This window comes from Polyangiaceae bacterium (assembly GCA_015075635.1).
Lineage (GTDB): Bacteria > Myxococcota_A > Polyangia > Polyangiales > Polyangiaceae > JADJKB01.
This window is the reverse complement of sequence record JABTUA010000002.1, coordinates 1,137,618-1,252,960: the sequence shown is the minus strand read 5'-3', so window position 1 is coordinate 1,252,960 and position 115,343 is coordinate 1,137,618. Positions and strand designations below refer to the sequence as shown.

At 70.2% G+C, this 115,343-nt stretch carries 97 protein-coding genes, 1 tRNA gene and 2 pseudogenes (2 of these 100 cut by a window edge); 46 read left to right on the top strand and 54 right to left on the bottom strand.

Annotation, left to right across the window (positions count from 1 at the left end; translation table 11 throughout):
* From HS104_21950 to HS104_21925, 6 genes are all read left to right on the top strand, one after another.
* Positions 1–202, top strand: partial view of a TetR/AcrR family transcriptional regulator gene (locus tag HS104_21950; protein MBE7482631.1) — the 3' end only. Its footprint begins 434 nt before the window's first position; only the last 202 of its 636 coding nucleotides appear in the window; its start codon lies beyond the left edge, outside the window; the stop codon is at positions 200–202.
* Positions 203–354: 152 nt separating this feature from the next.
* On the top strand, positions 355–1,416 hold the full coding sequence (locus HS104_21945) for an efflux RND transporter periplasmic adaptor subunit (protein ID MBE7482630.1): 1,062 nt from the start codon (positions 355–357) through the stop codon (positions 1,414–1,416).
* 16 nt (positions 1,417–1,432) lie between these two features.
* Entirely contained in the window at positions 1,433–4,564 is a 3,132-nt protein-coding gene (locus HS104_21940) for an efflux RND transporter permease subunit (GenBank protein MBE7482629.1), read from the top strand.
* A 734-nt stretch (positions 4,565–5,298) separates the two neighbouring features.
* Positions 5,299–7,569 (top strand): hypothetical protein, encoded by a 2,271-nt coding sequence (locus HS104_21935; protein MBE7482628.1) that lies wholly within the window; start codon positions 5,299–5,301, stop codon positions 7,567–7,569.
* On the top strand, positions 7,566–8,498 hold the full coding sequence (locus HS104_21930) for an SUMF1/EgtB/PvdO family nonheme iron enzyme (GenBank protein ID MBE7482627.1): 933 nt from the start codon (positions 7,566–7,568) through the stop codon (positions 8,496–8,498). Before HS104_21935 ends, HS104_21930 begins: the two co-directional genes overlap by 4 nt.
* Before the next feature lie 67 nt (positions 8,499–8,565).
* Positions 8,566–9,153, top strand: coding sequence for a Uma2 family endonuclease (locus tag HS104_21925; GenBank protein MBE7482626.1), 588 nt, complete (start codon positions 8,566–8,568; stop codon positions 9,151–9,153).
* Between the two features lie 24 nt (positions 9,154–9,177).
* Here the strand turns inward: HS104_21925 and HS104_21920 are convergent, their stop codons facing one another.
* From HS104_21920 to HS104_21910, 3 genes are read right to left on the bottom strand one after another with little or no spacing between them, the layout of a single operon-like run.
* Positions 9,178–9,972 (bottom strand): AgmX/PglI C-terminal domain-containing protein, encoded by a 795-nt coding sequence (locus tag HS104_21920; GenBank protein MBE7482625.1) that lies wholly within the window; start codon positions 9,970–9,972, stop codon positions 9,178–9,180.
* 39 nt (positions 9,973–10,011) lie between these two features.
* Positions 10,012–11,919, bottom strand: a complete 1,908-nt coding sequence (locus tag HS104_21915) for a CRTAC1 family protein (protein ID MBE7482624.1) — start codon at positions 11,917–11,919, stop codon at positions 10,012–10,014.
* Positions 11,920–11,978: 59 nt separating this feature from the next.
* Positions 11,979–15,785 carry a protein kinase gene (locus HS104_21910; protein ID MBE7482623.1) on the bottom strand — a complete coding sequence of 1,269 codons (3,807 nt, stop codon included), beginning with the start codon at positions 15,783–15,785 and terminating at the stop codon, positions 11,979–11,981.
* Positions 15,786–15,836: 51 nt separating this feature from the next.
* Between HS104_21910 and HS104_21905 the strand changes: the two genes are divergently transcribed.
* A complete protein-coding gene (locus HS104_21905) occupies positions 15,837–16,763 on the top strand; it encodes a hypothetical protein (GenBank protein MBE7482622.1) in 927 nt (308 codons plus the stop codon).
* A gap of 66 nt (positions 16,764–16,829) precedes the next feature.
* The gene (locus HS104_21900) at positions 16,830–17,657 is read left to right on the top strand and encodes a hypothetical protein (GenBank protein MBE7482621.1); all 828 of its coding nucleotides are present in this window, start codon (positions 16,830–16,832) and stop codon (positions 17,655–17,657) included.
* Here the strand turns inward: HS104_21900 and HS104_21895 are convergent, their stop codons facing one another.
* Positions 17,658–18,293, bottom strand: coding sequence for a hypothetical protein (locus HS104_21895; protein ID MBE7482620.1), 636 nt, complete (start codon positions 18,291–18,293; stop codon positions 17,658–17,660).
* A gap of 33 nt (positions 18,294–18,326) precedes the next feature.
* Between HS104_21895 and HS104_21890 the strand changes: the two genes are divergently transcribed.
* Positions 18,327–19,400 (top strand): hypothetical protein, encoded by a 1,074-nt coding sequence (locus HS104_21890; protein ID MBE7482619.1) that lies wholly within the window; start codon positions 18,327–18,329, stop codon positions 19,398–19,400.
* Between the two features lie 8 nt (positions 19,401–19,408).
* On the opposite strand, the gene HS104_21885 is transcribed toward HS104_21890, so the two are convergent.
* Positions 19,409–19,927, bottom strand: coding sequence for a hypothetical protein (locus tag HS104_21885; protein ID MBE7482618.1), 519 nt, complete (start codon positions 19,925–19,927; stop codon positions 19,409–19,411).
* Between the two features lie 108 nt (positions 19,928–20,035).
* Positions 20,036–21,139, bottom strand: a complete 1,104-nt coding sequence (locus HS104_21880; GenBank protein MBE7482617.1) for an AI-2E family transporter — start codon at positions 21,137–21,139, stop codon at positions 20,036–20,038.
* Between the two features lie 81 nt (positions 21,140–21,220).
* Here HS104_21880 and HS104_21875 point away from each other — a divergent pair, with 81 nt between their 5' ends.
* Positions 21,221–21,796: an HPF/RaiA family ribosome-associated protein gene (locus HS104_21875; GenBank protein ID MBE7482616.1), complete on the top strand. Its 576-nt coding sequence runs from the start codon at positions 21,221–21,223 to the stop codon at positions 21,794–21,796.
* Between the two features lie 59 nt (positions 21,797–21,855).
* Here the strand turns inward: HS104_21875 and HS104_21870 are convergent, their stop codons facing one another.
* Complete coding sequence (locus HS104_21870) at positions 21,856–22,026, bottom strand: hypothetical protein (GenBank protein ID MBE7482615.1); 171 nt, start codon at positions 22,024–22,026, stop codon at positions 21,856–21,858.
* 90 nt (positions 22,027–22,116) lie between these two features.
* On the opposite strand from HS104_21870, the gene HS104_21865 reads away from it, so the two are divergent.
* A complete protein-coding gene (locus HS104_21865; GenBank protein ID MBE7482614.1) occupies positions 22,117–22,485 on the top strand; it encodes a CBS domain-containing protein in 369 nt (122 codons plus the stop codon).
* A gap of 56 nt (positions 22,486–22,541) precedes the next feature.
* Here the strand turns inward: HS104_21865 and HS104_21860 are convergent, their stop codons facing one another.
* The 5 genes from HS104_21860 to HS104_21840 form a co-directional block, all read right to left on the bottom strand.
* On the bottom strand, positions 22,542–25,679 hold the full coding sequence (locus HS104_21860) for an efflux RND transporter permease subunit (GenBank protein ID MBE7482613.1): 3,138 nt from the start codon (positions 25,677–25,679) through the stop codon (positions 22,542–22,544).
* The gene (locus HS104_21855) at positions 25,679–27,460 is read right to left on the bottom strand and encodes an efflux RND transporter periplasmic adaptor subunit (protein ID MBE7482612.1); all 1,782 of its coding nucleotides are present in this window, start codon (positions 27,458–27,460) and stop codon (positions 25,679–25,681) included. Before HS104_21855 ends, HS104_21860 begins: the two co-directional genes overlap by 1 nt.
* A complete protein-coding gene (locus HS104_21850; protein ID MBE7482611.1) occupies positions 27,457–28,851 on the bottom strand; it encodes a TolC family protein in 1,395 nt (464 codons plus the stop codon). The genes HS104_21855 and HS104_21850 overlap by 4 nt, the downstream gene beginning before the upstream one ends.
* A gap of 84 nt (positions 28,852–28,935) precedes the next feature.
* The gene (locus tag HS104_21845; GenBank protein ID MBE7482610.1) at positions 28,936–29,331 is read right to left on the bottom strand and encodes a hypothetical protein; all 396 of its coding nucleotides are present in this window, start codon (positions 29,329–29,331) and stop codon (positions 28,936–28,938) included.
* 139 nt (positions 29,332–29,470) lie between these two features.
* The gene (locus HS104_21840; GenBank protein MBE7482609.1) at positions 29,471–32,833 is read right to left on the bottom strand and encodes a BamA/TamA family outer membrane protein; all 3,363 of its coding nucleotides are present in this window, start codon (positions 32,831–32,833) and stop codon (positions 29,471–29,473) included.
* A 167-nt stretch (positions 32,834–33,000) separates the two neighbouring features.
* Between HS104_21840 and HS104_21835 the strand changes: the two genes are divergently transcribed.
* The 5 genes from HS104_21835 to HS104_21815 all read left to right on the top strand — a co-directional run bounded on the left by HS104_21835 (position 33,001) and on the right by HS104_21815 (position 38,547).
* A complete protein-coding gene (locus HS104_21835) occupies positions 33,001–34,134 on the top strand; it encodes a hypothetical protein (GenBank protein MBE7482608.1) in 1,134 nt (377 codons plus the stop codon).
* A gap of 70 nt (positions 34,135–34,204) precedes the next feature.
* Positions 34,205–36,244, top strand: coding sequence for a hypothetical protein (locus HS104_21830; GenBank protein MBE7482607.1), 2,040 nt, complete (start codon positions 34,205–34,207; stop codon positions 36,242–36,244).
* 10 nt (positions 36,245–36,254) lie between these two features.
* Positions 36,255–37,073: a bifunctional DNA-formamidopyrimidine glycosylase/DNA-(apurinic or apyrimidinic site) lyase gene (mutM, locus tag HS104_21825; GenBank protein MBE7482606.1), complete on the top strand. Its 819-nt coding sequence runs from the start codon at positions 36,255–36,257 to the stop codon at positions 37,071–37,073.
* A gap of 10 nt (positions 37,074–37,083) precedes the next feature.
* The gene (locus HS104_21820; protein ID MBE7482605.1) at positions 37,084–38,154 is read left to right on the top strand and encodes a hypothetical protein; all 1,071 of its coding nucleotides are present in this window, start codon (positions 37,084–37,086) and stop codon (positions 38,152–38,154) included.
* 15 nt (positions 38,155–38,169) lie between these two features.
* Positions 38,170–38,547 carry a hypothetical protein gene (locus HS104_21815; GenBank protein MBE7482604.1) on the top strand — a complete coding sequence of 126 codons (378 nt, stop codon included), beginning with the start codon at positions 38,170–38,172 and terminating at the stop codon, positions 38,545–38,547.
* A gap of 6 nt (positions 38,548–38,553) precedes the next feature.
* Here HS104_21815 and HS104_21810 read toward each other — a convergent pair whose 3' ends face one another.
* The 3 genes from HS104_21810 to HS104_21800 all read right to left on the bottom strand — a co-directional run bounded on the left by HS104_21810 (position 38,554) and on the right by HS104_21800 (position 42,847).
* Positions 38,554–39,927 carry a hypothetical protein gene (locus HS104_21810; GenBank protein ID MBE7482603.1) on the bottom strand — a complete coding sequence of 458 codons (1,374 nt, stop codon included), beginning with the start codon at positions 39,925–39,927 and terminating at the stop codon, positions 38,554–38,556.
* Positions 39,924–41,642: a phosphodiester glycosidase family protein gene (locus tag HS104_21805; protein ID MBE7482602.1), complete on the bottom strand. Its 1,719-nt coding sequence runs from the start codon at positions 41,640–41,642 to the stop codon at positions 39,924–39,926. Before HS104_21805 ends, HS104_21810 begins: the two co-directional genes overlap by 4 nt.
* A 164-nt stretch (positions 41,643–41,806) precedes the next feature.
* On the bottom strand, positions 41,807–42,847 hold the full coding sequence (locus HS104_21800) for an AraC family transcriptional regulator (GenBank protein MBE7482601.1): 1,041 nt from the start codon (positions 42,845–42,847) through the stop codon (positions 41,807–41,809).
* A gap of 214 nt (positions 42,848–43,061) precedes the next feature.
* Between HS104_21800 and HS104_21795 the strand changes: the two genes are divergently transcribed.
* Positions 43,062–43,895 carry a class I SAM-dependent methyltransferase gene (locus HS104_21795; protein MBE7482600.1) on the top strand — a complete coding sequence of 278 codons (834 nt, stop codon included), beginning with the start codon at positions 43,062–43,064 and terminating at the stop codon, positions 43,893–43,895.
* A 65-nt stretch (positions 43,896–43,960) separates the two neighbouring features.
* Here the strand turns inward: HS104_21795 and HS104_21790 are convergent, their stop codons facing one another.
* Positions 43,961–44,434, bottom strand: coding sequence for a hypothetical protein (locus tag HS104_21790; protein MBE7482599.1), 474 nt, complete (start codon positions 44,432–44,434; stop codon positions 43,961–43,963).
* Between the two features lie 1,120 nt (positions 44,435–45,554).
* Here HS104_21790 and HS104_21785 point away from each other — a divergent pair.
* Complete coding sequence (locus HS104_21785; GenBank protein ID MBE7482598.1) at positions 45,555–46,547, top strand: hypothetical protein; 993 nt, start codon at positions 45,555–45,557, stop codon at positions 46,545–46,547.
* Positions 46,548–46,578: 31 nt separating this feature from the next.
* Positions 46,579–47,166, top strand: a complete 588-nt coding sequence (locus tag HS104_21780; GenBank protein MBE7482597.1) for a sigma-70 family RNA polymerase sigma factor — start codon at positions 46,579–46,581, stop codon at positions 47,164–47,166.
* 328 nt (positions 47,167–47,494) lie between these two features.
* Here the strand turns inward: HS104_21780 and HS104_21775 are convergent, their stop codons facing one another.
* Complete coding sequence (locus HS104_21775; GenBank protein ID MBE7482596.1) at positions 47,495–47,641, bottom strand: hypothetical protein; 147 nt, start codon at positions 47,639–47,641, stop codon at positions 47,495–47,497.
* Positions 47,642–48,044: 403 nt separating this feature from the next.
* On the opposite strand from HS104_21775, the gene HS104_21770 reads away from it, so the two are divergent.
* A complete protein-coding gene (locus tag HS104_21770) occupies positions 48,045–48,752 on the top strand; it encodes a hypothetical protein (GenBank protein ID MBE7482595.1) in 708 nt (235 codons plus the stop codon).
* 530 nt (positions 48,753–49,282) lie between these two features.
* On the opposite strand, the gene HS104_21765 is transcribed toward HS104_21770, so the two are convergent.
* Entirely contained in the window at positions 49,283–49,468 is a 186-nt protein-coding gene (locus tag HS104_21765; protein MBE7482594.1) for a hypothetical protein, read from the bottom strand.
* A gap of 122 nt (positions 49,469–49,590) precedes the next feature.
* Entirely contained in the window at positions 49,591–51,222 is a 1,632-nt protein-coding gene (locus tag HS104_21760; GenBank protein ID MBE7482593.1) for a hypothetical protein, read from the bottom strand.
* 130 nt (positions 51,223–51,352) lie between these two features.
* Between HS104_21760 and rpiA the strand changes: the two genes are divergently transcribed.
* The 3 genes from rpiA to HS104_21745 all read left to right on the top strand — a co-directional run bounded on the left by rpiA (position 51,353) and on the right by HS104_21745 (position 54,103).
* On the top strand, positions 51,353–52,033 hold the full coding sequence (gene rpiA / locus HS104_21755; GenBank protein ID MBE7482592.1) for a ribose-5-phosphate isomerase RpiA: 681 nt from the start codon (positions 51,353–51,355) through the stop codon (positions 52,031–52,033).
* Between the two features lie 27 nt (positions 52,034–52,060).
* Positions 52,061–53,200: a serine protease gene (locus HS104_21750; protein MBE7482591.1), complete on the top strand. Its 1,140-nt coding sequence runs from the start codon at positions 52,061–52,063 to the stop codon at positions 53,198–53,200.
* Between the two features lie 141 nt (positions 53,201–53,341).
* On the top strand, positions 53,342–54,103 hold the full coding sequence (locus tag HS104_21745) for a Stp1/IreP family PP2C-type Ser/Thr phosphatase (GenBank protein MBE7482590.1): 762 nt from the start codon (positions 53,342–53,344) through the stop codon (positions 54,101–54,103).
* A 3-nt stretch (positions 54,104–54,106) separates the two neighbouring features.
* Here the strand turns inward: HS104_21745 and HS104_21740 are convergent, their stop codons facing one another.
* The 6 genes from HS104_21740 to HS104_21715 form a co-directional block, all read right to left on the bottom strand.
* The gene (locus HS104_21740; protein MBE7482589.1) at positions 54,107–54,856 is read right to left on the bottom strand and encodes a hypothetical protein; all 750 of its coding nucleotides are present in this window, start codon (positions 54,854–54,856) and stop codon (positions 54,107–54,109) included.
* 190 nt (positions 54,857–55,046) lie between these two features.
* Positions 55,047–55,619 carry a hypothetical protein gene (locus HS104_21735; protein MBE7482588.1) on the bottom strand — a complete coding sequence of 191 codons (573 nt, stop codon included), beginning with the start codon at positions 55,617–55,619 and terminating at the stop codon, positions 55,047–55,049.
* A 116-nt stretch (positions 55,620–55,735) separates the two neighbouring features.
* Positions 55,736–56,101 (bottom strand): hypothetical protein, encoded by a 366-nt coding sequence (locus HS104_21730; GenBank protein ID MBE7482587.1) that lies wholly within the window; start codon positions 56,099–56,101, stop codon positions 55,736–55,738.
* Positions 56,098–56,922, bottom strand: coding sequence for a sigma-70 family RNA polymerase sigma factor (locus HS104_21725; GenBank protein MBE7482586.1), 825 nt, complete (start codon positions 56,920–56,922; stop codon positions 56,098–56,100). Before HS104_21725 ends, HS104_21730 begins: the two co-directional genes overlap by 4 nt.
* A gap of 150 nt (positions 56,923–57,072) precedes the next feature.
* Positions 57,073–57,146, bottom strand: a tRNA-Gln gene (locus HS104_21720).
* 48 nt (positions 57,147–57,194) lie between these two features.
* Positions 57,195–58,166, bottom strand: a complete 972-nt coding sequence (locus HS104_21715) for a hypothetical protein (protein ID MBE7482585.1) — start codon at positions 58,164–58,166, stop codon at positions 57,195–57,197.
* A 59-nt stretch (positions 58,167–58,225) separates the two neighbouring features.
* Here HS104_21715 and HS104_21710 point away from each other — a divergent pair, with 59 nt between their 5' ends.
* Positions 58,226–59,161, top strand: coding sequence for a hypothetical protein (locus HS104_21710; protein ID MBE7482584.1), 936 nt, complete (start codon positions 58,226–58,228; stop codon positions 59,159–59,161).
* Between the two features lie 705 nt (positions 59,162–59,866).
* Here the strand turns inward: HS104_21710 and HS104_21705 are convergent.
* From HS104_21705 to HS104_21685, 5 genes and pseudogenes are all read right to left on the bottom strand, one after another.
* A pseudogene (locus HS104_21705) lies at positions 59,867–59,962 on the bottom strand (LemA family protein).
* Between the two features lie 163 nt (positions 59,963–60,125).
* Positions 60,126–61,541: a protoporphyrinogen oxidase gene (gene hemG / locus HS104_21700; protein MBE7482583.1), complete on the bottom strand. Its 1,416-nt coding sequence runs from the start codon at positions 61,539–61,541 to the stop codon at positions 60,126–60,128.
* Positions 61,538–62,578 (bottom strand): uroporphyrinogen decarboxylase, encoded by a 1,041-nt coding sequence (hemE, locus tag HS104_21695; GenBank protein ID MBE7482582.1) that lies wholly within the window; start codon positions 62,576–62,578, stop codon positions 61,538–61,540. Before hemE ends, hemG begins: the two co-directional genes overlap by 4 nt.
* A gap of 20 nt (positions 62,579–62,598) precedes the next feature.
* Positions 62,599–63,195 carry a cytochrome c maturation protein CcmE gene (locus tag HS104_21690; protein MBE7482581.1) on the bottom strand — a complete coding sequence of 199 codons (597 nt, stop codon included), beginning with the start codon at positions 63,193–63,195 and terminating at the stop codon, positions 62,599–62,601.
* 79 nt (positions 63,196–63,274) lie between these two features.
* Complete coding sequence (locus HS104_21685; GenBank protein MBE7482580.1) at positions 63,275–63,778, bottom strand: hypothetical protein; 504 nt, start codon at positions 63,776–63,778, stop codon at positions 63,275–63,277.
* A gap of 82 nt (positions 63,779–63,860) precedes the next feature.
* On the opposite strand from HS104_21685, the gene HS104_21680 reads away from it, so the two are divergent.
* Both HS104_21680 and HS104_21675 read left to right on the top strand, forming a co-directional pair.
* Positions 63,861–64,667, top strand: coding sequence for a hypothetical protein (locus HS104_21680; GenBank protein MBE7482579.1), 807 nt, complete (start codon positions 63,861–63,863; stop codon positions 64,665–64,667).
* Positions 64,668–64,669: 2 nt separating this feature from the next.
* A complete protein-coding gene (locus HS104_21675; GenBank protein MBE7482578.1) occupies positions 64,670–65,986 on the top strand; it encodes a hypothetical protein in 1,317 nt (438 codons plus the stop codon).
* Here HS104_21675 and HS104_21670 read toward each other — a convergent pair.
* Positions 65,983–66,987 carry a hypothetical protein gene (locus HS104_21670; GenBank protein ID MBE7482577.1) on the bottom strand — a complete coding sequence of 335 codons (1,005 nt, stop codon included), beginning with the start codon at positions 66,985–66,987 and terminating at the stop codon, positions 65,983–65,985. The two genes, HS104_21675 and HS104_21670, sit on opposite strands and share 4 nt — an antisense overlap.
* A 668-nt stretch (positions 66,988–67,655) precedes the next feature.
* Here HS104_21670 and dnaA point away from each other — a divergent pair.
* Positions 67,656–69,077 carry a chromosomal replication initiator protein DnaA gene (gene dnaA / locus HS104_21665; GenBank protein ID MBE7482576.1) on the top strand — a complete coding sequence of 474 codons (1,422 nt, stop codon included), beginning with the start codon at positions 67,656–67,658 and terminating at the stop codon, positions 69,075–69,077.
* Between the two features lie 2 nt (positions 69,078–69,079).
* On the opposite strand, the gene HS104_21660 is transcribed toward dnaA, so the two are convergent.
* Positions 69,080–69,736 carry a hypothetical protein gene (locus HS104_21660; GenBank protein ID MBE7482575.1) on the bottom strand — a complete coding sequence of 219 codons (657 nt, stop codon included), beginning with the start codon at positions 69,734–69,736 and terminating at the stop codon, positions 69,080–69,082.
* A 167-nt stretch (positions 69,737–69,903) separates the two neighbouring features.
* Between HS104_21660 and HS104_21655 the strand changes: the two genes are divergently transcribed.
* The gene (locus tag HS104_21655) at positions 69,904–70,116 is read left to right on the top strand and encodes a hypothetical protein (GenBank protein MBE7482574.1); all 213 of its coding nucleotides are present in this window, start codon (positions 69,904–69,906) and stop codon (positions 70,114–70,116) included.
* A gap of 69 nt (positions 70,117–70,185) precedes the next feature.
* On the opposite strand, the gene HS104_21650 is transcribed toward HS104_21655, so the two are convergent.
* Genes HS104_21650 through HS104_21640 form a run of 3 tightly spaced genes read right to left on the bottom strand, consistent with a single transcriptional unit; the run spans position 70,186 to position 73,841 of the window.
* On the bottom strand, positions 70,186–70,962 hold the full coding sequence (locus HS104_21650; GenBank protein ID MBE7482573.1) for an EAL domain-containing protein: 777 nt from the start codon (positions 70,960–70,962) through the stop codon (positions 70,186–70,188).
* Between the two features lie 39 nt (positions 70,963–71,001).
* A complete protein-coding gene (locus HS104_21645; protein MBE7482572.1) occupies positions 71,002–72,378 on the bottom strand; it encodes a TldD/PmbA family protein in 1,377 nt (458 codons plus the stop codon).
* The gene (locus HS104_21640; GenBank protein MBE7482571.1) at positions 72,375–73,841 is read right to left on the bottom strand and encodes a TldD/PmbA family protein; all 1,467 of its coding nucleotides are present in this window, start codon (positions 73,839–73,841) and stop codon (positions 72,375–72,377) included. The genes HS104_21645 and HS104_21640 overlap by 4 nt, the downstream gene beginning before the upstream one ends.
* A gap of 87 nt (positions 73,842–73,928) precedes the next feature.
* On the opposite strand from HS104_21640, the gene HS104_21635 reads away from it, so the two are divergent.
* From HS104_21635 to HS104_21625, 3 genes are read left to right on the top strand one after another with little or no spacing between them, the layout of a single operon-like run.
* The gene (locus HS104_21635; GenBank protein ID MBE7482570.1) at positions 73,929–74,144 is read left to right on the top strand and encodes a hypothetical protein; all 216 of its coding nucleotides are present in this window, start codon (positions 73,929–73,931) and stop codon (positions 74,142–74,144) included.
* A complete protein-coding gene (locus HS104_21630) occupies positions 74,141–75,241 on the top strand; it encodes an alpha/beta hydrolase (protein MBE7482569.1) in 1,101 nt (366 codons plus the stop codon). The genes HS104_21635 and HS104_21630 overlap by 4 nt, the downstream gene beginning before the upstream one ends.
* A gap of 25 nt (positions 75,242–75,266) precedes the next feature.
* Positions 75,267–75,905, top strand: coding sequence for a GNAT family N-acetyltransferase (locus tag HS104_21625; GenBank protein MBE7482568.1), 639 nt, complete (start codon positions 75,267–75,269; stop codon positions 75,903–75,905).
* Here HS104_21625 and HS104_21620 read toward each other — a convergent pair.
* Entirely contained in the window at positions 75,873–78,194 is a 2,322-nt protein-coding gene (locus tag HS104_21620) for a hypothetical protein (GenBank protein MBE7482567.1), read from the bottom strand. The two genes, HS104_21625 and HS104_21620, sit on opposite strands and share 33 nt — an antisense overlap.
* 256 nt (positions 78,195–78,450) lie before the next feature.
* On the opposite strand from HS104_21620, the gene HS104_21615 reads away from it, so the two are divergent.
* Positions 78,451–79,989, top strand: a complete 1,539-nt coding sequence (locus HS104_21615) for an AgmX/PglI C-terminal domain-containing protein (protein ID MBE7482566.1) — start codon at positions 78,451–78,453, stop codon at positions 79,987–79,989.
* Positions 79,990–80,058: 69 nt separating this feature from the next.
* Here the strand turns inward: HS104_21615 and HS104_21610 are convergent, their stop codons facing one another.
* From HS104_21610 to HS104_21590, 5 genes are read right to left on the bottom strand one after another with little or no spacing between them, the layout of a single operon-like run.
* Complete coding sequence (locus HS104_21610) at positions 80,059–80,424, bottom strand: hypothetical protein (protein MBE7482565.1); 366 nt, start codon at positions 80,422–80,424, stop codon at positions 80,059–80,061.
* 44 nt (positions 80,425–80,468) lie between these two features.
* The gene (locus HS104_21605; GenBank protein MBE7482564.1) at positions 80,469–80,828 is read right to left on the bottom strand and encodes a hypothetical protein; all 360 of its coding nucleotides are present in this window, start codon (positions 80,826–80,828) and stop codon (positions 80,469–80,471) included.
* 14 nt (positions 80,829–80,842) lie between these two features.
* Positions 80,843–81,514, bottom strand: coding sequence for a hypothetical protein (locus HS104_21600; protein ID MBE7482563.1), 672 nt, complete (start codon positions 81,512–81,514; stop codon positions 80,843–80,845).
* A 24-nt stretch (positions 81,515–81,538) separates the two neighbouring features.
* Positions 81,539–82,000 carry a hypothetical protein gene (locus HS104_21595; protein MBE7482562.1) on the bottom strand — a complete coding sequence of 154 codons (462 nt, stop codon included), beginning with the start codon at positions 81,998–82,000 and terminating at the stop codon, positions 81,539–81,541.
* Entirely contained in the window at positions 82,000–82,926 is a 927-nt protein-coding gene (locus HS104_21590) for a hypothetical protein (protein ID MBE7482561.1), read from the bottom strand. Before HS104_21590 ends, HS104_21595 begins: the two co-directional genes overlap by 1 nt.
* Before the next feature lie 153 nt (positions 82,927–83,079).
* Between HS104_21590 and HS104_21585 the strand changes: the two genes are divergently transcribed.
* The 3 genes from HS104_21585 to HS104_21575 all read left to right on the top strand — a co-directional run bounded on the left by HS104_21585 (position 83,080) and on the right by HS104_21575 (position 86,445).
* Positions 83,080–83,718, top strand: coding sequence for a protein-L-isoaspartate(D-aspartate) O-methyltransferase (locus HS104_21585; protein MBE7482560.1), 639 nt, complete (start codon positions 83,080–83,082; stop codon positions 83,716–83,718).
* 31 nt (positions 83,719–83,749) lie between these two features.
* Positions 83,750–86,035, top strand: a complete 2,286-nt coding sequence (locus HS104_21580) for a hypothetical protein (protein ID MBE7482559.1) — start codon at positions 83,750–83,752, stop codon at positions 86,033–86,035.
* A 68-nt stretch (positions 86,036–86,103) separates the two neighbouring features.
* On the top strand, positions 86,104–86,445 hold the full coding sequence (locus HS104_21575; protein ID MBE7482558.1) for a PilZ domain-containing protein: 342 nt from the start codon (positions 86,104–86,106) through the stop codon (positions 86,443–86,445).
* A 405-nt stretch (positions 86,446–86,850) separates the two neighbouring features.
* Here the strand turns inward: HS104_21575 and HS104_21570 are convergent, their stop codons facing one another.
* The 3 genes from HS104_21570 to HS104_21560 form a co-directional block, all read right to left on the bottom strand.
* Positions 86,851–88,101, bottom strand: coding sequence for an ISAs1 family transposase (locus tag HS104_21570; protein ID MBE7482557.1), 1,251 nt, complete (start codon positions 88,099–88,101; stop codon positions 86,851–86,853).
* Positions 88,102–88,252: 151 nt separating this feature from the next.
* On the bottom strand, positions 88,253–89,449 hold the full coding sequence (locus HS104_21565; GenBank protein MBE7482556.1) for an HNH endonuclease: 1,197 nt from the start codon (positions 89,447–89,449) through the stop codon (positions 88,253–88,255).
* Positions 89,450–90,062: 613 nt separating this feature from the next.
* Complete coding sequence (locus HS104_21560; protein ID MBE7482555.1) at positions 90,063–92,231, bottom strand: cyclic nucleotide-binding domain-containing protein; 2,169 nt, start codon at positions 92,229–92,231, stop codon at positions 90,063–90,065.
* Positions 92,232–92,255: 24 nt separating this feature from the next.
* Here HS104_21560 and HS104_21555 point away from each other — a divergent pair, with 24 nt between their 5' ends.
* Positions 92,256–93,722: a DASS family sodium-coupled anion symporter gene (locus HS104_21555; GenBank protein ID MBE7482554.1), complete on the top strand. Its 1,467-nt coding sequence runs from the start codon at positions 92,256–92,258 to the stop codon at positions 93,720–93,722.
* 6 nt (positions 93,723–93,728) lie between these two features.
* Here the strand turns inward: HS104_21555 and HS104_21550 are convergent, their stop codons facing one another.
* The 9 genes from HS104_21550 to HS104_21510 form a co-directional block, all read right to left on the bottom strand.
* Complete coding sequence (locus HS104_21550; GenBank protein MBE7482553.1) at positions 93,729–94,451, bottom strand: SagB/ThcOx family dehydrogenase; 723 nt, start codon at positions 94,449–94,451, stop codon at positions 93,729–93,731.
* Positions 94,448–95,680 carry a YcaO-like family protein gene (locus HS104_21545; protein ID MBE7482552.1) on the bottom strand — a complete coding sequence of 411 codons (1,233 nt, stop codon included), beginning with the start codon at positions 95,678–95,680 and terminating at the stop codon, positions 94,448–94,450. Before HS104_21545 ends, HS104_21550 begins: the two co-directional genes overlap by 4 nt.
* Positions 95,677–96,489, bottom strand: coding sequence for a TOMM precursor leader peptide-binding protein (locus HS104_21540; GenBank protein MBE7482551.1), 813 nt, complete (start codon positions 96,487–96,489; stop codon positions 95,677–95,679). The genes HS104_21545 and HS104_21540 overlap by 4 nt, the downstream gene beginning before the upstream one ends.
* A gap of 1 nt (position 96,490) precedes the next feature.
* Complete coding sequence (locus HS104_21535; protein MBE7482550.1) at positions 96,491–97,114, bottom strand: SRPBCC family protein; 624 nt, start codon at positions 97,112–97,114, stop codon at positions 96,491–96,493.
* Positions 97,114–97,623 carry a hypothetical protein gene (locus HS104_21530; GenBank protein MBE7482549.1) on the bottom strand — a complete coding sequence of 170 codons (510 nt, stop codon included), beginning with the start codon at positions 97,621–97,623 and terminating at the stop codon, positions 97,114–97,116. The genes HS104_21535 and HS104_21530 overlap by 1 nt, the downstream gene beginning before the upstream one ends.
* Positions 97,624–97,689: 66 nt before the next feature.
* Positions 97,690–100,488 (bottom strand): valine--tRNA ligase, encoded by a 2,799-nt coding sequence (locus HS104_21525; protein MBE7482548.1) that lies wholly within the window; start codon positions 100,486–100,488, stop codon positions 97,690–97,692.
* A gap of 44 nt (positions 100,489–100,532) precedes the next feature.
* Positions 100,533–101,282 carry a hypothetical protein gene (locus tag HS104_21520; protein ID MBE7482547.1) on the bottom strand — a complete coding sequence of 250 codons (750 nt, stop codon included), beginning with the start codon at positions 101,280–101,282 and terminating at the stop codon, positions 100,533–100,535.
* 9 nt (positions 101,283–101,291) lie between these two features.
* Positions 101,292–102,020: a hypothetical protein gene (locus tag HS104_21515; GenBank protein ID MBE7482546.1), complete on the bottom strand. Its 729-nt coding sequence runs from the start codon at positions 102,018–102,020 to the stop codon at positions 101,292–101,294.
* A gap of 26 nt (positions 102,021–102,046) precedes the next feature.
* Complete coding sequence (locus tag HS104_21510; GenBank protein MBE7482545.1) at positions 102,047–102,850, bottom strand: response regulator; 804 nt, start codon at positions 102,848–102,850, stop codon at positions 102,047–102,049.
* Positions 102,851–103,053: 203 nt separating this feature from the next.
* Here HS104_21510 and hrcA point away from each other — a divergent pair, with 203 nt between their 5' ends.
* From hrcA to lpxA, 6 genes and pseudogenes are all read left to right on the top strand, one after another.
* A complete protein-coding gene (gene hrcA, locus HS104_21505; GenBank protein ID MBE7482544.1) occupies positions 103,054–104,115 on the top strand; it encodes a heat-inducible transcription repressor HrcA in 1,062 nt (353 codons plus the stop codon).
* 61 nt (positions 104,116–104,176) lie between these two features.
* Positions 104,177–105,532, top strand: a complete 1,356-nt coding sequence (locus HS104_21500; GenBank protein MBE7482543.1) for a cyclic nucleotide-binding domain-containing protein — start codon at positions 104,177–104,179, stop codon at positions 105,530–105,532.
* A 54-nt stretch (positions 105,533–105,586) separates the two neighbouring features.
* Positions 105,587–106,108 (top strand): annotated as a pseudogene (locus tag HS104_21495) (OmpH family outer membrane protein).
* Between the two features lie 122 nt (positions 106,109–106,230).
* Entirely contained in the window at positions 106,231–107,154 is a 924-nt protein-coding gene (locus tag HS104_21490; protein MBE7482542.1) for a UDP-3-O-(3-hydroxymyristoyl)glucosamine N-acyltransferase, read from the top strand.
* Positions 107,155–107,197: 43 nt separating this feature from the next.
* Positions 107,198–107,656: a 3-hydroxyacyl-ACP dehydratase FabZ gene (gene fabZ / locus HS104_21485; protein ID MBE7482541.1), complete on the top strand. Its 459-nt coding sequence runs from the start codon at positions 107,198–107,200 to the stop codon at positions 107,654–107,656.
* Positions 107,657–107,660: 4 nt separating this feature from the next.
* Positions 107,661–108,428, top strand: a complete 768-nt coding sequence (lpxA, locus tag HS104_21480; protein ID MBE7482540.1) for an acyl-ACP--UDP-N-acetylglucosamine O-acyltransferase — start codon at positions 107,661–107,663, stop codon at positions 108,426–108,428.
* A 125-nt stretch (positions 108,429–108,553) separates the two neighbouring features.
* Here lpxA and HS104_21475 read toward each other — a convergent pair whose 3' ends face one another.
* Positions 108,554–111,385 carry a tetratricopeptide repeat protein gene (locus HS104_21475; GenBank protein MBE7482539.1) on the bottom strand — a complete coding sequence of 944 codons (2,832 nt, stop codon included), beginning with the start codon at positions 111,383–111,385 and terminating at the stop codon, positions 108,554–108,556.
* A 188-nt stretch (positions 111,386–111,573) separates the two neighbouring features.
* Between HS104_21475 and tldD the strand changes: the two genes are divergently transcribed.
* The 4 genes in view from tldD to HS104_21455 are tightly spaced (at most 11 nt apart) and all read left to right on the top strand, a layout consistent with a single transcriptional unit that may run on beyond the window.
* Positions 111,574–113,019, top strand: a complete 1,446-nt coding sequence (gene tldD / locus HS104_21470; protein MBE7482538.1) for a metalloprotease TldD — start codon at positions 111,574–111,576, stop codon at positions 113,017–113,019.
* Positions 113,000–113,791, top strand: coding sequence for a response regulator transcription factor (locus tag HS104_21465; GenBank protein MBE7482537.1), 792 nt, complete (start codon positions 113,000–113,002; stop codon positions 113,789–113,791). Before tldD ends, HS104_21465 begins: the two co-directional genes overlap by 20 nt.
* On the top strand, positions 113,788–114,774 hold the full coding sequence (pdxA, locus tag HS104_21460; protein MBE7482536.1) for a 4-hydroxythreonine-4-phosphate dehydrogenase PdxA: 987 nt from the start codon (positions 113,788–113,790) through the stop codon (positions 114,772–114,774). The genes HS104_21465 and pdxA overlap by 4 nt, the downstream gene beginning before the upstream one ends.
* Before the next feature lie 11 nt (positions 114,775–114,785).
* Positions 114,786–115,343: the 5' portion of an N-6 DNA methylase gene (locus tag HS104_21455; GenBank protein ID MBE7482535.1), read on the top strand. 1,179 nt of this gene lie beyond the right edge of the window; only the first 558 of its 1,737 coding nucleotides appear in the window; it begins with the start codon at positions 114,786–114,788; its stop codon lies beyond the right edge, outside the window.

Sequence of the window (115,343 nt, the reverse complement as noted above, 5' to 3'; positions counted from 1 at the left end):
CGCGCGCCACGACGCCGAGGTCGTCGCGCGGACCTTCATCGGCTCGGTGCACAACTACGTGATCTTCGATCTGCTGTTCCAGGCGCAGGACGCGCTCCCGATGCCGGAGGAGATGTACCTGCGCGGGCTGATCGAGCTGTTGTTTCGCGGCGGCGATCCCATGAGCGGGAGCGGGCCGATTCGATTGGGGGGACGTCCATGAACTGGAAGGTCCCGATGCGATTGTCGTTGTCGTCGTTGCTCGTCGCCACCGCCCTGGGCGCCGTGGCCTGCAAGAAGTCACCACCGCCGCCCGGACCGGAGCCGACCGCGGGGGCGGCCAGCACGCCTCCGCTCGCCGTGCGCTTCGCCAAGGTGGAGAGCCGGAAGCTCCCGCCGGTGCTCGAGATCAGCGGCACGCTCGATCCCGACGAGAAGAGCGAGGTCGCCGCGCAGTTCGCCGGCGCCGTGAAGCTGGTGAAGGTGGACGTCGGGACGCGCGTCAAGAAGGGCGACGTCCTGGTCGTGCTCGACGCCAGCGAGGCCGCGCTCCGGCTGGCGGCGGCGAAGTCCGCCGCGGATCAGCAGCGCGCGCGGCTCGGCTTGAACGGACGTGGCTTCGACGCCGAGGCGGTGCCCGACGTGAAGGCGGCGAAGGAGGCGCGGGATCTGGCCGTGACCGAGGCCAAGCGCGCCGAGGAGCTGGCCAAATCCGGCTCCGTCGCCCAGGCGGTGGTCGATCAGGCCAAGAGCAACGCGCAGCGCGCGGAGGCGGCGTACGAGGCGGCTCGGAACGGCGCCAACCAAGGCTTCGCCGCGCTGAAGACCGCCGAGGCGCAGGCGGGCCTGTCCGGCAAGAACTTGAAGGACACCAAGGTCGTGGCGCCGTTCGACGGCGCCGTGCAGGAGCGTCGCGTCAGCGCCGGCGAGTTCGCCGGTGTCGGGCGCGTGGTCGCGGTGGTCGTGAAGGACAACCCGCTGCGCCTGAAGATCGACGTGCCGGAGTCGGAGATCGCCGGGCTGGAGCAGGACGCGAGCGTGGTGCTCAGGGTCTCCGCGTACCCCGGCCGCGACTTCAAGGCCAACGTGAAGCGCATCGGCGCCGCCATCAACTCGTACTCGCGCACGCTGCCCGTGGAGGCCGAGGTGCCGAACGACGAGGGCACGCTACGTCCGGGCTTCTTCGTGCGCGCGCAGCTCGCGCTGAAGGGCGCGCCGGCGGAGGTGCTGCTGGTCCCCGAGTCCGCTGTCGGCTCCACTGGCTCGAACGCCCGCGTGTTCGTGCGCGAGGGCAACCGCGTGATCGAGAAGCTGGTGTCCACCGGGCGCCACGTCGGCGACATGGTGGAGATCCGGGGCCCGCTCCGGGCCGGCGACGAGGTCGCCGCCGAGAGCGTCGCCGACCTCACGGACTCGCGGGAGGTCGCGCCTCGCTGAGGCGCGCGGAGCTCGCATGCAGTGGCTCGCGGCGATCTGCGTGCGCCGTCCGGTGTTCGCGACGGTGATCGTGCTGGTCTTGTCGGTCGTCGGCGGCTTCAGCTACTTCGAGCTCGGGGTCGATCGCTTCCCCAAGATCGAGTTCCCGGTGGTCATGGTCACCACGGTGGTGCCCGGCGCGTCGCCGGAGCAGGTCGAGACCGAGGTGACCGACAAGCTGGAGGCGGCGGTCAACACCATCAGCGGGATCGACGAGCTGCGCAGCGCCTCCGTGGAGGGCGTGAGCCAGGTCATCGTGACCTTCGTGCTCGAGAAGGACATCAACGTCGCGGCCCAGGAGGTGCGCGAGAAGGTCTCGGCCGTGATGGCCGAGCTGCCGACCGGCATCGACCCGCCGATGGTGGCCAAGATGGACCCGGACGCGACGCCGATCCTGACCCTGGCCCTGACCAGCCCAGGCAGCCCGCGGGACGTCACCGAGCTGGCCGACAAGGTCGTGCGGCGCGAGCTCGAGTCGCTGAACGGCGTGGGCCAGGTCAGCATCATCGGCGGGCGCGCGCGGCAGGTGAACGTCTGGGTCGATCCGGCGAAGCTCGAGAAGTACGACATGTCCGGCGCCGAGCTCGAACGCGCGCTGCGCAGCCAGAACATCGAGCTGCCGAGCGGGCGCGTGGAGAAGGGCGAGACGCAGCTCACGCTGCGCACGCTGGGCCGCGTGCAGAGCGTGGCGCAGATGGCCGACATCACCGTCGCCACGCGGGCGGGCCAGCCGATTCGCCTGGGCGACGTGGCCAGGGTCGAGGACGGCATGGCCGAGGCCGAGAGCGCCGGCTTCCGCGGTACCAGCCCCACCGTGCTGCTCAACGTGCGCAAGCAGAGCGGCACCAACACCGTGCAGATCGTCGAGCGCGTGAAGGACAGGCTCGCCGATCTGCAGCCGCGCTTGCCCAAGGGCACGGTCATCGAGAACGCGCGCGATCAGAGCGAGTTCATCGGCAACGCCATCGCCACGGTGAAGGAGCACCTGCTCCTGGGCGCGCTCCTGGCCTCGGTGGTGGTCTTCTTGTTCCTGCGCAACTGGCGCTCGACCGTCATCTCGGCGGTCGCGATCCCGGTCAGCATCATCAGCACCTTCGCGCTGATGCGCTACTCCGGCTTCACGCTGAACGTGATCACGATGCTGGCCTTGACCCTGGCCGTGGGCATCGTGATCGACGACGCCATCGTGGTGCTGGAGAACATCTACCGGCACATGGAGGAGAAGGGCGAGACGCCGTACAACGCCGCGATCAGCGGCACCAAGGAGATTGGCCTGGCCGTGCTCGCCACCACGCTCTCGCTCGTGGCGGTGTTCCTGCCGGTGGCCTTCATGGCCGGCATCGTCGGCCGCTTCATGAACTCGTTCGGGCTGACGATGGCCTTCGCCATCATGATCTCGCTCCTGGTGAGCTTCGTGCTCACCCCGATGATGAGCTCACGCTTCCTGCGCCCGAGCGCCGCCGCGGCGAAGGATCCCGACGCTGCGCACCACGGGCACGGCTCGAAGGCGACCGGCTTCTATCGGCTGATCGAGGACGGCTACATGCGCCTGCTCCGCTTCGCGATGCGGCGGCGCTGGGTGATCGTGCTCGCGGCGTTCGCGACGCTGGCGTCCATTCCGTTCCTGGCCAAGGCGGCGAACAAGAACTTCCTGCCGGACGAGGACGAGTCGCAGATCGGCGCCAGCATCCGGGTGCCGGAGGGGACCAGCCTCGACGCCACGCGCATCGTCACCACGCGCATCGCCGGCGAGATCGAGAAGCTCCCGGGGGTGAGGTACGCCGTGACCACCGTGGGCGACGACGCCCAGCGCACCTCCAACCTGGCCGGCATCTACGTGAAGCTGGTGCCGCCGTCCGAGCGCAAGCTCTCGCAGGCCGAGATCATCGCGATGGCTCGCGAGGTGGTGAGCAAGCAGCCCGGAGCCGACAAGTACCGCATCTCCATCGGGCAAGTGCCGCCCTTCTCCGGCGGCATGCCGCAGTACCCGGTGATGTACCAGCTGCAAGGTCCGGAGCTGTCCAAGCTCGAGGCCTACTCGGCCAAGCTGATGGAGCGGCTGAAGAGGCAGCCTGGCATCGTCGATCCGGACACCTCGCTGATCACCGGCAAGCCCGAGCTGCGCGTGCACATCGACCGCAAGAAGGCGGCGGATCTGGGCGTGAACGTCGCGGACGTCGCAGGCGCCCTGCGCCTCTTGGTCGGTGGCTACGAGGTCAGCACCTTCAACGACCGGGGCGAGCAGTACGAGGTGAAGGTGCGGGCGGAGAGCGAGGCCCGCAACGACGTCTCGCGGCTCAAGCGCCTCAGCGTGCCGAGCGCCAAGCTGGGCACGGTCACCCTGGACAACGTCGTGGTCTTCGACGAAGGCACGGGACCGAGCCGCATCGATCGCTACAACCGCCGCAAGACCGTGATGGTGATGGCGAACCTGGCCCCCGGCTTCTCCGAGGGCGCGGTCCTCGCCGATCTCGCCACCGGCGTGCAGGAGCTGAAGATGGACCCGGCCTACAGCGGCGGACCCATGGGCCGCTCCAAGGAGCTCGGCCGCGCGTTCAAGAACTTCGCGCTGGCGTTCTTGCTCTCGTTCATCTTCATGTACCTGGTGCTGGCCGCGCAGTTCGAGTCGTGGCTGCACCCCATCACCATCCTGCTCTCGCTGCCGCTGACCGTGCCCTTCGCGCTGATCAGCGTGATCATCTTCGGCCAGTCGCTGAACATCTTCAGCATGCTGGGCATATTGGTGCTGTTCGGCATCGTGAAGAAGAACTCCATCTTGCAGATCGACCACACCATCAAGCTCCGGGCGGCGGGGCTGCCGAAGGACGAGGCGATCTTGACGGCCAATCGCGACCGCCTGCGCCCCATCTTGATGACCACCGCGGCCTTCGTCGCCGGCATGTTGCCGCTGGTCGTGTCGAGCGGCGCCGGCGCCGGCACCAACCGCGCCACGGGCTTCGTGATCATCGGCGGGCAGTCGCTGGCGCTCCTGCTCACCTTGCTCGCGACGCCGGTGGCCTACTCGCTCTTCGACGACCTGTCGGTGAAGCTCCGGAAGTGGTTCCGGGTGGGCGCGCCGACGAGCGTCGTGCCGAAGCCGGCGGAGTAGTGGGTTGGTCGCCCCGACGGCCCACACGTCACCACGTCCGCGCACATTGCCTGGCTCACGGATGCGCGAGAGAATCCAGGCTCCAGGAGGGTGCAATGGCCGGACGGGTGCGGGTGAAGTTGACTCTCTCTCTCTCTCTCGCAGTGGTAGGGTTGTGGGCTGCTCGCTCGAGTGCCCAGCCTGCTGCGAAGTCACCAGGAGCCGCGGAGAAGGTCGATCCGACGGAGGCGGGCAACGGAGGCGATCACGGTTCGGACGAAGCGTGGGTCGATTGTCCTCGACGACAACACGTCCGTGCGGTCGATTCACTGGGTCCAGTCGTCGCTCACGGGGCGAGTGAGGCGCCCGGTTTCCGACCGGGCTTGCTTCGCGCCGACGAGGGTCGGCTCTTCCGTCGAGCCAGCCTCCAGCTCGATCCGTTCGGCGAGGACTTCTTCTTCTCCGGACTGACTCTCCAGCGCCCGAACCCGAGTCGCGACGAGCTGGCGCGCTTGGTGGAGCTCGCAGTGCGGCTCGCCGGGAGGCGTCTCCCCGCGGCACCCCTGGTAACCGCAGAGCGAGTCGCGACGGAGGAGGGCGCCGAGCGCCGCATCTGGGACGTTGCGTTCGTGCACAATGGAGTGCCCGTCACTCCTGCCCGGTGCCAGGTGTCCAGCCCCGCCCGCCAACCGTTCCCGGCCGCACTGAGCTGTCGGGTTCCCGCAGGCGACTCCCAGCTCAGTTTCGATCGATTCGTGATCTCGGACGGAGAGGCGATCCAGCGCTCCGTCGCGGCGAGCAGCGTCCCCGCTCACCTCGCCGACGTCCAGCGTTTGTACTTGGTCCGTGCGGGCGTGCGCGACGGCGTCCAGGCCCAGGGGCGCTTCCACGTCGTTCACTTCGACGGCCGGCGCGAGGTTCTGACGGTGCTGGATGCACTGGGGCAAGTCCTCGCCACGGGTCCCAACGAGAAGTCCTTTGCCTTCAACGGCTACGATCCCGACTACATCGGCGGGCTCAAGAGGGTCCAGACCCACGTGGAGGTCGGGGACGGCCAGACGGTGCACCTCGACACCGCGCTGCACGACACGACCAAGGTATCTTGCGTCACGCCGGACGGCGGGCAGCTGTATGCGACGGGGTTCGCGGTGTGCCGCAACGACATGCTGGTCGATCAGTTCGGGAATTCGTTGCAGCCACTGGTCGCTCCGCGCTCCGACGACGACTACACCAACCCCGCCAACGCGCCGGTCCCCGTCAATGTGCAGCCCGACCCGCTCGGACCGCAGCTCCTGCTCCTGAGCCAGCAGCACGGGGTCGGACCGCTTCACGGCACCTTGAACGACGTGACGGTGAGGCCGGCGCTGAACAGCTCGCCGGGATGGGTTCACTACCTTCGGGACGACGTCACGAGCGAGCAGCCCGTCGGTCCCGCGCACCACGCCGAGCTCCAGGCGTTCCACAACGCCGGCAAGCTCCAGAAGTTCTACGCGCTGCTCGACTCGCGCTTCGAGGTGCTGGGGCAGGACCGATTCCGCACATCCATCACCGTTCACTGGCGGCCGGTCTTCACCCAGGACGACGACCTTGCGACGACGGACTTCAACAACGCCAAGGCCGGGCGCTACACCATGAAATTCGCGGACGCGCGGCCCTCCAGCGGCTCGGCGCCGACGCCCCATGCGCTCGACGCCACGAGCGACGGCTCCCTGTTCGCCCACGAGTACCATCATCACATCCAGGAGTCCCTCGCGAAGGACGGCGGCTGGCAGCTCGTCCCCAACCCCGCGGGAGACCCGGACGAGCTGTTCCCCGGCGAGTGCCCCCCGAACCAGCCCTGCAAGCGGCGCTACGTCGTGCTGGAGGGCGTCGCCGACGGCTTCGCGGCCCTCGAAGTCCGGCGCGCGTTGCTCGGGCCCATCTTCGCCTCCACGACACCGCTGAGCGAGCTCATGGGCGTGTGCGACGACAAGTCCGCCTACGGCACCGGCACCATCGGGCTGGGCACTCGCTCGCTCTGCAACACGCGGGCGTTCGGGTTCTGGAAGGAGGTCGAGCCGCCCGGCGGGGACACCAACGCCTGCACCTGGCCGTCGTTCCTCGCCGACCAGTTCCACTCCGACCGGCGCCTCGTCGTCGGCGGCGCCATGTTCGGCTACGCGCGCCGCTTCTTCGACTCCGGTGTCGGCAGCGGCATCCCCGCCCGTCACCTCCTCGAGGCCGAGCGGGCCCTTCAGGCCACCGCCGACGGGGAGGTCAAGTACTTCAGCGCCCTGGCGAGCTACCTGAAAGCCTCACCGTATGCCGACGTCCGTCGCTGGACGCACACGGCGCGCGCCGCCTTCATCGAGAAAGGCGTCTTCCCCGCGGGCGTTCACTTCCTCTGGGCGCTTGGCACTGGAGACCCGGACGCGCGCCCCATCGTGCGCTGCAACGCGACCGAGTGCAGCGACGCCCTGGCTCTGAACCTGCTCGCGCAGACGCTGACCATGTCCGGACCCTTCGACTGGAGCTCGACCGCGCAGGCGCCGGAGTTCGACTTCTTCGCGGTCCCGGGGACGAAGTTCACGGGCGCGACCGGCGGGCTCAACCAGCTCTGGGTCGAGCTCTCGGACAACCCGGCGTTCAGCTCCGCGGCGGGCGGGGTCACGACGAGAGACCCGCAGACGTTCAGCCCGACGACCCGACTGAACTGCTCGCCCAGCGGCTTCTTCCGCGCCAAGCCGTCCGCGTCGAGCTGGGCAGCCGTGGCTTCGTCGGCGCTGGCCGACGGCGACCGCGTCTACTACCGGGTGCGCCAGTGCCTGGCGAGCGCGACCGGCCCGGATGACCCCAGCGCCTGCGTCGTCAGCGCGACCGCTACGACTCCAGCCTACGTGCGCGTGCACCTCGAGCCCGGAGGGTGCCCCGCGCAGTGCGGCGTGGTGGGCGCCGAGACCGAGCGCGAAGCCTGGCCCTGGCTCGCGCTGCTTCCGCTCGCTGCCGGGCTCTCGCGACGCGTGGTGCGCCGCCGGCGGACGCCATGAACCGAGCGCTCGTCATCGGGCTGCTCGCGGTGCTGAGCGCCGCGTGCGGCGGCCAGACGGAGGACTCCGCCGCAACCGCGCCCACGTGGCCGAAGACCGGGTGCCCTCCCGGCACCGACCTCGTGGACGGCCGCTGTCGCGTCCGCGAGATCTACGTCCCGGGCGGGACCTTCACCATGGGCCGGGGCTACTGCCCCGTCGCCGGCGTGCACCAGCTCCCCCCGTCCTTCGAGCCCTGCCCGCTAGCGGACACGCCTCACGAGATCACCGTCGCGCCGTTCTGGATGGAGGCCACGCTGCGTACCTGGTCGCACTACGAAGACGATCCGGGCTGCCCCAGTCAAGAGCTCGAGTGTGCGCAGCCAAAGGCGTACATGCCGCTCCTTTCCGATATCGCCGTCGCTCAACCGGCCTACGACGGACCCGGCACGCCATCACCGGGCGATCAGATTTGTGGCGAGGAAGGCAAGCGCCACATCGACGAAGCTCAGTGGGAGTGGGCCGCCACCTGGGGCGGCACCCGCACCTACCCCTGGGGCGAGGCTCCTCCGACCTGCGAGCTCGCCAACATCGACGCCACGAAGTGCCCGCCCAAGGTGCCGTGGGTGGGCAACGACATCCCGGAGGTGAGCGCGGCCGGCAGCTACCCACCGAGCCCGGAGGGCATCTACGACCTGGCCGGCAATGCAGGTGAGGTCGTCGGCATCGCACCCTATGCCTACACGGATGCGTACACGTCCTTGCCTACCCACTCGACGGAGTGCCCAAGCGGTCAGAGCTGTAGCTTCAAGAAGGTGTTGGTCCTACCGGTGCGAGGAGGCGGCACGGGAGGTCCGCTGGAGGTCTTACGCGCTGCGCACCGTGGAGGCGGTCTTAGATACAACGACATCCCCGGCTACGGGTACCGCTGCGTGCGGCCGGTGGAGTAGCCCCATCGGGCCGGTGCGGACCAGGGCTTCCGCCTGCGCCCGCCAGCGGGCGTGGTAGTGTTCCAGCGTGGCCTCGCCCGCGCAGAGGATCGCCAGCTTCGACGAGCTGTATCAAGCCATCCAGGCCCTCCCTCCAGGGCTGACCGGCGAGATCCTGGAGCCGGGCGTGATCCGCACCATGGGGCGGCCCGGCGGTGCGCACCGCTACGGCGCTCGAGCGATCCTGCGATCTCTGGGCGGCGACGACGCCTGGGATGGCGGCAGCGGCTGGTGGTTCGAGCAGGAAGCGGAGATCCGATTCCTCCAGAACCGGCTCGCAGTCCCCGACGTCTCCGCGTGGCGAGTCGGCGCAGACCAGCGCCTGCCGCCGCCATTCGTGCTCGTGAACCCGCTCGTGCAGTGCCCGGACTTCTGTTGCGAGCTGCTCTCCGAATCGACCAAGAAGAGCGACCGCGAGCTAAAAGTCCCGCTCTACGCAGCAGCCGGGGTCGAGTGGATCTGGCTGGTCGACCCCGAGGCGCACCTCGTGGAGGTACTGCGCACCCAAGGCGGCGCCGTCGAGACCGTAGACACGGTCGTCGGCGACGTTCGGCGCGCGATTCCACCGTTCGCATCGGTCGTCGACACCGGTTGCTGGTGGGTGAGCACTCCTTGAAGAAGCGGCGAGCCGCCGCCGCGCTCACAGCTCCGAGCACATCGGATCGCCGGCGGCGCAGCTCGAGCGGTTCACCCCGCGGGTGCGCGGCACGAAGGGCGGGACGATGGGCGGCGGCGGCCCCGCTCGCCGGCCCGCGCGCATCGCGTCGGCGAAGCCGGGCGGTGGGGGCTCGGCGACCTGGCGCGCGCTCGGGATCGCCCCGAGCGGCGTCTTGCCGTCCCGCGCGAAGAGGAGCGGATACTCCACGACGATGCGCTGCTCGTTCGGGTTCGGGAAGTCGAGCTCGAAGAAGGCACGGAGCACGCACTCGCGGAGCGCGCGGTCTGGCAGCGACGCGCTCTGCTCCTCCGCGCGAGCGACGCTGCCGTCGGGCCCGATCACGAAGCGCACGACCACGCGTCCGCTGGTGGACGCGCTGCGGAGCAGCGCGCGCTGGTAGCAGTCGCGGAACTTGCCGCCGTTCTTCTGGACCACGCGCTGGATCGACTCGGGTGGGAGGCGGCCTCGCTTCTCGTAGGACTCGGCGGCGGAGTGATCGCCGTCGCGGACCAGCGCCTCGACGGGCTCGATCAGCGCCGGTTCCACGGGCACCTCGGTCGCGTCCGGGACGCGAGGCTCGAGCGCCGCCGCCATCGCCGCCCGGAGGGCGCTCGGCTCGGGTGCCGGGAGCTGAGCGGCGGGTGCCGCGGCCGGTCGCTGGACCGGGACCGGGGGCGCGGAGGCGATGGGGGCTGGCGGAAAAACGGGGCTCGAGGCGCAGCCGGCGATCAGGAGGGCAGCGACGACACCCAGGCGCATGGCCCCGAAGCGTGACATTGGCGGTCTGACAGCGCCCGCGCCCCCCGGTTCCGCGCCTCAGCTCGGGCTGGGCAGTGGCTCGTGGACCTTCGGATCCCCCATCACCAGCTCCACCACCCGGCCGGCGCCGACCTTCTCCCAGCGCTCCACGCTGCGCGCCTGGTCCGGCCAGCGCACCTCGATGCTGTCCACGCCGGTGCAGCCGCCCAGGCCGAAGAACAGCACGCCGTCCTGCTGGCTGCCGCCGTGGCCGTAGGCGCCCTGCACCACCTTGGTGAGCTTCTTGCCGCTGGCCTCGATCACCACGCGCGCGCCGATGGCCGAGCGGTTGGCGGTGACGCCGTCGCCGACCAGTCGCACCGCGAGCCAGCCGCCGTATTGGTTGGCGTCGTTCTCGTAGAAGCGGATTTCGTTTCGGTCCCAGGCCTTCGCGCACCACTCGCGCATGCGGCTCGAGGCCAGGACCACGTCCAGGTCGCCGTCGCGATCGAAGTCGGCCAGGATGGGTGAAGCGGCGCAGGGGTGGTCGATGCCCGCGCTCTTGGCAGACTCCTCGAAGCGGCCGTCGTCGAGCTGGCGGAAGATCATCGCGTATTGGTCGTAGTAGTCGCTGCGGCCGATCACGACCTCTTCGCGGCCGTCGTTGTTCAGATCCCCGGCCGCCGCGTCGATGCCACCCTCGTCCCAGGAGACGCCGACGTGCTCCCAGTGCATGCCGGTCTGGTCGCGGCTCGGTCGCGCGAACGTGAGATCGCCGTTGTTGACGAGCAGCGCGGAGGGATCCGCCGCCTGCCCCGCCCACCAGTGCTGGATCTCGGCGTTGTAGAGGTCGAGCTTACCGTCGCCGCTGATGTCCGAGCACACCGTGCTGAAGGTGTTGCCGCCCAGGCGCTCCGGCTGATCGCTGTAGCCGGGAGACCACTTCGGGACGCCGGCGCACTGCACCTTGGGCGGCTCCGCGCCGGCGCACTCCGGCACCGAGGAATTCTGAGCGCAGAAGCACAAGAAGGACTGATCGTCGTGGTAATCGACGTTCTGGTCGTAGGCGAAGCCCGCGCTCACCCCGAGGTCGGTGTACGAGTTTCCGCCCGTGCTCTTGAGCAGCATGTTCGGCATGCGCCCGTAGGCGCTGACCAGGATCTCCGGCATGCCGTCGTCATCGACGTCGCAGGCCGTCACGCCGCAGGCGCCGCGCATCGCGCTCGCATCGGTGAGCCCTGCCTCGCCGCTGATGTCCGAGAAGGCGCCCTTGCCGTCGCCCTTCAAGAGCTGCTGCTCGCTGGTGTAGCCCGCGGCGGTGAGCCAGTTGGCGAAGAAGGCGTCGAGCGAGCCGTCCAGATCGAAGTCGGTCAGCGTGGCGCTCCACACCGGCTTGGCCTCTTCGGTGCGCACGCCGGCGTCCTTCGCCAGGCTCAGCTTCCCCTTGCCGTCGTTCAGCAGGAGCTCGGTGCGATCGAGCTCGGCGGGCGTCGGCGGATCCGACGCCGTGCCGTTGCCCGTCAGGCTCAGGACGTCCACGTCGCCGTCGTTGTCCACGTCTCCGAACACGGCGCCGCCCGCCACCCGGAGCTCGCCCGCCGCGCCGTCGCGGGGCGTGCCGTAGCCGCTCTCCACGGTGCGGTCCACGAAGTGACGGCCACCGCCCGGCTTGGCCTCGTTGATCAAGAGCGTGTAGTACTTCTCGCCGCTCTCGCTGCCGCGCTTGGGGCCCACCGGCACGTGACCGAGCAGGTCGAGGTAGCCGTCGCCGTTCAGATCCACGCTGGTGAGCGTCCAGGCCTGTGCCTCTTCCGCCGTGAGGCCCCACTCGGCGCTGCGATCGCTGAAGCGCGCGACGCCCGTGACGGCGTTCAGATCGCAGGTCTGGGGTTGAGTCGGCGGGTCCTTCTGCTTGCCGGTGTCGTCGGCGCCGCCGGAGCAACCGAGCAGCAGGAACGCGAACGCGAGGGATGCGAGCCTTTGCACGATCGACAGGTACGCGGCCCGCGGGCGCCTCGCCCGTGAAAGAAAATGAAGAAATCGCGCTAGGACCCTTCCAGGTCGCTGACCTTCGCGAATTCCACTTTCGGGTCCAGGAGATAGCCGTCGTCTCGGCTCAGGAGCACCGCCCGGAGGCCGAGCTTCCGCAGCGTCGAGAGCGCGTTGTAGACCCGCAGCGTGCCGGCCTCGTGCTTCACCCGCTCGCCGGGCCAGCCCGCCTCGAGCAGCTCCGCCTGGCCCAGGGCGCTGCCGGGGGCCGAGAGGCGTTGCTCGAGCAGCGCCTTCAAGATCAGGCGCAGCGCGCGCCGGCGCTGCAAGCTCACGCGGTCCGAGCCCGGGATGCCGAACCAGCGCCCGCTCTCGCCGACGCTGATCGCGCCCGGTCGCGCCACGGCCGCGCTCGGCGGCGGTGGCAGGCTCCGGACGAAGCTGCGCGCGTTGGCCAGCGCGTCGCTCACGGAACGACGACGCCTCGCGAGCTCCTCGCCGCACAGCGCCTCGACCAGCCGGGCCAGCTCGGGCTCGCGCGCCGCTTCGCCCGCGTCTCGCGCCCAGCTCTCCAGCGCTTCTGCGAACGCGAGGGCGGTGGGGAAGCGAGCCTCGCGCTCGGTGGCCAAGGCGCGCGCGACGATGGCGTCGAGCTCGAGAGGAATGCTGGCGTCGACGCTGGCCGGCGCGGGAAACGGGCCGACGCTGATGCGGGCGAGCACCTCGACGTCGCTCTCGCCCTCGAACAGGCGCTGGCCGGTGAGCAGCTCCCAGGCCACGACGCCCAGCGCGAACACGTCCACGCGCCGATCGATGTCCCCGGCACGCGCCTGCTCCGGCGCCATGTAGCGGAACTTGCCCTTCGCCGTGCCGTCGTCGGTGTGGCTGCTCTGGTGCCGCAGCTTGGCGACACCGAAGTCGGTGATGTGTACCGAGCCGTCCGCTCCGAGCAAGATGTTGTGCGGCGTCGCGTCGCGATGGACGATGTCGAGCGGGTCTCCGTCCACGTCGAGCTGCTCGTGGGCGGCGTGCAGGCCGCGCAGCGCCTGGGCCACCACGTACACCGCGACCCCACGAGGGATCTCCGCATTTCCGACGGAAGCGCGCGCCATCAGCTGGGAGAGGCTGGTCCCGTCCACGTAGTCCATGACCAGTAGGTGCTCGCCGCGAAGCTCGTACACGTCTTGGACGCCGACCACGTTCGGGTGGCGCACCAGAGAGGCGATGCGAGCCTCATCCATGAACTGCGCGGCCAAGTCCGGCAATGACGCCAGGTGCTCGTGCATGCGCTTGATGGCGACCAGGCGATCGAAGCCGCCGGCGCCGCGCTGGCGTCCGACGTACACCGTGGCCATGCCGCCCGACGCGATCTCGCGCAACAGCTCGTAGCGCCCCAGCTCGCCCTGCGGGAGCGCGCCCGACGGAGTCAGCTCGCGGCTGGGAGGCGGAGGTCCGTCCGTGAGCACGTGCTCGAGCAGGCGGTAGGCCAGCCGCTCCGGGGCGGGACGGGCGGGCAGGGGTCCCGCGCCCTGCGCGCGCGCCAGCCGCTCGCGCGCGGCCCTCTCCAGGCTCTGGGCGGCGCTGCGCTCTCCGCGCGCCGCCGCGGACGACGCCTCTGCCAGATCGAGGTGGGCGCGCTCCAGGTCCACGACCCGGAGCGTGCTCGGATCGCCCAGGGCCTCGGCCAGGCGATCGGCGTCCGCCAGGGACTCCCGCGCGGCATCCTGCTTCCGGAGCGCGGCGTTGGTGCCGCCGAGGCTGGCCAAGATGCGCGCCTGCGCCACGCGATCCCCGAGCTCGCGCGCGATGCGCAGCGCGCGCTCGTAGCGGCTCCTCGCTTCGGCGAGCTGCCCCTCTTCGCGCTCCAGATCGCCCAGGGTAGCCAGCGCCGTCACCTGGAACAGGCGACTGCCGAGCTCCCTGTGCTGCTGCTGCGCTCGTTCGAGGCAGGCGCGCGCCTCCGCGAAGCGCTTCTGCTCTTGGTACAGGACGCCGAGCTCCGTGAGCGCGAGGCCCTCGTGGCGGCGCTCCCCGAACTCGCGATAGCCCTCCAGCGCCGCTTCGAGATCCGCGCGCGCGGCCTCCACCCGCCCGCGCGCCCGGTGGAGCTCACCGCGGGCAGCCAGGGCAGCCGCGGCGGCGTAGCGATTGCCCACCTCCCCGTCCACCGCGAGCGCCGCGTCGAAGGTGCGGGCTGCGTCGTCGAGCTGGCCCCGGCGCACGAGCAGCATCCCCACGCTCGCGAGCACCATGCCCTCGCTGCGCCGGTCCCCCGCCTCACGGGCGGCGGCCAGCGACTCCTCGAAGACGGCCAGCGCCTTCTCGTCGTCGCCCAGCTGGGCGTGCGTGTAGGCGACGTGCCCGAGCACGCGAGCCTCGGTGGAGCGGTCGCCGATGGCTCGAGCGATGGCGAGCGCGCGCTCCAGGGCCTCCAGGCTCTCCTCGGCGTGGCCCAGATCGCGCAGCGCTCTGCCGCGGGCCTTCAACGCCAGGGCGATCAGGCGCGGCTCGACGCCGTCCAGGACCTCCTCGAAGACCTGGTCCACCATCGACAGGCAAGGCGCCGTGGGGCCGCGCATGTAGAACACGTGCTCCAGCGCCAGCGTCACCGCGATGGCGTCCGAGAGCGCCGCGCTCGAGGGTGCCTCCGCGGAGAGCGCGCGCCGGTGCACGGCCACCAGGTTGGGCAGCTCGAGCGCCAGGCGGCGCAGGCTCTCCGGACCCTCGGCGCGCTCCACGCGGCTGGCCCAGCGGCTGGCCGCCTCCACGAAGTAGCGGGCGTGGCGCGCGCGGGCACCGTCGGTCCCGCCCGCCTGGTCGAGCTGCTCCCGTCCGTAGGCGCGAACGATGTCGAGCAGGCCGAAGCGGATCTCACCGGGCAGCTCCGGCACCGCGTAGGTGCGGAGGAGCGAGCTGTTGCGCAGTGACTCCAGCGCGTCGAGCACGTCGGGCGCGTCCGGGTGCTCGGACAGATCGATCACCGCCTCGGCGGCCTCCAGCGAGAACCCGCCGTGGAAGATCGCGGCTTGCATCAGCGCGTCACGCTCGTGCACGCCGAGGAGCTCCCACGACCAGTCCAGCGTCGCTCGCAGCGTGTGCGCGCGCCCCTTGCCCCCACGCAACAGGTCCAGGCTCTTGCCCAGCCTGTCCAGCAGCTGTCTCGGCCCGAGCACGCTCATGCGCGCGCCGGCCAGCTCGATGGCGAGGGGCAGTCCGTCGAGGCGGGTGACCAGCTCCGCGACGATGACGCGCTCGTCCTCGGTGGGGACGAAGCCGCTCCGCACGGAGCGCGCGCGCTCCAGGAACAGGCGAACCGCGTCGCAGTCGAAGCCCCGCTCCCCGCTCGGTAGGTCGAGCCCGTCGAGCTCGCGTACCAGCTCACCGGCCACGTTCAGTCGAATGCGCGAAGTGACGAGCACGCACAGCTCCGGGGCGCGCCTCAGAAAGAGCTCGACGGACGGCACCGCCCGCGGCACCAGCTGCTCGAAGTTGTCGAGGACCAGCAGCGTCGGGCCGCGCGCGGCGAGCGCGGCGCCGATCCGCTCTCCGGCGGTCCGCTCGGTGTGCTCGTCGCCGAGCGTGATGTCCAGGGCCTGCGCTACCGCTCGGTAGACGTCGTCCACCTCCCGCGCCTCGCCGAGATCCACGAACCAGGCGCCACCGGCGCCTTCGGCCAGGAACGCGCCGCCGTAGCGCAGCGCGTACTCCGTTGCGAGCCGGGTCTTGCCGGCGCCGGGTGGGCCGAGCACGCTGACGAGCCGCGCGCGCCTGAGCTGCTCGTGCAGGTCCGCCAGGTCGTCTTCGCGCCCGACGAACTGGCTCGTCGGATGCGTGAGGTTGGTCTTGCGCGGGGCGCTCGTCACGCTGAGACGGCGAGTCTAGACCGCTTGGGGCCGTGGCTCTAGCATGGCCCGGTGCTCGAGCTCGACGCTGCCCGCATCGCGCTGGTGGGCCTCTGCTCGTTCGCTGCGTGCTCGCTCGACGAGTCCGGCGCGGGTGGCGCCGACGCGGGCTCGGACGTCACGGTTGGTGGAACATCCGGCACCGGCGGCAGCACCGACGCCTCATCGGACGGCACGGGGGGCGTGGACGCGGCGGACGGTGACGCGGAGGATGTCGTCACCGATCAAGACAGCGGGGGCGACGCGGCGGACGGCGACGCGAGCGATGCGCCGGCCCCCACGAGTTGTGTCCCAGCCTGCTCCGGCGGGACGCCGGTCTGCTGCGACAGGAACGACGGCATGGGCTTCACCTGCGTCGCGAACGCCAAGGACTGCGCCTGCGAGCCCCTTGCCCAGTCAGGCACGCTGAAGAACCCTTGCGCCGGCGCCTACGCCGTGTGCTGCGAGAAGACGCCGGGCCAGGGTCCCTCGTGCCAGAGCGACTCGGCCGACTGCAAGTGTGTGCTCGGCGCCAAGCAGAGCCCGTGCGCCGGCGTCACACCCATCTGCTGCGACAAGCAGGACGGCAAAGGATCGGTCTGCGTCGGTGATGCCAAGGGCTGCGCTTGCACGCCCAACGCGCTGCCCAGCCCTTGCGGGCTCAGCTACCCGCTGTGCTGCGACAGGGGCGACGGCATGGGCCCGGTGTGCAGCAACAACGCGGACGGGTGCAAGTGCGACCCGGAGCTCATCGCCAGCCTGAACCCCTGCGGCGGTTCCTGGAGCGTCTGCTGCGACAAGGGCGACGGGCAGGGGGGACGCTGCCGGCCGACGGCGCAGAACTGCGAGTGCACCCCGGGCAGCCAGTACAACGCGTGCACGGGGGCCTACTATTGGTGTTGCGACAAGCAGGACGGGCTCGGCCCGGTCTGTCACCCCGACCAGCTGAGCTGCCAATGAGGGGGTCGGTTTCGCCGGATTCCGGATTGTGGACAGCCGGCAGAGCCGCGTGGGACGATCCGCCCGATGGCGCGAGCACTCGTGCGCTTGGGGTCGTCTCTCGGACTTGCGTCGAGCCTCGCGCTCGTCGCGCCGGCGCTCTGGGCGCAGGCCGGCGACGTGATCGAAGAGGACTCGGCGCCCCCGGAGGAAGAGGCGGGAGGGGACGACCAGGACGACGAGTCGAGCGACGACTCCGGCGACGGAGACTGGAGCAGCGAAGGCGGCGGCAGCGGCGAGTCCGGGCTCCACTTCGGCCTCCGCCTGGCGTGGGGCTTCCCTCTCGGCAAAGCCACCGGAGCTTCCACCAGTTCCACCACCACCGGTGGCACCACGACCACGACCAGCTACGGCGGCGGCAAGATGTCCGACTCGGTCGCGGGCCAGATCCCGATCTGGCTCGACCTGGGATGGCAGTTCTCGCCCGCGTTCATGGCGGGCTTGTACTTCTCGTATGGCTTCGTGTTGCCCGGCGGCGACCTCGCTGATGCGTGCGACGAAGACCGCGCCAGCTGCACTCTGAGCGACATCCGGCTCGGCGTGCAGGCGCAGCTGTCGCTCGCGCCGGGCCGCGGCACCGATCCATGGCTCGGCGCCGGCCTCGGCTACGAGTGGTTCAGCATCGACATCAACGACGCTTCGGCCACCCTGCGCGGACCGGAGCTCTTGCTCCAGGGCGGCATCGACTTCGGGGGCGACTCCGGCGGCTCGACCATCGGGCCCTTCGTGGGCTTCACGTTCGGGCAGTTCTCGCAAGCCAGCTTCAAGTTCGGCAGCATCAGCGACTCGGGCGACATCGACGAGACCGCCATGCACAACTGGCTGTTCATCGGCGTCCGCGGCGTCGTGAAGTGATCACCAGGTCGTGCCGAACGGGTAATACGGCAGCGCGTACTCCAGGCTGCAGCCTTCGCCCGACGGGCCGATGATGCGCGCGGCGTCGGCGCGCGCCTGACCGGAGACGGACGACAAGACCTTCTGGCAGTCCTCACGGGAGTAGCGCGCCTTGATCCCCGCCTGCGCGCAGTCTGCGATCACCTCGTCACACAGCGGCACGGTCGCGGCGTCCACCGGCCCGCGCAGCACGGCCTCGCGGATGCACTTGCCCATGGCCGGCGCGCGGCACCGGGGCGGCGCCAGGTTCGCCGCCCAGCAGGTCGCGATCTCCTCCGCGATGCGCGGCCGGTAGCCCCCGTAGTACCCCTCACTGCCAGGATCGCCCTGCCCGGCCAGCGTCTGGCACTCCTGGATCAGCCCCTCGCAGCTCGGGCTCAGGCTCGCGCACCTGGAGAGGTCCGCGGCCTCCTCGACAGGCAGGGGCTCGTTGCCGGCCGGGTTGCCCTCGCCCGGCCCGCTCTCGGCCACCTGCCCCGCTTCCGGCTCCGGCGGGGGCTCCGCGACGTGGGGTGGCACGGCGGGTGGCGGTCGCTCGCAGGACGCTGCGGCCAGCGCGAAGGTGAGCTGTGCGAAACGCGGGAAGTCGATCTTCATGCGGCGAGCGCGATGATATCGTGAGAGTCGCAGATGCGCGCGGCGTTCCGACTCCTCGGCGGATTGCTCCTCGCCGGTGCTCTCGGCTGCTCGTCGGAGAGCGGCGGGACGCCGGCATCGGGCGGCAGCGCCGGAGCCGCCGGCGCCGGCGGTGCGGCGGGCGCGAGCGGGGCGGGCGGCAGCGCGGTCGGCGGCTTCGCCGGCCTCGGCTTCGAGTGTGGCCACGCCGAGCCCGTGGCCGACGAGCGACCGTTGCCCAAGGACGTCACCGACGCCGCGCCGACCCTGGCGCTCCGAGCGACTTCGCGGCGGCTCGAGGTCTGGACTCCCGACTCGTCCTCGCTGGCGGATTCGGAGGTCCTGACCTTCGGCAAGAGCGCTTGCGGCGCGCTGCTCTTCGACCTCGGGAGCTTCGCCTTGGCGGAGAGCACGGCAGAGATGGCCCAGCGCGTGCGCGTCGTCGTGGTCGATCCGGCCACCTTCGGCACGGCCACTGGCGCGCCCGGCGCCTATGGCGTCGCCTTCGCTCAGTCCAAGACGACCAGCGACGCCATCATCCTGCCAGACGACGCCTTCTCGAACGTGGTCGAGCTCGACGACACCTTGGCCCACGAGCTCTCGCACATCGTCGGCGGGCGCAGCGCGCCCTGGGACGCCTGGATCCCGTGGTGGCTGATCGAGGGCACGGCCATCATGAACGGCTCCTACTGGGGCAAGCAGCTGCACGATCAGCCGACCAGCTTCGTCGAGGCTTGGCTCGATGTCGCCGACGGCTCGGACGCGACGCTCACCTTCGACCGCTACGGGCTCGAAGACGAGACCCAGGACCTGGCGGAGACCGGGCACGACCAGGCGCTGAGCGGCTTCTTCGTCGAGTTCTTGCGGGTCAAGGTCGCGCGTCCCGGCGGCGGCTACGGCTTCCCGGACGCGCTGCCGCGACTGCTCGTGCTGATGAAGCGCGTCAGCGCGGGGGACGACTTCGACGCGACCTTCGCCGAAGAGCTCGGCGGCCTGCCGCTCGCGAAGGCCCAGGCGGACTACGTGCAGTTCCTGGACGACACCGTGGGCGATCTCGCGACGCGCTACTCGGGGACCGTGTTCGAGTAGGGCTCCATTCAGAGCTGGCAGTCGCAGGGCGACCAGAAGCAGCCGTCGCTCGAGCAGGTGCGCGTCCCGCTGGCGCCGCTCGGACACTCGCACAGGCTGCTCTGATCGGGGGTGCAGAGCTGCTTGCCGATCGGTCCGCACTGCCAGCTGCACTCCTTGCCGTAGCAGTCGGGCGGCTGATTACCGACGGAGTGCAGGGAGAGGCAGCGCTCGAGCGCGACCCCTTCGTCGTCGCACGGGCCGCCGGTGGGCACTCGCCCGCAACGCAGGTCCGGGGCGCTCGCCTGGCAGACGAGCCGCGCGTCGAGCTCTTCGGCACAGTAGCCCGCGACCCGGGCCAGGGAACAGGTGTCGGCGCACGCCGCCACGTCGGTCAGGCAGCCCGCCTCGCTGCGGCTCTCGCACGCGAGCGCGCAGAGGTCGCCGGCCTCCGTGCCCTTGACGGGTGCCCCGAGGGGATCGCTGGCGCAGCACACCGCCGTGGCGCCGAGCACCAGAGCCAGAGCGAGCCGCGAGAGCCGGGTCATCACACCGATTCGAACGGCATGCGGCGTGCCAAGGGAAAGCCCGCGCGCTCAGGGTCCCAGCTGCGAAAGCCCTGCGCCGGAGCTGGCGACCAGCGCCGGTGCTGCGCGTCACGGACCGGCTTCTGGCCGGATGCTCGGGGTGCCGCCGTCGGCGCTCGCCGCGCGGTCGTAGGTCTTGAGCACCGCCAGAGCGACGCTGGCGAGCACGGGTCCAACGACGAGCCCGGGCAGCCCGAAGACCTGCACGCCGCCCACCAGCGAGATGAACGTGAAGAGCGTCGGGATGTGGCCACGGCCCCCGACCAGACGCGGGCGCACCAGGTACTCGCCGCCGAGCCCGACCAGCACCGTGCCCCAGACCAACACGAACAGACCCGCGCCGACCTGATCGGCGACGAGCAACGCGACACCGACCGGGACCCAGACCAGCGCCGTGCCGATCAGCGGGATCAACGAGCTGATGGCGGTGAGCGCGCCGAGCAGCGCGGCTTCGGGGACGCCCACCAGCGCGTAGCTGACGCCGCCCAGCACGCCCTGGATGATGCCGGTGAGCACGGTCCCGACGAAGACCTCCTTGCCGACCTTCTGGAACTCCGTGAGCACCACGCGAGTGTGCAGCGGGTGGAGCGGCAGCATGCGCTCGGCGGCGAGCTCGATGGTGGTCCAGTGCCGCAGCATGAAAAACGTCGTCAAAATGGTGAAGAACAGCGTCAGCACGGCCCCGAAGGTCGCGCCGGCGATCGCGGCGGCCAGATCCGAGAGCTTCGAGGCCGTCTCCGCCGCCGCGGCCATCACCCGTTCGGACAGGTTCGACGGGCCGAAGCGCGACGAACGACCCACCTCGTCGAGCCGCGCGAACACCTTGCGCAGCGAGCCCTGTGGGTCGAAGCCGTGGGCGAGCGTGTTGGCCGCGGCGAGCCCGCGAGCGATCATCAGGTACAAGAGCGAGCCGACCGTACCCAGGATCAGGATCCCGGAGCCGACGGCCAGCATGCTCGCCGAGACTCCAGGTTGGCCTAGCTTCGCGCTCAGCTTCTCGTGGACACGCAAGAGCGAAAACGCGAGCAACGTCCCGAAGAACAGCCCGGACGCCACCGGCATCGCCAGGTAGATCAGCGCTGCCACCGAGAGCAGCGCGAGCACGCCGAGCGCGCGTCGCTGGGACGGAGACGAGCTCGGTGGCGGCAGGGACCTGGGTCGTTCGGACAGCACGGGATCCGCTCTCGAACCCTACTACAACTCGCCGCCTGGCCCGGGATTTGCTCCGGCACGGCGTGATCCATGGAGCTCGAAATGCGAGAACCCCTTCAGATCACGTTTCGCGGATTGGACCGGTCCGACGCCATCGAGGAGCGCATTCGCGCCAAGGCCACGGACATCGGACGCCTTCACGACCGCATCATGAGCTGCCACGTCACCGTGGAGGCTCCCCACAACCACCACTACAAAGGAAAGCAGTACAGCGTACGCCTCGACATGCACCTGCCCGACAAGGAGATCGTCGTCCACAAGCAGGCTCACGAGGACGTCTACGTCGCCATCCGGGACACCTTCGACGCGGCCACGCGGCAGCTGGAAGACCACGCGCGCCGCCGGCGCGGCGAGGTCAAACGTCACGAGCTGCCGGGACACGGCACGATCGCGCGGCTGTTCCGCGACGACGGCTACGGCTTCGTACAGCTGCCGGACGGCGCCGACGTGTACTTCCACCAGAACAGCGTGCCGGGCGGCGGCTTTTCGGCTCTGGCGCCGGGAGACGAGGTCCGCGTGGTGCTGGCGGACGCCGAGAGCCCGAAGGGGCCCCAGGCCAGCGCGGTGATTCCCGTCGGGAAGCACCACCTCGTGGACAGGCCTGCCCGCAACGGTTGAGCAGAGCAGACGTCCGCGACACCTGTGCAGAACAGCTCAGGTGTCGCGGAACGCTGCGGCTACCTCAAGCCGAGGTAGGCACCGACGAACAACACGACGAGGGCCATTACGCCCAAGGCGATGAACCCCACCATCTTGCCGTAGCGTTGCTGCTTGATCACGCGGATCGAGTGGCGGATTTCCTGATCGACTAGGTCGTTGGTCTCGGGATGAAAGCCTTGGGCGGCCATGGAACACCTCCTTCGGGAGCACCTGAAGCATCAAGCGTGCCGCGCAGCTGGAGACGGGTCGGTACGATCCATGCACGCGCGCGATCCGCCATGCGCGTCCAAACCGTGATGACAGAGGATCCAATCTGGCTGGATTTCCGGGCGACCACCGGTGAGGCGGCGCGGAAGCTCAGCGACAAACGCGTTCACCATCTGCCGGTCCTGAAGGAAGGCGTGGTGATCGGCATGATCAGCGAGCGCGATCTGCGCGACGCCGTCCCCGACATCTCGGTGACCCGCGTGATGAGCGATCATCCGGTGACGGTCACGCCGGACACGGACCTCAAGGACGTCGCCGACCGCATGATCGAGCAGCACATCGGAGCAGTGATCGTCGTGGATCCGGAGAGCAGCCGGTTGGTCGGCATCGTGAGCTACGTGGACGTGCTGCGCTGCGTGCGCGAAGCGCTCTGGGGCTGAGCCGCCGAACTGGTTGCGCGCAGGCGGGGTCGGCACGCAGCGATTGCCGCTCCGCGTCAGCTCGCCGGCTCGGCTCGACGCAGCGCTCGGCCCTTCCAGAGGGCGAAGATCGCCGGGTACACCGTGAGCTCGAGCAGGAACGAGGTGACGAGCCCGCCCACCAGCGGCGCGGCGATGCGCTTGGCCACGTCGGCGCCGGTGCCGACGGCCCAGAGCACGGGCAAGAGGCCGATCATGTCGGTCAAGACGGTCATCAGCTTGGGCCGGATGCGCTGCGCTGCGCCTTCGACGATGGCCTCGGTCAGGTCTGCTCGGGTCTGGAGCTTCCCCGCCGCTTTGCGATCGCGGTGCGCGATGGTCAGGTAGAGCAACATCACCACGCCGGTCTCGGCGTCCAGGCCCGCCAGGGCGATGAGCCCCACCCAGACCGCGATGCTCATGTTGTAGTCGAGCAGGTACAGGAGCCACACCGCGCCGATCAGCGAGAACGGCACCGCCAGCATCACGATGGCCGTCTCCGTCACCGAGCGCGTGCTGAGCCAGAGCAGGACGAACACCAGGCCCAGCGTGATGGGCACCACCAAGCTCAGGCGATCCTTCGCGCGCTCCAGGTACTGAAACTGCCCTGCCCACTCCAGGCGCTGACCGGACGGCACCTTCACCTGGGCGTCCACGGCGCGCCTCGCGTCGGCGACGTAGTCGGCGATGGGCCGGCCCGTCACGTCCACGAACACGAAGCTCACCAGCTTGCCACCCTCGCTCCGCAGCATGTCGGGACCGGTGCGAAACTCCAGCTTGGCGACCTGAGAGATCGGAACCTGCGCTCCGTTCGACGAGGTCACCAGCACCTGCTCCAGGGTCTCCGGGGTGTCGCGGTACTCGCGGGCGTAGCGCACCGCGATGGGGTAGCGCTCGCGGCCCTCGACGGTCTCCGAGACGTTCATGCCACCCACGGCGGTCTGGATCACCTCGTTCACGTCGGAGACCAACAGGCCGTGGCGGGCTGCCGCCGTGCGGTCCACGCTGAAGTCGGCGTAGAAGCCGCCGGTGGTCCGCTCGGCGAACGCGCTGCGGGTGCCGGGAACGCTGGCGACCGCCTTCTCGATGGCGATGGCGGTCTTCTCGATCTCCTCCACGCTGTCGCCGTACACCTTGATGCCGAGCTGACTGCGGATGCCGGTGGCGAGCATCTCGGTGCGGGTCTGAATCGGCATCCACCAGGCGTTGGGCATGCCTGGCACCTGGAGCTTCTGGTCCATCTCCTTGACCAGCGAGTCCCAGGTCACGCCCGCGCGCCACTCGCTCTTCGGCTTGAGCAGCACCACGATCTCCGCCATGGAGAGCGGCGCGGGATCGGTCGCCGTCTCGGCCCGGCCCATCTTTCCGAACACGCGCTCCACTTCGGGGAAGGTGCGGAGCTGGCGATCCATGGTCTGGAGCACGCGCACCGCCTCGCCTTCGCTGATGCCGGGAGGAGCGGTGGGCATGTAGAGGATGGCGCCCTCGTTCAGCGGCGGCATGAACTCGTTGCCCAGTCGCAAGAAGGCCGGCACGGTGAGCGCCATCGCGGCGACCGCCGCCAGGATGACCGTCTTCGGGTAGCGCACCACCGCGCGCACCACCGGCGCGTACAGCGCGGTCAGCCAGCGGCTCAGCGGGTGCTCGTGCTCCTTCAAGATGCGCCCGCGGATCAGCCAGACCGCCAGTGCGGGCGTGGCGGTGACCGCCAGCACCGACGCGAACGCCATCGACCAGGTCTTGGTGTACGCCAGCGGCTTGAACAGTCGCCCTTCGGTCTCCTCCAGGGTGAACACCGGCAAGAAGGCGATGGTGATGACCAGGAGCGAGTAGAAGATGCTGGGGCCGACCTCCTGCATGGCGCGCACGATGACCGCGCTGCGATCGCCCTGCCCGTCCCAGTCTTCCAGGCGCTTGTGGATGTTCTCGATGATGATCATCGAGGCGTCCACCATCGCTCCGATGGCCACGATGATCCCGGCCAGGGACATGATGTTGATGGTCAGCCCCTGGTAGTACATGGGGATGAACGCCAGGAGCACCGCGATGGGCAGCGTCAAGACGGGGATCAGCGCGCTGCGCACGTGGAGCAGGAACACGAAGAGCACCAGGCTAACCACCAGCATCTCTTCGATCAGCGCGTTCTTCAGCGTGTCCACCGCCTCGGTGATCAGCTGCGAGCGGTCGTAGGTGACCACGACCTCGACGCCGGCGGGCAACGACGTCTCGATCTCCTCGAAGCGCTTCTTCACCCGCTCGATCACCTCCAGCGCGTTCTCGCCGAAGCGCATCACCACGATGCCGCCGACCGCCTCGCCCTCGCCGTCGAGCTCCGCCACGCCGCGCCGCATGTCGGGACCCAGGCTCACCTCGCCCACGTCCTTGATCGTGACCGGCGTGCCGTCGCCTCGGACCTTGAGCACCACGCTCTCCAGGTCCTCCTTCTTCTTCACGTAGCCGCGGCCGCGCACCATCTGCTCGTGGCCCGCGATCTCGACCACGCGCCCGCCCACGTCCTGGTTCGAGGCGCGGACGCGCGCGATCACGTCCGAGACGGGGATGGACTGCCCGCGGAGCCTGGCCGGGTCGAGGTTCACCTGGTACTGCTTGACGTGACCGCCGATCGAGGCGACCTCGGCCACGCCGGGCACGCTGGCGAGCGCGTAGCGCACGTGGAAGTCCTGCAAGCTGCGCAGCTCCTGCAGGTCACGGTTCCCGGTCTTGTCGACGAGCGCGTACTGGAACACCCAGCCGACGCCGCTCGCGTCCGGACCGATGACCGGCTCGACCTCGTCCGGTAGCTTGCCGCGCGCGCTGTTCATGTACTCGAGCACGCGCGAACGCGCCCAGTAGATGTCGGTGCCGTCCTCGAAGATGACGTAGACGAACGAGGCGCCGAAGAACGACTGGCCCCGCACTGCCTTGACCTTGGGCGCGGCCAAGAGCGCGCTCGACAGCGGGTAGGTGATCTGGTCCTCGATCAGATCCGGGCTACGCCCGGGCCACTCGCTCAGGATGATCACCTGCGCGTCCGACAGATCCGGGATGGCGTCGAGCGGCGCGCGCCGGAGCCCGAACCAGCCCCAGAGCGCCAGCGCGAGCACCGCGACCATGGTCGCGACCTTGTTCTTGGCCGAGAACGCGATGACGCGCTCGAGGACGCCCAGCTTCTCCATCACCACTGCCCCGCCGCGCTCTTCAGGCGGCTGTCGGCTGCGATCAGGAAGTTGCTGGAGGTGACCACGCGGTCGCCTTCGCTCAGGCCCTCGAGCACCTCGTAGTAGTCGCCGCTCTTGAGCCCGATCTTGATCTCGCGGGGCTTCAGCCGGTCGTCACCGATGTCCACGAAGACCACGCGCCGAGGACCCGAGTAGATGACCGCGGACTCCGGCACCACCAGCTTTTCACCGCGCGACAACGGCAGCTCGACGTTGGCGTACATGTCGGGCTTGAGCTCGATCTGTTTGTTGTCGAGCTCGATGCGCACGCGGCCGGTGCGCGTCGCGGCGTCCAGGTACGGGTAGACGAAGCTGACCTTGCCGGTGAAGCGCTTCTCCGGCAGGTAGGAGAGCGAGATGTCGGCGCTCTGCCCCACCGCCACCAGGGGGATCTCTGCCTCGTAGAGCTCCGCCTCGATCCAAACCTTGTCCAGGTTGGCGATGCGGAAGAGGCGCATCCCGGGCTCCACGGCCGAGCCCTCGACCACGTTCTTCTCGACGATGAAGCCGGACGCCGGCGAGGCGATGCTGACGTACTTGACCGGCGCGTTCTTCTGCTCGACGCGATCGAGCAGTCCCTTCGGTACGTCCCAGAGCTCGAGCTTCAGGCGCGCCGCTTGCACCAGGGTGTCGCTGCGTCCGCCCAGGCCTGCGTCGCCCAGTCCGCGCCGGGCGTTGAGCGCCAGGAGCAGCTCGTTCTGTGCCGCGAACACCTCCGGCGAGTAGACGCTGAACAAGGTCTCGCCCCGGCGCACGCGCTTGCCCACGCTCGCGGCGGCGAGCTTCTCGATCCAGCCCTTGAACTTGAGCGTCACGTCGTGCAGGCGCGACTCGTCGTAGGAGATCTTGCCGACGGCGCGGACCTTGCGCTCCAGCGTGCGCTTCTCGACCAGCGCGGTCTTCACCCCGATCAGCTGGCGGCGGGCTCCGTCCACCACCACCACGCCGGTCTTGACCTCCTCCTCGGTCACCGGCGTCAGATCCATCCCGCAGATCGGGCACTTTCCCGGATCGTGCTGCTTGATGGAGGGGTGCATCGGGCAGGTGTAGAAGGCGACCTTGCCCGGCGTCACCGGCTCGCTCGCCGCGCTCTGCTTGGGCGACTCCCAGCGGCTCTCCGAGCCGCACACGAGCATGCTGGGGCCCATGTACGGGTTCTCGAGCCCCGGCTTCACCTGCACCCACTTGTTGAAGCCGCGGGTCATCGGACACTCGAAGACGTGGCGGCCCTCGGCGAGGCGTGAGTCGGCCGCGGCGAAGCTCACCAGCGCCTCGCTCAGCTTGGAGAAGGCGTCGCGCGCTGCTTCCAGATCCTTGGCGCTGCCGAGCTGGTCGGCGGCGTCGGCGCCAGCGAGGGCGCGCGCCTTCGTCGGCGCCGGCGAGGCTTCGAGGGCGCTGGCCGCCGCGCGCAGCGCGTCGGAGGCGCGCTTGCCGCGGGGCGGGACCCCTTCCAGGCTGTCCTTCGCGAGAGTGGCGCGCAGCTCCTCGTACACCTCGAAGGCCGTGCGCAGCGAGATCAGCGCAGGCTCCGGGAGCTCCTGCTTCGGCAGAGGCTCGGCGTAGCTCCGCGCCTTCTTGGCGGGTGAGGCGCTCGCGGAAGTAGCGGACGCGGCGCCAGGCGTGGGCTTCAGCGTGAACCAGGCGGCGAGCTTCCCGCGGAAGCCGACGCCCAGGCCGATGGCGGCGACCAGGAGCACGCTCGGCAGGAGCGAGCGCCAGAGCTTCGGTTGGGCGTTCACTTCGCACCGCCCTTCTCGGCGTCGAACGGCAGTCGTCCCAGCGCGCGGTCCAGCCGCGCCCGGCGCCGCCACAGCTCCGCGATGGCCGCCAGGCGTCCGAGCTCGATCTCGCGCAGGTTGCGCTCGGCCGCGATCGCCATCGCGAGCTCCGTCTTGCCTGCGACGTAGTCGGTGCGCGCTGCGGCCACCTGGTTCTTCGCGGCGGGCAGCAGGCGACCGTCGTAGAGCTTCACTCGCTCGATGCTCTCGATCACCTGGCGGCGGGCTTGGTCGATGTCGGCGCGCACGAGCGCCGCCGTGTGCGAGGTCTCGCTTCGGGCTTCGGCGACCTTGGCGCGGGCGCTCTCGACGCGGCTCGTTCGCTCCGCGCGCTGCAGCGGGATGGGAGCCTCCACGCCCAGCATCAGGCGATGCTCCGGATCGGCCCACATCGTGCTGTAGGACGCCATCACGGTGACGTCGGGGTAGGCCTGGCGCTCGGCGGCCTTCACCTCGGCCTCCGCGGCGCGGACCTTCGCGCCCACGCGCTCGAGCTCCGGGCTCTGACCGAGCGCGCGGCGCTGGAGCTCGTTGCTCGACGCCGGCACGGTCAAGTCTGCCTGGCGCTGCTCGGGCGGCGGAGGCAGCTTCGTCTCTGGCGCGCGGTGCAGGAGCACGTTCAGCCGCGACACCGCCACGTCGCGCTCACTTCGGAGCGCCAAGGCCTGCTCTTCCAGCCGCGTGATCTCGACCTCGACCGCCAAGGGCTCGGAGAGCGAGCCCATCCCCACGCTGTATTGAGCCTCGGAGCTCTGCTGGATCTCGCCTAGCAAGCCCTTGTGAGTGGCGTTCACGTCGAGGGAGCGCTCGAACAGCCAGTAGTCGTCGTAGGCCAGGGAGGCAGCCAGCGCGAGATCCAGCTCGGAGATGCGGATGTCCTTCTTCATCCACTCCGCGTCGCGCTCGGCGGCCGCCGTCTCGCTGCCCAGCTTGCCGGGCCAAGGCAGCTTCTGGGACAGCTCGACGGTCTGCCCGAAGCGCTCCGCCCCGATGGACAGCGGCGCGAAGCTGTAGGCGAGCATCGGATCCTCCCAGACGCCGGCGCCGCGGCTCCTCTGCCGCGCGGCCTGCCAGGCGTGGCGACGCGTCGCCACGTCGGGGTTCCGAGCGATGACGGCGCGGATCAGCGCCGCCCGCTCCAGGCGCGGCCCACTCGTGCTTCTGACCACCAGCTCGGCGGGCGTCTCGCTCGATGGGCCGACTCCGGTCTCGGCGCCCTCGTCCGGGCGCTGGAGCGCTGCACCGTCACTCGGTGCCCGGTCGGACGGGCTCTCGGCCGGTCGCGCCGTCGCGCAGCCGAGCGCCGCGCCGGCCAGCGCCAACATGATCCATGGCTCGTTCTTCGTCGTCATCTGTCGCCTCCGCGCCGTCGAGAACACGCGGCAGCGCGGACGGATCCCGGCCACGCTTCCGCGAACACGAAACGGAGCGGCGGCTCAGGACAGGAGACGACTTGTTTGTTGGATCAGCGGTGGTCCCACCGCTGGGGGAGCGCGCGAGCGCCTGAGCGTCGCGACGTCCTCGGCGTGTTGCGCCCAAGACAGCTGATCGATGTCGAGGCGCACGAGCAGGGCGGCTGGCGGCACGTCCAAGGAGGCCGCGGCTTGGAGCGAGCTGGCCTTCTCGGCCTGGCTCGCCAGCGACCTGCAGCAATCCCCGCGATCGACCGTCGGCCTCTCGCAGTCCACCTCGGGCGACTCGTGCTTGCAGCAGCAGTGCGTGCTCTTCTGCGCCATCCGGCACACGGTGATGACGCGTGCGAGCGCGCTGGCGGGGATGAGCATCCCTGCCATCAGGACCAGCGCGAGCAGCTTCACGCGGAGCGCGTGCATGTACGGCAGAGTCTAGTGCAGGCCCCGGCCGGGGCAAAGGGGGGGGCCGCAAGGGCTGCGGGGTCACTTATCGAACCTTGGCGTCGAGAGGAGGTTCCGCTCGCCGTGGGTCACCGTTGAGCCGGTCGTGAGCTTCCGCTCAGAACAAGCCGATGCTGAAGTGGAACGCGCCCAGGGGCTCCCAGTAGCGCTGCTCGATGCGGTTCGGGTAGAGCTCGTCGAGGATCTGCTCGACGTTGAAGCCGTAGTCGAAGACCAGGGGGCCGATGGGTGTCCCGATGCGCAGGCCGCTGCCGACCGCGTAGCGCAGGCGCAGCGGGTTCACCTTCTGCGGGTCGCGCCAGAGGTTGCCGGCGTCCAGGAACAGGCCCGTCTGCACGTTGCCGGAGAGCGGCACCCGCAGCTCGAGGCGCGGGTTCACGAAGGCGTCGCCGCCGCGGATCACGACCTGGTTGAGCTGGAGGCCCGACGCAGGGTCCAGGAGCTGCTGCGCGATGTCCTCCGGGATCATCGAGTCCTGGAGGAAGCCGCGCACCGAGTCCACGCCGCCCAGGAAGAACAGTCGGTCCGGATACGTGCGCGAGCCGTCGCGTAGCTGCTGGTTCATGCCCCAGCGCAGGCTGCCAGCCAGGGCCAGCCCCTTGTCGCTCAGCCGCACGTAGCCCGCCACGCGCTGGGTCAGGCGCAAGAACTGGCTGACCTTGGGCGGATCGAACACGCCGTCGCCGCCGGTCTCGTTCGGGGTCGCGCGCACGTGCTCGACGCTGGAGCTGAGCAACGTGCCCTTGCTGGCGCCGAGCGGGTTGTCGCGCCGGTCCCACGAGAAGCCGATGCGTTCGGCGACGGCGACCGTCGTGCCCTCGGGTACGCGAAACAGACCCGCGCTGCGCGGATTCTGCTGCACGTATTGCTCGAGCGCGCCCTTCTGCTCGCTGCCGAAGATGGTGGCGTTGTTCAGCTCCAGCGAGCCGCCGATGAAGGCCGAGAACTGCCGCACCGGACGGTAGGTGAGCGTGACGATGCCGGCGTCCTTGGTCAGCCCGAAGTCGCGGGCGTTGTCGCGGACGTCCAGGCCCTCGACGGAGAGGCGGAACAGCGGGCCGAGGCCCACGTCGGGGAACTCGATGAGCGCGCTGTTGCGTCGCTCCAGGCGCTCGCCGACGTCGAGCTCGTCGTATTTCTTGCGGACGTCCTCCTCCAGGATGAGCTCGTTCGGCAGGTAGCCGAGCTGAACCCGCAGGGTGAGCGGGATGGCCTCGCCGCCCAGGTTTCGGTGCCCGTACTCGAACGTGATGCGGAAGCCCTCGCCGGTGGAGAAGCCCGGGCGGATGTCCAGGTACTGGGGCTTGCGCTCCTGCACCGTGATGACCACGGCCTTCTCCTTCGCGGGCACGTAGGGATCCTCGAGGCCGACCGTGACGGTGGAGAACACGCCGAGGGATGCCAGGCGCTCCTCGGTCTTGCGCACGTCGCTGCGACGGTAGGGCTGTCCGATCTGGAGCGCCACTCGGCTACGGATCAGGCTCTCGTTGGTGATGCGCGCTCCGACGATGACGATGCGCGAGACCTTGACCTGCTCGCGCTCGCTGATGGTGAAGATCGCGCGGGCGCGCGTGCGATCCGGCGAGAGCTCCAGCGCGGCGTCGACCTCGGCGAAGGCGAAGCCCTCTTCGGCGTAGGCGTCGAGCAGGCGCCGGCGCGCCTTGTCGAGCTCCACCTGGGAGGCCGGTTTCCCCAGCTCGAGCTCCGCCACGTCCGCCAGGCGCTTCTCGACGAACGCCTTGTTGCCTTCGAAGCCGACGTCGTAGAGGTAGGTTCGCGGGCCGAGCTTGACCGGGACGTGCAGCACGGCGTCCGGCTCGCAGCTCACGCCCTTCCTCGGATCCGGCGTGCAAGCCAGCGCGGCGTCGGTTGGCGGCTCCTCCAGCGGTAGGCCGATCTCGTCGTAGGAGCAGGCCGACTTCGGCCGCCGGCGCGGACCGAGCGGCACGCAGCGCCCCGGCGGCGAGTGGGGGTCGCAGCGGCGCCGGAGCAGCTGCGCCGGACCGACCGTCGCCGAGAGGTAACCCTCGGAGCGGTACAGATCCTGGACGTGCTTCATCGCGCGCTCGTAGACCTCCGGCACGAACGTCATCCAAGGGTTCGGCTCGAAGGGCACCGGGCGGGCGCCGGTGGTGCCCTGCGGGCCGAAGAGCCGATCGACCACCCGCGGATCGACGCTCGACAAGATGTCGGCCCCGGGCAGCTCTTCCGACAGGAAGCTGTCCACCTCGCTGCCGACGTCGCGCGCGCCCCGTGAGCCCGTGAGGCAGGGGTACTCGCGCCCCACGATGCGGATCTGCTGGTGCTCACGCACCTTGAACACCAGATCGTGGATCGGCGCGTCGGCGGCGCCCCGCTCGGTGAAGCTCACCTCGACGTCCAAGAAGCCGCGCGCGACGTAGAACTTCTCGATGCGTTCGGCCAAGGTCGAGGGCGAGCGGTCGTCGTTGTCCTCGAGCTCCAGCGTGCGCTCGATCTGGCTCGAGTCGAAGCGCTGGATACCCTCGAACTTCAGCCGAACCAAGGGTCCCGCCTTGATGTCCACGGCGAGCTCCGTGCGCGCGCCCACCAGGCGGAGCTGGTGGCTCACCGTGGCCCGGTGCCAGCCGCGGACGCGCAGCGTCTTCTCCAGCTCGCGATCCGCCGCGGCGATCTCGTCTTCGTCGGCACGATCGCGGTCGGCCACCGCGTAGGTCGCGAGCGCGTCGGTCAAGCCGTCGACCTTGGGGCTCGGCCAGACCAAGAAGCGCCGCCTGTCGACGCGTCGCGGCTCACCCGCCACCACGTCCAGGAGCAGCACCACGCGTAGCGGGTCGTCGGTGTCGAGGGCGTCGATGCGGACCGCCGCTGCGGGATGTCCCCGCCGCACGTACAATTCTTGAACGCGCCGCGCGATGCCGGCGAGCTCCGCCGCGGTCAGCTCGGAGCCGGTGCGCACGCGGGCGGCCCGCAGCGTCTCCTCGGCGTCGAGCACGCCACCGTTGATGCGGATGCTGGCCACCAACCGGCGCGGCACCACCTTGAGCCGCAGCACGACACCGCTGCCGTCGCTCTCGGCCTCGGCGCTCACGTTCGCGAAGCGGCCGGTGTCGGTCAGCTCCAGCATGGCCCGGCGCGCGAGCTCGCTGGTCAGCGTGTCGCCCGCGCGCACGAAGCGCGGCGTGGGGCGCTCCTCCCAGCGTCCGCCCACCGGGATCACCTCGACCCGAGTGATGCTGCGCCCGAGCAGGCTCCCCAGCGCGGGCGCGGCGCCCAGCTCCGGGATGCGTCCGACCGAAGGCTCGTCGGCCTCCTTGTCGGGGCGCTCGACCGGACGCCCGCTGGTGGGCGCAGTTGCGCCCGGAGTGGTCGGCTCGCTCGGGCGCGGCCGCTCCTCGTCGGCCTCCGAGCTCCCCACCGCCGAGAGCTGCCCCAGGACCACGGCCAGAGCTGGGGCGCGGCGGAGAAACCCTCGGAGCATCGGCCTGGTTCTTAACCCGAATCGGCTCGAAAGTGCGGCTTGCCACAAACGGGCGCTCAGGCGGGTTCGTGGCTACGATTTCCGCCGTCATGGGCTCCCCCGCGAAGACTCCACGGAAAGGAAGGCTCCGGCGCGTCGCCAAGCTCGTGCTGGTGGGCTTGCCCGTGATGGCCATCGGGCTCTGGATCGCCGTTCACAAGATCCCTTGGATGGGGCCGCTGGTCGCCAACACGCTGCGCGCCGTGGTGGGCACCGACAACGTCGCGAAGCTCGAGGACTTCGCCTACGGCGTCGAGGACCGCTTCAACCGCTGGTACCGAAAGAACGAGAAGCCCAAGGCGTATTGGGATGTCCCCGCTGAGCAGCCGCAGGCGACGACCGTGGCCAGCTCGGAGGGCGCGCCTGCGAAGCCCGAGTGGCAGCTCGCGGAGGTCGGGCCCATCCACGAGAAGTGGTCGGCGCCGGGTGACGGCAAGTGGGTCAAGATAAAAGACCCGCGGCGCCCCGACGAAGGCGCTTACATGTACAAGACGTTGCTCCACCCCGACAAGAACCGGTCCTGGGCGGAGCTGTTCGTGGTCGCGGTGGACATGAAGCGCGCGCGCCTCCAGGCCATGCCCGGCTACCGCGAGCCGCAGAGCTTCGAGAAGGAAGCCAAGGCGCTGGTGCGCAAGGCGCGCGTTCCCGACGAGGACCACGAGGAGCTGCTCGCGGCGTTCAACGGCGGCTTCATGACCGAGCACGGCTGGTTCGGCATGAAGTACGACGGGGTCACGCTGGTGAAGCCGCGCGAGACGGCCTGCACGCTGGCGGAGCTCGACGACGGTACGCTGACCCTCGGCACTTGGAAGAAGATCTCCGCGTCCGAGGCCAAGATGAAGTGGTACCGGCAGATGCCCGGCTGCATGTACGAGGACGAGAAGATCCATCCGGGTCTCGCCGACCCGGAGACCCGGCTCTGGGGCGCCACCCTGGACGGGGAGACGGTGATCCGGCGCTCTGCCGTCGGCCTGAACGCCGCGCGCGACGTGCTCTACGTCGGCATCAGCAACCACACCACCGCCAAGGCCATCGCGGACGGCATGCGGCACGCCGGCGCGGTGACCGTCGGGCAGCTCGACGTGAACTGGAGCTACCCGAAGTTCGTGCTCTACGAGCCCAAGGAGCCGGGCGGGCCGCGCAAGGCCGTGGCCCTGGCCGCCGGCTTCGAGTTCGACGAAGACGAGTACATCCGCAAGCGCTCGCTGCGCGACTTCTTCTACCTGGTGCGCCGCGAGCGCGAGGTCACGGCGCAGAACTGAGCGCGTGTGAGATAGTGTGCGCGGAGTTCCGGGCTGGCGAAGGCCCGCGTCGCCGCGTACCGTTCCAAGGATGAAGGCGGCAGCTCCGGTCGTGTGTCTGGTCGCGTCGGTCTGGGCAGCCGTGGCGTGCGGGGGCTCCGACTCGACGAGCTTCTCGCCCGGCGGCACTGACGGCGGCGACGCATCGTCCAGCGGCGGTACCGGCACGGGCGGCGCCGGCTCGGGCGGAACCTCCGCCTCCGGCGGTTCGGGCGGCTCGGGCAACACCGCCAACACGGGCGGCTTGGCCGGCGGCGGCACCGGCGGCGACGCGGGGCCCACGGGTTGCCAGAGCGCCGCCGATTGCGCCGGCAACCCCGGCGGTCCGGTCTGCGAGACCGCGACCGGGAACTGCGTCGGCTGCCTGGGCGCGAGCGACTGCCCGTCGGGGCAGTGGTGCAACACCGCGACCAAGCAGTGCGGCGCGGGCTGCGACGAGGCGACCGACTGCAGCGGCGCGACCCCGCTCTGCGACTCCGCGACCAACACCTGCGTCGGCTGCCTGGCAGACACGGACTGCCCGTCGGGTCAGATCTGCTCCAGCAAGGCCTGCGCCACGGGCTGCAGCGCGACCCAGCCCTGTCCGAACAGCGGCGACACTTGCTGCACGGCGAGCTGCCACGATCTCCAAGCCGACGTGAACAACTGCGGCGCCTGCGGGACGGCGTGCGCCGCATACCCCAACGCCGCGACCAGCTGCGCGAGCGGCGCTTGCAGCATGGGCTCTTGCGCCGTGGGCTTCGCCGACTGCAACGAGAGCCCGAGCGACGGCTGCGAGTGGAACCTGACGATCAGCGCCTGCGCGTGCAAGCCGGGCTCCACGCAGAGCTGCTACACCGGCCCTGCCGGCACGGCCGGCGTCGGCGCCTGCAAGGCGGGGCAGCAGACCTGCGACGCCAGCGGCCTGCTCTGGGGCCCGTGTCTGGGCCAGGTCGTGCCGAGCGAAGAGGTGTGCGCCAACAACGTCGACGAGGACTGCAACGGCACCGCGGACGACGCCAAGGACACCGACGGCGACGGCTGGACGAAGTGCAACGGCGACTGCTGCGAGACCCCGGCGGAGTGCTCCAAGCCGAACAAGGTGAACCCGGGAGCGTTCGAGGTCGTCGGCAACCAGGTGGACGACGACTGCGATCCGAGCACCAGTGACACCGTCGCGACCGCCGACTGCGCCACCGCCGCCAAGTTCACGGGTGTGACGGCGCAGGACGTGGCTCGGGCCATCGACCTGTGTCAGTTCACGACCGCGAACCCGCCGCTTTCGCAGAAGAAGTGGGGAGTCATCACCTACCAGCACCTGTTGCCGAACGGCACCGTGCCGAACGCGACCGCGCTCGCGGAGATGCAGAGCTCCCAGACCGCGGTGCTCCAGAACTACGGCACCGGGGGCATCGTGCCGACCAAGGGACCGACCATGGCCGGAATTTCCTCCGGCCGCATGCGGGACCAGAACGACCCGGGCTACGTCAACCCGAACGGCGGCAGCACCTTCAGCACGGCGACGACCCCGCCCCCGGCCTACCTGGCGGCGCACGGGAACGCCTTGCCGGCGTCGGCGGGTTGCAGCGGGACATGTCCAGCGGGCAGCGGCGCGAACGACCCGGTCAACGTGCGGCTGACGATCCGGGTGCCGACCAACGCGCTGTCGTTCTCCTACAAGTTCCGCTTCTTCAGCTCGGAGTACTGGACCTATCAGTGCACGGTCTTCAACGACTTCTACCTGGCGCTGCTCACCAGCGGTGCGGCCGGGATCCCGGCCGACAAGAACATCTCCTTCGACTCGCTCAACAACCCGGTCAGCGTCAACAACGGCTTCTTCGACCTGTGCGCGCCCAAGGGCTGCAACACCTGCCCGTTCGGCATGGGGGAGCTGAACGGGACCGGCATGCAGCTCAGTAACACCGGCGGCGGCACCAAGTGGCTCACGACCACGGCACCGGTCGTGCCCGGCGAGACCATCACTATCGAGTTCATGGTCTTCGACGTGAGCGACCACATCCTGGACTCGCTCACCATCCTGGACAACTGGCAGTGGAGCCTGGACCCGTCGTCCGTCGGCACCACCGGCTGAGACTGCGCGCTTGCCCGAGCTGCCCGAGGTCGAGGTCACGCGCCGCGCCGTCGAGCCGCTCCTGGTCGGGCGCCGGCTCACCCACGTCGCGACCACCGCGAAGAGCTACTTCTTCCTGACACCGCCTGCGAAGCTCCGCGAGCGGCTCGTCGGGCGCACGGTGCAGAGGCTCGAGCGTCAAGGCAAGTACCTGCTCGCGGCCCTGGACGACGGCTCCCGGCTGCTCCTCCACCTGGGTATGACCGGGCAGCTGCTCTCGTCCCGCGCGCGCGGCTTCACGCCGGACGCGCACACGCACCTCGTGCTGAAGTTCGCCGACCGTGGGCCCGACCTCTCGTTCCGCGACGTGCGCAAGTTCGGCAAGGTGCGCTGGCTCGCGCCGGGCAAGAGCGATCCGCGCCTGGACAAGCTCGGCCTCGACGCCCTGGCAGTCAGCGCCGAGCACCTGTTCACCGAGTCGCGCAGGCGCCGGGCGGCGGTGAAGACGCTCCTGCTCGATCAGGGCGTGCTGGCCGGCGTGGGCAACATCTACGCGGACGAGGCGCTGTTCTTGGCGAAGGTCCGGCCCACGCGGCGCGCGCGTACGCTGCGGCGCGACGAGTGCGAAGCGCTGGCGGCGGCCGTGCTTCGGGTGCTCGAGGCCGGCATCGCGGCCGGAGGCTCCAGCATCGACGACTTCGTGCGGCCGGACGGGACTGGCGGCGGCTACCAGGACGCGCACCGCGTCTACGGGCGCGGCGGCGAGCCTTGCCCGCGTTGTGGCACATCCATCCGACGGGTGGTGATCGGGCAGCGCTCGTCGTGCTACTGCCCGAGCTGTCAGCGTTGAGGGACGCCCGGTGATTCAGCAGCCGTTTCCGCCACGCCCCGAGCGGCTCGTGGGCCGCGCGTCGGAGCTTCGGACCTTGCGGCGCTTGCTCGCGCGTCACCCCACGCGCGTGGCGCTGGTGGGCGCGGGGGGCTCCGGCAAGACCACCTTGGCGGCGGAGCTCGGCCACCGTGTGGCGCGGCGCTTCGCCGGCGGCGTGCACTGGCTGCGCCTCGGCGCCTGGGACGAGCGCGTGCTCGGCCAGATGCTCGCGCTGCGCCTGCGCCTCGGGGCTGGCGGCCTCGGCGGCGTGGCGCGCGCGCTCGCTCGCGGCCCCGACCGGCTGCTCGTGCTCGACAACCACGAGAACGACGCGGCGACGGCCGCGCTGCTGGACGCAGTCGGCGAGCGCGCGCCGGTCAGCGTCGTGGTGACGGCGCGACGCTGTCTGGTCGCCGGTGTGACCATCGTGCCCGTGGTGCCGCCGCTCGTGCTGGCGGAGCGACCGCCGTTTCCGCGCGTCGCTTCTCTGACGCGCGCGCTGCGCTCTAGCCCGCTGGCCCTGGAGATCGCCGACGCGCTGGTGGCCGAGCGCGTGATCGGTGTCGCCGCCCTCGGCGCCTGGCTCGAGCGGCACGGCATCCGAAAGATCCGGGCCCTGGCCCACGAGGACGACGTGCCGGAGGTGGGCCTCGTGGTGGAGCTCGCCTGGTCGAAGCTCGAAGCCCCCGCGCGTCGCATGCTGGCGGTGCTCGCCCACGCCGGCGGCGATCACGTGGACCAGACGAGCCTCGCCAAGTTGGCGCGCGCCGGAGCGAGCGCGCCCCGAGCCCTCGCTCGGCTGCGCGCGTTGCGCTTGGTGCAGGAGCCCATCGCCGGCCGCTTCGCCCTGCACGCGACCTTGCGCCACGCCCTGGCCGCCCGCACGCGCTTCGACCCCGAACGCCTGTTCGAGCACTACGTGGGTCTCCTCGAGCGCGATCCGAGCCGCCTGGTGCTGGAGGAGGCGCACCTCTTCGCCGCCATGGATCACGCCCACGACAGCGGTGACCTCGACAAGATCCTACGCGTGGACGAGCTGGTCACGCGGCTCGAAGCGTGAGATCTTTCCCCCACCGTGAAAGCTCCGTCCTTCCTGCTCGTGCTGTGCCTGACGTCTCCTGCCTTGGCGGACGTCGCGCCGGGTCCGGGTCCGGCGCCCGACGATTGCAGCGCGGCGCGCGTCGCGCGGCCCGGCGATCAGTGCCTGGACTGCGCTGCTTCCTACGAGCAACCGAACAAGTGCCAGGAGCTCGGCGGGCAGGGTTACCGGCAGGCGTGCCGCGCGCCCGGTGCGTCGGTGTGGAACGAGGTCTGGTGCCGCGGCGGCGGCCCGGCACCCGAGAAGCGCCGCGGCTGCGGCTCGTGCGAGATCGGCGCCGAGCGCTCCAGCTCGCTGCTGGCACTCGGGCTCGCGCTGGCGGGCGCGCTCGCGTTCGCGGCGCGTCGGCGCTGAGTCAGCTCACCGCGAGTCGAGCGGCGATCCCCGACCGGGCGGGACGTCCTCGAGGCAGACGAGCTCCCCGGCGCCATGCCGATTCGGGAAGTAGATCTCGCTGCCGCTTTCCAGCCGCCCGCGGTGCATGCCCAGGTGGTTCAGCGGCCGATACACCGAGACGATGCGCCCGCGCGTCGTCCGCCGGCCTTCGAGCGCGTCGGCCCGGACGGGATCGGCCGCCGAGTGGCGCGCCAGATCCGCGACCGAGAGCGTGCGGCGCATCGTGCTGCTCAGGTAGAGCTCGGCTCGATCCCCGTCGCGCTCCACGGCCGCGAGGCACACCTGGTCGGAGCCGGTGCGAATCAGCGAGAAGTACTGGTCCGAGCTCGGCCACAGCGTGACCTCGTGCCCGATCGAGAACACGACCGATCCCGACGCGGCTCCGATGGCGAACCACGCCAGCGCCACGACCAGGGGAAAGGCGCGCAGCGACGAGGCGGCGAGCTCGTCGCCCCGCGCCTTCTTCTGTGACACCGCCAGCGTGCGCTGCTCGGCCGTCCGGGCGGAAGCGGTCAGCTTGCCCAGCACGCTGCCGCTCGCGAGGTTGTCGGCGGAGCAGAAGCTGCAACGCAAGATGGGCGCGACGATGGCCGGCAGCGGCCCTCCGCACACGCGACAACCGAGCCCCGCCTCGCCGGGCAGGCGGATGGCCGTCCAGTGCCCGACCACGCGGCGCACCGTGGCCGGGACGACGACCGCCGCCGTCAGACCCAGGAAGAGCGTCACCGCCGAGCCCGCAGTCCCGAACGCGAAGTACCCGTGCCACGAGTCGCTGCTCTCGCGCACGGCGAAACCGAACAGCGCCACCACGGCGCTCACGAAGAACAGCAAGCCGACGACGAGCCCGAGGCGCAGCTTCCACGCGCGCTCGTGCTGGGCGAGCGACGCCACCGTCGCCGCCATCTGGCGCTCAGCGGCTGTCTGGCGAGAGAGCGCGGCGCCACCCTCCGCGAGCAGGCGCGAGATCTCCGGCGCGAGCGGGGAGCGCACCCGACAAAACGGGCAGGTGCTGTGAGTCGGATCGGCGAGGCAGAGCGGCGCGGCGCCGCCGCACCCGGGGCAGGTGACGCTGGCCGGTGGGCGTGTCGGTCCCGACGCGCCGGGGACGACGTCCTCCGCATCGCGCTTCTCGGACCAGCCGGAGAACAACGCGAAGCCGCTTGGCACCGCCGCGACCAAGCCGAGCACCAGCAGCCCGGCACCGAAGGGCAGCGCTTCGGTAGTCGCAGGCATCAAGCCCAGGACGAACAGCACCAGCCCTGCGCCCCCCGCCAGAAAGGCGAACAGGCAGCCGCTGCATCCGCAACCGCGCGCGCGCCGTCCCTCGTCGTCGCTCACCGCGGCAGGCTACGCCGGAAGCGGTCCGTCCCGGAAGGCCGACGCCACGCTCCCAACCCGAGCAGACCGAGCAGCGCCCAGAGTCCCGCCGCGTGCCCCGGCCTCGTGGACGTTGCGGAGCAACCGCTGGCGTCGTCGCGCGCGGTCGTCGAGCCGGGCTTCGCGGTCGGCGCGCCGGCGCTCGGTCCACCGCCTGAGCCGCTCGCCCCAGCCCCGCCGCGCGGGGGCGGGCCGAGCTCGGGCAGCGTCTCGTCGAGCAAGAAGCTCTCGCCCGCGGTCGTCGTCACCATCACGGGCCGGGCTGGCCAGGCATTGCCCTTGGCCAGCCCCGCGAGCTCCGACGCCGGTCGCTTCTCGATGCTGCCCCAGTCGAAGCTCCAGGCGTCCATCACGCCCGGATCGCTCACGTGCCGCAAGGAGGTGCCGTCGAGCAGGTACACCTCCGGCGCGCCGTCGTCGCCCTGCACCAGCACCGGGGAGGCCGGCAGCGCGGTGCCGAGCGCGAGGCCGGTGATCGCGGCGTCGCTCGCCGGCAGCCGATGCCAGATCGGATCGAGCTTCCACGCCGCCTCCCCGCCCTCGCCGAGCGCGCGGCGGAGTCCCGTGGGCTCCGGCGCCGTGGCCTGAAGCGTCTTCGGGCTGCCGGAGAGCTCCACGTTGGTGACGCCCGCCTCGTCCATGCCGTAGACGTGCACCGGGTGCGGCTGTCCGTCGAGCAGCGACAGAGGCGGCGCCACGTCGAAGCCGTGCGCGCACGAGCCGATGGCCGTGCACAGGTCGTCGCGGTGCTTGGCGCTCTTCAGTTTCTTGCTCGGCGCGCCCGAGAACACCGGCCCGCCGAAGCTCACGAAGACGTCGATGGGATCGTTCGGCACGTCCACGTCGTGGGCCCAGCCCTTGGCGCCGCTGGCGTCCGCGCTGTCGAGCCAACCCTCCGGGGCGCGGTTGCAGTGCCAGGGCTCGCCGGCGCCCTTCGCGTAGATCCCGAGGTGGTTGTTCACCGGTCGCGTGCTCGAGATCACCGAGCCCATGCCCTTCACGTAGAGCTGCGACGAGCCGCCGCCGTCCATGTTGGTCGCCCAGTGAATCGGCGGCGTGCCCGCGGCGGCGTTGTGCGAGACCATGTTCCAGACGATGCCGTCCCCGTTCAGCGCCACGTTGCTCACGAAGAAGTAGAGGTAGCGCCGATCCGCGGAGAGCCCGACGGCGGTGCGCCGGTGCGAGCCCTGGAGCACGGCGTCGCCGTCGTAGAGCGGCCCCAGACCCTTGCCCTCGTCGATCAGGATGTTGTGACCGCCGACGATCTCGGTGATCAGGTAGCCGGGCTCCGTCGCGGCGTTCGGCACCAGGCCCGCCTGATTCACGCCGAACTGCCAGTACGTCCGGATCTCCTTGAGCTGAGCGCCGGCCGGCCAGTCTTCGCCCGCGCCGCGCGCGCGACCCACCACGAACGACCAGCCGGGGAAGTCGAAGAAGTCGGCGTTGATCGCCACCTCCGCGTCCACCGCCTGGGCCCAGGACGGTGCGGTTCGGTTTCGCTCGTCCCACTTGGTCGCGCGCACCGAGACTCCGGCGGTACACAGGTCCGCCACCACCATCGCCATGCCGCCGCCGTGCACCACGCGGATCCCGGGGTGCGGATCGACCACGTCCGCCCGGGCCTCGAGCGAGGACAGGCAGGTAGCGGCGAGCAAGAGCCAGGTCAGCGCGCGCATTCCCCTCCGCCATTCCAAGTTCCGTGCCGGGCGCAAAGCCTGCGAATCCAGCGCCACGCTGCCGTCGGGCGTGACGCTGCCGCCGGAGCTTCTCGATGGATTCCCGCGACTTCGGCCGGAGCGGCTGTTCGATTACGCTGTTCTGGGCGCGGGGTGGCTCCGGGTCAGCGCAACGGCGCCTTGGCGCCGGAGGTTGGCGCCCCTCGAGCCGAACGCTGCGCCCGGCGCCACGCTCCCGGAGCCTGCCCCACGACGCGCTTGAAGGCACGGGCGAAGGCGGCCTCCGACTCGTAGCCGACCTCCTGGGCGATGGCCGCGACGTTCGCGTCGCCCTGGCGCAGCAGGTTGGCGCCGCACTGGATGCGCCACTGGGTCAGGTACTGCATCGGCGGGAGCCCGACCAACGCGGCGAAGCGCTCGTGCAACGCCGAGCGCGACAGGCCGACGAGGCGGCTGAGCTCGTCGATGGTCCACGGCTCGGCGGGCCGCTCGTGCATGAGCTGGATGGCCTTGCCCACGTGCCGGTCGCGGAGCGCTGCGAGCCAGCCTGAGCCGCCTTCGTCGATCGACTCGAGGTGGCGCCGGGCGGCGTCGACGAACACCATTTCGCTGACGCGTCCGAGCATTGCCGAGCTGCCGGCTCGGCTCTGCCGAGACTCGGCCACGGCCTGGTGGAGCACGGGCGCCACCCAGGCCCCGACGCCGCCGGCCTGGAAGTGCAGGAGCCGCGGCAGCGCGCCGATCAGCGGGTTGAACGGCCGCAAGTCGCAGCCGACGAAGCCGCACACGACGACCGCGCTCGCCGCGTCCGGCGGCTCGAGCTCGCCCGGCCGCAACACTCCGTCGTAATACGCCACGGCGATCGGCTTCGGGGCGTCGCGCGTCGAGACCCGCCAGTCGCCCTCGTCGCGCGAGGCGCGCATGCCCGGCGCGCTCGACATCACGTGGCTGTCGCCGCGCGGGAACATCACGATGTCGCCTTCGCCCAGCCGCACTGGCTGCTCACCGATGGTCGCGGCCCAACACCCCCCCTTGAGCATCAGGTGGTAAGCGAGCACATGCTCCGAGCCGGGCATCAGCGAATCGGCGAGCTCCCCCGAAGCGGGTGTCTCGGCGACCCACTCGTCCCGGAAGCTGACGTAATAGAAGATGGCGCCGTGCAAGCGCACGCTGCTCAGCACGTCGGACAGAGGATCGGAGCTCACGGGGCGGCCTGAGTGGAGTCTCGATCAAGTTTGGCGGACGGACGGTCAAGCCCCTCCCGAAGACCGGATGCGGGAGCAAATTTGCTGGACACGCGGGGAAGCGTCAATCCCGCCTGCTGCCGAACATTGGCGTGGTCGGCGCGCGCTTGCGTCGGCCGCCTTTCCGGCCCCGGGCGTGCCCCACGGGCGCCAGCCATTGCAGCAGGAGAACCCAATGACCCTCGCCATCGACACCCGCTCCCTCGAACCGGACTTCGCCGCCATCAAGCAGCGCCAGCAGGCCACCTGGGCAAGCGGTGATTTCGCCGTGATCGGCACCACCCTTCAGATCGTCGGCGAGTCGCTGGCCGAAGCCGCCGACGTCCGCGCGGGCGAGCGGGTGCTCGACGTGGCCGCCGGCAACGGCAACGCCACGCTCGCGGCTGCGCGCCGCTTCGCCGACGTGACCTCCACGGACTACGTCCGCACGCTGCTCGACAAAGGCAGCGAGCGCGCGCGGGCCGAAGGCCTGAACGTGCGCTTCCAGGTCGCCGACGCCGAGGAGCTGCCCTTCGACGACCAGAGCTTCGACGTCGTGCTCTCCACCTTCGGCGCCATGTTCACGCCGGACCACGGCCGCCCCGCGCGCGAGATGCTGCGCGTGCTGCGCTCGGGCGGTCGCATCGGCCTGGCCAACTGGACGCCCGAAGGCTTCATCGGCCGGCTGTTCCGCGTGATCGGCGCGCACGTGCCGCCGCCGGCGGGACTGAAGTCGCCGGCGCTCTGGGGCACCGAGCCCCACATCGTCGAGCTGTTCGGCTCACAGGCCGCGGACATCCGCTGCGAGCGGCGCATCTTCAACTTCCGCTACCGCTCCGCCGCGCACTGGGTGCAGGTCTTCCGCGACTACTACGGGCCGACGCTCAAGGCCTTCGCGTCCCTGGACGCGAAGGGCCAGCTCGCGCTGGAGCGGGACATCACCGGGCTGCTCGAGGGGATGAACACCGCAGGCACGGCCTCGCTGATCGTGCCGGGGGAGTACCTGGAGGTCGTGGTCACCAAACGCTGAGGTCGTACCGGGGGGGGGGGCGCACACCGGGAGTGATCCTGCCTCCCCTCCAAGGCCGGTCGCGCTCAGTTGTCCTTGGGGATCGCCCCCGCGCACGCCGCCGACGCCTCCGAGTTACAGAACTCCACGTACGTCCAGCCATCCGGGGAGCACGTGTCCGGGAACCTCCAGCACGTCCCGGTGGGATCCACCGAGCAAGACATGGCGGCGCTGCCGACGCAGAACGACCCGCAGGCCACGAACTGTGACGGTCCAGTCGGGACCTTCCAGCCGAAGTACGCCGCGCACTTGTACTGCTTCATCAGCGCCACGCACTCGGCCTCGCCCAGGCCCACGCAGGTCACGGCGGAGTCCGCGCTCGCGTCGATGCCCGCTCCGCCGGAACCCCCGGAGCCCGCGTCGCCGGCTTCCACCGCGCCCCCGGCGCCGCTGGTGCCGCCCGAAGCGACCTCGCTGCTGGAGTCTTCGGCGGCGGCATCGGTGCTGCCCTCGTCTTCGACGACGGCACCCGAGCATGCCGCTCCGAGCGCGAGCGCCACGACTCCGCCCAGCGCTACTCCGCGCACCCCAACCCGAGCGGCCCCGCGGGGAGCAAGTACTTCGTGCTCGGGCACGACTTCACGCAGACCGGCAGTGTTCCTGCCTCCCCTCGCGTCGCTCCGCTCCGCGGTCCCCTCCTTAGCCGGTGAGCGCGAGCGGAAGCGTCGTCCCGAGACTTCCGGCGTCTTGCCGATGCTCGCGCTCACGCGGCTGGAGGGGACGCGTCGTTCCGAACTGGCAGCGCCGTCGCTTCGATGAGCGACGTGAGGTTCCTCGCCGTTGGTTCCCGCCAGCCTACGTGTCACTTCATCCCTACGCATTGGTACGTTCCGAACGAAAACGTGTTGTTTTGAAAGGGCGCGTCGATGCAAGCCGCGCCCGAGCACAACTTGGGCGGCGTTCCGCAATCGATTCGGTACTGCTGCCCGGTCTCTCCCTCGCCGTCGCAGCCGGTGTCGTCCCGAGCGACGATATCGATGGCAAACGGTGGAGAAGTCGTCGCGGAAGTGCATGAGAAGGAGGCGTTGGAGCAGATCGCACAAGCGCCCGAAGCGGCTGACGTGCCGTCGTTGCAGGAGCTGCAACCGAGTGCGAGCGCCATGAGTGGGACAGACAAGGGGATGCCCATGAGACTCCTCGACCGAGGGTATCAGAGGTCGGTTCCCCCCCCAGGCTTGGTCGCGAGCTCTCCGCCCGCTCATCGGCGACAGTTCACGCGGTTCCGGAGGGCGCAGTCGAGCGACGCAGCGGCCGCTCACTTCAAGATCGAGTGACCGCAGTCTACGCCGTTTTGAACGGACGTGCTCGCGGCGCGCAAGTCGCCAGACTCACTCCGCGCAGCCGAGCCCCAAAGGCCCCGCCGTGAGCAAGTACTTCGGGCTCGGGCAGGACTTCACGCACACCGGGAGTATTCCTGCATCCTCTCGCGTCGCTGCGCTCCGCGGTCCCCTCCTTAGCCGGTGAGCGCGAGCAGGGGCGCCTTGCCAAGACCGTGGGCGTCGTGCCGATGCTCGCGCTCACGCGGCTGGAGGGGACGCGTCGCTCTGGGCTCCGTCTCGCCGAGGCGCCACATGGGTATCCCGGCGCGAAGAGTTGACGTCGTTGAGTGCGCGGGCGACATTGAAACGCGTATTGCGACGGAGAAGGACGACAGCCGTCGCGTTCGGCATCGCTCTGGCGGCGACGGGCGCGCGCGGCGACCCCCTGACCTACGACGTGGAGTACCACGTCGACCCCAGCTGCCCTGATCTGAGCGGGCTGGTGGCGCGCATCTCGGAGCGACTGGGGAACGCGAACCACGCTCCTGGGCATGCCGAGGTCCGGTTCGTCGTCCGCATCGCAGGGCGCGGGCCCGAGTGGCACGGGCAACTCGAGCTGCCGAGCGATGGCCGAGTCCGCGAGGTACGGGGAGCAAGCTGCGCGTCGGTCGCCGACGCCTTGGCGCTGATCATCGCAGTGACGCTGGAGCCGGCGGCGGTCCTCGACCTACCGGACGCGAACGTCTCCGAGCCTCGGAAAACGTCGTCACGAACCGACCGTAGCGATGAAGTCGATACTCCCGATGCCGCAGCAACCGCCGAGGCGTCGCCGGTGGGACTCCTCGGAACGGCAGGCGTCCTCGCGAGCGGGATCGCGCCGTCGCCACTCTATGGGCTGCGGGTGTTTGGAGAGCTTGCGCCGAAAGGTCGCATGGGCTCCGCCTTTCGCATCGGGTTCTCCCGTCAGAGCAGCGGCGTGGCCGAGGTCGGATCCGGTGCGGCTCGTTTTTCGCTGACGACGGCGTCGGTCGAGGCTTGTCCGGGTGTGGCCGACGCCGCGGGGTTGCTGCTGAGCGGTTGTGGGGTGGTCGAGGGAGGCGCTCTCCGTGCAGAGGGCGTGCCGCGCGGGGGGGTGACGGAAGCCAATTCGGTCACGAGGCCGTGGTTCGAGCTCGGTATCTCCACGCGGGTCTCCTGGATCATCGCCGACATCCTGCGCGTCGAACTGTCTGGCGCCGTGACTCATCCGGTCACGAGGCGTGCGTATGTGTTCGACAACCCGCGCGAAGTGGTCCAGGAGCCTGCTTTGCTGGTGGGAAGGGCGGGGCTCGGACTCGCCGGTGAGCTCCGGTGATCAAATCTCCGCCTTCCGGGAATGTGTCGCCGTGAGCACCCTCGCGGCCGATCCGGACGAGTGTCCTGCCGCGGTCGACGAGCTTCGGAGCGCAACCGCGGGGGCCGCGCGCGTGCGCGAGGTCGTCGAGCAACACTACGACTTCGTCTGGCGCTCGCTTCGGCGCTTGGGCGTTCCGGAAGCCGACGCAGAGGACGCAGCTCAGGAAGTCTTTTCGTCGATCTCGCGACGCTTGGACGAAGTCGACGACGGCCGCCTGCGCGGCTTTCTGTACCGTACCGCCATGAACCACGCGGCGCACGCGCACCGGACTCGTCTGCGCCGACGCGAAGTGGCGCACGACGAGCTGGAGGACGAGCCCTCCGCAGATCCTGGGCCAGAGGCACAGCTGGAGAGCGCTCGGGCGAAGCGGCTCTTCTACCGGGTTCTCGGTAGGCTTCCGTTCGATTTGCGGGCCGTGTTCGTGCTCTACGAGCTCGAGCGCTTCACGATGCAGGAGATCTCGGGGCTCTTGGAGCTGGCGCCCGGCACGGTGGCATCGCGCCTGCGCCGTGCCCGGGCCGCGTTCCTCGCGGAGACGCGGCGCGCCACTGCCGAGCTCGACGGAGGTGAGCGATGAAGGAACTCCCGCGATTGCTCGACGCCGCAGCACATGGCTCAGCTCGGGCGCTGCTCCGAGCAGGCCTGGCAGACGCACCGTCCGAAGGCGCTAGAGCCCGCACCGTCGCAGCGCTCGGGCTCGGGGTGGCCACGACGGCCGTCACGGGCACGAGCGCGGCTGCCACGGGCAAAGCCTCGGCGGGTGGCGTCCTGGCGCTGCTGGCCAAAGCTGGCACTGGGGGGGCGGTCGTCGGAGCAGTGGTGCTCGTCGCGTCGTCGTCACCGCCACCGGGGCCGCCGGCGGGCGTCGAGCGGGCGGTGCCCGTGCCCGCTCTGCAGCCCACGCCTCAGTCCGTCTCGACTCCGAGCTTGGCCACGCCGTCGGCGTCCGCGAGCTCGTTCAGTCGGGGGCCGTTTCCCGAGGCAACCGTGCGTGCGAGCCCCAACGTGGCTCCACCGAGGCCGGCGCCCAGCGTGCAGAGGTCCCGGGGCAACGAGCTCGAAGCCGAGGTTGCGCTCGTCGATTCAGCCAGGCGAGCACTGCTTCGGGGTGCTCCCGGAGAGGCGCTGGGTCTCCTGAACCAACATCAACGCGAGCATCCGAGAGGTGTGATGCACCCTGAAGCGTTCTTGCTTCGGTTGGACGCGATGGTGAGAGCCGGCCGTCCGGCAGCCGCCCGGGCGGCTGCTCGCAGGTACTTGGAGCAGAATCCGAGCGGCGTTCATGCGGAGCGGGTCCGCAAGATTGCCGGCGAGTGATCAATCGCCGAGGCAACGGGAACTCTGACGGTGCGAGGCACGATGCGAGGATCGACACTACTCCCAGCCCTACTTCTCTGGACGGCGTGCAGCAGCGAGGACTCACTCGGCACCAAGGGCGGTGCGAGCTCGGGATCGGTGACTCCGCCGGGCCCTGCCTCGCTCGACAGCGCGCCGGCGTGTGTGCGGCCGGACCCCAAGGAGCCCAGCGCCAAGGCTTGGATCGTCAACGATCCGAGCTGGGTCGGTACCTGGGTCGGCTACCTCGAGAGCTACACGGCCGGCGACGATCAGATCCAGGTCGTGATCTCGGAGGAACCGACCGAAGCGGTGCTGGTCTTCGGCGACCGACCCCCTCCGCCCCCGCCCACCTCGGGCAAGAGTGGGTACCCGTCCGACTTCCCAATCACCAGCTACGCGCTGCCCCTGGCTCCCTACGGGGGATTCCGGTACTCACTTCGAGCCGTCGAGTTGGACGCTGACCGCGTCCGCTTCTCGCTGGCGAGCAACGAGCTCTGGCGAGCGTGGTGCCCGCTCCAGGAGTCCTTCGCCGGAGGGGGGGTAAGTGGTTGTGGCTGCCTGCCGAACTGGGTCATCCACGCGGGGCCCGGCAGTTGCGCTGTCGAGGAGCCGACCACCAAGCAACTCGTACCCGTCTTCTGCGCTCAGGTGGGCCTGTGCATGTGGCAAGTCTGCGAGTGCAGCGTGTCCGGATGCAGGGCCGACGAGATCGAAGACGTGCGCTTCGATCTGAGCGCCCAGGGAGACGAGCTTCAGGGCGGAATGGTATCGGGATGGTGGGGCGACTACACGGTGCGCCTGAAGCGAGCGCCGCCTTCATTCTGACGGTTGCGTTCCGCGCTCAGCTCACAGAGCGACCCAGGACTACTCCGCGCAGCCGAGCCCGAGCGGCCCCGCGGGGAGCAAGTACTTCGTGCTCGGGCACGACTTCACGCAGACCGGCAGTGTTCCTGCCTCCCCTCGCGTCGCTCCGCTCCGCGGTCCCCTCCTTAGCCGGTGAGCGCGAGCGGAAGCGTCGTCCCGAGACTTCCGGCGTCGTGCCGATGCTCGCGCTCACGCGGCTGGAGGGGACGCGTCGTTCCGAACTGGCAGCGCGGTGCCTTGGTGACGGCGACGTGAGGTGCTTCGCCATTGGCTCGTGTCCAGCACCGCGAGCGCGGGCGCGCAGGTCTTCTTGCCGCTAGTACGCACGGTTCGCTCCTGCGCCTACGCATGGCAGACCACGTCGAGACCCGCGATGTCGAGACCGACGAAGTCCGCGTCGTGCGTAAGGAGCGGTGCCGCGTACAAGACCGCCGTGGCCGCAATCCAAGCATCTCCGGCCTCCATCCGCCTGCCCTTTCGTCGTGCCGTGGTCATGACTCGCGCTTCGCGAGGAAGGCGTCCAGCTCGTCCGGATCGTCATCGACCGGCCAAAGCGCGCTCACGGCGTCGAGATCTTGCACTGGTGTCACGCCCTGTTGCGCGGCCAGGCCGGCTATCGAGCGCGCTCGCTCGTCAGGCGGTGTCGGTGGGTTCCCGGGCTTCTCGGCGTGCGCCATCGTTCGGAAGGGTACCGCTCGAGCTACGACCATGCAAACGCTCCTCAGCCCGTTAGCGACCGAGTTGCCGCGCGGCGTGGCAAAGCCGGTTCCGCTGCGAGCGCGCTTTGAACCGACTCACCTCACTCCGCGCAGCCGAGCCCGAGCGGCCCCGCCGTCAGCAAGTACTTCGGGCTCGGGCACGACTTCACGCAGACCGGGAGGTTACAGCCCGCGCTGCCCTTGGGCACCAGGTAGGTGCAGCCGCCGGCGCCGCACGAGTGCTTCACGCCGGTGGCGGTGTCCTGCCCGAAGCCCGACTTCGGTGCGGTCACGCAGAAGCCGAAGATGTTCACCTTGCCGGGCGGGCACTGGCTCTGGTTCTGCGCCACGGGGCAGGTGTTGAAGTGGCGCGGGCTGCCGTCGGGGCAGGGCGGCATGCAGATGGGGATGCCGCTGTCGGGGACGAGGCCGGGCGGGCAATCGCCGGGGCTCGGCGTGGGCGGCGTGGGCTCGCCGGGTTTGTTCGGCTTGTCGCCGCCGCTCGGCGTGCTCACGTCCACCAGGTAGGCGTAGCGGAGGTTCGTGGAGAGCGTCTTCTCGTGGATCCAGGCGTAGCCGCCGTCGCCCCACTTGGTGCCCCAGCTGTTGTGGATCAGGAAGTAGGTGCCGTTCGACTGCACCTTGTAGCCCGCGAGCACCATTGCGTGGCCCGAGCCGGCGGGGCGGAAGTCACCGTCCGGCACCACCGCCGGCGAGCCCTTCACCGACTGGAACGCGTCGTTCACGTACATCGCGAACCAGATGTCCTGGCCCTTGGCCAGGGCGCCCTTGAACTCGGAGAGATCGCCATCCGGTAGGCGCGTGATGTTGGTGACCTTTGCGGTGGGCGCGGAGTCCAGCTGGCCGAGCTTCGTGCTGTTCACCGGCTGGTTGCACGACACATCGAGCATGGAGCCGCAGTCGCAGCCCGGGCCCGACCAGTACTTGCAGGCCTCGACCTTGTCGTACGGCCAAGAGCTCTCGACGGCGAGGGAGCGTCCCTTGTTGCCCGACACGGCGTCTTGCATGGTCGGGTAGTGATAGCGGGCCCAGACCTGCATCACGCTCACGTTGCCGGGCGCACCGCTGGTGGTTGCGATGGCGTGATCGATGGCCGTCGCCAGCGAGAAGGCCGTGCACGCGCCGACCGGCCCCTGGCTGCGCACTGGCCCTTCTTTGCCAGCGGCGCGGTGATCGACCACGGCGGGGAGCGGATCGGCACCTTCGTGCGCCGCGCTCACGTTGAACGCCTTGCGGCGCACGACGTATTGGCTGGCCTCCGCCACGTTCGCGTAGGTGGGCGTCATGCAGTCGAGCAGGAATTGCTCGCCGCCGACGTTGGCGACGCCGCAACCCTTCAGGCCCTTGGCGGCGGGCGGCGTGCTCGGCTGTCCGCCCGGTGGCGGCGTGGCCGGCTGGCCCGGCAGCCCGGGGATCGGCGGGATGGGGATGCCGCCCAAGCTGCCCCAGCCGGCCGGCGGCTGTGGGAGCTGGAACGCCGAGGCGGGCGGGGGCGGCGGCAGCGGCGGCAGCTGGAAGCCGAAGAAGGTCGGCGGTTGCTGCACCGGCGGCGGCGGCGCCGGCGGGGGCGGGTTCTGGGCGACGGCGTAGCCGCCCGGGTAAGGCGCGGGCTGGTAGGCCGGTCGGCTCTCACGGGTCGTGCAGCCGTAGCCGAAACCAAGCGCGATGAGACCGAGTGCGGCGACGCGAACTGGGGCGAGGGAGCGAGTCACGGGGCTTCGTGGAGTCATACGGCGGCTGTTCCTCTGGGCTTCCGCAATATGGACGTTCCGAGGGCCCCATCCACAGCAAAGTTTTCAGGCACCTTGTGTGCTCATGTGGGCCGTGCTTGATCCGCGCCCCATGACCCAGGACGAGGCCAAGCGCCTGGCGGCTCGCGCGGCCCTCGCGCTCCTGCCGGAAGCGGGCACCATCGGGCTCGGGTCGGGCTCGACGGCGAAGCTCTTCATCGACGCGGTCGGCGAGTTGGTGCGAAGCGGTCGGAGGCTCGTGGGCGTCGCGACCAGCGAAGCCAGCCGCACGCAGGCTGCGGCGCTCGGCATTCCGCTGCTCTCGGACGAAGGGCCCTGGGACATCGCGCTCAGCGTGGATGGCGCGGACGAGGTGAGCGCGGCATTGGATCTGATCAAAGGCGGCGGCGGCTGTCACGCTCGCGAGAAGATCGTCAACTTCTCCTCCCGCGTGAACGTCATCATCGTGGACGACAGCAAGCTCAGCGAGCAGCTCGGCGAGAAGTGGCCGGTACCCGTCGAGGTGCTCGGCTTCGGCCACGGCGCCACCGTGCGCGCGCTCGAGCGCTTCGGCCGCGTGGCGCTCCGGCAGCGCGAGGGCCGAGCCTGGCTCACGGACGCCGGCAACTTCATCTACGACGTGCACGTCGGGCCCATCGCCGATCCCGGTGAGCTCGACCAGCGCCTGCGCGCCATCGCCGGGGTGGTGGAGACGGGCCTGTTCGTGGGCCGCGCGGACCGGGTCATCGTCGCCGGCGAGCGAGGGATCCGCGAGCTTGTCGCCTCGCCCTGAGCCCCGCGCGGCGCTATGCTCGGGCCCGTGAACGCTCGTCCCTTCCTCCACGCCGCTTCACTCGGCTGGGTTCTCTTCACGCTGGGCGGCAGCGCCCTCGCGCAAGCGACTCCACCCTCTCCATTCCGCTCGCCTGATCCTCCGCCGACGCCGCTGGAGAAGGCAGTGGAGGTGGATCCTTCGACCCCGCCGCCGTTCATCGCGGGCGAGGCGAAGGTCGATCCGAACGAGAAGCCGCTCGACCGCGCGCGCCGCCAGGTGGTGGCGCTCCTGCGCGCGGGCAAGCCCATCGGTGTGGGCACGGTCCTCGCGGGCGACGGGCGCATCCTCACCGCGCTCTCACCGCTCGGTCACGGCAACGACGTGGACGCGCGTTTCGCGGACGGGAGCACCACGCGCGTGCGCCTGATCCAGAGCGATCGCGCCTGGGACCTGGCGCTGGTCGCCCCTGCGGCGCGGCGCTCGGACGTCGGGCTGCGCGCGTCGCGCGGCAGCGCGAGCACCAAAGACGCGAAGCTCACTGCCTTCAGCCCCGGGCCGAAGGACCTGGCAACCGTCGCCGTGCGCGTCAAGGAGACGGCCAAGCTGGTCGGCGGCGACAACGCCCAGCTCGACGGCGCGCTGGTGCTGGCGAGCAAGCACAAGGCGTCGGAGCTCGGCTCGCCGGTGATCGACGAGCGAGGCGACGTCGTCGCGGTGCTCTCGCAGGCGTGCGCGCCCCCCGCGGACAAGGGCTGTACGTTGGCCCCCTATGCGGCGCCCGTCGCGGCCATCAAGGACTTCCTCCGCAGCGTGACCGCGGCGAGCCCTCAGCCCGCGCCGCCCTTCGGCATTCGCGGCGTGGCCCACGACGCGGGCGCCGTGAAAGGCGTGCGCGTGCTCTCGGTGACCCCGCGGAGCCGCGCCGCCGCAGCTGGCCTGCGGCCCGGCGCCGACACCATCGTCGCGGTCGGTGGTGCGGCGGTGACCACACCCGAGGCGCTCGCGGACGCCCTGCGAGCCCGCTCCGGCCAGAGCGTGGAGCTCCTGGTCTTCGGCGCCGGACGCTACCGGGAGGTGCGGATGAGCCTGCGCGGACCGGAGCGACCGGGCTTCCGGCGCATGGATCCCTGGAAGCGCCAGCCGGGCTTCAGGCAGCGCCCCCGGGCCAACGACCCCGGTTACTAGGGGAAAGGTCGCGCTTTTGCTCGAAAGCGTGCCGGACGTGGGGCGACCTCGTTTCACCCCCTAGGCTCCGCCCGGGCAGGCTGGTAAAAGGATTTTGCGGAAACCCAGAAGCCTTCCGCAGAATTACCCGTGAGTCGGCCCCTGCGCATCGAGGTTGCTGGCCAGACCGATGTCGGTCGGAAGCGCAACCACAACGAAGACAACTTCGCGATCTTCGCGGAGTACGGACTCTACGTCGTGGCGGACGGCATGGGCGGGCACGCCTCCGGCGAGGTCGCGTCCAAGATGGCCGTCGACACGCTGCAAGAGTTCTTTGCAGCGACAGCGGACGATCCGGAGCGCACTTGGCCCTACAAGATGGACCGCACCAAGGGGTACGAAGAGAACCGCCTGGTGACCGGCATCAAGCTCTGCAACCTGCGCATCTACGAGCAGGCGCAGCGCAATGCCAAGCAGCGCGGCATGGGGACCACGTTGGTCGCGCTGTTCGCCGTCGAGGACGGCATCTACGTCGCGCACGTCGGTGACAGCCGCGTCTACCGGGTGCGCGACGAGAAGATCGAAGCGCTCACCGAGGACCACTCGCTGCTCAACGACTACAAGAAGATGAAGCGGCTGACGGAGGAAGAGATCGCGAACTTCCCCCACAAGAACGTGATCGTCCGGGCGCTTGGCATGAAGGACACCGTCAAGGTGGACACGCGCTTCGAAGCTCCGCGCGCCGGCGACACGGTGCTGCTTTGCACCGACGGGCTGTCGGGGCCGGTCACCGACGAGAAGATCCAAGAGATCGTGCTGAACGCGCCGGACTTGCCCACCGCGACCAGCCGCCTGATCGAGGCCGCCAACGAGAACGGCGGCCCGGACAACGTGACCTGCATCCTGGCGCGTTGGATCGAGTGAGGCTCAGCGCTTGTCGGGCTCGCGCGCGCCGAGCCCCAGCGTGACCGAGAGCCCGGCGGCCGTGTACGTCTCGCCGGAAGTCTGCTCGCCGCCCTCCACGCGGGGCATGCGCCCGATCGCGCCGTGCAGCGCGATGCGCCCGCCGTGCAGCACGCCGCTCAGGTGGCGCGCCAGATCGAGCGCGATGGCGCCCGACGCAGACGGGTAGAAACCGGAGGCCGTGGCGTGGGTCAGCGTCACCGGATCCGGCTCGTCCGGGCAATCGACGCCCCAGCGTCCGCTCGTGTCCAGGCAGTAGTCTCCGCTGGCATCCAGGCCCGTGACGCCGACGCTGCCGGCGAAGTGCACCTCGATCCACTGGCTCCTGGGCGTGGTGCGCAGGTCGAAGCCGAGCTCGGCGCCGCCGCGGGTTGCCTCGTACGAAGCTCGGCTCGCCGAGCCGTGGCCGTAGCCGCCGTGGATCACGCCGCCGAGCGCGAAGACCTCGTTCGGGTCCACGTACCGGCGGTAGCGGAGCATGGGCTCCGGGTAGCCGCCGTTCTCCTTGTCGCCGACGTAGCGGCCGCCGATCGCCAGGCCCGGCACGCCGATCAGCTCCCCAGGCTCGAACATCACCGCGGCCTGGCCCATCGCGGTGCCGTTCGCGTCTTCTTGCACGGACTCGGACAGGTAGTAGCCGGGCACGGCCGCGATCTGGGCCTCGACACCGGGCCGAGGGGTCGGCACCACGGACTGCGCGGTGATCGCGGGCATGGGCCCGAGGGTCGTGCAGCCCCAACTGAAAGCAATCAGGATAGGAAGCGCTCTTCGCCACATGGGACGGTGACGGTAGCAGCCCGCGTGCCAGGCGGAAGTCCCCGAAAACGCTTGGAGGTGAGGGAGCGAGACGTGCTTCGCGAGCCTCAGGTGTGAGCGCCGTGCGGCACCGCGCGAACTGCCTTTCTCACGGGAACTGGTGCGCGACGGCAAGGCCGTAATGGTCGCGCTTGTTGTAGTACTTGAAGTCCTGCCAGCTGCGCTGCCACTCCGCGCGCAGCATCAGCCCGTCGTAGACGCGCACGCTCAGCCCGACGGGAACGCCGAACGAGAGGTCCACGCCCCAGGTGCCGAGTCGGGGCGCCGTGTAGAGCCAGGTCTGATCGACGAGCCGCACGGCGACCGGGGTGGAGACGGCGAACCACGCGTAGCCGAGCTCTTGCTCGAAGCCAGCGACGAGGCGGTCGAGCCTGAGCGGTGTGAAGCGCGCGGCGCCACCCAGCGCTGCGGCGTCGTCGTCGAACGCAGCGATGCCGGTGAGCGCGAAGCGCGGTCCGACGTTGCCGCTGAGCCAGGCCTGCCCGGCGCTGGCCGGACCCTCGTTCACGTAGGGGCGAGGCGTGACCGCCGACACGCCGAGCCCTGCTTCCATGCGCCGGTCGGGCATGAGCCCCGATGCGGGGCGGAAGGTCGCGAGCGGGCCGCAGCCGACCAGGCCGAGACCGAGCGCTGCGCAGGCGATGAGCCGACCGGCGGGCATGACGCTCAGGATCGATTCAAGCGGCGTGCCGGCGCCTTGCTCCGGCTAACGGCAGGGGAACGGCGCCAGGGCTGCGTCGGGCGCGCGGTGCTGCGCATCGGTTGCGGGCCCTCGAGTCAGCGGCTCTTCGGAAACACGATCTGCACGGGCGCGGGCTGATTCTCCACCTCGGCGGCCTCACCCACGAGCGAGTGGAGCGTCGCGTACACCACGATCACGATCGCCAGCATCAGCACGCTGGTCCAGAGGTACGTGTACGTCGGCGGGTGCTTCGCGGTGCTCCAGCCGTCGGCGTAGAACTTCCCGCGGCTGCGGTCGCGCAGGCGCTTCTGGACGCCGCGCAAGAACTCGCTGTCCGGCGGCGGCTCTTCCTTCTTCAGCTCCAGCGCGCCCTTGAGCAGGTCGCGCATCTTGGACGCGGCGGCCTCGTCGAGCTCGGCGCTCGAATCGGGGGCGGCTTCCTCGACCGGGTCGTCGCTCATCGAATCTTCTCCCCCAAGGCGCGCTCCACCTTGGTCTTGAGCATGGCGCGGGCGCGGTGGATTCGGCTCTTCACGGTGCCGTCTGCCAGGCCGGTGATCTCGGCGATCTCCTGGTACGACAAGTCTTCCACATCCGCCAGGATCAGCACCTCGCGGAAATCCGGGTCGAGCTCGGCGATGCAGGCGTGCACGATCTGCTCGACCTGAAACCCCTCCACCATGTGGTCCGGGCGTGCCACGTCGCCGAAGGTCACGCCCTTGGCCTCGCTCAGCGGGGCGCGCTCGGCCACCGGCTCGAGCTCCTGCTGAGTGCCGTCGTGCCGGCGCGACAGGTACTTGATGCGGTTCTTACACAGGTTCACCGCGATGCGGTAGACCCAGGTACTGAGCTTGCTGTCGCCGCGAAACGTGCCGATGGCCTTGAACACCTGCACGAACACTTCCTGCGCCATGTCCTCGGCTTCGTCGCGGCGGCCGAGCATGCGGAAGACCAGACGGAACACCCGCTGCTCGTAGGTCTCGACGAGCTCGTTGAACGCGCGCTCGTCGTGCCGGCGCAGGCGCTCGATGAACTTGAGCTCACTCTCTTCGACCGCGTCCGACACTTCCCACCAGGAGTCGCGCTCACGGTAGCCGGAAAGGCCCGAGGCGTCGTCATCCGAAGCGTTGCCCAGCAGAATTGCCGGGTCGCTGGGCAGCCGGAGGCGCGAGGTGGCCACGCCGGAGCGACACTCGGATGGGTCGGGGGTTCCTCCGGGAACTTCGTGACGGACCGACTGTCGGAACGCGGCTGAGTCTCCGGCTGCCGCTGCCCGCCGCAACGCCCGGCGTCAGTGGCGGGCGCAGAAACGGCTGGCGCCGGTGCCGGCCGGTGTTCTCGACTCGGGCCACCGTGGCAGATCGTGATCTGCTCGTGCCAAGACCCACGAGGTGATGGCGGAGCTCGGCCGACCGCCTCGCGGCGAGCCCAGTGGTTCCGGCGCATGGATTCGAACCATGATTCAGGGATTCAAAGTCCCTTGTCCTGCCTTTGGACGACACCGGAAAAGAGGGCGGAGGGTAGCAAAACTCGAGCGCGTGTAAATCCGGGCGCTCACTTGATGCTGGGCGGGATCGGGACCTGGCAGTTGTTCGCAGGGGTGAGCCACTTGATGGCGTTCAGCCAGAACAGCTCCACTTGGTACTCCGGGTGCCCGCTCCACTCGCTGTCGAAGGTGAGCCACTCGTCGCCCCACATCAGCAGCTTGCCCGCCGAGGCCTCCTGCGCGCGCAAGACGTTCCAGCTCTGCTCCGTCGCCAGGACCAGCCCCGCGCCGTTGACCGGGTAGCCGTTGTCTACCCCGATCATGCTGACGCCGTTGGTCACCGGGTGTTGTACCCAGTTGGTCACGGGGATGGTGTTCGCGCCCTGCTTCTGTAGGATCTGCTCGGGCCCGTAGCTCATGCCGAAGGGCGCGAGCAGCGTGTTCACGTTCTGGATCTCGCTCGGATCGGCGTAGCCGATCAGCGTCATGAAGCCGCCGCCGGCCTTGATCCAAGCCTCCAGCGCGCTCACTTCGGTCGCGGAGTAGGCGTGGTTCACGCTGACGTTCTGGCTGACGATGACCTGAAACTCCTTCAGCAGGGTCGGCGTGAGCGTTTGGTCCTTCAGCGCCGTGGTGCCGTAGGTGCTGCGCGCCGCCAGCCAGGCGTCGAACACGTTGGGCTGCCCGACCGTCCCGGGGTTGCCCAGCGTGGCGATGCGCAGGCAGTCGCAGATGCCGTCCTTGCCCTTGTCCACGTCGTCGATGATGCCGTTGTTGTCGTTGTCGATGCCGTCGCAGGTGTCTTCGTTGCCGGTGATCACTCCGCCGTCGCCGGCGCTGCCGCCGCTCGAGCCGCCGCCGACGTTGAGCCCACCGCCGCTGCCCGAGCTGGCCGCGCTGCCGCCGCTGCCGCTCGAGCCGCCCCCGAAACCCGACTTTCCGCCCTCGGCCACGCCGCCGTCTTCGGAGCCGCAGCTCGGGCCGCCAGCGATGACCAGCGCGAGCGCGACCACGCCGCCCAGAGAAACGCGTCTCGACATGACGGAGATCGTAGCGCAGCGGCGCCCGCTCGTCGCAGACTCGGCCCGGGAGGTGAGGATTGAGGCTCCGCGAACTGGTCCTGGCGTGTACGTTCAGCTCGGCTGCGCTCGCGCAGCCCGCACCCGAGCCGACACCGCCGCCGCCCACCGAGCCCACCCCGGCTCCGGTTCCAACCGAGCCTGGGCCCGCGCCCGCACCGGTAGCGCCTGCGCCTGCACCCGCACCCGTACCGGTGGCGCCCGCTCCCCCTCCCGCCGCACCCGGCTACGGCCCCGCGTACGGACCGCCGCCGCCGGCAGCGCCGCCGCCTCGGCGGATCGACGAGCGGCTGGAGAACCACCTGGTCATCCCGGTCTTCAAGATGGGCGGCGTCATCGATGGTGGGGGAGACATCGAATACGACTGCAAGGAGTCCGGCACGCCGATCGGTACGTGCCCCAGCAGCGTTCCCAACCTCGACTACGAGGACGAGGCCGGCGTGGCGCTGGGCGCCGACCTGCTGTTCCGCGCTGGCTCGGGCCTTCGCCTGGGGCTCGGTTCGCTGGTCATTCTCGACCCGAAGTACAAAGTCGAGTTCCAGGGCTTCAGCGACGAGGTCGAGTCTGGCCTCGAGGCGTCGCTCTTCGGCGTCGTCGAGGGCGTGTTTCCCGTGAGCGACACGGTGGGCCTGACGCTGCGCGGCCAGCTCGGCTTGACCGCGCTGTTCGTCGGCGAGGACCACGCCGACGCCATCGACGAGAATCGAGACGCCTGCGATCAAGGCGGCGCCGACGTCTGCGAGCTGAACGAAGGGCCGCTCTTCGGTCCACACGTCGGGGTAGGCTTCGGCGTGCTGTTCGACGTCGGCTCCGTCGCGTTTCGAGTCGAGCTCCTCGGCCAAGCGGTGCGTTACCCGCTGTGGCGCTCGAAGATCAGCGAAGCGGGGACGACGACGGAGGTCGAGCAGGACGTGGTGGGGACGCGGTCCCTGCTCTTGGTGGGCTTCGAGCTCTGAGCTGAGTCAAAGCTCGAGGCCGCCGGCGAAGAAGAAGCGCGTCCCGGTCCAGCCGTAGCTGATGTCGAGACTGCCGCCGGTGCCGGTGCCCTCGGTCCGCATCAGCTTCCCGACCGAGTACCACTGGAACACCAGATCGAGCCGCAGCGCGACCCTCTCCAGCGCGAAGCGCACCCCCGGGCCGCCGCCGATGGTCAGGCCGTGGTAGGGCCCGTCGTTCACCTTGCAGCTGCCGGTGGTCGCGCCGGAGCAGACGTCCTTCAGCTGATCGATGGCGTCTTCGAGATCGCCACCCGGAAACAGCGTGAGCAGGCCGCCTTGCCCGCGCAGGGTGATGGCGGTCGTCGGTCCCACGTCGAACACGCCCTCGGCGACCAGCATCACCGACAGATCGCTCCCGAGCTCGGTCTCCTGGCGGTCGCCGTCGACCTCGACCGCGCTGGTCGGCACGTACCAGAGCCCCGCTCCCAAGCGGAATTCGGGGGAGAGATGGAACAGCAAGTCTGCGCCGAGCCCAATGGACGAGGTGTCGTCGAAGTCCGCGGTCTCGCTGTCGAAGGTGGTGCAGCCGCTGCCGTTGCACTCGGGCTCGAGCTCCCCGCTGCCGGCCATGCGAAAGCCGAAGCGGAGCACGCCCACGAGGCCGGTTCGCGGCTTGCGAGCGGGCGCGACGGGCGGCGGCGGTCCGAAGGGATACTCCGCGGGAGTGGGCGGTGGAGCGGCGACCGGTGCGGGTGCGGGTGCGGGTGCGGGTGCGGGTGCGGGTGCGGGTGCGGGTGCGGGCTCGGGCGGCGGCGGCGCCGTCTCGACCGGAGGCGCCGGCGGCTCTGGCGGAACGGGCGGCAAGGTCCCCGTCCCCGCAGGCTGGGCCCCGGCAATCGCAGGAGCGGCCAGGAAGAGCGCGATCGGGATGAGGCGCATGTGCCCTTGCTATCAGGCGTGTCCCAGCGCGGCAACGCGCCGCTCAGTCTGCGAGCCGCTCTTCTCGGACGCGTTGGGCCACGGCGCGGGCCTGTCGCACGCAATCGGGGATGCCGACTCCATCGTAGGCTGCCCCCGCCACGTAGAGCCCCGGTAGCTCCTTCAAGCGCTCGGCGACGCGAGCCATCCGCTCGCCGTGCCCGACGACGGGCTGCGGGTTCGCGTCCACGTAGCGAAAGACCCGCGTGAACGACGCTGTGCCGAGCTTGCCCATCAGCTGCTCGAGGGCGCGCTTCGCGACGTTCGCCAGCGCTTCGTCGCTCGATCCCACCACGTCCACCTTGGCCCGCGCGCCCCCCAGGAACGCGCGCACGAGCACGTGATCGTCCGGCGCGCGCCCGTCCCATTTGGCGGAAACCCAAGTGCCCGCGATCAGCTCGGCCTCGCCCTTCGGCGCCACGAATCCGGCGCCGTCGAGCGGCCGCTCGAGGCCGGCCCGCGGCAACGCGAAGAAGACGGTGGCGGTCGACAGGTAGGGGATCGCGCCGAGCTCGCGGGCGAGGCGCTCGTCGGGGACCAGCTTCGCGGTGGCATGCGCCGGCGACGCGAGCACCACGGCATCGGCGTCCAGCTGCTCGCCGCCATCCAGCGTCACCCGCCAGCCGTCACCCGCGCGCTCGACCTTCTCGACCGAGCGACCGCTCTTGACCGTGCCGTCCGGCAGCTTGCTCGACAGCGCAGCCACTAGCGCGCCCATGCCACCCTTGAGCGACATGAACGGGCTCGGCACGTCGCCGCTCTTCTCGAGCCCGCCGTTCTGCTTGGCGCGCGACAGCTGAAGCGCCAGGAGCCCGCGCGCCAGGCTGCCGTGCTTCTTCTCGACCTCGACCAGCTGCGGAAACGTGGACAGCACGGAGAGCTCGCCGATGTCACCGGCGTAGATGCCGCCCAGGAGCGGAGCGGCCAAACGCCGCGCTGCCTCGCGGCCGAAGCGGCGCGCGATGAAGTCCTCGATGCTCTCGTCGCCGGCGTCGCGGCGCCGCGGCAGCACCAGATCGCCGAGCATGCGCAGCTTGCCCCCGAAGCTCATGAGCGGCGTCGAGAGCATGGGGCCGACCTTCGTGGGGATGGCCAGCGCGAGCCCGCCGGGCATCGGCTCCAGGCGGCCCCGGTGCACCATGTAGACCTTCTTGGCCTCCGGGCGCGGCACGATCAAATCGCCACCGAGGCCGAGCTCCCGGCACAGCTCGGCGCCCTCGCGCTTCGTGCTCAAGAAGGAGTCCGGGCCGCCGTCGAGCAAGAAGCCGTCGCGCCGCTCGGTCTCGATGTTGCCGCCGACGCGCTCGCGCCGCTCCACCAGGGTCACCCGCACGCGTGGCTCTCCGCTCGAGAGCACGTAGGCCGCGGTCAGGCCGGTGATGCCGGCGCCGACGACGACGACGTGGCGCTCGCGGCTCATTTCGCCGCGGGCTTGGCCGAGCGCTCGTGCACGAAATCTGCCACGAAGCGCACGGCGTCGGGGGGCGTCTCCGGCAGGATGCCATGGCCCAAGTTGAAGATGTGTCCCGGGGCCGGACCGGCGCCTTCGAGCACCTCGAGCACGCGCTGCTCGAGCAACGGGCGCGGCGCCGAGAGCAAGAGCGGGTCCAGGTTGCCCTGCACGGCGACGTCGTCACCGAGCAGCTTGCGCGCCGGGCCGAGCGGCGTGCGCCAGTCCACGCCGATGACGGTGCCGCCCGCCTCCTTCTGGAGCTCGAGCAGCGTCGCGGTGCCGGTGCCGAAGTGGATCACCGGCACGCCCGTCTGCATGACGTCCTGCAAGATGTGCCTCACGTGCGGCAGGATGAACTCCCGGTAGTCGGTGGGCGAGAGGGCGCCGATCCACGAGTCGAAGAGCTGGAGGGCCTGCGCTCCCGCGCTGACCTGGGCCCTCAGGTAGCGACGCACCACCTCCGCGAGCTTGGTCATCAGCGCGTGCCAGAGCTCGGGCTCCGAGTACATCATGTGCTTGGTCTTGGCGTAGTGCGTGCTCTTGCCGCCTTCGACCAGGTAGCTGGCCAGGGTGAACGGCGCGCCCGCGAAGCCGATCAGCGGCGTCTTGCCGTCGAGCTCCTTGCGGATCAGGCGCAGCGCTTCGAGCACGTAGCCCAGGCCTTCTTCGGGGTCGATCACCCGCAGCGACTCGACGTTCTTCGCGTTCCGGACCGGGTGGTGGAACACCGGGCCTTCACCGGCGGCGAACTCGAAGGGCGCGCCCATCGGCTCGAGCGGCAAGAGGATGTCGGCGAACAGGATCGCCGCGTCCACGCCCATCGCCCGCACGGGCTGAAGCGTCACCTCGCACGCCAGCTCGGGCTGCTTGCAGATCTCGAGCAGCGTGTGCTTCTGGCGGATCGCCCGGTACTCGGCCATGTAGCGGCCGGCCTGGCGCATGAACCACACCGGCGTCGCGTCGACCGGCTCGCGCCGACAGGCGCGCAGGAATCGATCCCACATCGGAGGGAAGCTCCTTCGCGTTACCGCGGCTCGTTCTGAGCAGCCGCCGGAATGTCCTCGTAGTGCGGCTTCTGCTCGCCCTTCTGAGCACGGTCCTTCATTTCGTACTTGGACGGGCACTTCGCCATGATCTGGTTGGCCTCGAAGTAGCCCTCTTCGTGCAGCTTGCCCTCGGCCGTGACCTCCACGTCCATGCCGGGCACGTCGCGGAAGGTGTCGGGCACGACGCACTGCGCGTAGCGGACGTCGATGGCCTTCTCGTTCTTGGCGATGGTGAAGCGATACTCGCAGGGCTCGTCGCGGCGCTTCAGCGTGCCCTTCACCAGGTTGCCGGCGACGCGCACGTTGCGGCTGCCGAGCTTGTCCTTCTCGGCGACCAGCTCGTCCACTCCCTTGGAGTAGACCGCGGACTGCTTGAAGCTGGTCAGGACGAGAGCCAGGATACCGCCGCCCATCACCAACAGCGCCGCCAGCAGGCCGACGTTCTGCAGCTTCTTCTGCTTCGAGGCGGCGGGACTCGGCGCTGGTGCGGGCGCCGCCACGGGGCGCTCGGAGGTAGGGGCGTTCTCCTCGGAAGTGGCGACCGCGTCCGCCAGCTCTTTGTCGAGCTTGCTCATGTTGCCCAAAGCGTAGTCGGGCGTACCCACCGGGTCCACCGGCTGAGCGTCCGCTCAGACGAAAATCGTGCGTTTTTCTTCAGAATTGCGGGCGGCGACGCCGGCCGATGCGCGCGCCCAGCCCCGCAAACACTGCGGCCAGCGCTCCGAGCAGCAGGGCCGTCACCGCCGCCACCGGCCAGGGCCGCAGGGCCCCGCCCGAGACGGACATGCCCCAGGCGACCAGGGCGGCCAGGGTGCAACCGAGCACGGCCTCCCGGGCTCCCGCGCGACCGCCGAAGCGCCCCACGATGGCGCCGGTAGCGCCGGCGGCCAGCGCGAGCGAGGCGAGCACCGGCACGATCAACGCCGCCGCGACCGCGGCGCGGAGCGCCGGCGAAGTGGTGGCGGCGGTTGCGAGCTGGGAGACGTCGTCCACACCTGCGACCCGGGCCGCGATCGCGCGGCCGAGCGGCAGCGCGAGCAGCACCAACGGCGCCCACAGCGCGAGCGCGAGCGCCGCCGCGATCGCCACCCAGTGCGACGGCGGGCGCGGCTCACCTTCGTCGGGGCTCGACTGGATGACGGGGAGACGCCGGGGCACTGGGTCGATCCTTAGAGCGCTCGAGAAAAGCACACAACTCGCGTCCGGACCTGACCGAACGGGTGTAGCCTTTCGGCCCCCGATGTCCCCGCGCGCGCTGTGCTTCGGCTTCGTCTCGCTGCTCCTCGCGAGCACGGCCGCGGCGGCGGAGCCGGAGCCCCTGCCCGAGCCCGCGCCCGCAGCCCCTGCCGAGCCACCCCCTTACGCGGCCTGGCAGGGAAGCGGTCACGCGGAGCCCGTTGGGGCGGCTCCGTTGCCCGCGCCGCCGCCCTCCGTCGGCGCGCCGGCGTACTCGCGACGCACCGTCGAGCTGATTCCGCAGCTCGGCTTGGCGCTGCCCAGTTGCCGGGCGGGCGATCAGTCCGCTGATCGCTGCGACGGCGTGACCACGGGAGGCATCGCCGGCTTCACCGGGCTCTGGCGGGTGACGCCGTACTTCGCCTGGGGTGGGGGCTTCGAGCTCGCCGCCTTCCGCTACGACCCGCCCGAGCGGCTGGAGCTCTCGGAGGCCGGGGCGGCGGCGGTGTGGTTGGGCCTGACGGGCCGAGTGTATTTCGTCGACGAAGGCTCCCTGGATCCGTATCTCCAACTCGGCCTCGGCGTCGGTGCGCTGGGCACGACCGCGACGGACCGCGTCGGGGTCACGTGGGAAGAGACCGGGGCCGGGCCGGCCGCCCAGATCGGCGGTGGCCTCGACTTCTACCTCGGCCGGTCCATCCGGCTCGGCCCTGCGCTCAGCTACACGCGAGTGTTCGTCGACAAGATCCGGCGCTGTCGAGCCTCCGGAGACGGGGACTGCAGAGACGTCTCCAAGGACGAGAACGGTTACCTGAACTCGTACTTCTCGCTCACCGCGCGACTCTCGATCTTGCTGGGTGGAGAGCTCTGAGGGTGGACGAGCTCGATCTGGTGCGACTCGACCGCCAGGTTGCACGGGCCGTCGTGGACTGGGCGCGCTGGCGCCGGCGGCTGCGTCGCGGCGCCGCCCTCGATCACGATCCCTTCGGGCTCCACGCCTTCGTCTCGCGCGTCGGCTTCGAGCGCGTGCGCGAGCTTCCTGAGCACGACCCGCTGCGCGCGCCGATGTTGCGCTGGCTGTTCCGCTTGGTGGACGACAAGGCCAACCGTGCGGGACTCGCCGAGCTCGCGCGTGCGCGCGCCGTCGACCTGCACCCGCTCGATCGTCCGGAGCGCATGACGCTGACCGTGGCGGACATGCTCTCGCGTGCGCTCGCCGACCGGGCGCGCTCGTCGGAGTGGCTGGCCCGGTTCTTGGAGCACGCCGAGCCCGTCGCGGAGCTCGAGCGGCGCGTGTGGGAGCGGCGCCGCGAGGTGGTCGAACGCCTCCGGGTGGAGCCCGACCTGCTCGAGCTGCCCGTGAGCGACGCCTACGCCGTCGCCGAGCAGTGGCTCCGGACCACGGACGATCGCGCTCGGGAGTTTCGAGCGCCGAGCTTCGACCGGCACCTGGGGTCGGCGCTCGGCCTCGAGGCTCACGAGGGCTGGCCAACCCGACTGAGCGCGGAGTCCCTGTCCGGGCTGTTCCGGGAGACCCGGCTCCTCGACTCGCTGCCGCTCGAGCCCGGCCCGCTGCCTCGGGCGATCGCCCCGGCCAGCTTCCTCCGGGCCTTGGCTCGCCTGGGCGCAGCCTTCGCCGACGCCGTGGCGCCCAGGGATCAGCCCTTCGTCATCGCCAACGACGCCTACGGGCTCCGGCGCCTGGCCCACGGCGCGCTCCTCGCCGGGCTCGGGCTCGTCCCCGCTTTCCAGCGTCGCGCTCTGGGTCTCGGGGCGGCTCGGGCCGCGGAGCAGCGTCGCGTGCTCGCCCGAGTCGTGTTGCTCGAGTCGCGGACGCGCGCGCTGCGTGTGCTCTTGCGCCGCGCCGCGCTCGCCGGCGAGCGCGCGTATCGGGAAGCGTTCGAGGAGCTCACGGCGCTCGTGCTCGGGTCGCCCCTGTCACCGAACCTGGCCGGCGCGCTCTTCGCGCCACGTCGAGACGAGGCACAGCGCTTCGCCGCCATGCTCTTGGCGGCCGAGCACGCGCGACACCTGACCGAAGCTCACGACGACGACTGGTATCGAAACCCGCGAGCCGTCGAGCAGCTCCGCGCCGAGGCTGCCCTGCCTCCCGCCGTCACGACGACGCGCGCTGCGCTGGACGCCGGAGCGGCGGAGCTCGAACGCCTGCTCGAGGAATTGCTCGGCTAGAAGCCGTCCGGCGAAGGCGTGAGCCCGGTCGCCTCCAGGTGGTAGGTGAAGCCGAAGAAGATCGCCGTGGCACCCGGGTCGGAGACGATGCGTCGCACGGCGGCCTCCGCCGAGAACGCACGGTCGATGTAGCCGGCGCCCACGCTGACCGCGTGACTCTTTGCGCCGTCGTCGTAGCGATAGCCGCCGCGGACCGCGTAGTGGTCGGCCAGGAGCAGCTCGAGCCCGCCCATCGCGCGGACTTTGGTCTTGTCCCAGGTCGTGAAGTCCGAGACCACGTCGCCCTCGATGGTGAGGTCCTTCGTGCCGATGCCGACGCCGCCGCCCACGCTGCTGGGTTGGAAGCCATGCCCCGGGTTGTTGAGGTTGTTGCCAACCATCGAGATGGCGAAGAACTCGGTGGGCTTGAGCGTGGCGCCGGCGTCGAAGGCGAAGCCGCGCACGATGTTCTCGTCCTGGGTTCCCCCCGACGCCAGGCTGTCTCCGAGCGGGCCGAGCCCGTTCTGTTTCAGCCACAAATAGCGGCCGCCGACGCCCAGCGCGAACTGATCCGAGAAGGGCATCGCCAACGCGAAGCGCAGATCGGTCGCCTGGCGATCGATGCCGTCGGGATCCTGCAACGTCCAGGTTCCGCCGAAGCCGCCGGCCAGGCGTGTGCTCGACACGATGGAGTCCACGGCGCCGGCCCCGTAGCTCTGGCGGTTCGCCTCGGGCCAGATCTGCGCGAGCGCACCCAGGTGATAGATGCGCGACGCCGCCATGTTGGCGGGGTTGATGAAGAGCGCGCTGACCGAGTTGCTGTAGGCGCGCAGCGCGCCCCCCATGGCCGCGCTCCGCGGCGTCTCGATCTCGCCGTAGTTCCAGCCGATGGTCGGGTCCAGGTCGGACTCGTCCGCCGCCGCGCGCCCGCTGGCGAGCACGCAGGCACCGAACGCGCTCGCCGTCACCAGCGCGCGCACCCATCCGCTCGGAGCCCTGCTTCTTCGCTCGCTCTTCGACACTTGGCCGACAGCTACCCTTCCGCGCCGGCCCCGGGCAAAAAAAGCGATCCTTTCGAGAACGAGCGCCCGGATGGAGTCAAGATTTCTGCGGCGCCCGAGCATCGACCCGCAGCGAGCGCAGAATCGACGTCAGCAACCACGCGCGCTCACTCTTGACTCCGAGACCGACGCATTTCTCGCTGCACGAATCGCGAGCTGACCGCGCAGCACGAGAATGTGCGCTGTCCTTGCGTGGTTACGCGCACGCGTTTCAGATCTGGATCGACAAATCGTCGCCGCGCAAAATCACGCGCGCGACAAAGGGCGGAATTTCTCCCGGATCGTCGCGGATGAAATTCCAAGATTGAACTCCGGTAACGACCGGTGCTAGCTCGACGCTCCTCCTCGAGAGTGGTTTCGGTCGCTGCGACCTGACTGCCTTCGGGGATAATGCGGAAGCGAGCAATCGTTCTCCGGTTGGCAATGAAAGCTCTAGAGCTTGGCCTTCAGGGTGGAGGGCAAGCGGGGTTTCTTCCCCGCCTTCTCCCACCCGAGCTTGGGTCCTCGATCCGACCCACATGAGCAGCGGGGCTACAGGCTGTCCACACCCTGTGGACAACTTGGGGGGAGCTATCTCCGTGGATTTCGAAGCAGTCATCGAGAGCGTTCAGTCCTCAGTTCAGTCAGCAATGCCGAGCGTCACCAACCAAGCAGCCACCTGGCACCAAGCGCTGGAGCGGACTCGCGCCCGCTCGCCGGCTTCGTTCGAGCAGTGGTTCTCCAGCGTTCAGGTCGACTCCCTCGACGACGGCGTGCTGTCGTTGACCGCTCGGGACGAGTTCGTTCGGGACTGGGTCAAGACGCACTTCCTCCCCGACCTCGTCGGCCAGATCGAGGCGCTCACCGGCGTCGAGCTCAAGGTCGAGTGGCGCGTGAACAACCAACTGGACAACCCGGTGTGCGAGCCCAAGCCGCGGCAGCGGCGCGCGACGCCGGTCACGGAGCGCGCGGCGCCGTCCGAGCGAGCCCCCGGCGCCGCTCCGAAGAGCGACCGCTCCGCGGCCGATCGGGCCGGGCTGGCGGCGAGCCTGAACCCGAAGCACACCTTCGCGAACTTCGTCGTCGGACCCTCGAACGAGCTCGCCTACGCGGCGGCGCTCGCCTCCGCCGGCGGTGGCGGCCCGCGCTACAACCCGCTGTTCATCGCGGGGGGCACGGGTCTGGGCAAGACCCACCTGATGCACGCGATCGCGCACCGGGTGCTCGAGGGCAACCCTCGGGCGCGGGTCATCTACACCTCCGCCGAGCACTTCACCAACGAGTTCATCGAGTCGCTCCAGCACCACAAGATGGACGAGTTCCGCGCGCGCTATCGCACGGAGTGCGACCTGCTCTTGCTCGACGACATCCAGTTCTTGGCCGGCCGCGAGCAGACCCAAGAGGAGTTCTTCCACACCTTCAACGCGCTCCGCGACGCGGACAAGCCCATCGTCGTCACCAGCGACAAGTACCCGCAACAGCTGCAGCGCATGCCGGAGCGCCTGGTCTCTCGCTTCACCTCCGGGTTGGTCGCCGACATCCAGGTGCCGCAACTCGAGACGCGAGTCGCCATCGTGCGCAAGAAGGCCCAGATCGAGTCCATCCCGCTCGACGACGCGGTCGCCGTGCTGCTCGCGCAGACCGTGAAGAGCAACGTGCGCGAGCTGGAAGGCGCGTTGATCCGCCTGGCGGCCAAGTCGTCGCTGACCGGGCGCCCCATCGACGCCGGCTTCGCGGAGTCCGAGCTCGCTCGGGTCGCGCCGCGCCGTCCAGACGTGATGAGCGTCGAGGACATCCAGCGCGCGGTGTGCAGTCACTTCCGCCTGTCGAACGCCGACCTGCTCAGCAAGGATCGTCACAAGAGCGTGGCCTTCGCCCGCCAGGTCGCGATGTACTTGTGCCGGCAGCGCCTGAAGTGCAGCTTCCCGGAGCTCGGGCGCGCCTTCGGCAACCGCGATCACACGACCGTGATGAGCGCGGTGCGCCGCGTGGAAGAGCTGCGAGCCAAGGATCCGCAGGTCAACGCGCACCTCGAGGCCATCGAGCAGCGCCTGGCGTCGTCCGAGGATTGACTCTAGCGCGACGTGGTCGCGTCGGTCGTTGGCGCAGCGCTCGTTCGCAAGAGCACGCCGGTCTGCTTGCGCGTCGCCACGGCCGGCAGCGGGCGGTTCGCGATTGGTCTGAGCTCGGGCAGCTGGCCGATCGCCCGCGCAATGTGCATGGAGACGGCGTCCACGGCCTCGCCGGCGCCGGCACCCAGCGCCCGTCCGTAGGCGAAGTCGCCCCGCGAGCGGGAGGACAGGCTCTCTCCAGCCAGCGGCAGGCCGTCGCGCACCAGCTCCCAGCGGCCCGAGACGGCGGCTGCCCAGCCGGGCGCCGAGGCGTCCGGCGCCTTGCCGTCGATGCGCAGGCGCACGTGCAGGAGGTAGTCCCCAGGCTGGATGTCGTCGCCCTTTCGCTTCACGGCCACTCCCGGAAAGCTCGGCCAGAGCGTGCGCTCGAGGGCGTTGCCCAGCGCGTCGTGGACTCGGGAGAAGCACAACGGGCGCTCGGTGGGCGTCCGCTCGCACTGCTTGTCGGGCGTCCCTTCGAGCTCGATCCACAAGCGGCCGGTGTGCTGGACCGCCGGCTCGGGTGGGGGCACGAGCCCAGCGGAGTGGACCGGAGCGGTGTGGTGGTGGGTGCACGCGAGGGCGCTGCCCGCGGCGATCAGCCAGGCGTAGCGGTGCATGGCGTCACGATAACGGTCGGGCTGCCCTCGGGCCCAATTCGCAGCCAGCAGCAACTCGCTGCGATTACGGCGGGTTAGCCGCTCGGACGAGAGATGCCCCGACGACGAGCGTACAAAAATGCCCCGGAAATCTGACTCCCCGGGGGCCGCCACTTATATTGCGACGCATGGCGAACATTCGGCACATCCATCAGTACATGACGGATCGCCGCCGAGTGCTGCTCGAAGACGGCCGGGTCGGCAAGATCGTTCGGATCGACACGGACTTCCCCAAAGGCAGCACGACGGTTTCCGTCTGGACCGGTGAAGGCCCCGGTGTCGCCAAAGTAGACATCGGAGCCGTCGTCGGTCCGGCGCCTCAGGCGAAGAAGACCGCTTGATGCGCGGGCTCGGCGCCCCGTGGTCGGCTCTGGCCGGCTCGGGGCGCCGGCGGGCTGGTGGTGAACCCCCTAGAGCGGCCAGTGAACCTGGGGGATCGGGTACGCCGGCTTGGCGAGCAGGAAGCCCTGCGCGTAGTCGGCGCCCAAGTCGCGTACCGCCTTGAGCTCGTCGAGCGTCTCGATGCCCTCGGCGACGACCGTGGCGCCCAGCTCCTTGCACAGCGCGGTCACCGATCGGACCAGGACCTGTTGGCGCCGGCTCTTGTCGAGCTCGACCACCAGCTCGCGATCGAGCTTCACGACCTTGGGCTCGAGGTCGAGCACGCGCTTCAGGTTGCTGTGTCCGGCGCCGAGGTCGTCCACGACGAGGTGCACTTGAGCGCGCGCGCACAGCTCCTTGAGCACACTGCGACACAGATCGAAGTATTCGAACGCTGCCGACTCGGTGATCTCCAGGAAGACCTCGTTGTCGTGGTAGTTCAGCGGATCGTCCGGGCGCACGAGCCAGCGCGAGCTGAGCTCGTCCGGGTGGACGTTGACGAACAGGCGATGGCCGGCGCCGCGCGCGAAGGCCACGTCTCGGATCGGGCGCCCCAGGCGCCCGGTGGACTTCTCTTCCACCGCGCGCTCGAACAGCTTCGCGGGGTTCCGGTACTCGGGCAGCTTGCAGCGCACGAGCGCCTCCTGCGCGAACACCCGGCCCGTCGCGATGGACACGATGGGCTGGAAGTGGACGTCCAGATCCTCCGCGGTCAGAAACCGCGTGCTCTTGGTCCCGCTGGCCAAGGTCTGGGACACCTCGGTGTCCGAGGCGGTCCAGTTCAGGTGACGGGGCGAAGAGCTCATCGGGCGCCAGCGCGAATTCTCAGCATAACACGCCGGCGCTCACTTTTCGCGGCTGCCGGAGGAGAAATTCAGGCCGCGAATTCGCACCGCGGGCGCCGCCACGGAGCCGCCGGCCGACCACCAGTTCGGCACGATCACGCGCTCGGCGGTCGAACCGTCCGAGCGCTCCAGGGCTTCGAGCAGGCTGTCGGTGAAGCGCATGCTCTCGATGGGCTTGGTCACCTTTCCGCCCTCGACCAGGAACGTGCCATCGCGGGTCAGACCCGTCATCACTGCGCGGCGCGGCTCGAGGTAGCCGTTCACGTAGTGCAGGCGACGCACGTACAGCCCGCGATCGAGCCCGCCGATGAGCTCCTCGACGTGGGCGGCGCTGCCACCTTGAACGACCAGCGACGACGGGCTCGGACCTCCGGAGCCAAAGCCGCCGGGAGGGCCGGCGTTGCCCGTCGAGCTCACACCCGCCCGCGAGGCGGTAGTCCGGTCGTGGACGACGCCCTGGGCCACGCCGGCGCGGATCAGCGGGACCTGGCGGCGCGCCACGCCCTCGCGGTCGAACGGCGCCGCGAAGGCGTGGGTCCCGAGCGGATCTTCGCTGACGGAGAAGGACTCGGCGGTGATGCGCTCCCCAAGTCGGCCGGAGAGCGGGGAGAGCCCCTGCTCGAGCTCGCGGGCCCCGAGCCCAATCATGGCCAGCCACTCGACCAGCTCCGCCAGCGCCAGCGCCCCGAGCACCGTGTCGTAACGCCCCGCCGGTAGCGAGCCCGGGTTCTTGCCCCGGAGCGCGTCCGCCACGGCGAGCTCCGTCTCCGCCTCGATGCCGAGCTGGTGCAGGTCGACCTGGGCGCTCATGCCGTGGCCGGAGGCGCCGCTCCCACCCGCGCTCTCGAGCGCCCACACCTTGAACGACGCCAGCGTGCTCCGGTGCGCCCGCTCGAGCCCGTGCGTGGTGGCCACGGCCTCGATGCGTGCGGTGGTGTCCAGGACGCCGGTGGCCAAGAGGCCCGCCGCTTGGATGCGCCGGAACACCGGCGTGAGCAGCTCGACGCGCTCCTCCGCGCTGGCCTCCGCCGTGCTCTCGGCCCAGCGCTCCATCGGCGCCGGCGGCGGCTCGTCGGCGCGGGCGAAGCCCGGAAAACCCTCGTCGCGCGGCACGCTGGGCACCGCCGCCGCCGCGTCCTTCAGTGCCCGGACGATGGCGGCCTCGTCGAGCTCCGAGGTGCTGGCCTCGACAACGCGCCCGTCGCTGGCCACGCGCACGACCACGCTGGGCTCTTCGAGCTGCATGTGCTGCCCCAGATCGCCCACCGAGAAGCGCGCGAAGCCACGCCTGGCGAAGCTGGCGTAGGCCTCCGCCTCCGGCTCTCCGGCTCCCTCCAGCGCGGCGCGGAGCAGCCCCGCGAGCTCTTCGGCCTTCACGTGTGTCCGACCTCCACCTTGCGGAAGCGAGCGGGCGGAGCCGCGTGCGCCACCGCCATGGTCTGGATGGGATCCCCCTTGCCACACAGCATGAGTCCCCAGATGCGCGTGTCCGCCGCGCCGCAGATCGCGTCGCAGCTCTGCCAGAACTTCGGAGTGATGCCGGTGTAGCGAGCGTCTCGCAACAGGCGCACGCGCTTGCCGTGCTTGATCTCCCAGGCGAGCTCGCAGGAAAACTGGAAGTTCAGGCGCAGGTCGTCGATGCTCCAGCTCTGGTTCACGTCCAGGAGGATGCCGTCGGCGGTGTCGGCGATCAGGTCCTCCAGCGTCCCGCTCCGGGGCTCCAGCGAGACGTTCACCATGCGGATCATCGGCACCCGGTTCCAGCCGTCGGCGCGTACCGTCCCGGTGGACTCGCGCCCCAGCGCGGCCGCCGTCTCTCGCGACGACAAGTAGTCCACGAACACGCCCTGCTCGACTAGCGGGACCTTGCCCGCGGGCGTGCCCTCGTCGTCCCAGCCGAAGGTGCCGAGGCCCATCGGTGCGACCGAGTCCGCCGTGAGCGTGACGATGTCGGAGCCGTAGCGCAGCTTGCCCAGATCGCTGGGCTGCAGGAAGGAGCCCCCCGCCAGGGAAATCTCCGCCCCGAGCGCCCGATCGAGCTCCGTCGGGTGCCCGCAGGACTCGTGGATCTGCAGCGCCATCTGGTTGCTGCCCAGGACCACGTCGCGGACGCCCTCGGGGCACGGCTCGGCGGCGAGCAGCTCGATGGCTTCGGCGCGCACGCGTGGCGCGGCTCCGAGCAGGTCGGTCCGCGCGACGATCTCGTAGCCGCCTTGCAGCCCTTCCGAGCCGGGGAAACCAGGGTACGAGCGGCGCTGCATCCGACCGTCGCTGCCCACCGCGATCGCGCTCATCCCGGCGCCCCCGAACATCAGGCGCTGGGCCACGTCGGTGCCCTCGCTGGTGACCAAGAGCTTGTCGATCTCGGTCCAGTGCATCCACGCCTCGGTGCTGTGGATGGGCTTGCCCCCGCGTCTGAGCTCTGCCTCCGGTCCGGCGAGGTCCGCGAGCTTCTGCTCGAGCGGGACGGAGAACGGCTCGACCTCGACCTCCGAGGCGTATTCGCCGATCTCACCCGCGCGCTCGGGAAAACGCACCGGCTTGACCAGGAGCCGCGAGCTGGCGCGCGCCACGGCGATGGCCTCGTCCACCATCCGACCGAGGGAGGTTTCCGTGCCGGCCTGGGTGCAGGCGAACCCCCACGCGCCCTTGGCGATGAGGCGGATCGAGAAGCCTGCGCTGCCACCACGGGAGATGCCGTCGGGCGCGCCGTCTCGGACCCGGAGCCGCTCGTTCTTTTCGCGCAGCCAGCGCACCTCCACGTGGGAGACGTCGGGCTGACTCCGCGCACGGTGAAGCGCGGCCGCGCACAGCTCGCGAGCTCTCGGGTCGCCCGGCATGGCCGCGCAGTCTAACCCGAGGGCAGCGCCGGGGAGCGGAGAATGTGGCACCCTGAGCCTGCCATGGGAACGCTCGGGGCTCGGGTAATGGCAGGAGCGACGCTCCTCCTGCTGGGCTGCGGGGAGGGCGAGAGCCCGGACACGGCCGCGACGCGCGCTGGCGTGAACGGAGCGGAGGACGTCGGCGAGCAGTACCAGATGGTGGTGGGCCTGGGCGCGACCGCGGCGGCGCGCGAAATAGATTGTAAAACAGTGTCACGCGCGCTCCGCGGTCAGATCGAGCGCTTCACACTTCCAGGATGAGAACGCGACGCCTGATCGCAGTCTGTCTTGCGCTGCTCGCTCTCGTCTCGCTGGCGCATCCGCCCCTCTCGCGCTGGTGGCGCGCCGGAAGGCTCCTGGCGGCGCTGGCCTCCCCTGCGGCGGAGGCGGCTCCCTTGGTGGAGACGGAGCTGACGCTGCCCGGTCGTGACGGGCCCATCCGCGCGCGCTTGTACCGACGCGCCGACGCAACTCGCGCGCCCGGCCTGGTGGTGGCGCACGGCGTGCACTACCGCGGCATCGACGAGCGTCGGCTGGTGCCGTTCGCGCGGGAGCTGGCGCGCGCCGGGCGCACGGTGCTGACTCCCGAGCTCCGCGACCTCACGGACTACCGCATCACCTCTCAGGGCGAGCGCATCATCAGCGACTCCGTGTCTTGGCTTTCGGCACGGAAGGAGCTGGTGAGCGAAGAGCGCGTCGGGCTCCTGGGCTTCAGCTTTGCCGGCGGCCTCGCTCTGGTCGCAGCCAGTCGGCCGGAGCTCGACGGCAAGCTCGCCTACGTGACGAGCATCGGAGGACACCACGACCTGACGCGGGTGCTGCGCTTCCTGGTCAGCGATCGCATCGAGACGCCGGCCGGCGTCTCGCCGATGAAGGCGCACGACTACGGCTTGGTGGTCGTCGCCTACGGCAACGTCGAGCACTTCGTGGAGCCAGCCGACCAAGCGACCCTCCGCGACGCGCTCCGGCTCTGGCTGCACGAGGATCGGGCAGCCGCCGTCGCGCGCGCCTCCGAGCGCAGCACCGCCTCCGGCGAACGGCTGTTCCAGCTGGTCGAGCGGGGCAGGCTCGCCGAGCTGTCTCCGGAGCTCTTGCGCCTGCTCGAGACGAGGCGAGCCGAGCTCGCCGAGCTGTCCCCGGCCGGTCGGCTCGGTCACGTGGACGCGCCCGTCTACCTGCTCCACGGCTCCGCGGACTCGGTGATCCCGCCCAGCGAGGCGGAGTGGGCCGACCGCGAGCTGAACGGCGCGCCCCACCAGGCCCTGGTGTCGCCGCTGCTCGAGCACGTGGAGGTCGATGGTCGCGGGGCTTTCGCTCATCAGCTCAGGCTGGTCGACCTGATGGCCAAGATGCTCTAGCCAAGGACGTGCCTAGCTTGGCAGGATGACGGCGATGGAGGCGGAAGAGCAATCGCCGGTGCTGCTCGAGACCGAGCGGCTCGTGCTCTGCCTGCTGCCGCCCTCTGCCGCGAAGCGCGTGCTCGGCTACCACGCGGAGAATCGCTCTCACCTCGCGCCCTGGTCGCCGCCGAATCCGCCCGGGTACTACAGCGAGGAGTACTGGCGCTGGCGGCTCGAAGAGAACCGCACCGAGTACCTGGAAGATCGCTCGTGCCGCTTGCAGCTCTTGCTCTCGGGCGAGCGCGAGGGCGCGGTGGTGGGGCAGATCAGCCTGACCCAATACTGCCGCGGCCCGCACCAGAGCTGCACGCTCGGCTACAACATGGATCACCGCTACCAGGGTCGCGGGCTGATGAAGGAGGGGCTCCGCGCCGCCATCGAGCTCGCATTCGGGCGGCTCGGTTTCCACCGCCTGAGCGCCAACTACATGCCGGTCAACGAGCGCTCCGGCCGCGTGCTCAGGAGCCTCGGCTTCGTGGTCGAGGGTTACGCGCGGGACTACCTGTACATCGCCGGCGCGTGGCGCGACCACGTGCTCACCGCGCTCTACAGCCCGGATCCCTCACCGCCCGGGGTCCGGGCCTTCGCGCTACCGAGCTCCGGATCGACGCCGACGGAGTAGCGCCAGCGCGAGCCCGGTGAGCGCGAGCCCTCCGAGCGCGCCCACCTGCCCGCTCGGAGCCGCCACGCACGCGCACCCGCCGACGGGGTTGAGGTCCTGATCGAAGTCGTACCCGCCGCCGCTGCCCACGGGGTTGCCTCCGGTGCCACCGGTGGCGACGCCGCCGAACCCGCCGCTGCCGCCGAAGCCTCCCGTGCCCCCGGTCGAGGTGGTCTTCTGGACGACCTCGACGGAGTAGAAGAGGCCCGGCTCGTCGCCCTTGTTGACGATCATGACCCAGGCGTCCGTGGCGTCCTTGGGCACGTCGATGGTCGCGTAGCGCCCGGCGGACGTGTCGGCGTCGAACAGGTCGGCGTTGGAGGCTACTCCCTGGCTGTAGTCGAAGACGATCGGATCCGTCGCGAAGCGCACCAACACCGCCGGAGTGTACGGATCGGCGTCGGGGCCGAAGTCGTACTGCGGGCCGAGCGGGACGTTCTCCCACTGCACCTTGATCTGGTCGGTGCCGGCCTTCAGCGTGGTGTGGACCTGGAGCAGACCCGGCGCGTAGCTCTCGCTCTGGTCGAGACCCATGTAGGGCTTGCCCGGCGCGAAGAAGCCGTTGGCGAACTTCCACTCCCCGCTCGAGAGCGGTTGCCCCTTGTACTCGAGGACGCGCTTGCAGACCGGGAGAACGCCCCGCGCCTCCAGCTCGGCGACCAGCGCGTCGGCTGCGGTCTTGCCCAAGGTGGACGCCTCGACGGCGGCGCGGAACAGCTCGCCCAAGCCTTCGTAGCCGAGCTCCCCGGTGGGTGCGCCCAGCATGGCCGTGACCAGCGCTTCGTCGAACGTGTTGCGGTCGGGCTCCGCCAACGACTGCCGGACTTTCCACAGCGCACCCGAGAACAAGGTCGAGTCCACGTGCACCTCGCCGGCGATGTTCTTCGGGCAGGTGTCGTCGTTGTCCAGGTCGCGGATCACCTTGTCGCCGTAGCCGTACGAGGTGTTCTTGGCCGCGTACTCTCCGACCTGGCCGTCGCCGGTCAGCGCGCTGGAGAAGTAGTCTGCCAGCGCTTCGTTCATCGCCCCGGGCGCGGGGGAAGAGCCCTGCTCGTCCATGAGCCAGTGGGAGGCGAAGTTGATGGTGCGGTCCGTGAGCGCATGGCCGAGCTCGTGGTAGACGACGTCGCCGTCGTAGGCGAAGTCCGCGTTCGTGCCCTGACCGAAGAACAAGCCGCCGTCGAGGCCCTGGAACAGGCCCGGGTACGGGCTCTGCGGCGAGAAGAAGGCGTTGTCGTAGGGCTCGAGGGGGAGTGTCGGGTCACCCATCTTGGAGGGGTTGCCGCTCTCCCAGCCCTGCGGGAAGCGCAGGTTCGCCACCGTGTTGAGCGGCTTGAAATCCAGCTCGGGCATGCCGAGCGTCTCGTAGAATGCGTAGGCCCGGGCGGTGTGGAAGTACATACTGACTTCCGCGAACTCGTCCTCCGCTGCCGTGTCGCTCGTGTAGCTGTAGGGGAAGTCGCCGTTGGCGTCGGCCACGGCCTTGTGCAGGAACTCGCACATGTGGATGTTCCACTTGCCGACCAGCTTCTGCGTATCGACGCAGGTGAGCGAGCGAATGCGCGTGTCCTCGAGCTTGGTCGCGCCCTGGGCCAGCGTGCTCAACGTGACGCTGGTGGCGGTGGGGGTCGAGACTGGGTTCTGCTCGTACACGGTGGCGGCGCGGTCGAAGCGCGTGGCGTCGTACGCCAAGAGAACGTTGCCGGACTGCGCGTCGACGACCACGACCGGGGAGAACGGCGTGCCCGGGATCAGACCCTGGTAGAGCACCCACACCAGGCGCGCCTGCCCGGCCCGCGGCAGCCAGGCGAGCTTCGCGTCGCCGGCGCCGAAGCGCGCGCCGCGCGCCAGGCGCGCCGCGCGCTTGGCGGCGAGCGCGGCAGAAAGCGACGGGGATGCGCTCGCCGGGAAGCGCTCCTCGAGCCGAGCGGTCGCGAACGACGTCGGGTTGCCCTTCGCGTCGAGCAGCGCGCTGGCCCCGCGCGACAGCACCGGGATGCCGGCGTGGGATTGCGCGAAGCGCACCAGCTGCTGCCCGCCCGGCCGCGCCGCCGTGCTCACGTGGTCGAGGGTCAGCACGGCGCTCGACGGCGCGCGAGCCGTGAGCACCTGCCGCGCGCGCGCGACGGGCGTGCTCGCCGCGGGCGCCACTTTGGTGTCCGGGAGCACGAGCGGCGTGCCGGCCTGGGCGGTGCTGCTGACCAATGCTGCTAGGAGCGGGCAAATCTGGGCCAATAGGGGCGTACGCACACTGCCTCCCTGTGTAGTCCGCGGGTGGGGGCCGATCCTTGGCAGCGGGTCGGGCTCGGCGCAAGTCCGAGGGATCTCGCGGCCTTCTTCGGGCCTTCCGGGGCCCCCGAAAATATTTGGAACCCCGGGGGCCCGGGGCCTGTCAATCCCCGACAAGAACGACGCGCGACGCCAGATGGGCGGCCCTCCCGCACTGATGCGGGACGAAGCTCCGCCAAGCTGGCCAGGCGTCGAAATCACGAGGTGAAGATCCGTCATGGCCCAGTCGAACTCCGTCAACCCTTTCCTCTCGAACCTGACCAACTTCGACGCGCGCGCCGCGCTCGGGCTCGAGCGGGCTCCGTTGGCGAACGACGACGCGCCCATGGGATACGCGCTCGTGCAGAGCGGCCCCGCCGTCAGCTCCGAGGAGTGTGAGAACGTCGCCGCGCGTGCGGTCGAGATCACCGTGCTCTGGGGCACCAGCATCGTCCACGTCGCGCACCTGAACCCTCCGCGCGCCTACGCGGTGGGCGAGCGCGCCAGCGAGTTCACCATGCCGAGCGAGAAGCTCGGCACCGATCGCCTCGAGATCGTCAGCTTGGTCGCCGGTGAGCCGTGCGTCAGCGTGCCCGCCGGCGCGACGGCCCGCGTCACCAAACAGAACGCCACGGAGAGCGCGGCGCCCGGCGCGACCATCTCACTCGCGCTCGGCACCCGCGTCGAGCTCTGCTTCGGCGATCTGAAGGTGCAGATCTCCGGCGTGCACCCCGGCAAGCGCAGCAAGCGTGCCTACTTCTCCCAGGACGACTCGAGCGCTGCCGGCTTCTTCGGGCTCTCCGCCTGCATCGCGGCCGCCTTCGTCGGCGCCATGGCCTTCTTCGTTCCGGCGATGGGCCTGACCGACGACGAGGGGAACGAGAACGAGCGCCTGGTCCTGATTCAGCAGTACCTGGCGGCGAGCGCCGAGAAGAACCGCGAGCTCGAGGAGACCACCGCCGAGGACACCGACCGCGAGAAGGGCGGCGGGGAGCGCGCCGAGGCCGCGCGGGGCGACTCCGGGGCCCTGGGCAAGCCCACCGCGAAGCTCGCCAACAAGCGCGCGGGCGTCGCCGGTCCCAAGGACAACCTCGACCCGCACCTGGCGCGCGAGCGCGCCCTGAACGAGGCCCGCACCTTCGGAATGATCGGCCTCCTGAACAGCGGCCCCGGCGGCGATCCGAATGCACCGACCTCGCCCTTCGGCCGCGACTCGTCGCTCGGCACCGACGACAAGAGCGCCCAGGGCAACATGTGGGGCGACGACATCGGCGACTCGTGGGGCTCGAACGGCCTGGGCCTGAGCGGCATCGGCGAAGGCGCCGGCGGCAAGGGCGAGGGCATCGGCATCAACGGCATCGGCACCTGCGGCGGCACGGTGTGCTCGGGGCTCGAAGGTGGCTTCGGTCACTCGCTGGGTCGCACGCCTCCGGGACACAAGCCGCGCGTTCCGCAGATGCGTCCCGACGGCGGCACCACGGTGTCCGGTCACCTGCCCGCCGAGGTCGTGCAGCGCATCGTTCGCCAGAACTTCGGCCGCTTCCGCATGTGCTACGAGCAGGGCCTCACCCGGAACCCGAACCTGCAAGGTCGCGTCGGCGTGCGCTTCGTGATCGGTCGTGACGGCGCGGTGAGCAACGTCTCGAACGCCGGCAGCGACATGCCCGACAGCGGAGTGGTCTCGTGCGTGGTCGGCGCGTACTACGGCCTCTCGTTCCCGGCGCCCGAGAACGGCATCGTCACGGTGAGCTACCCGATCATGTTCACGCCTGGCTGAGCGCCTCCCCGCATCGAACCCCGTTCGGCCAGGCAGGGCCGCGTCACCCGACGCGGCCCTTTTTCTTGCTCACGGCGTCGACCAGGTGCCACCTAGGCCCACGCACACTTCCTCGGCCTTATCCACGGCGCTGTAGCCGGTGTAGTAGAAGTAGTGAATCGCCCCGTTGCACTCGCCGATGACGGAGGCGCTCGGACACGCGGTGCCGACCGTCCCGCCATCCGCCGTGCACTGATCGGCGGCGGCTTGCTGGCCCGAACCCGGCGGGATGGCGATCTCGAAGCAGGCGAACTTGGCCGGCGTATCGCAAGAGAACATCGAGCCCGAGGAGCCGCCGCCGCCGCCGCCGCCGCCGTCGTCGTCGTCACCGCAGGCGCCGAGCGAGAGGACCAGTGCGAGCCCCGCGCACACCTTCACCACCATGGACTTCCACATTCGGATTTGCCTCCCTCGCGGATACTCTGCCAGAGGCTTCCGAGTCAGAGCAAGGAGCCTGTCAGCTGGCAGGCTCCCGCCTCGTTGGTGCAGTTGCCGGCGAGTCCCTTGCCGGCGGTCGCGATCGTGCAGTGCAGGTCGGAGCTCGTGAACTCGACCTCCTTGCCGTTCGCCGTCCCGGTGGCGCTGGTCGGGGTGTTCAGGATCGTCGTGCAGCTGAAGGTCACTTCGCAGCCCGACTGTGCGATCACGCACTGCTTGATCAGGCAGCCGTCGATGTTCCACGTGCCGGAGTAATTCTCACACGCCGGAGCGTCGCTCTTCGGCGCTTCGGTCGTGGTGCTGGAGCTACAGGCGACGGACAGCGCCACCCCGCCCGCGATGATCATCGACCGAATCCACATGCTCGTACTCTACATCAACGCACGGCTCGCCCGATCGCCATCGGGGTGCTGAGGATCCACGCCGAGCGCAGGCCGACCCAGCCGTAGGCGACGGGCGCGCCGGTCTCGGGATCGGCGACCACCAGTATGGTGCCCTGGCCGAAACCCGTGCGATCGCTGCCGGCGCGGGAGTCGTCCTGGTGACGGTAGCGGGAGGCGTCGGCGATCCGCACCAGGTAGGCGTCCGGGACGCCGGCGACGGGCTCCGGCGCCGACATCAGGAAAGCCACGTGCCCGGTGTTGGCCGAACGGATCTCCTTTGGGCGGAGCCAGGCGATGACGTCACCCGCCGCGGCGTCGGCGACGCGGGGCACGCGCTCCCAGCCGTAGCGCGCGTTGCCGGTCCGAGTCGCGGCGATCTGATGGTAGTAGTCGCGGGCCAGGGCGCGGCCGTTCTTGGCGCGGTAGCTCACCGCGGCCTGCGCGACGGGCGAGGCGCGCCGGAGCACCCACGCGGCCATGCCGGAGCAGTCGAACTCGTAGCGGCCGGCGCGCTCGTCCACGCGCGTGGCGTGGGTGTAGGCCGACTCCCGCAGGTTCTCCTCGATGCGGGTCAGCGTCGTCAGCACCGCCTCCGGCCCGGCCGACGCGGGCAGCGCCGTCAGCGTGACCGCGGCGATCCCCGCCGGTAGAACCCCTTGGTGCATCTGCTCCACGACTCTGAACCGGGATCAGGTCTGGAGCAAGCCGAAGCGCGCGCGCAGCCGCCGGTGGCGCCAGCGGAACAGCGCTCGAACGACGGCGCGGACCACGGCGCTCGGTGCGAAGCGGGGCTCGATGCGCAGCCGATCGCGCACGCGTGTGCCGCCCGGCACGGGCTCGACCCAGCGCTCGTGCTCCCAACTCCGCTGCAAGAGCGAGCTCGAGCGCTCCAGGAAGTGTCCGCGCTCGGCCTCCACCAGGCGGAGCGCGTGCCGGTCGAAGGGAAGGAAGCCGAGCCCGAGCAGCGTCGAGGTGAAGACGACCTCTCCGAGCGGCACATCCGCGAGGGACTTGCCGCGCGCCTCCGCCGGAGCCGTCATCCGGACCCACGGCGCGAGCTCTCGGTTCACTCCCTCCAGGGTCGCTACCGTCGCCCAGACTTGGTCGTCGGGCGCGGCGAGGGTGGACTCGAGCTCGAGATCGATCGTCATCAGTTCAAACACGCGCAGCAGTTGCCAGGGTCGGTGCTGGCGTTCACCGCGCAGTAGCCCTCGGCGTAGCCCGCGTTCTGACAGGCCGCGTCGCAGCTGGCGAAGCCGGCGAGGCACTGCGAGCAGTCGTATTGGGGGAGGCACGAGCAGCAGGCTCCGGGATCGGTGCTGGTCGGGGCCGCGCAGCTGCCCCCAGGGCGATCCGCGATCTTCTGACAAGCGATGTTGCAGTCGGCGTGCCCTTGCAGGCAGCCGACGCAGGGCTTGCACGCGGGATCGTTCGGATCTCCGTTCGGCTTGCAGGCGAGCTTGCCGGCGCTGCACATGTTCTCGCCCTTTGCGCAGGGGCCGGCGAGCCCGGTCGCGCAGGCCCCGCCACCCTCGGGGTTGCCGTCGTCGATCTGCCCGTCGCAATCGTCGTCCTTGCCGTTGCACTGCTCGGGGGATGGGAGCACCGCGCCGTCGCAGCTCGGTGACCACACTCCGTTGACGCAGAGCTGCTTGCCCGGCTTGCACACTCCCTTGCTCTCGGCGCCGCAGGCCTGCGTGTCGCCGGAAGCACACTGGCAGCCTTCGTCGGACGAGCCGTCGCAGTCGTCGTCGAGGCCGTCGCCGCACGACTCCGAGCTCGGCAGCACGCTGCCCACGCAGGCTCCCCAACCGCTGGCGCTGCAGGCCTGCTCGCCCAGCTGGCACACGCCGATCCCTGCGGCGCTGAGGGGGCCGGCGTAGCAGGGTTGCTTTGCCCCGACGGGCGCGCAGGCAGAGCCGGCGTCCGCGCCGCCCGGGCCCCAGCCGCCGCCGCCGTCGATGGTGTGGACGCCGCCGCTCCCACCGCCGCCGCCGCCACCGCCGCCCGGCTCCTGCGACGACTGGCCGGAGCACGCTGCCAGGAGCGCAACGACGAGCCCGAGCCAGCGACCCATACGCCAGAGGCTACGACCTTCGGGGCGCCCGGTCGAGCTGGACGCGCGCTGACTGCGTGCTTGGATCCCGTCGTGTCCCGCGTGCTCGTGCTCTTCGCCCTGTGGGCGGTCGCTTGCCGCGCTGAGCCGGACTTCGATCGCGAGCGCGAGCAGATGGTGCGCGACACCATCGAGGCTCGCGGCGTACGGGACGCGCGCGTGCTCGCGGCCGTACGCAAGGTTCCGCGGCACGCCTTCGTGCCGCCGCCGTTCACCAAGCGTGCCTACACCGATCAGCCGTTGCCCATCGGCTGGGACCAGACCATCAGCCAGCCCTACATCGTGGCGTTCATGACGGAGGCCGTGAAGCCGGAGCCGAAGGACCGTTGCCTGGAGATCGGCACCGGCAGCGGCTACCAGGCGGCGATCCTGGCCGAGCTCTGCGCCAAGGTGTTCAGCATCGAGTACATCCCGGAGCTCGCGGAGCTCGGCAAGCGCCAGCTGCGCGCCGCCGGCTACGGCCCGGAGCGCGTGGCGCTCTTCACCGGCGACGGCTACCAGGGCTGGCCCGAGGAGGCGCCCTTCCAGGTCATCGTGGTGACGGCGGCGCCCGCCAAGGTCCCGCAGCCGCTCTTGGATCAGTTGGCGCTCGGCGGTCGTCTGGTCGTGCCCGTCGGGCCGGAGGGCAAGAGCCAGCAGCTCGAGCTGTGGAAGCGCGCCCAGAGTGGGCGCGGCGAGGGCGCGTTCGAGGTGCGCCGGCTGGCCGACGTGCGCTTCGTGCCCTTTTTGGGTGAGGGCGCAGAGCGGCGATGACGCCACTTCCGCTGAGGAATAAGCTCGCGCCGTGTCGCGCCTGAACGGGGTCCGGATCGTCGCAGCTCTCGCGCTGATCGCCGCAGCTTGCGGCCCTCCGGCGCCACCACCTGCCGCGCCGACGAGCGGAAAGCCCGAGCAGGGCCCCGAGAAGCCGCTGACGAAGCGGCAGCAGCTGATCCGCGCGCTGCGCTCGGTCGAGCGCACGAACGACGTGCTCGCAGCCCTCCCTCGCGCGATCAAGACGGAGCTCCGAGACTTCGTGCAGCAGCTCGGCCAGGCGGAGCGCTCGGAGCTGGCGAAGCGCGAGAGCCCGCTGGTGCGCGAGCGACCGCTCCTGCACCTGGCGGTCGGCGGCTCGTCGCCCGACGCGTTGTACGAGCTCGGCACCAGTCAGCGTCTGGCGCAGGACTTGATGACCGTGCGGGCGATGTCCGGCAAAGCGAGCTACGACGACCTGCCCGCGGCGGTGAGCTCGCTGGGGGAGAAGTGCGCGGCGACGTGGCTTCGAGATCGCGCCGCCGATGCCGCTTCGCCGACAGCCTTGACCCCAGAGCTCGCGGACCGCATCGACAACGCCGCGCAGACCTTGGGGCGCTGGGACATCGTGCGGCTGGCGCGCGAGATCGGCGTCGAGCTCGTGCCCAACGAGGCCGCCCGCTGGGCGGCGTTGGCGCGTGCCGCCGCTCACGATCTCGACCTCCCAGCGACCCAGAGCGCGCTCGACGAGGCCAAGAAGTACCCGGCTCAGAATCGCATCCAGGCGGGGCGCATCGCGCGAGCCGAGCGCGCGCTGGAGGCCGTGTCGAAGATCAAGAAGCTGGAGAAGAGCGCGAACGACCTGCCCAGCCGGCTCGAGCTGGCGCGCGCGCTGCTCGACGCCCGCCGGCTCGAGGACGCCAAGAAGGTGCTCGCGCCGCACCAAGCGGAGGCGGCTTCGCACCTGGGCCTGGCGGCGGCGCTGGCGGAGACGGAGCTCGAGAACGGGCTCTGCCCGGGCCTGCCCCTGGGGATGGGCAGCACCTTCTTGTGCTCGCTGGCCTGGAGGCAACACCCGCGCACCGCGAAGATGAGCGCCGAGCTCGAGCGCGCCTGGAAGAGCGGCGGCGGGCGCGACGTGCGGGGCATCGAGGGCTACCTGGCCATCGTGCAGATCACGCCCTGGCTCTACGGGACCATGGCGTCGCCGGGCACGTCGCAAGAGGAGCTCGGGCGTCGCTTCTTGGAGCGTCTGGCGTCGATGCAGGCTGCGGCGAAGGAGGCGGCGCAGAGCTCGCCGCACTTCGCCGGCGCGGTGCTGTTCGCCGACACCATCGCCGCCGGCTACGACGCCGTGGTCAAGCACGAGACCAAGGTCCCCGCGGGCGTGCGCGCCGACTTGAGGAAGCGCGCGACCGAGATCGCGAAGGCAGCGCCGAACGACGCGCTCTCGCACGCCTCCACGCTGGCGGTCGCAGCGCTGGCGTTCCGCGACGAAGACGTGCAACCTCTGCTCGAGCTCCTGCCGAAGGAGGTCGATCCGACGAACTACTTCGCGTTCCAGATCCTGGGGCTTTGGACCGGGACGGTGAAGCAAAGCCCGGACTACGCGAGAGCCGCAGCCAACGAGCTCGCCACCTTGATCCCGGAGTATGCCGCGGACTCACTCGACCGCGCCCGCTTGGTGCTGCTGCTCGCGGAGAGCGACGCCACTCTCCAGCGCTCGCCCAAGGCCTACGCCGTGCTGGAACAGGTCGCCAAGCCGCTGACCGGCGAGGGCATCCCGCTCGAGCTTCGGCTGCGCGCGGCCATCGATTGGGCGGGGGCTCGCGCTCTCTCAGGCAAACCCGAAGAAGGAGCGAAGCTGCTCGAGGAGATCGTCGCGGGCAATCCCGTGGCCCACCCCGAGGTGAAGTCGCTCGGCTTCGTCGCGTCGAGCTACCTGTTTGCGCTGCGCGCGCGCGCAGCGAAGGGCGCCGAACGGATCGAGTATCGCGACAAGTTCGCGAAGCTCGCCAGTGAGCCGGCCTTCGCCGGGGGCTCGGCGGCGACGGAGCTCTGGCGCGGGCTCTGGCAGCGCGAGCTCGACTTCCTGGTCGAGCGCGAGCGCTGCGGCGCGCTCAAGCCCTGCGTGGAGCGGGCGCGCCAGAAGCGCGCGCTGCCGGTGAGCAGCCTGGACGACAAGGCGGGGCCCGAGGTCGCGAAGCTGGTCCGGCGCGGCACGCTGCCCTCCGGCACGCTCAACCTGACCTTCGCGTTCGGTACCGCAGGACTGGAAGGGATCGTCCAGGTCAGCCCCGCGCTCCTGGTGATCGAGGCCCCCGGCACTGACGAGTAAGTGCTTGTAATCAAGCCAGATTCAACAAGGGTCTTGCCAGAGAACACTTTATCCTACATTGTAGGTTCATGCCGCACAGCCGCCGACATTCTCGCCACCCGGTTCGGTTCCCTGTCGCCATCGAGAGCCCCGCCAAGCCGGGGCGAGTCGGAGTAGTCCGGAACCTCAGCCAGCGCGGCCTCTTGCTCGGCACGCCCAGCCGCTACCAGCCGGGACAGCGCGTGCGGGTGCGCTTCAAGACCCGCGGCGGCGGGCCCGAGTACGATCTGCCGGCCACGGTCGTGCGCATCGATCACGACCCGAGCGGCGATTGGCTGTCGCGCCTCGTGGCGCTCGAGTTCGATCGCGACGTGAGCGAGCGGCGCCTGGACGAGCTGCGTGAGACCTACCAGCTGTTCTCGGCGGCCTAACACTCGAGTTGTGCACGTTCGCGACGAGAGGGAGAACTCGCTGCGAGGGGCTTCCTTCGCGGCTGCATGCCAAGGGCGACCGCTGGAGAGTAGCGACTCGTCCGATGCATGAGGAAGGATCCGCCGGCCTCGCCGGCGTCTCCGTGGGTCTTCGCCACTCACGACGATCGCGATCTGATCATGGCAAGACTGCCGGGGTCGAGCCTAGTCTCGATCGGTTCTCCGCGAGTCGAGCTGGGTCGCCACCACCGGCGGGGAAGTGGTGACCCGGGGACGGGGCGGTGGAGAGGTACTGGGCCGCACAGGAGCAAGTGCCATCGAGCCTCTACGGGGGCAGGAGCCCGAGGGCGGTGATCGACGCGGAGTCTGTCAAAGAGCAGGTCGGCGCGAAGGCCTCGGCACGGGTCACGCAGGCGCCGGCGGGAGCCGGCGGTCACTCGAGTTTCGAGGGGTCTCTGCGGTGGCCTTGACTGTGCAGAGCCAGATGTGGCGCATCAGGTCGCGCCAGGGCCGCCTACGCTGTTCGTCGCTGCGCAAAGTCACCCCGCGCCAGAGCGCGAGCAGCGTGTATGCGATGCGCCGCAGCACCATCACGACGACCGTGGCTCGCGGGTTCTGTTCGATCCACGGATGATGGTCCTCGGCGAAGGCGCCATCGAGAAGCTGATGGGCAGTCTCGACGCCCCAGTGGCGGCGCACGACGAGCAGCCATTGGACCTCGCTGAGTCGAGAGCGCGGCAAGCTGGAAACGAAGTAGCGGTTGTCGCTCGCGACCCGGACGCCCTTGGAATCGAGCGTCTCGACCTCGACGCGGAGCACGGTCCTGAGATGCTCCCAACCTTCCGGCGCGGCAAGGGCTTCACCGAGGTAGATGCGCCGCACGACGGAGCGACCGTGGTGGAGATCCGTGCTGGAGGCGGCGGCCTGGTCAGGCTCCAGGCCACACAGCCAGCGCACGGCCTCGGTGTGGAGGGAGGGTTGGGTGCTCTTGACGGCGAACAGGTAGTGAAGGCCGAGGTCGCGCACCGCCCGAGCGTTCTCTCTGGAGCACGCGCCGGCGTCGTAGGTGACGAGGCGAAACAGGTCGCTGCGCGCGTAGGTCCGCATCAAGGCGCAGAGACAGCGCTGAAACATGCCCATCTCGTTGGTGCTGGCCGGGATCGGGACGACATCGATGACGGGTCGCTCGGTGGAGCTGGTCAGCGTGGCCGTGACGGTCCTGACCAGGCCGAGCAGGCGCGCCTCGGCCGGCGCCGTCTGACGCTGGGCGAAGAAGTCGTCGGCGGCAGGCACACGGGTCGCCTTGCCGTCGAGCGAGACGACGCCGAAGGGTGAGCCGTTGGGCTCGAGCGCCTTGCGGCGCTGGGCGGCGCGAGTCGCAGCGTGCAGGGCCGGGCGGACGTCGTCGGGCTCGAGCGCCGCGAGCGCGTCGCGCAACGTAGTGTCCGGAACACGACGTGCGATTCCGAGCTTCGCGCGCACCGCGGGCGTGAGCTCCGCGGTCAGCTGCTCGACCTCGCGCAGGCTCCTGCTCCCGGCCACCATCCCGAGCAGCGCGCTGGCGAGCAAACTGCCGAGATCCCAGCGACGCCCGCGTGGGTTGCGCGGGTCGCGGACCTCGTCGAGGCGCGCGTCGCCGAAGCGTTTGACGAGCATGCCGATGACTCTGCGTTGAGTGCGACCTGTTCGAGGCACAGATGAGCTCCTTTCCTTCGTCCGCATGCGTGCCCACGGCGCTGCCGCTGACAATGACCACCAAGGGCAATCCGTGCACACCCCATTCGACGTGGGGTGTGCCCGAACCGTCTCACGGTGTGAGAATGGCGAGCGTCGCGCGAAGCATCGGCTCGAGCAGCGGCTCCACCTCGCAGAGGCGCGCTTGCTCGACGGCTCGCCGCGCGTCCGCTCGCTTGAACCCCATCCGAACCAGCGCTCCGAGCACCTTTTCGGACACGCCGCCCTCGGGCGCGGGCGTCGGCGCTGGTGGCGCCGGTGGCGTGCTCTGTCTTCGCCTCGCTCGCGCCTCCGAGATCTCGTTCTGGATGTGGTCCTCACCGAAGACCTGGCGCGCTCGGTGGGCGTTGTGAGGTCTGCAAAGCAAGCAGCAGTTGTCCACCGTCGTGGGCCCGCCCTTCGCGAACGGGTCGATGTGCTCGATGGTCAAGAAGCGCGTCGCCGAACACCGCCGCCCTTCGGCGTCGGTGAAGGTGCACTGGTCGCCGTCCCGCTCCCTGACCGCTCGCTGGACTTCCACCGGAACGTGCCGCGAGCCCGGCTTCGTCTCGCGGCGCTTGCGGGGCTTGCCCGCGCCGGCGCGGCGCTTCGTCTCCCGCTCGATGAGCAGGTCCAGCGCGCGCTCGAGGATCGTCGCGAGGTCGCCGCTGGGCACCGTGTGGCTGAGCAGCGCCCGGGCCTGCTCGAGCTTGTCGCGGAACGCAGCGTGGGCGCTGAATTCCACGCGAACGCTCTCCGGCGAGAGCGGCTCGACGCGAGGGCGAGGCGCCTGGGCCGGCGGCGGGGCCGGGGTACCTGCCCCGGACCATGTGGACAACTGCCCTTGTACCGGCTCGGGCGTGACCGGGGTGATGGTCGGCGGCACGGCCGGCCGCGGGAACCAGCGGGCGAGCAGCTCCTCGAGCTGTCGCTTGGACTTCCCTCGCGCCTCGGCGAGGAGCTGCTCGGCGTTGTCGTCCGTCAGGTGGCCGGAGAGCAGGAACAGCCCCGTCAGGTGGAGCTCGCCGCTGGCGAGGTCATCGAGCACCTGGGGGAACTGCTGGGCCAGGCGGGCCACACGCACACGCTTGGTCGCGCTGTCCTCGGAATAGCCGAGGCGCTCGGTGCAGTAGGCGAAGAGGGAGGAACACGCATCGTCCAGGTACAGTTTGCGGCGGTCGAGCTCTGCCAGGTGGAAGATGACGTTGGCGCACGCCGACCGCTCCGAGCTCACGGCGGCCGAAAGTCGCTCGCGGAGCTCGTGGTCGGAGACCGAAGAGAGAGCGTTCATGCTTTCTGGCATATCACGCGATTTTTCGAGCTCGCTGCTGACACGCTGAGCGCGTTTCGGGCATCTGAACGCGTCGCGCGTCGTCGCGCGCACGAACGCGCACGAGCGCGTCACCACGCGCGAGCGAGAGGCCCTCACCCGCGTGGTCGTCGAACGCGAACGCGCGTCGCTCGAGAATGCGTCAAGAGAAATCGACGTCTCGATGCTCTTTCCTTCAGGTCACCGTACGCTGAAACGCTGCTCGCACGCCCGCAAACAAACGGGCGTGCACGGGATGCCCTTGGTGGTCTTTGTCAGCGGCAGCGCCGTGGGTCCGGAAGCTGCGCGTCGAGCTCGAGTCCGATGGCGCTCCCTCCAGGCAGCTGCACGCAGTGCCGCACTCGCGGTCATCGAGCTCTGCGTCGTGCGCTCGACCACTGCGCCGACGCCGCCAGCGCTTCCCCAACGCCCGGCGCCACCCGAGAGCCACGCCCCGACCTCCAGCGCCGGCCCGTCCTGACCTCGAGTGCGAATTTGCGCCTGCTCGCGCGCCGTACCCGTGACCGTCCTCAACTCTTCGAGAACGCGTCGCTTCTCAACCTCTGTCCGGCACCGAGCGGGACTGGGGTCGAGCCTAGTACTCGAAGCCGCTGCCGCCGATGAACTCCCGCAGGATCGACGTCGGCCGGACGTGATCGGGGTAGATGGTCACGAAGCGATCGAGCAGGCTGAGCAAGCGGAACGCCGTGGTGTACGCCGCGTCCGACTGCGGCACCTCGAGCAGGTAGCGCTCGGCGAACACCTTGAGCACGCTGAGCTCGTAGATCAGCGACGAGTCGAAGACGGCGTCGGCGTGGTGTTGGTAGGGGAAGATGTGCTTGCGCTCGCCGGCGCGGACGCTGGGCCAGCGCAGGATGTTCATCGCGGCCGTCGCGCCGCGCGAGTGACGATCGCGGACGATGCGGCGCAGCAGGCGCACGTCGCTGGCGTGTACCCGCGTCAAGCGGTCGAACGGCAGCTGCACCAGCGGGCAGGCGAAGACGCGGTACACGCTGCCCTCCGGCAAGGACGACAGGAGCTCGGGGTTGAGGCCGTGGATGCCCTCCAGCATCAGGATGTCGTGCTCGCCCAGCGTGATCTGCGGGCCACCTTCGGGCTTGCTGGTCCCGGTGGCGAAGTCGTAGTGCGCGGTGCGGAGCGTCTCGCCCTTCAACAGACGCTCCGTGTGCTCCTGGAGCAGGCCCACCCTGAGCGCGTCGAAGGCCTCGTAGTCGAACTCGCCCTTCTCGTCCCGCGGCGTCTCGTCGCGATCGACGTAGTAGTCGTCCAGCGACACGCCGACCGGGTTGATGCCGTTGACCTGGAGCTGCACCCTCAGGCGCTTGATGAAGGTGGTCTTGCCCGAGGACGACGGACCGGCGATGCACACCACCTTCACAGCGCGCCCGCGCGCGTGGATGTCGTCGGCGATACGGCTGATGCGCTTCTCCTGGAACCCCTCGCTGACGCGGATGAGCTGCGAGACGTCGCCGCGGATGCACGCGCGGTTGAAGTCGCCGATGCTGGTGATCCCGAGCGTCTCCAGCCAGCGGTCCTGATCCCGCGTCATCGTGCTGGCCTGGTGCGACACCTCGCGCGCCTGCTGTACCAGCGAAGCGGGCACGCTGGGCGGCTCCTTGGCCCCCGCCGGGCCGCTGTAGACCATGAGCAGTGCACCCTCGTCGGCGAGCACACGGAACTCCGGTGACAGCTTGCCCGTGCTCGGCAGCAGGGCGCCGAGGCGCAACGCGTAGACCTCGCCGCACGCTACCAGCGGCACCGCGGGCTCGCGCCAGATCTCCAGGAGACGAGCCACGTCGGTCCACCCCACCGTGGCGAAGTGGGCCTTGGCCTCGTCCACGGTCCACCACTCCTCGCGAAACGACGCGTCTTCTTCGACCAGAGCTCGCATGCGACTCTCGAGCTCGCCGGCCAGCTGCGAGAGGTCCTGCGCTCGCGCGCCGCCCACGACCACGCGCTGGGCGAAGCCGACGGAGTGCCCCATCCTGAGGTCGAGCGAGGGGTTCAGCCGGCGCGCGGCCTCCATCAACACCAGCGACTGGCTCTGACGGTAGATGCGCTGCCCCTCCCAGTGATCGACGGTCAGCGCCTCGACGCTGCAATCCGAAGAGAGCGGGCTCACCAGCGAGAGGGCCTTGCGATCGACCAGCGCGGCCACCACCAGGCGCCCCTCGACGTGCTCCGGCAACAGGCTCTCGAGCGGCGCGCCGGTCGGGGCGTGACGCGAGGCCCCGTTCACCTTCACCTCCAGCGTGGTGCGGCGCGGCAGCGAGCGCTCGTGGAGCAAGAGCCCGACGCTGTCGGTCATCTCGACCAGCCGCGCGGCCACGCCGCCCATCAGCGCGTGCACGACGCGGAGGGCGAGCGCCGGATACGCCGCGGCGAAGTCCTCGTAGCGTTCCGGGGAGAGCACGGCGAGCTCGACCCGCGTCGCTGCCGTGATGGTCGCCGCGCGCGGACGGTTTGCGATCAGCGCCAGCTCGCCGAAATGCCCGCCGCGAGACACTTCGCCCAGCTCGAGCCCATGCCGGGAGATGCGTGCGGAGCCGTCGAGCACGAAGTACATCGCGCGATCGCTCTCGCCCTCCCGGACCACCACCGTCCCCGGCTCGACCCAGAGCTCGTCCAGGAACGGCGCGAAGCGCTCACGATCCAACCCGGACAGCTCCGCGAGGATGGGGTTGCCGCTCTGGCCGAGATCGGACGATGAAGGCGGGACGCTGGAGTTGGGCCGAAGTGACATCGCTCGCGTGGTAGGGTCGCGCACGTGGCGGCGGACGAAAAGGGCGTTCTCGTCTGGAGGCGCATCGGGCTCGTGTTGGGCCCCGCAGTCTTCGCGCTGATCGCCTTCGTTCCGTCCAGCCTGCACACCATTCCGGGCTTTGGTCATCGACCCGCGTACGCCGCCGCGGTGGCTTCGCTGATGGCCATCTGGTGGTTCACCGAGGCCTTGCCCATCGCGGCGACGGCGGCGCTGCCGCTGCTGCTGTTTCCGCTCTTCGGAGTGTTCGGGAAGGGGCTCGCCGGCGACACGGTGCGCGCCGTCGAGCCGTTCGTGGACGCCTACATCTTCCTGTTCATGGGCGGAATGACCATCGGCGCGGCGATGGAGCAGTGGGGCCTGCACCGGCGCGTCGCGCTGCACATCATGCGCGCCATCGGCACGGAGCCGCGCCGCCTGCTGCTCGGGATGTTGGTGGCGACGGCGGCGGTGTCGATGTGGATCTCCAACACTGCCACCGCGGTCATGATGATGCCCATCGGCATGGCCCTCTTGGCCCAGCTCGAGGCCGCGCACGAGGGACGCCGGCTCGGTGACTTCGGCGCGAGCCTGATGCTGTCCATCGCCTACGCGGCCAACGTGGGCGGTATCGGCACCAAGATCGGCACCGGCACGAACTCGATCTTCGTCGGCTTCCTGTCGGACAAGCTCGGCTACGACATGAGCTTCCTGCGCTACATGGCGGTCGGCCTGCCGTTCGTGGTGCTGTTCATCCCCATCGTGTGGTGGGTGCTCTGGCTCAACGCCAAGGGCGATCTGCCCGCGGGCACCCAGGGGCGCGAGGTGCTCGAGCGCGAGCTCCGCGCGCTGGGTGCCTGGTCGGCGCGCGAGCGCGTGGTCGCGGCGGTGTTCCTGGTCGCCGCGGTGCTCTGGGTCCTCGGGGACGTGCTCCGGCCCCTGCTCGCGCAGCGAGTCGCCGTGCTCTTCCCCGGCGTGAAGCTCCTCGGGAAGCACTACGAAGCCACGGTAGCGATGAGCGCCGGGCTCTTCCTGGTCGTGAGCCGCACGGTGAGCTTCGCCCAGCTCCGGCGCGTGCCCTGGGGCACGCTGGTGCTGCTCGGCGGGAGCTTCGCCATGGCTGCCGGCATCGAGGGCGGGGGACTCTCCGGGTTCCTCACCGCGCAGCTCGAACCGGTCGCGCGCCTGCCGCTCTTGGCGCAGCTCGGGCTGGCTGCGTTCGCGACCGTTGGCCTGTCCGCCGTGGCGTCGAACACCGCGACGGTGAACGTGTTCCTGAACGTCCTGCCGCGCTCGCTGCCGGTGCTCTCCGCCTGCGCGCTGGCCGCTTCGTGCGACTTCGCGCTGCCCGCGGGCACTCCGCCGAACGCCATCGTGTTCGGCAGCGGCTACGTGCGCTTGCCTCAGATGATGCGGACCGGGATCGTGCTGGACGTGATGGCTGCGGTGCTCATCACCGCGTACGCGTTCTTCTACCTGCCGCTGGTGCTGTGAGAAGCACTAGCCGAAGGCGCCGACGTACAGGACAGCGTCGCTCCTCGGGAGCGGGACGGCGCGGGCGATCTCCCGCTCGAAGAAGCCACCGAGCGGCAGTGTGGTCGAGCCTACGCTCTCGGAGAGCAGGCACAGGTTCTGCATCAAGTGCCCGGCCTCCAGCAGCAAGAATCGGGCGGCGCGCTCGCCGTACTTCGCTTCGGTGCGGGCGGTGTCGCCGGCGACGATCCAGAAGAGCGCGCCGCCCGTGAACTGCACGCTCGACGGCACGCGCTCCGCCCACTCTCCGCGCTCTGCGCCGGGCGCGATCAGGGTGAGAGCGTGCGCGCCTCGGTCGTAGTGGTAACGGCCGGGGTCGAGCCAGCCAGCGCCGAAGCTCACCAGATACAGCTCCAGCGCGTTGAGCGATCCGGCCGAAGGTGTCGGGCCCATGCCGCGCTCGGCGTTCACGCCGTGCGCGTACAGGAGCACGCGAGCCAGCGACTTCTTGGCGGGGAGCGCCGTGGAGAGCTCGCGACGCGAGCGCCGCCTGACGAGCACGCGATCGAGCGCGGTGCCCAATCGCGGCCGCGCGCGCGGCAACGGGATCTGCGGATGTCCCGGGTACGAACGCGGGGTGTGGACGACGGCTTCGGACTCGGTCGCCACGATGCGATCGCGAAACTCCGGGAAGCTCGTCCTGTCGAGCTCGAGCGGGGTCAGCACGGCGAGCGGGCGCGGGCGGGTCATGCGAAGGGGTGCGGGGGCGTCTCCGCGAAGTCCGCCAGGCGCCGCGGAGCCCAGAGGGGGCCGCCCAGGTGGGCGAGCCGATGGTCACCGTGCAGCGGCTGCAGGCCGACGACCACGACCTTGAGCACCAGCGAGCCCGAGCCGGTCGCGACCGGCGGGGTCGCGACGCGGAACAGCACGGGGTGGTCGGCGCCCAGACGTGCGACCAGCACCCTCGAGTCCTCCGTCACGGTGGCGGGCAGCGACTCGACCCGCGTTGCACGCGCGAGCACCGTGTGGCTCAGGCGCTCGGGGTGGTGCGTGTAGTAGAGCGCGTGCTCCACGAAGCTCTGCGGCAAGCGGTCCGCCGGCGCTCTCTCGCCGCGGCCGAGCACCCAGCGCGCGTGGTGCCGACCCTGCACGGCCTCCAGCGTCGCCTTCGCGAAGCTCGCGGCCAGCGTCTCCCGGCAGGCCGCGCCCGCGCTCAACACGAAGCCTTCGCTGTCCTCGCCACCGAGAGTGACGATGGTGACGTGCTCGCTGAACGGCGAACGCACACGGTAGAATCGGTAGTCGAGGTTCGGGCGCTCGAACCGGCTACGAGTCTCGTCCGGGAGGGCAGCAAACACGGCCTTCTGCGCGTGCTCCTCCAGCGGGTAGCGGCCCCACCACGCGCCCAGCACCGCGTCGCGCTCGATGACCTCCTGGAGGCCGCGGCGGAGCACCCAGTCTGGCTCCCGTCCGGCCGAGAGCCCCGTGGAGGTCACGGCGCAGATCGCGTGCGATTCGCCCGGTCGGGGGTGGAGATACGCGAGATCCTCCGGGACCCAGAGCGCGCGCCCGGTCGGCGCCTGTCGAAACGCCTGCCAGCGGCAACGGGTCCCGCGCGTGAAGGGGCGAAACGGGAAGCCGTCGAGCTCGTATTGCTCGGCCGAGAACAACACCCAGCGCGCGGGGTCCACGGCGGGCTCGGCGAGGGGCCAGTCCTCGAAGCTCGCTTCGACGCCGAGATCGCGCGGCAGCGGCGCGGTGTGGTGCCGCTCGATGGCCTCTCCCACGCACGCGAGGCGCGCGCTCTCTTCGTCGAGGCCTGCGCCGCCGACGTGCAGGACTTCGTGGCGCGCGCCTGCCGGCGCCAGGGACGCCGCCCACATCGCCACGAGCGGATCGTGAGCGCGCGACTCCAGCCGGGAGAACGCGGTGAAGAGGCCGGTGTAGCGGCTCTCGTACCAGCTGTCCGAGCTCGTCATCGGAGCTCTCCGCAGGCCGCGCACTCCGGATCCATCGGGACACGATGCGACGCGACCTCGAGCGTCGCGTGCTCCACCACGTGCAGGCGGAACAAGGCGGCGCTCGGCGCCGGATCCCGCAGGAGGTCGGCCTTCCACCGCACGAGCGCGCTCACCACTTCGACGACCGAGGCAGGGACCTCGACGGTCGGCCAGGCTCGCTCACCGGAGGCGAGGACGTCGTACAGTTCGGGCACCGGCGAGAGCCGACGGAACGCCGACACCAGGCATGCCAGGCAAGGGCCCGCGTCGGGCAAGCAAACCGGGCCGACGAAGCTCCGCGACAGCGGTCCGGTGCTCGCCCACAGAAACGGCACTGAACCGCGGAGGCAGTCGGCGTTGAAGGCCGAGAGCGCCGCGTAGTCGAGCTCCGACTGGCAGAAGACCCGAAGCGGCTCGGCGGACGCATCTGGGACGGGGCGCGCCTCGAGGGCGGCTCGAACCTGGCCGGCGCCCTCGAGCGCCAGGCGCCGAGCCGCTGCTCGGTGCGCCTCTGCCGCGCCCGTGGGCTCGAGCACGCGCTCGGCCAGAAGGCGGGCCAACAGCTCGAGCGCGTCGGGGCGTTTGTCCTCCGGAACGCGGGCCACGAGCTCCGCGCTCGTGGTTCGGCCATCCATGCCCGCGAGAAGGTCGGGCAACCAGCTGTCGAGCGCCGGCGCCTCGAGCTGGAAGCGCACGTCTTCGCCGGCGACCAGGTGCACGCTGCCCGGACCGGGCAATACGGCGAACGGCAGCGCGAAGCGCAGACGAAGCTCGCTGACCGGCTTCATGTCAGGGGGTGACGCGGGCCTTGACGCGCTTCACTGCGCCTCCGAGCTGGGCCAAGAGCAGGTTGTTGACGATCACCGGGGGCGCGCGGCGCGCGCGGATCTCCTGCTGGTAGACCAGCAGCGTGCGCCCGCCTTCCAGAGGCGTCAGCGTCCAGCTGCCGCGGGTGCGGCTCCCCTCGCCGTCGGTCTCGTCCCAAGAGGCGACGGAGCGATCGGCAGCCGTGTCGTGCCGGATGTGCACGTCGAACGGATACTCCGCGTAGGGCGCCACGACGCGCCCGACCAAGCGGAATCGACCGTCGGGGTCCTGGTCGTGCGACGCGAGCACCACGCGCCAGAGCTTCGAGTCGAAGATCTCACCGAAGCGGGAGTAGTCGGTGACCACTGCCCAGACTTCTTCTGGCTTCTGATCCAGCACCGCGGCGCAGCGCACGGGCTTGCCGCCGTCTGTTTCGAGGAACAGCTGGCACCGGATGCCATCGGCGGAACGCGTCGGGTTCTTCGGCGCGGACGTCGCCGAGGTTCCCCGCCACACGAACAGGAGGCACGTCACGATCACGAACAGGCTCATCAGCCCGGCGGCGCTCCAGGCAAAGCGCTTTCCCGGCGCCGAGCGCGCTGCCATCACTTCGCTCCCAGGTAGAGCACGAGCCCGACCGCCAAGAGCCCCGCGCCGAGCAGCGAGCCGAGGAACGACACGAGCGCGATCTTGCCCAGCGCCTTCAGCGCCGAGCCTTTGTTGGGGACCGGGAACAGCGGCGCGAGCACGAGCCCCAGCACGAAGGCCGCGAGCTGGAAGGCGGGCAGCCCGAGCACCACGCTGGCCAGGCCGATCCAGATGCCGTCGTGCACGTCGACGAGCGAGCCGATGACGAACGCCGCCACCGAGAGCGCGAACACCACCGTCCAGTGCACCGCGACCGTCAGCGCCGCGCCGTCTCGCGCGCCGCTCGGAGTGGCAGCGTTCGCCTCCGTTGCGCTCGGCACCACGGCCCAGGCGGAGCCCATGGCCGCGCCCACCAGTCCACCGAGCGCGTGCAGGCAGCAGCAGCAGCAGCAGCACGACGAACAGCAGACGCTGCCCACGACGGCCAAGCGTGTCGAGCGCTCGGGCGGCAGCCGTGCGACGCGCACTCCGCCTCCTCGCTCCGCCATCGCCAAGGAGTGTCCGCGCGCGCGCAGCGCAAAGTCAAGGGTCCGTCAGCGCTTCAGCTCTTCCACCAGCGACAGGCCCTCTTCCAGGCGTGCCTTCTGCTTTCGGAGCGCCTCGAGTTGCTCGCGCGCCTCGGTCACCACCTCCGGCGGCGCCTTGTCCACGAAGCTCTTGTTGGCCAGGCGCTTCTCGAGCGACTCGATGTCCTTCGAGATCTTCTTCTTCGAGCGCTCGATGCGATCCTGCTCGTGCGCCGCGTCCACCTTGCCGAGCAAGCCCACCAGCACCTCGACGTCGCCGGCCACCGTGAGCACGTGGCCCGCCGGCCGTGCGCCCCCGGGGGCCTCGATCACCGGGGCACCCTCGGTCTTCACCAGGAACGAGATCAGGCGCTCCTCCGAGGCGAGCAGCTGCGCGAGCGCGCCGCCCGCGCGCAGGTGGAGCGGGACCGCCGCGCCCGGGTGCACCTCGTGCTCGCTGCGCACGGCGCGCGCCGCGCCGATGGCGGCCATCACTTGGCCGAAGGCGCGCTCCGCCTCCGCGTCAGCGCGGCCGTCCGCCGCGCTCGGGTAGGGCGCGAGGGCGATGGACTTGGGGCGCGACGCGGGTCGCGGCACCCGCTGCCAGAGCTCCTCGGTGATGAACGGTGCGTAGGGGTGTAGCGCGCGCAGCACCGTCTCGATGGCGTGGGCCAGGGTCTGGCGCGTCTCGGCCTTCTCCGCGTCGCTTCCCGACGAGAACACCGGCTTGCAGGCCTCCAGGTACCAGTCGCAGAGCTCGTCCCAGACGAAGCGGTAGAGGGCGCTCGCGCCTTCGTCGAGCCGGAAGTCGACGATGCTCTTGCCGCTCTGCTCCACCGCGCCGGACAGCCGCGACAGGATCCAGCGGTTCATCAGCAGCTCGGGCGCGGGGGGCGAGTCGGCGAGAGTCACGCCCTCGATGTTGGGCAGCGAGAAACGCGTGGCGTTGTAGAGCTTGTTGCAGAAGTTGCGGTAGCCCTCGATGCGCTTGGGCGAGAGCGCGATGCGCTTGGCCTGCGGCGAGTAGCTGCACAGCGTGAGCCGGAGCGCGTCGGTGCCGTAGGCCGGGAAGCCCTGGCCCATCTGCGCCGTGGACGGGTAGGCCTTCCTGAACTTGGCGAGCGCCTCGGCCACCGGCGCGCCGGGCAGCGCCTTCTGCACCACGTTCTCGAAGGCGGAGCCGTGGATCAGGTCCAGCGGGTCGATGGTGTTGCCCTTCACCTTGCTCATCTTGTCGCCGGTCTCGTCCACCACGAGGCCGTGGAGCAGCACGCGCCGGAACGGCACGTCCTGCATGAAGTGGAGGCCCATCATCATCATGCGCGCGACCCAGAAGAACAGGATGTCGTAGCCCGTCTCCATGTCGCTCGAGGGATAGAAGCGGCGGAGAGCCAGCGTGTCGTCGGGCCAACCCAGGGTCGAGAACGGCCAGAGCGCGCTGGAGAACCAGGTGTCGAGCACGTCGGGGTCGCGGCTGAGCGCGGCCTTGCCGCACTTGGGGCAGGCGCTCGGGTGCTCGTCGCGCGTGACCAGCACCTCGCCGCACTCGCAGTGGAAGGCCGGGATCTGGTGGCCCCACCAGAGCTGGCGCGAGATGCACCAGTCCTGGATGTTCTCGAGCCAGTGGAAGTAGGTCTTGGCCCACTCCTCCGGGATGATCTGGGTGCGGCCGTCCCTGACCGCGGCCACGGCCGGTTCCGCCAGGGGCTGCATCTTCACGAACCACTGGGTGCTGATCATCGGCTCGACCACGGTGTTGCAGCGCTGGCAGCGCGGCAGCATCAGCGCGTGGGGTTTCGTGCCACGCTCCAGGCCCTTCTCGGCCAGCGCCGCCTTCACCGCCTTGCGCGCCTGCTTCACCGTCTGACCCTGGAAGCTGCCGCCCTCGGCGTTGATGCTGCCGTCCAGGTTCAGGATGTTGATTTCGCGTAGGCCGTGGCGCTTGCCCGTGGCGAAGTCATTGAAGTCGTGCGCCGGCGTCACCTTCACCGCGCCCGTTCCAAAGCTCATGTCGACCAAGATGGCGTCGGTGATCACCGGGATCTCGCGCTCGACGAAGGGGTGCTTCAGCGTCTTGCCGTGCAGGTGGGTGTAGCGCGGGTCGTCCGGGTGCACGGCGACCGCGGTGTCGCCCAGCATCGTCTCCGGGCGTGTGGTGGCCACCACCAGCTCGGTCACGCCGGTGCCGGGTTCGGGGTTCGCCACCGCGTAGGCGAACTCGTAGAGCTCGCCCGTGGCTTCTTCGTTCTCGACCTCGAGGTCGCTGAGCGCCGTGCGGCAGTCGCTGCACCAGTTGATCAGGCGCGTGGCCCTGTAGATCAGCCCCTCCTCGTACAGCCGGACGAAGGCCTCCTTCACGGCCCGGCTCATGTCCGGGTCCATGGTGAACTTGGTGCGCTCCCAGTCGGCGGAGCAGCCCAGCGCGCGCATCTGCACGGCGATGCGGCCGCCGCTCTCCTCCTTCCACTGCCAGACGCGCTCGACGAACTTCTCGCGGCCCAGGTCGTGGCGGCTCAGGTTCTCGCGCCGGAGCTGGCGCTCGACCACGGTCTGTGTGGCGATGCCGGCGTGATCGATGCCGGGTTGCCAGAGTGCGTTCAACCCCCGCATGCGCTGGTGGCGGATCAGCGCGTCCTCCAGCGTGCCCATCAGCGCGTGGCCCATGTGGAGCGACCCGGTGACGTTCGGGGGCGGGAGCGCGATGACGTACGCGGGTCGGGTGTCCGCGGGGTCCACGCTGGCGCGGAACACGCCCTCGGACTGCCAGAAGTCGTACCAACGCGGCTCCACGTCCGCGGGCTCGTAGGCTTTGGGAAGCTCGTTCATCTGCGGGCGCGCAGTATGACACGAGTCCAGGCGGCGAAGCTTCCTCAGCGGTACTCGACACCGTCCACGCCGACGCGGAAGAACTCGCCGCCGGGCTCTTCGAAGCGCTCGCTGCCGAAGAACCAGCCCAGGCGCATCCGTGTCGGGATGGTCAGTCCGGCGAAGCTGCGCCGTTCGTCGATCCAGCCGCCGAAGTCCTCGTAGTGGAACTTCCCCGTGCCTTGATCGCCCCAGCGTGGAAAGCGGCAGGCGATCAGCGCGCCTCGCTGGTCGAGCTCGAAGTCCAGCTGCGTCTCCTCGCCGTGCGCGCGCACGACCGGACCGGCGTGTCTCTGGCCCAGATCGGTCCAGCTGATCTCGTCGGAGAGCAGCACCGAGGGCAGCCAGCAGGCCTCGGCGTGCAGGCGACCGGCGGCGGAGCGGGAGATCTCCGCGCCCTCGGCGGTCACGAATGGGATCAGGCCGAACAGCTTCCAACGCATCATGCCCTCGCCGTCCACCAGCCGGTCGAAGCCGGAGACCACCAGCCCGTGCATCTTCACCCGCGCGCGCCAGACGAAGCCGCGATCCCACCGGATGACCTGCTCGGCTTCGAACGCGTCCCAGGAGTCCTTCAGGCGGATTGTGCCGTGCATCGTCAGGCGCGCCGCGCTGGGCAAGAGCGACCCGGGGGCGATCGCGTACGAGAGGTAGCGCCTTGCGCCTTCGGGCAGCGCTGCGACGCGCACGGGGTCGAAGCGCTCGGTCGCTCGCGGCGCCGTCTCCCACAGCTCTTCCAGAGTGCGATCGGGCATCGCCCGATGCTAATCACCCGTCTTGCGTCGTGCACGGCGGGGCTCGGGCGCCTCGTCCGCCTCCTCTTCTTCCTCCGCGGGCTCGTCGGCGTCCACGCGCAGCTTCTTCTGACGCTCGCGCGCGATATTTTCGCGCGCGACGCTCGTCACCTCGTCGAGCGCCGCGCGGAGCTCGCGGTCGCGACCCTGCACCAAGCGGGCGAACGCGGCCCGAACCACCGCGTAGACCAGCGCGATCCACAGCACGATCGCCACCGGGAGGGCCCCGGGGAAGCGCAGGGCCAGGACCAGCGGCACCACCAGCGCCATGCCGCCGCCGCCGACGCCGCCGACGATGCCGCCGAAGAGCCCACCGGCCAGGTTGCCCAGGCGCTCCACGCCGCGCACCGTGGTCTTGCCGTTCCTCGCGCTGACGCTCACCTCGACGGCGCGGGTGCCTTGCGGCATCGCGTTGGACCAGCCCAGGCTCTTGCCGACGCTGCTGGCCTGGCCGAGCACGTTGTAGCGGCGGCGCAGGACCTCCACCAGCTCCTCGTGCGAGTCCGCAGGGAGCTCACCGTCGAGCACCTGCTCGTGAACGATGCGGAGCTTGGCGCCGGCCAGCCGCTCTCCAAGGGACTTCTCGCCCCCCGGGTCGGGCGCCTCGAGGGTCTGAATGCGCTGCTTCGCCGTCGCGAGCTCGTCCTCGAGCTCTTCGACGCGCGCGCGCAGATGCTGGTTCTCGTCGCGATACGCCATCCGGGATCAGGACAGCGTTCGGACGGTCACTCCGCCGTGAGGCGGCGGATCTCTTCCTTGATGATCGTCTCGGCCAGCGTGGGAACGACCTCCCACACGATTTGCTCGACCACTTCTCGCGAGAGCGAGAGCACGCCGTCGACCTGCTCCTTGCTGAGCCCGAGGCCCGCCAGTCGCTCTGCGAACTCACCGTTGCCGGCCGTCGCTGCGGCGGCTGCAGCGGCGGGCGCTGCGGCAGGGGCTGGAGCCGGTGGCGGAGCCGGCGCTGCGGCGGGCGCCGGCGCTGCGGGTCCGCCGACCAAGGTCTGGACGTGCGGGCGCGCGGGGGCAGGGCCGATGGCGGGAGCCGCGGGGCGCGGCGTGACGACCGGCGGGCGCGGTGACGCCGCGGCGATGGGCGCTGCGGGAGCGGGAGCCGGCGCCGGCGCCGGAGCTGGGCGCGCGGCGGCCGGGGGCTGCTCGGCGAGCCGTCGAGCCAGGGCGCCCGTCTTGTCGAGGAGCTGCTGGGTGTCGAACGGCTTGTCCATGAACTCGTCAGCGCCCACGGAGGCGCCCCGCGCCTTGTCGTACGGCTGCTGCTTGCTCGACAAGATCAGCACCCCGACGCCCGGAGCCTCCCGCTTGATCTGCTGGCAGAGGTCGTAGCCTCCGCCGGCGGAGCCGAGGTTGGCGTCGATGAGAGCGAGGGCCGGCCGCTCGGCGCGCAGCTTCTCGAGGGCTTGCTGCGAGTTCTCCGCGAGCAGCACCTGGTAGGTGTCGCCCGAGAAGGTGATCTCGAGCACCTTTCGCATCGTCTTGCTGTCGTCGATGGCCAGCAGCGTGGTCGTCAAAGGTGTCCTCCCGCGGTCGAGGATTCGGCCGGTGGTGGATCAAACCGCAACGGCCGGAAAAGTGTCAAGGATTTCGCTGTCAGAGGGCCGTGCGCGCTGCGGGACTTACGGAAGCGCCGGAGATTTGCCGAGCTTTCCGCCGCGGTTCTGGGAATTGACTGGCCTGCCAGCGCGAAGAAACTTGGGTCTTGGTGACCCAACCCCTGCCCAAGCGCGCCCGCTCCATCCTCTACTCCGTGGTGACCGAGTTCATCGCAACGGGCGAGCCGGTCGGCAGCCGGACCTTGGTGAAGAAGTACGGGTTCGAGCTGTCGGCGGCCACCATTCGCAACGTGCTGGCGGATCTGGAGGACGCCGGTTATCTGGCGCAGCCGCACACATCCGCCGGGCGCGTCCCGACGGAGAAGGCCTTCCGGTTGTTCATCGACGCGTTGATGCGCGTGCGCCAGCTCTCCGAAGAGGAGGCTCACCGCATCGAGGAGCTGCTCTCCGACCCCCACGCCGGCCCCGACCTCTTGCGCCAGACCGGTCGTTTGCTCTCCGATTTGACCGGGGCCGCCGCAATCCTGGTGCGCCCGCGCATCGAGACCCGCACCGTGCTCAAGGTGCGGTTCATACCGACCCGGGCCACGGAGCTCCTGAGCGTGATCGTGTTCTCGGACGGGACCGTGGAGAATCGCTTCATCAGTCTCGAGGCGCCGCTGTCCGAGGGCGAGCTCACGCGACTGCACAACGCCCTGGAGGAGGGCATCGGCGGGCGTAACCTGGTCGAGGTACGAGATCACTTTGCCCGCGCGCTGGCGGACGGCCGCGACGAGCTGGCTGCGCTGCGCCAGCTCGGCCTGGCACTGGTCAACGCTGCCATCGAGGGCGTCGGGCGGGCGGTGGACGTGGTGGTCGAAGGCCAGGCTCGCCTCCTCGGGCGACCTGGCTTCGCCAGCACCGAGGAGCTGCGAGAGCTGATGCGAGTGCTCGAGGATCGTGAGAGATTGATCATGCTTCTCGACCGCGCCCTAAGCTCCGATCGGGTACAGGTCTTCCTGGGCGAAGAGACCAGCCAGGCCGTCGGATATCCGATGAGCGTCGTCGCGGCGCCGATTCACGAAGACGGCCGCCCGGGTGGTGCCGTCGGCGTCATCGGACCGACGCGCATGGACTACCCGAGCGTGGTTCCGCTCGTGGGTGCCACGGCGGACGCCGTGAGCGCCGCGCTGTCGCGCGGTCGGGAACCGGTCGCGCCCGTGAGCGAGAACGACGAAGACTGAACGGGCGTGCCGAGGCGCGGCTTTCCGGACCTTTTTTCCGTTCGTGGTAGGCTCCGAGCCGATGACCGCGCCGCCCCGCCTCCCCGGCACTCCGCAGGGAGATAGCCCCGCGGATCGCGCGCTGGCGTTGTCTCTCGGGGGCGAGCTCGACCCCGCGCTGCGATGGGCTGCTGCGCTCTTGAAGAGTGAGCCCGCCGGTCCGCTCGGCCTGGTGGTCACCGCACGCCTGCTGTCCGCGGCGGGGCGCCGCGAGGTCGCGGTCGAGGGGCTCGAGGTCGCGGTGGCGCGGGCCATCGACATGGGCAACCTGCCGCTCGCGCTGGCGGCCTGTTGCGACCTCGAGACGCTGGGACACGATCCGGCGGCTCACCTAGACACGATCGCGAAGACGTTCTGCAAGGGCTCGCCGCGGTTGCTCTCCAAGGGCGCCTCACCGCCAGAGCTGCCGCGCTCGGCGGAGGCTTTCCAGCCGCTGCCAGCGGCGCTGTCCGGCAAGGCCCTGCTGGGCAAGGCCCAGGAGCTGATTCACGAGGCGCGCCAGCTGCTCGCCCGTGACGTCGCCGCGGAGCCGAACCGCCCCAAGGTGGTGCCGCAGCCGCTGTTCGGCGCGCTCGGCCGAGCAGACCTGCGCGCGATGCTCGACGTGTTCGAGGTGAAGACGGTCGCTGCCGGCACCGTGTTGATCGAAGAAGGCACACCCGGCGCCGAGGCGTACATCGTCGCGCGGGGCGAGCTCGAGGTGCGACGCAAGACCGAGCACGACGACTCGCTCTTGCTGGCGCGGCTCGGCAACGGCGCGCTCTTCGGCGAGATGGCGCTCTTGTCGCGCGCGCCCCGCGCTGCCAGCGTGGTCGCGGCGCGCCCCAGCATCATCTTGGTCGCGCGCAAGGACGCGCTGGACGCCATCGCGGCGCGGCAGCCCGAGGTCGCGCAGGTGTTCGCGGACCATTGCCGCCGGCGCATGGTCGAGAACTTGGTGCGCACCAGCAGCATCTTGAGCGCCGTGAAGCCCAACGAGCGCCCGGCGCTGGTGGAGCGCTTCGTGACCCGGACCTTCGAGGATGGGGACGTGCTGATCAACCAGGGCCACGCCTCCGAAGGGCTGCACCTGATCGCCTCGGGGGAGGTGGCGGTGATGCACCACGACGGCGACGACACGACCCTGATCGCGAAGCTGGGCGTGGGAGAGGTCGTCGGCGAGGTGGCGCTGGTGCTGCGCCGCCCGTCCAGCGCGGACGTGATCGCTGGCTGCCCCACCGTCACCTTGCACCTGCCCCGCGAGCGCTTCCTCGAGCTGATCAAGGAGCACCCCGCCATCCTGGGGGAGCTGTACGAGCTCGCCATCAAGCGCGACGAGGAGACCTCGAGCATCGTCGCTCAGGAAGCCGCCGACGCCGACGATTTCGTGCTGCTTTGAGCTGGCGAGGCCCCGGTTCTTGACCTGAGCCCGGCCGTTTCGTATGCCCCCGGCATGTTTCGTCTTTCGACTCGGTTCGCCCTGAGCGTCTCGCTGTTCGTGGCCGCCCTCGGCACGTCTGCCACTGCCTTGGCACAGACCAAGATCGCGGTCATCGACACGCAGCGCGCCATCATGGAGACCGAAGACGGCCTGCGAGCCCAGGCGACGTTGAAGAAGCTCTTCGACAAGCGCCAGCACGAGCTCGACAAGAAGCAGACGGATCTTCAGAAGGAACGCGAGGACATCGAGAAGCAGCAGAACGTGCTGAGCAAGGCGGCGCTGCAGAAGCGCGTCGAGAAGTGGCAGCGCGAGATGATGCAGCTCCAGACCGTGTTCGTGGAGTACAACAAGGAGCTTCAGAAGAAGCAGGGCGAGCTCACTCAGCCCATCTTCCAGAAGACGATGGGCCTGATCCGGCGTTTGGCTTCGAATGACGGCTACGATGTCGTGCTCGACAAGCAGGCCGTCCCGTACGTCCGCAGCGACCTCGATCTCACGGACCGCGTGATCCAGCAGTACAACCAGGGCGGGGGCATCGGCGACACCAAGGGCGACACCAAGGGCGGCGCCAAGGGCGGCGCCAAGGCACCGGCGGTGCCCGCACCCGCGCCCGCACCGGCACCTGCGCCGGCACCCGCGCCCGCCGCGCCCAAGCCGTGAGCCAGGGCATCCGGCTCGCGCGGAGCTCGAGGCTCCCCGAGCTGTGTGCGAGCTTCGGCGGCACGCTCGACGCCGGTCTCTACGCGCGCAGCGTCGATCGGGTCGTCGTGCCTCGAGCGGCGGAGGCAGCCACCGATCTCGTGCTCTTCACCTCGGCGCGCTTCGAGGCGCTCGCGCGCGAGTGTCCAGGCGTGGTCCTGTGCAGCAGCGAGCTCGGCGCGCGGCTGCCCGCAGGGAATCGCTGGCGGCACGAGCACGCGGACTGGGTGCTCGCCGAGTTGCTCGACGCGGCGCAGGCGGCGGCGGACGAGCCGCCGGCGGCGGCCATCGACCCGAGCGTCGAGCTCGGCGCCGGCGCGGTGATCCTGCCCGGGGCGAGCGTCGGCCCGGGCTCCAGCATCGGCCCGAACGCGGTGGTCTACGGGAACGTCGGTATCGGCGCGCGCGTCTCCGTCGGCGCCGGCGCGGTCGTCGGCCGGCCGGGGTTCGGTTGGGTCACGGGTCCGGATGGACGCCTGCGCCGGATGCCCCAGCTCGGCGGCGTCGTGGTGGAAGACGACGTGGAGATCGGCGCGCTCTCGAGCATCGACTCCGGCACGCTCGCGCCGACGCGTGTCGGCCGTGGCGCGAAGCTCGACGCGCAGGTGCACGTCGGACACAACGTCGAGATCGGCGCCGGCTGCCTGATCGCCGCGCAGTCGGGCTTCGCGGGATCCGTCGTGCTCGAGCCCGGCGTGCTCGTCGGCGGGCAGGTCGGCGTGAAGGACCACGTGCGCGTCGGAGCCGGTGCGCGCCTCGCGGCCAAGAGCGGCGTAATCGGCGACGTAGCCGCCGGTGCGACCGTCGCCGGCTTTCCCGCGGTGCCGCGCGTGCGCTGGCTCAGGGCGATGGCGCGGCTGCTCTCGCGCTCGTCCGGCTGACGGCTGTACCGCTCGCGGCTCCCGTGGCAGGCTCCCGCGTCCGATGAGCGCGCGCGCCACGAGCCTCGACATCCAGAAGATCCTGGAGATCCTCCCGCATCGATACCCGTTCGTGCTGGTCGATCGCGTCACCGACATCGAGCCCGGCAAGCGCATCCGAGGCCACAAGAACGTCAGCTACAACGAGCCCTGGGCGAACGGGCACTTCCCCGGCCGCCCCATCATGCCGGGCGTGCTGATCATCGAGGCGCTGGCGCAGATCGGCGGCATCCTCGCCTACGCCTCCGAGCCCTTCGACTCGACCAGCAGCCTGATGTACTTCCTGGGCATCGACAAGGCGAAGTTCCGCCACACGGTCACACCGGGAGACCGACTCGACCTCGAGGTCGTGGTGGTGCAGCACCGCACGAACGTGTGGAAGCTGCGCGGTGAGGCGACGGTCGAAGGGACGCTGTGCGCGCAGGGAGAGCTCTTGGCGTCGATCGTGGATCGGTCGGGGTAATCCCGTGACGTTCGTGCACCCATCCGCCGTCGTCGAGCCGGGCGCGGAGCTCGGAGAAGGCGTCGTGGTGGGACCGTTCTGCCACGTCGCAGCCGGGGTCCGCGTCGGCGATGGCTGCGAGCTCGTCGCGCACGTGAGCCTGCTCGGTCCGGGCACGCGCATCGGCCGGCGCAACCGCGTCTTCCCCGGTGCCGTGCTCGGCGCCCCGCCGCAAGACAAGTCCCACCGTGGCCAGCCGACGCTGCTCGAGCTCGGTGACGACAACGAGATCCGCGAGCAAGTGACCCTGCACCGCGGCACCGAGAAGGGCGGCGGCGTCACGCGCATCGGCTCGCGCTGCCTGTTCATGGTGGGCGCGCACGTGGCGCACGACTGTACGGTGGGCAACGACGTGATCTTGACCAACCTGGCCACGCTCGGCGGCCACGTCGTCGTCGAGGCGCACGTGGTGTGCGGCGGTCACGTCGCGGTCCAACCCTTCCTGCGCCTCGGACGCGGCTGCTTCTTGGCGGGCGGCGCGCGAGTCGAGCAGGACGTCCCGCCCTTCGTGATCGCGGCCGGCGACCGCGCGCGCGTGCGGGCGCTCAACACGGTCGGGCTCGAGCGCATGGGGGTGCCGGACGCGTCGCGCGCCGCACTCGAGCGGGCGTTCCGGCTCGTGTGGCACAAGGGTCGCCCGCTCGCGGAGGGCGTGCGCCTGGCGCGGGCAGAGCTCTCGGGGGACGGGTACGTAGCCGAGTTGCTCGAAGCGCTCGAGCGTCGAACCGGTTAGCGCGGCGGATTCTGCGCAAGACGCTCGGCACCCCGGAACGCGCTGCGACGCACGGGATGTCCGCGGGATGGACGTTTCGCGCATCGCAAGGCGCTGCGGCGCACGGGATGTTCCCGCCCCGGGAGCTAGCCCTTCGACTCGAACAGGTCGTCGAACACGCGGTCGAAGTCTTCTTCCTCGTTCACCGCGCGGGTGCCGGAGGCGGGACGGGCGCCGGGTTGCAGCGCCGCGATGCGCTCGGTCACGCCGCGGTAGCGCGGGTCCTTCTTGGCGACCTTCTCGAAGTAGAAGAGCGCGTCTTTCGCCGCGCCCTTCATCTCGTAGACGTTGGCCAGGTCGTAGAACAGCGCCATCTCCTGATCCGGAGTCTTCTGCTGTGCCTCCAGGCCGCGGATGTAGGCCTTCGCCGAGAGGTCCAGCTCGCCGCGCTCGAGGCGGATCATGCCGATCATCGCGTAGCACATGCACTCGCGGCTCGGGTCGCGGGCGGCCAGCTCGAACTCGTTCATGGCGTCGGGGAGGAGACCCATCTCCTTGTACGCAACGCCCAGGTCGTAGTGCGTCGCGCTGTCGTTCTCGCTGACCTGCGCGCGGATGCCGGCCTTGAACTTCTCGAACACCCGATCGACGTCCTGATCGGACAGCGAGCTCGGCGCCGGCGCTGGCGCGGCGACCGGCTCGAGGCTGTCGAGGGCTTCGAGCGACGCAGCGATGTCGAACGCGCGGTCTTCGGGCTCTGCGGTCGCGACCGCCACCGGGGCGACGGCGGCACGCTCGATGGCCGTACCCCTCCGGGTATCGCGAAGCGCGTCGCTCTGCGTCGGCACCGCGAGCATGTGCTCGATCTCCGCCATGCGTTCCAAGAGGAGCGGGTGGCCAGGCGCCCGCGCGAGTTGGTCGGCCACGATGGCCTTGGCGTCGTCGTAGAGGCCTCGCGAGGCGAAGAACTCCGCTTCCTCGAGCGCCTCCTCGATGGCCTCGTGGCTTGGCGAGACCTCCCCCACCGTGGTGGGCTGGGCCTCGTCGAAGCCGGCTCCAGCCGAGTCCGTGTCCGCCTCCGCTTCCACGTACTCGGGCTCGGGCTCGGCATCGAGGTACTCGGGCTCTTCTTCCGGGTAGTGCGCGGGCTGGTCGAGGTCCTCGAGCAGCGCGTCGTCCTCCGAGCCGAGCGGGAAGCTCGGAAGGGGGCCGGCGGCTTGGGGATCGCTGGAGACCGCGAAGGGATCGTCCATGCGGAACGCCGCGTCCGGATCGGGGAGCGGGTGAGGGCTCGCCATCACGCTGGAAGCGCTGACCTCCTCCAGGTCGTAAGACGGCAGCGGCCCGCGCGAGCGGTACTCGTCCCACGCCGGCGCCGAGGCGTAGCCCACCTCGACGCTGCCCTGCTCCTCGACGAAGTCCGCGGACACCGTCTCGGTCGGGCTGTCGGCCGTCCAGGCTTGTCCCGGCGCGCCGCCACTCTGGATCTGCGCCAGCATCTCCAACGCGACCGGGTGCTGCGGCTCCGAGTCGATCACGTCGTAGAGCAGCATCTCGGCGCGTTCGAGATCGTTGCGCTCCAGGTAGATGGCGGCGAGCGTGACGGACTCCCCGATCGCCGCGTCGCGATCTCCCGACTCGAGCAACAGCTCGCGGAGCTTCTCGCGGACGTCGAGGCTTCCCGGGCTGACCTCCAGCGCGATCTGCAGGGTCTCGAGGGCCTTGCTGTAGAGGCGCAGCTTTCGGAACGCCTCGGAGTCCACCAGTGCCTTCTTGACGTGGGCCTCGACGTCGAAGTCCTCCGCGCCGGCGTAACCGTCGGAGATGTCCACCTGCGCGTCGGCGATGATCACGTCGGGAGAGCTGGCCTGGAACGGCCGCATCTCGGGGCGGCTAGGGCGCTGAAGCGCGAAGGGCGCCTCGGAGGGCGCTTCGTATTCTTCGGGCTCGACCTCTTCGACGTGCGAAATGTGCTCTTCTTCGTCGACGATCTCGACGTCTTCGTCGCCGACGTGAACGCTGGAAGGCTCTCGGCTCGGCGCCGGCGGCATGGAAGGCGCCATCGACAAGAGCGCCCGCACGCCCTCGTCGTCCGGCGCGACCTGCTGCAAATGCGCGATCAGCTGGTCGAACAGATCTTGGCGCCCCGCCTCGCGGGAGATGCGCGCCATCTCCTTGTAGACCTCGACGGCCTTGTCGGCCTGCCCGATGACGGTGAAGGCCTGCGCCAGGAGCCCCAGCGTGTCGAGGTCGCGCGGATCGACTTGGAAGGCGATCTGCAGCTTGGCCAGGGCTTGCAAGCCGTCCTCGCGCCGCCCCTTCTGCAGGTAGAGCTGCGCGGCCATGCGCGCGTATTTGGGCTCCGGCTTGAAATGGAGGATGCGCTCGATGACCTTCAGCGCGTCCTCGCGCCGGTCGAGCTTGAGCAGGAGCTCGGCCGCGGTCCAGAACGCCTCGATGGCGTCGTCGAGATCCTGGACCCGGCAACAGGCCTCCGCGAGCCGCAGGTAGGGCAGCGGGTTGGTCGAGTCCAGCGAGACCATCTTCTGGAACACCTCGATGGCGTCCCGGTCGAGGTTGTTGCGCTGGTACCGAGCGGCGACCTCGTCCCAGGCAGCCAGCGCGTCGCTGGTCAAGCCGAGCTGGGTGTAGATCTCCGCCAGCTTGGGCACGATGTACGCGTAGCGGTCGGTGAGCTGCGGCGTGTGCTTGCGGATGACCTCGCGGATCTGTTTGTAGACGGCGATGGCCTTGAGCGCGAAGCCCTGCTCCGCGTAGAACTGCCCCACGCGATCGTAGGTGGCGATGGCCTGGTCGTAGGCCTGGATGCGAGTCTGCAGGTCGCCGACCTTGAGCAAGGTCCGCATGTCCTTGGGGTCGAGCTGAACGACCTTCAGGTAGTCTTCGACGGCCCGGTCGTACCGCTTCTTGTCGACCCACTTCTGGGCGCTCTGCAGTAGTTTTTCGCGATCCGACACTTGGAGCCTTCCGCCGGAGCGGGCAGCCTCGCTCGGGCAGGGGATGGAAGCGCCAAATCGTACGCGATAGCGCCGGTCACCGTCAAATTGGCGTGGGATTTCGAGCGAGTGGGCCCCACTCTTGGCCCGGGAGACGCGTTCAGCCCCCGGTTGCGGCTCGGCGCGAGCCGCTTCATCGTCTCGCCAGCATGACCGCCAGCAGCACTTATCGCGCGCCGTTCGCCGCCGGCGGACCGCTCGCCATCGACGCCGAGATCTGTCGGAAGCTCCTCGCGATCGCCCTCGGACGCGGTGGCGACTACGCGGATCTGTTCTTCGAGTATCGGGCCGGCGGCGGCCTGGTCTTCGAGGAGGGCATCACCAAGAGCGCCTCCCGCGGGGTGAGCATGGGCCTCGGCGTGCGCGTGCAGCGCGGCGACGCGACGGGTTACGCGCACACCGAAGATCTGACCATGGACGCGATGAAGCGGGCGGCCGAGACCGCGGCCCGCATCGCCAACGAGAATGGCAAGGCGCCTCCGCTGCGCTTGGACCCGCTCTCGCTGTCGAGCCGCTACGAGCTCGACGTGCCGAGCATCGACGTCGCGGGCATGGACAAGCGCCGGCTGCTGGAGCGCGCCAGCCGTGCGGCGCACGCCTTCGACCCTCGCATCTTGAAGGTGGAGGCGACCTTCGCCGAAGAAATCCGGGAAATTCTCGTCGCGACCAGCGACGGCCGGCTTGCCCACGACGTGCAACCCCTGTTGCGGTTCGGCGTGCGAGCCATCGCGGAGGAGAACGGCAAGCGGGAGTCCGGCTCGAGCGGCGGCGGAGGGCGCATGACGCTGGGCTACTTCGAGGATCGGAGCCCGGAGTGGCACGCCGAGCGCGCCGCCAAGCAGGCCATCACCATGCTGGGCGCCAAGCAGGCGCCGGCGGGACAGATGGAGGTCGTGCTCGCCCCCGGCGACAGCGGCATCTTGCTGCACGAGGCCGTCGGACACGGGCTCGAAGCCGACTTCAACCGCAAGGGCACCAGCAACTACACGGGCATGGTGGGCAAGCCCGTCGCCAGCGAGCTGTGCACGGTGGTGGACGACCCCACGTTCTTGCAGAGCCGTGGCTCCATCAACGTGGACGACGAAGGGATCGAGCCGGAGAAGAGCGTGCTCATAGAGGACGGCGTCTTGCGCGGCTACATGCAAGATCGGCTGTCTGCGCGGCATTTCAAGGTCTCTCCCCGCGGCAACGGCCGGCGCGAGAGCTTCGCTTGCGTGCCCATGCCGCGCATGACGAACACCGTGCTGCTCGCCGGACCCCACGACGCCGAGGAGATCGTGCGCAGCGTGAAGCGCGGCATCTTCGCCAAGACCTTCGGCGGAGGTCAGGTGGACATCTCGAATGGAGACTTCGTGTTCTCGCTCACCGAGAGCTACCTGATCGAAGACGGCAAGCTCACCGCGCCGCTCAAGGGAGTGAACCTGATCGGCAACGGCCCGGAGACCCTGCGCGACGTGACGATGCTGGGCAACGACGTCGCCATCTCGGACGGCATCTGGACCTGCGGCAAGGACGGCCAGAGCGTGCCTGTCGGGGTCGGCTGCCCGACCATCAAGATCCAGAAGATCACCGTCGGTGGCACCGAAATCGGTTGAGTCGGTCGGCGGGCGCTCCCGGACGTTCGTGGGGGTGATCGGTCACGGCCCGCTCTTGGAGCGGGAAGACGGTGCCGCGGCCACGCTACGCCAGCTCGGGGCCACGGTGCGGACGCTGGATCTGTGGGACGATCCGCTCAACCTGGTGCGCGACGACGACGAGGAGCTCGGGGTCTGCGCCCGCGCCTTCGTCTTCGAGGCGCTCGACCGACCCGATCTAGCCGTCGTGGCCCTGCGGGCGCTGCGCAAGGAGAGCTCCTTCGACGGCGTGGGCGCGCTCATCGCCTTGACCGTGGGCCAAATCGCGCGCGTCGAGCCCTCGAGCGGCTTCGACGACTTCGTGCTCCACCCGTACGTGCCGGAGGAGCTGTACGCCCGCATTCGCGCCATCGAGTGGCGACGCAGCGAGTTCTCGACCGACGAGCGGCTCAAGGTCGGCACGCTGATCGTGGACAAGGCGGCGCACAGCGTCAGCGTGAACGGTCGAGTCGTGCCGCTGACCGCCAAGGAGTTCGCCCTGCTGGCGTACCTGTGCGAGCGGCGCGGGCGCGTTCACACCCGCGAGCACCTCTTGGCTCGGGTCTGGGGCAATCGTTACGAGGGCGGGCCGCGTACCGTGGACATCCACGTGCGCCGCCTGCGCGCGAAGCTGGGTGAGGCGTTGCCGCTCGAGACGCTGCGTGGGTCCGGCTACAAGCTGCGCGCGCCGGAGGGTGTCGAGTCGGTGAGCGGTGACTCCACGCCGCCGCCGCCTTCCACGGAGGACGCATGATCGCCGTGAGCACGGGCTGCCCAGCGGGCGTTGGACCGGAGGTCTCCGTCGCGGCGGCGGCTCGGCTGGGCAAGCCCTGCGTGCTGGTGGGCGACTCGGCGACGCTGCTCCTGGCGGCAGAGCGCGTCGGCGTGAGCCGCGACCGCCTGGTGCCCTTCGCCCGTCGCGCGAAGAAGGGCCAGATCCACCTGCTCCACGTCGGGCCTGCGCTCGGGCCAGCAGATCGGCGTCCGGGGCGCCCCAGCCGTCGCAGCGGCGCGGCGCAGCTCGCCTACGTGGACGTGGCCTACGGCCTCGTGGAGGCGGGGGTGTGCAGCGCGCTCGTGACGGGGCCGGTGAGCAAGGCGGCCATCGCGCGTTCGGGTGCGCCGGGGGCCCGGGGCTTTCGCGGCCACACCGAGCACCTGGCGGAGCGTGCCGGCGCCCCGCACGCGGTGATGTGCTTCGCTTCGCGGGAGCTCGTGACCAGTCTGGTGACGACCCACCTGCCGCTCGCGCGCGTGCCCAAGGCCATCACGCGCTCGGGCGTGGCTCGGGCCGCCGTCGCGCTCGCCGACCTGCTCGCCGCGCTCGGAGTGCGCGCACCACACATCGCCGTGTGCTCGCTGAATCCGCACGCTGGCGAGGGCGAGCTCCTGGGCACGGAGGAGCGCACCGCCATCGTCCCGGGCATCCGGAGCGCCGCGCGTTCGCTGGGCCGGCGGGCGCGGCTGTGCGGCCCGCTGGGTGCCGAGAGCGCCTATCGCAAGGCGCGCGCCGGCGACTTCGACGGAGTGGTCGCCATGTACCACGACCAGGCGACCATCCCGCTCAAGCTGGTGTCGTTCGGCGACGCCGTGAACGTGACGATGGGCCTCGGCGTGGTGCGCACCAGCGTGGATCACGGCACCGCCTACGACATCGCCTGGCAGGGCAGGGCCGATCCGTCAGGCATGCAGAGCGCGATGCGGCTGGCGCTTTCCATCCGGCAGCGGCCTCGCTAGAGTCGGAGCCGGTGAGCCTCTCCCGGAACGAGCTCAGGAAGCTCGGCGAGCTCGGCCTCGCGCGGGGCGAGGGTTTGCCGGCGCTGATGCGCGCCGCCGCGCTGGCACTGGCGCGCGCCCGCGGCCTGGACGGAGAGATGTCGCTGCGCCTGCGGCTGTTCCAGACGCCCGAGCGCGAGGGCTTCGAAGCGCTGGAGGAGCACTTCGCGCGAGCCGAGCCCGACGCGCTCGGTCAGCTCTACGAGGTGCTGCTCGAGGCGGGCGGGCGCAAGCGGAGCGGTAGCTACTTCACGCCCGGCGCGCTTGCGCTTCAGGTGACGCGGGCTGCGCTCTCGGCTCGGGGTGACACGCTGCCCGCCAGCGTGTGCGATCCCGCGCTGGGCGGAGGTGCGTTCCTGCTCGCGGCGGCCGAAGAGCTCGCGCGCCGGGGAGCGGGTAGCCGGCGCGCGATCGTCGAGACTCGCCTCTACGGCGCCGATCTGAGCCCGCTCGCCGTGGCCGTCGCGGAGGCTGCGCTCTGGCTCTGGTGTGGCGAGCCCGACTTAGACCCGACGCCGCTCCGCGAGCGC

Excerpts from the sequence above, each read along its gene's own strand:
- HS104_21940 (MBE7482629.1), top strand. The coding sequence starts at position 1,433 with ATGCAGTGGCTCGCGGCGATCTGCGTGCGCCGTCCGGTGTTCGCGACG.
- HS104_21930 (MBE7482627.1), top strand. The coding sequence starts at position 7,566 with ATGAACCGAGCGCTCGTCATCGGGCTGCTCGCGGTGCTGAGCGCCGCG.
- HS104_21920 (MBE7482625.1), bottom strand. The coding sequence starts at position 9,972 with ATGTCACGCTTCGGGGCCATGCGCCTGGGTGTCGTCGCTGCCCTCCTG.
- HS104_21900 (MBE7482621.1), top strand. The coding sequence starts at position 16,830 with ATGGCGCGAGCACTCGTGCGCTTGGGGTCGTCTCTCGGACTTGCGTCG.
- HS104_21895 (MBE7482620.1), bottom strand. The coding sequence starts at position 18,293 with ATGAAGATCGACTTCCCGCGTTTCGCACAGCTCACCTTCGCGCTGGCC.
- HS104_21890 (MBE7482619.1), top strand. The coding sequence starts at position 18,327 with ATGCGCGCGGCGTTCCGACTCCTCGGCGGATTGCTCCTCGCCGGTGCT.
- HS104_21885 (MBE7482618.1), bottom strand. The coding sequence starts at position 19,927 with ATGACCCGGCTCTCGCGGCTCGCTCTGGCTCTGGTGCTCGGCGCCACG.
- HS104_21875 (MBE7482616.1), top strand. The coding sequence starts at position 21,221 with ATGCGAGAACCCCTTCAGATCACGTTTCGCGGATTGGACCGGTCCGAC.
- HS104_21870 (MBE7482615.1), bottom strand. The coding sequence starts at position 22,026 with ATGGCCGCCCAAGGCTTTCATCCCGAGACCAACGACCTAGTCGATCAG.
- HS104_21865 (MBE7482614.1), top strand. The coding sequence starts at position 22,117 with ATGCGCGTCCAAACCGTGATGACAGAGGATCCAATCTGGCTGGATTTC.
- HS104_21860 (MBE7482613.1), bottom strand. The coding sequence starts at position 25,679 with ATGGAGAAGCTGGGCGTCCTCGAGCGCGTCATCGCGTTCTCGGCCAAG.
- HS104_21850 (MBE7482611.1), bottom strand. The coding sequence starts at position 28,851 with ATGACGACGAAGAACGAGCCATGGATCATGTTGGCGCTGGCCGGCGCG.
- HS104_21845 (MBE7482610.1), bottom strand. The coding sequence starts at position 29,331 with ATGCACGCGCTCCGCGTGAAGCTGCTCGCGCTGGTCCTGATGGCAGGG.
- HS104_21840 (MBE7482609.1), bottom strand. The coding sequence starts at position 32,833 with ATGCTCCGAGGGTTTCTCCGCCGCGCCCCAGCTCTGGCCGTGGTCCTG.
- HS104_21835 (MBE7482608.1), top strand. The coding sequence starts at position 33,001 with ATGGCCATCGGGCTCTGGATCGCCGTTCACAAGATCCCTTGGATGGGG.
- HS104_21830 (MBE7482607.1), top strand. The coding sequence starts at position 34,205 with ATGAAGGCGGCAGCTCCGGTCGTGTGTCTGGTCGCGTCGGTCTGGGCA.
- HS104_21805 (MBE7482602.1), bottom strand. The coding sequence starts at position 41,642 with ATGCGCGCGCTGACCTGGCTCTTGCTCGCCGCTACCTGCCTGTCCTCG.
- HS104_21795 (MBE7482600.1), top strand. The coding sequence starts at position 43,062 with ATGACCCTCGCCATCGACACCCGCTCCCTCGAACCGGACTTCGCCGCC.
- HS104_21765 (MBE7482594.1), bottom strand. The coding sequence starts at position 49,468 with ATGGCGCACGCCGAGAAGCCCGGGAACCCACCGACACCGCCTGACGAG.
- rpiA (MBE7482592.1), top strand. The coding sequence starts at position 51,353 with ATGACCCAGGACGAGGCCAAGCGCCTGGCGGCTCGCGCGGCCCTCGCG.
- HS104_21740 (MBE7482589.1), bottom strand. The coding sequence starts at position 54,856 with ATGCCCGCGATCACCGCGCAGTCCGTGGTGCCGACCCCTCGGCCCGGT.
- HS104_21735 (MBE7482588.1), bottom strand. The coding sequence starts at position 55,619 with ATGCCCGCCGGTCGGCTCATCGCCTGCGCAGCGCTCGGTCTCGGCCTG.
- HS104_21730 (MBE7482587.1), bottom strand. The coding sequence starts at position 56,101 with ATGAGCGACGACCCGGTCGAGGAAGCCGCCCCCGATTCGAGCGCCGAG.
- HS104_21715 (MBE7482585.1), bottom strand. The coding sequence starts at position 58,166 with ATGTCGAGACGCGTTTCTCTGGGCGGCGTGGTCGCGCTCGCGCTGGTC.
- hemG (MBE7482583.1), bottom strand. The coding sequence starts at position 61,541 with ATGAGCCGCGAGCGCCACGTCGTCGTCGTCGGCGCCGGCATCACCGGC.
- hemE (MBE7482582.1), bottom strand. The coding sequence starts at position 62,578 with ATGTGGGATCGATTCCTGCGCGCCTGTCGGCGCGAGCCGGTCGACGCG.
- HS104_21690 (MBE7482581.1), bottom strand. The coding sequence starts at position 63,195 with ATGAGCAAGCTCGACAAAGAGCTGGCGGACGCGGTCGCCACTTCCGAG.
- HS104_21680 (MBE7482579.1), top strand. The coding sequence starts at position 63,861 with ATGTCCCCGCGCGCGCTGTGCTTCGGCTTCGTCTCGCTGCTCCTCGCG.
- dnaA (MBE7482576.1), top strand. The coding sequence starts at position 67,656 with ATGCCGAGCGTCACCAACCAAGCAGCCACCTGGCACCAAGCGCTGGAG.
- HS104_21660 (MBE7482575.1), bottom strand. The coding sequence starts at position 69,736 with ATGCACCGCTACGCCTGGCTGATCGCCGCGGGCAGCGCCCTCGCGTGC.
- HS104_21655 (MBE7482574.1), top strand. The coding sequence starts at position 69,904 with ATGGCGAACATTCGGCACATCCATCAGTACATGACGGATCGCCGCCGA.
- HS104_21650 (MBE7482573.1), bottom strand. The coding sequence starts at position 70,962 with ATGAGCTCTTCGCCCCGTCACCTGAACTGGACCGCCTCGGACACCGAG.
- HS104_21640 (MBE7482571.1), bottom strand. The coding sequence starts at position 73,841 with ATGCCGGGCGACCCGAGAGCTCGCGAGCTGTGCGCGGCCGCGCTTCAC.
- HS104_21635 (MBE7482570.1), top strand. The coding sequence starts at position 73,929 with ATGGCAGGAGCGACGCTCCTCCTGCTGGGCTGCGGGGAGGGCGAGAGC.
- HS104_21630 (MBE7482569.1), top strand. The coding sequence starts at position 74,141 with ATGAGAACGCGACGCCTGATCGCAGTCTGTCTTGCGCTGCTCGCTCTC.
- HS104_21625 (MBE7482568.1), top strand. The coding sequence starts at position 75,267 with ATGACGGCGATGGAGGCGGAAGAGCAATCGCCGGTGCTGCTCGAGACC.
- HS104_21615 (MBE7482566.1), top strand. The coding sequence starts at position 78,451 with ATGGCCCAGTCGAACTCCGTCAACCCTTTCCTCTCGAACCTGACCAAC.
- HS104_21610 (MBE7482565.1), bottom strand. The coding sequence starts at position 80,424 with ATGTGGAAGTCCATGGTGGTGAAGGTGTGCGCGGGGCTCGCACTGGTC.
- HS104_21605 (MBE7482564.1), bottom strand. The coding sequence starts at position 80,828 with ATGTGGATTCGGTCGATGATCATCGCGGGCGGGGTGGCGCTGTCCGTC.
- HS104_21600 (MBE7482563.1), bottom strand. The coding sequence starts at position 81,514 with ATGCACCAAGGGGTTCTACCGGCGGGGATCGCCGCGGTCACGCTGACG.
- HS104_21595 (MBE7482562.1), bottom strand. The coding sequence starts at position 82,000 with ATGACGATCGATCTCGAGCTCGAGTCCACCCTCGCCGCGCCCGACGAC.
- HS104_21590 (MBE7482561.1), bottom strand. The coding sequence starts at position 82,926 with ATGGGTCGCTGGCTCGGGCTCGTCGTTGCGCTCCTGGCAGCGTGCTCC.
- HS104_21585 (MBE7482560.1), top strand. The coding sequence starts at position 83,080 with ATGGTGCGCGACACCATCGAGGCTCGCGGCGTACGGGACGCGCGCGTG.
- HS104_21575 (MBE7482558.1), top strand. The coding sequence starts at position 86,104 with ATGCCGCACAGCCGCCGACATTCTCGCCACCCGGTTCGGTTCCCTGTC.
- HS104_21570 (MBE7482557.1), bottom strand. The coding sequence starts at position 88,101 with ATGCTCGTCAAACGCTTCGGCGACGCGCGCCTCGACGAGGTCCGCGAC.
- HS104_21565 (MBE7482556.1), bottom strand. The coding sequence starts at position 89,449 with ATGAACGCTCTCTCTTCGGTCTCCGACCACGAGCTCCGCGAGCGACTT.
- HS104_21560 (MBE7482555.1), bottom strand. The coding sequence starts at position 92,231 with ATGTCACTTCGGCCCAACTCCAGCGTCCCGCCTTCATCGTCCGATCTC.
- HS104_21550 (MBE7482553.1), bottom strand. The coding sequence starts at position 94,451 with ATGACCCGCCCGCGCCCGCTCGCCGTGCTGACCCCGCTCGAGCTCGAC.
- HS104_21545 (MBE7482552.1), bottom strand. The coding sequence starts at position 95,680 with ATGACGAGCTCGGACAGCTGGTACGAGAGCCGCTACACCGGCCTCTTC.
- HS104_21540 (MBE7482551.1), bottom strand. The coding sequence starts at position 96,489 with ATGAAGCCGGTCAGCGAGCTTCGTCTGCGCTTCGCGCTGCCGTTCGCC.
- HS104_21535 (MBE7482550.1), bottom strand. The coding sequence starts at position 97,114 with ATGGCAGCGCGCTCGGCGCCGGGAAAGCGCTTTGCCTGGAGCGCCGCC.
- HS104_21525 (MBE7482548.1), bottom strand. The coding sequence starts at position 100,488 with ATGAACGAGCTTCCCAAAGCCTACGAGCCCGCGGACGTGGAGCCGCGT.
- HS104_21520 (MBE7482547.1), bottom strand. The coding sequence starts at position 101,282 with ATGCCCGATCGCACTCTGGAAGAGCTGTGGGAGACGGCGCCGCGAGCG.
- HS104_21515 (MBE7482546.1), bottom strand. The coding sequence starts at position 102,020 with ATGGCGTATCGCGACGAGAACCAGCATCTGCGCGCGCGCGTCGAAGAG.
- HS104_21500 (MBE7482543.1), top strand. The coding sequence starts at position 104,177 with ATGACCGCGCCGCCCCGCCTCCCCGGCACTCCGCAGGGAGATAGCCCC.
- fabZ (MBE7482541.1), top strand. The coding sequence starts at position 107,198 with ATGAGCGCGCGCGCCACGAGCCTCGACATCCAGAAGATCCTGGAGATC.
- tldD (MBE7482538.1), top strand. The coding sequence starts at position 111,574 with ATGACCGCCAGCAGCACTTATCGCGCGCCGTTCGCCGCCGGCGGACCG.
- pdxA (MBE7482536.1), top strand. The coding sequence starts at position 113,788 with ATGATCGCCGTGAGCACGGGCTGCCCAGCGGGCGTTGGACCGGAGGTC.